The organism is Facklamia hominis CCUG 36813 (genome assembly GCF_000301035.1).
Classification (GTDB): domain Bacteria; phylum Bacillota; class Bacilli; order Lactobacillales; family Aerococcaceae; genus Facklamia; species Facklamia hominis.
This window is the reverse complement of record NZ_JH932292.1, coordinates 288,357-403,699: the sequence shown is the minus strand read 5'-3', so window position 1 is coordinate 403,699 and position 115,343 is coordinate 288,357. Positions and strand designations below refer to the sequence as shown.

Here is a 115,343-nt window from a genome sequence, read left to right as displayed (position 1 = left end):
CGATTGAACTTTAGAACAGGGAAGACGATGATGGTTGCTCAACAGCTTTATGAAGGGATTTCGATTAAGGGGAATACGGTCGGACTTATTACCTACATGCGTACGGATTCAACGCGGATTTCGGCGTCTGCCAGAGAGATGGCCTGTCGGTACATTGAATCGACCTATGGTAAAAATTATCTGGGTCCAGGCCAAAAAGGAAATAAACAACAAGGAGCACAAGATGCCCATGAGGCCATTCGTCCTTCGGATGTCACTTTGACCCCAGAGTCGATTAAGGAATCCCTAAGCAAGGATCAATATCGACTCTATGCTCTGATCTGGAGTCGGTTTATGGCTTCTCAAATGGCCAATGCTGTCTTTGACACCATTCGAGCGGATATCAGTCAGCATTCCGTTAATTTCAGAGCTAAGGGATCACGGATTAAGTTTGAAGGCTTCCTAAAGGTCTATCCGACTAAGTCTGATAAAGACAATTACCTGCCTGCTTTAGCACAAGGGGATGCGGTGAAATTAGCTAAGTTGGATCCCAGTCAACACTTTACCCAACCACCGGCACGCTATACGGAAGCTGCATTGGTTAAAGTTTTAGAAGAACTTGGTATCGGCAGACCTTCTACCTATGCTCCAACCTTGGAAACCTTGCGTAAACGTTACTACGTTAAGATGGAAGCCAAGCGTTTTATGCCAACCGAGCTAGGTTCGATTGTTAATCAGGTGATGGAAGAATATTTCCCTGCCATTGTAAACAGTGATTTTACGGCTAATATGGAAGGACAACTGGATGATATTGAAGCCGGTGGACAGATTTGGCAACAGGTATTGGCAGAATTCTATAAAATGTTTGAAAAGGACCTTCATACAGCAGAAGACCAAATGCAGGAAGTGGAGATTAAGGATGAGCCCGCTGGTTTTGATTGCCCAGAGTGCGGTCATCCGATGGTGATTAAAATTGGTCGTTTTGGTAAATTTTATGCTTGTTCCAACTTCCCGGATTGTCGCCATACCCAGGCCATTGTTAAGGAAATCGGGGTGACTTGTCCTAAGTGTCACGAGGGTCAAGTAGTTGAACGGAAATCCAAGAAAAACCGCAAGTTCTTTGGATGCTCGCGTTATCCAGATTGTGATTTTGTGTCTTGGGATCAACCGATTGCCAGAACTTGTCCTAAGTGTGGGGAATATCTGATTGAAAAGGTGTCTCGTAAAGGAAAACAGGTTAAGTGTTCTTCTTGTGATTATGAGGAAGACCTACAGAACTAAGACAATGATAGGATTTGGACAGCTTGAATATTGCAAAAAGCTAGCTTATGGTACGACCAGAGCTAGCTTTTTTAGCGATAGATTAAGACTTTTAAGGATTTTTACTTGATTTCTTTATTTTTCTGAGAGTAATTCTCTAAAAAGAAGCCAATTGAAGTTTTATCATTCGAAATCTTTGACATAAAAGGGTATAATGGACTTATCTAGTACATAAAAAGGATGTGGACGTTTGCGAGCAGCGATTCAATCATTCTTAGCCTATATAAATAACGAGCGACGCTATTCACAGCATACTCTTCAAGCATACCAAAGGGACTTGGAGGAATTTCAAGTTTTTATTGATCAATCAGGCGGTGGGAAATTAGCCGAGTTGACCTATCACGATATGCGCTTATTTTTAGCTTACTTGAATGAACGAGGTTTATCTTCGACCACAATTAGTCGCAAATTATCTAGCTTGCGGTCTTTTTTTGCTTATTGCCTAAGGCGAGAGTGGATTGATCAGGATCCTATGGAATTAATTACTTATAAGGCAAAGAAAGAACGATTACCAGACTTCTTTTATGAAGAAGAGATAAGCCAGCTGCTGGAAGCGGCTCGTTGTGATCAAGCGCCACATAAAGAGCGCAATCTTGCCCTACTTGAATTGTTATATGGAACCGGGATGCGGGTCTCCGAGTGTGTGGGTCTAAAATTGACTCAGGTGGATTTGGACCGTCAATGGCTTCGGGTAATCGGTAAGGGGAATAAAGAACGCCTGATTCCGTTTGGTGATCCAGCGGCCTTGGCTGTTAAAAGCTATCTCAGTCAGGATCGGCCCCGATTAGTTTCGAGTGAGAGTGGAGATTTTCTCTTTTTATCGGATAAGGGTAAGCCATTAACCCGTCACCAACTGCGACGGATTCTTCAAGCCTTGGTGGATCAGCATCATTTAACCGTAACGGTGCATCCCCATAAGTTTCGCCATTCATTTGCGACGCATCTATTGGACCATGGGGCGGATTTGCGGTCTGTTCAAGAATTACTAGGCCATGAGAATCTATCTTCGACTCAAATTTATACACATATTTCCAATGCTAGTTTAAAAAAAGCTTATTTAAATGCCTTTCCAAGGGCAAAAAGACAATCTAAGGAGGAATCAGAATGACGACAGTATGTGCGGTTAAAAAAGGAAATCAACTTGCTATGGCTGGTGACGGTCAAGTAACAATGGGTGAAAAATTTGTGATGAAATCTGGGGCACGTAAGCTCCGCCGAATCTTCAATGATCAAGTGGTGATTGGATTTGCTGGTGGTGTAGCGGATGCGATGACCCTTTCAGAGATGTTTGAGGAAAAATTACAAGCGCACCAAGGTCAATTAACTAGAGCAGCTGTGGAAGTTGCCAAGCAATGGCGGACAGACCGATCTTTGCAACGCTTAGAGGCCTTAATCATTGTGATGAATAAAGATGAATTGTTATTGGTTTCTGGTACAGGGGAAGTGATTGAGCCAGATGATGGTATTTTAACGATTGGATCGGGTGGTAATTTTGCATTGTCAGCAGCTCGAGCCATGATTCGCATTGAAAATGATTTAACGGCCGAAGAAATTGCTAAAAGAGCCCTTCAGATCGCTTCAGAAATCGATGTATACACCAATGACAATATCATTATTGAGTCATTTAGTTAGGAGAATGAAGAATGAAGAATTTTAGTCCTCGTCAAATTGTAGCGGAGTTAGATCGTTATATTGTTGGACAAAAGCAAGCTAAGCGAGCGGTGGCTGTAGCCATGCGTAATCGTGAGCGTCGTTTAAAATTAGACGATGAAATGCAAGAAGAAGTGAAGCCTAAGAACTTATTAATGATCGGTCCTACTGGGGTAGGTAAAACAGAAATAGCCCGAAGATTGGCAAAATATTCGCAAGCACCTTTTGTCAAGGTGGAAGCGACTAAGTATACGGAAGTTGGTTATGTTGGCCGAGATGTCGAGTCCATGGTCCGTGACCTGGTAGAAAATGCGATTCGGATCGTGCGTCAACAGATGCATGAGGAGGTCGCTGATACTGCTGAAGCTCGTGCCATTGAACGGGTGGCAAAAGCCTTGGTACCTAACAAAGAGAAAAAAGCTAAAAAAGAAGCTCATAAGGAAGGTATGCCATTTGATATGCAGTCCTTATTTAAACAATTGACCCAAGCAGAAGAAGGGGGCGAAGAGGAGGAAGTGGAGAGTGAAGAGCTTGCTTCTAATCGCCGAGCTATCCGTCAGCAAATTCGAGACCATAAATTAGATAAACATGAAGTGACCATTAAGATGCAGGAACAAAAGGTGCAGTTGACCTCCTTGAACCCAGCCATGGAACAGATGATGGAGATGCAAGATTCGATCAATTCCTTAAAGCCCAAGAAGTTCATCGAGCGAACTGTTACGGTTAAAGAAGCGGTTGAGCTATTAACTGATGAAGAAGCGGATAAGCTAGTGAATCAAGATGACATTCACCAAAAGGCACTTAAACTCGCCCAAGAATCTGGCATTATCTTTATTGACGAAATGGATAAGATTGCTATGTCAGGTCGCGATTCTGGTCAAGTCTCTCGTCAAGGTGTTCAACGAGACATTCTTCCAATTGTGGAGGGATCTCAAGTCCAAACCAAGTATGGTATTATTGCGACAGATCATATCTTATTTATTGGATCGGGAGCCTTTCATGAGTGTAAGCCATCGGATCTGATTCCAGAACTGCAAGGTCGTTTCCCAATTCGAGTGCATTTGGATGATCTTGTTGAAGAAGACTTCGTTAATATTTTAACTCAACCGAAGAATGCTTTGTTGAAGCAATATCAAGCTTTATTAGCAACTGAAATGGTGGAAGTGAGTTTTACTGAGGATGCCATTCAACGGATGGCTTATTATGCAGTGACCTTGAACCGGGAAACCGATAATATTGGGGCACGTCGTCTTCATACCATTTTAGAAACTGTCTTGGAAGAATTGTTGTTTGAAGCAGCTGATGCCCCAATGAAAGTAGAAATCAATCAAAAATATGTGGATGATCGTTTAGCCGATAAAGTGAACAATACGGACTTAAGTCATTATATATTATAAAAAAGAGGAGTTAGCCTGTATGGTAACAATTGAGAATTCATCATTAAAAATTGATATTAGTGAAGTAGGAGCACAAATTCAATCAGTGATTGATAAAAAATCGAATTATGAATTTATCTGGCAAGGAGATAAGAAAACTTGGCCATTCCAAGCACCCATCTCCTTTCCGTTTGTGGGTTCATTAGTGAATAATCAATATCGTTACAAAGATCAGGTTTATTCTATGCCGCAAGATGGCTTTGTAAGGGAGATGCCCTTTAGTTTGCAACATCAATCACAGCATTCCGTCTCCTTTTGCTTAAAGTCAAGTGAAGAGACCCGTTTACAATATCCCTTTGACTTTTCATTGCAGGTGACTTATACCTTATTTGAAAAGACAATTACAATTTCTTTTGAGGTCTTGAATCCTTCGAGTGATCAGCCCCTTTATTATAGCTTGGGCTACCTGCCAACCTTTAATGTTTCAACCTATTCTTTAAAGAATAAACGAGAATTTGATCGGGTGTGGTTGGATATTGAACCGGAAGGCCATTATTTCCGGCTTCCCTTGAATAAAGAAGGATTGGTCCATGACCGTAAGACCCATTTTAGTGATGTTAGCAAGCATATCTTAGATTATAAAGAATTCCGCCGAGGACCTGTGATTCATCAGGTGAGCCATCATACCGAAGTGATACTGAAGGATGAAGTTCAAGGAGCAGGCATTGAATTTAAGCCAAGTGGTATGTACTACCTAGGGATTTGGGCTTCCTATCCAAAGCGGGCCGATTTTATTCAATTACAAGCTGCAACCGGGATCTCAGATTATGATTACTTCAAGGGGGATCTAACTGAAAAAGAGGGTATTATCGCTTTAGATTGTAATCAGTTGCAGACACATGATTTAACCATTCGCTTTGATAAGAGTGAGTAGGATATAAAGATGATGAAGAAAATTGTCATAATGGGGCTGGTCTTATTATTAACGGCTTGTCAGGGGACTTATTCTAAGAGTAATTATTCTGACCTAAATCCCTTAAAACTCAAGGAATTGTCAGTTAATCTTTTGGACCTTACAAAGCAAGAAAAGCAAGAGGCTTACCAGGCCTTGGACCAGTATCATCAGATGGACCCACCGATACCGGTGGATCCCAAAGATCAAACTTCATTAGATCTTTTAAATGGGCCTCAAGCTTATCAAAATTATAAAAATCAACAATCTGATCAAGTTTATCTTTTGTATCTGGGATTTGAGGACTGTCCTTTTTGCCAGGCTTTTGTTCCAAAGCTGAACCATTTGGCTGATCGTTTGGAGCTTCGGATTGCTTATTATAATGTGATGGATCATCAAGAGGATGCCGATTTTGATGACTTGATTGATTTTTTGAAGATCTCAACGGTACCTGCACTCTTTCTAATCAAGTCGGATAAAATTATTGGACAAGTAGACCATCAAAGTAAAATGCAGGAGATTGAGGATTTGTTGCAACAGGTTAGAGCTGATTGAAGGCAGAGTGAATTTTAAATATTAACTAAAAAGGCTGTGACTTTTTTTGTCACAGCCTTTTTCAGGATTGAATGGATTGAGTCGTTATTTATTGGTGCGATACAGACCAAATGGAAGACGTCGTTCATTACCATGAAGAATTCGGTCAATATTTTGTCGATGGCGGTAAATCATAAAAAGTGCGATGGCGGTAAAACCGATCTTATAGACAAAGGCTTGAGTCATAATAATATAGATGACCGTTAGGGTGTATGAGACCATTGCGGCCAGTGAAATCATGGAAGAGAGATAGAGGCAAATAACAAGTAGAATGACTTGGCAAATAGCCAAGTAAAAATGGAAGCCTAATAGAACCCCTATTGATGTCGCAACAATTTTACCCCCTTTAAAATGGGCAAAGAGGGGGTAGGCATGACCAATCACACAAGCAATTCCTACACCCATGACCAACCAATCTTGTTGTCCAGCAAAGTAATGGTAGGCTAACGCTGTTGGTATCCATCCCTTTAATAAGTCAATGGTAATTACGATAAAAGCTGCTTTTTTACCAAAATTACGTCCTATATTAGAACCACCAGAATTACCCGATCCGAGTTCTCGTACATCAATGTGGTGAACCCATTTTGAATACCAGACCCCAGAAGGAATTGATCCCGCCAGATAAGCGCATAATAAAATAATAATTGGCATGCTGATCCTCCTTTACAATATAGTCTATTCTATCACGACTCCTTGCAAGAGGACAAGGCAATAGAGCTAGTTAGACGGGACTTAATTAAGAAGTGATGATAAGGTGAACGCTTATCAGTAAAGAGAGCGCATTGAAATTGTTCCTAAAAAAGCTACCCGATCGGACCAAGGAGGCCTTTCGGGTAGTTTTGATTAGTCGAATAATGTGTAGAGTTAGTGATCCTTATGATAATAAGGATCAGCTCAATTAGTAAAATCATTTAAGACCTAGTCCTTAATGATTCGAACTTGTTCTTCGTGATTTAATTTTTCTAAGTTTTGTGCGGGTTCGATAACTGGACCAAAAGACATTTGGGCATTTAATTCCCAATGATCGGGTAAGTCTAAGGCTTCTTTAATGGACCGGTCAAAGCCTTGTTGGAAGCCAATATTAAAGTGTTGTAGGTTAGCTCCATAGCCTAATTCAGCTAAACGTAACCAAGCAGCATATTCTGCCATGGCGGCATTTTGTTCTTTATATAATTCACGACGCTCAGGGGTCGTTGTGACCTTTTCTTCAAGTGCTTGACGGTCTTCGAAGAAGAGGACGGTACCGACTGCATTCTTAGCTGTCTCAAAAACACCTTTGAAGTAGCTGTACATACCGTCATCTAAGATTTCTTTTTGTGTGCCATCAATTATTTCCCAGACTTTTTGATTGGCCGATCCAGCTACAATCACCAACCGAGTAGTCTGTGAATTAAAAGCAGAAGGAGAAGCGGTAATCACTTTTGCTAATTCTGCCGCGATTTCTTCGATCGAATGATTCGCTTCACCACCAATCATATATTGAGTACGGCGTTTGTTAGCAATTTCTAAAAAGTTTGACATACATTCACTCCTTTAAATGTTTTGTATAATTGTATATTATAATGATCGTTTGAATATGTCAATTGTTATGCTTTTTTATCAAGGAAATTTCATTTATCATTTTATGGGGTCTGATTGATAAGATGGGCATTTCCTTGCCTAAAGGCTAATATGTCTGCTATGATAAAACAGTTGATTCGTATTCGAAACACTAATAAATAAAAGTAGGTGACCTAATGGCCCAAGATAAAAATTCATTAAAGCAGTATGAAGATGATGCGATTCAGATTCTGGAGGGCTTGGATGCCGTTCGAAAACGGCCAGGTATGTATATTGGTTCGACGGACCAAAGAGGTTTACACCATTTAATCTATGAAATCGTTGATAATTCTGTCGATGAGGCTTTATCCGGCTTTGCGGACCACATCCAAGTGAGCCTTCAATCGGATGGATCGGTAATTGTTGAAGATAATGGGCGGGGGATGCCTGTTGGGCAACATGCTTCCGGTATTCCAACCGTTCAAGTTATTTTTACCGTCCTTCATGCGGGCGGTAAATTTGGGCAAGGCGGTTACAAATCAGCCGGCGGTCTTCACGGGGTTGGAGCTTCGGTCGTCAATGCGCTATCCTCTTGGTTGGAAGTGACTGTTTGGCGCGATAATTATGAGTATTTTATGCGCTTTGAAAAAGGGGGACATCCAGTCACCCCACTTAAGAAACACAAACACCCTAATAAAGGACAAACTGGAACTCGTGTACACTTTATGCCAGACCCTGAAATTTTTGCTGGGGCACATTTTCGTTTTGATACAGTGGCAGAACGCTTACGTGAATCTGCCTTTCTTTTGAAGGACGTCCGCTTTGATTTAACCGATCAGTCTAAGGAACAAGTAGAGAGTTTTCATTATGAAAAGGGGCTTATTGATTTTATTGCCTATTTAAATGAGGATAAGGAAGTTATGGGCGATATTATTAGTTTTTCTGCCCAGGAAGAAGGCTTCGAGATTGATTTTGCAATGCAATATAATGACGGTTATTCAGAGACCATCCTTTCTTTTGCTAATAATGTTCGAACCGCTGGTGGTGGAAGCCACGAGACGGGTATGAAAACAGGGATTACCAAGGCTTTTAATGACTACGGTCGTAAAGTCGGTTTGATCAAGGATAAGGATAAGAACTTGGAAGGATCAGACGTGCGCGAAGGCTTAGTGGCAGTGCTATCTTTACGTGTTCCTGAGCAGTATCTGCAATTCGAAGGACAAACCAAGGACAAGTTAGGGACCCCCAAAGCTCGGTCATTAGTTGAAAGTGTGGTCATGGAACGGGTGGGCTATTTTCTAGCTGAAAATGGCAAATGGGCCCAAAGTATCTTGCGAAAAGCACTCAAGGCCCGCCAAACCCGGGAAGCTGCTCGTAAAGCCCGAGATGCTTCACGATCCTCCTCAAGCAATAAACAATCAGAACGGCTGATATCTGGTAAGTTAACCAAAGCGCAATCGAAGGATGCGAGCCGTAATGAACTCTTCCTCGTCGAAGGGGATTCTGCCGGAGGCTCAGCCAAGCTTGGCCGGGACCGCAAGTATCAAGCGATTTTACCTTTAAGAGGAAAGGTTATTAATACGGAGAAAGCCTCTTTGAGTGAAATTATGAAAAATGAAGAGATCAATACCATGATCTATACGATCGGTGGAGGCGTTGGTCCTGACTTTGATTTGGATGCAGTTAATTATGATAAAGTCGTCATCATGACCGATGCGGATACTGATGGTGCTCACATTCAAGTCTTATTATTGACCTTCTTCTATCGCTATATGAAGGCCTTGGTCGAAGCAGGAAAGGTCTATATTGCCATGCCACCGCTCTATAAGGTCTCTAAAGGCAAGGGTAAGAAAGAACAGGTGGAATATGCTTGGACGGATGAAGAATTAGCCCAAGCCATCAAAAAGGTTGGGAAAGGCTATACCTTACAACGTTATAAAGGTCTGGGGGAAATGAATGCCGACCAACTATGGGAGACGACCATGAATCCGGACTCTCGCTTGCTGATTCGAGTGACCTTAGATGATGAGGCCTTATCTGAAAAACGCCTATCCACTTTGATGGGAGCTAAGGTGGAGCCCAGACGGAAGTGGATTGAATCTCATGTTCAATTTACCATGGATGAAGAGGATTCATTACTACAAGATAATCAGACCTGGCAAGATTCTAAAGTTTCTAAAGAGACTCTAGCCAAAGAAGCGTTGATTGCGGATAAGAATCCAGCAGCTTCCACCAAGCAAACCCATCTAGAAGAGAATCTAAAGCCAAAATCTGCTTCGACGAAGCCAGTAAAATCGTCTTCAAAAAGGGACCTAGATTCAGAAACGGAACAAATTCAATTATTCGAGGAGTGATCCTAAATGCCTAATAGTGAAAAATCTGGCGTTCAAGAATTGAACTTTTCAGCGATCATCGGCGATCGTTTTGGACGCTATTCAAAATATATTATTCAGGATCGAGCTTTGCCAGATATTCGCGATGGACTCAAACCGGTCCAACGGCGGATTCTCTATGCCATGTATGCAGACTCGAACACGGCTGACAAGCCTTATCGGAAGTCGGCTAAGACCGTGGGGAATGTGATTGGTAATTATCATCCTCATGGGGATTCATCGGTCTATGAAGCCATGGTTCGGATGTCTCAATCTTGGAAGAATCGCCTGCCTTTAATTGATATGCATGGAAATAACGGGTCGATGGATGGAGACCCAGCGGCAGCGATGCGGTATACCGAAGCAAGATTGTCCAAGATTGCCTCATCCTTATTGAGTGACATTCACGCAGACACGGTAGATTGGATGTTGAATTTTGACGACACCCTGGAAGAGCCCCGAGTCTTACCGGCACGTTTTCCTAATTTGTTAGTCAACGGGTCGACTGGGATCTCGGCAGGCTATGCGACCGATATTCCGCCACACAATCTGGCTGAAGTGATTGATGCCTTGATTTATTTATTGGAACATGATGGCAAAACAGTCAGTCTAGACCAGATTATGAATTTCATTAAAGGACCTGATTTTCCAACGGGAGCGATTATTGAAGGTTTAGACGATCTCAAAGCTGCCTATCAAACTGGGCAGGGTAAAGTCGTGGTTCGGTCTAAAGTTGAGGTCGAGTCCCTTAAAGCGGGTAAGAGTCAATTGCTTATCAGTGAAATTCCTTATGATATTAATAAGGGCAAATTGGTGCAGAAGATCGATGAGATTCGCTTGAATAAAAAGATTGACGGAATTGTGGATGTTCGAGATGACTCGGATATTAATGGTGTCTCAATTGTGGTTGAGCTTAAGCGAGATGTGGATCCTGATGCGATTCTTGCTTATTTGTATAAGAATACCGACCTTCAGGTGAATTATCATTTTAATATGGTTGCAATTGATAATCGTCGCCCTGTCGTTTGTTCGCTTCCACGGATGTTGGAGGCTTATCTGGATCATCAAAAAGAAGTGGTCACCCGCCGGACGCGATACCTTTTAGATAAAGATCAAAAACGTCTGCATATTGTGGATGGATTAATTCGGGTGGTTTCGATTTTAGATGAAGTGATTGCGACGATTCGCCAGTCAGAGAATAAGGCGGATGCTAAGGATAATTTGGTTAAGCAGTATGATTTCTCGATGGCGCAAGCGGAAGCGATCGTTACCTTGCAGCTCTATCGTTTAACTAATACAGATATCACCGCTTTGCAAGCTGAGAAGTTGGACTTGAACGAACAAATTCAAATGTATCAGAATATTTTAGCAAATGAGAAAAGTCTCAATCGGGTTTTAATTAAAGAATTGAAAGAGGTTAAAAAGGCTTTTCCGAGCCCAAGAAGGACTCAATTGCGTGAAGAAGTGAAAGAAGTCAGTGTTGAACGGACCCTCTTGATTCCTCAAGAGCAGGTGTATGTTTCAGTAACCCGAGAAGGCTATATGAAGCGGACTTCCCTTCGTTCCTTTGGCGCCTCCGACACCCTAGATTTAGGGTCGCGTGACCAGGACTATCCAATTTTTGTGCGTGAATTATCAACCCATGATGCGATCGTCGTCCTAACTTCCTGTGGGAATTATCTTCATATTCCGGTTAACGAATTACCGGATATTCGTTGGAAAGACTTAGGAATTCATTGGTCGCAAAATTATCAACTAGAAGCTGGCGAAGAGATTGTGGCTGTCTTTGCTCAAACGATGAGTCAGGATTCGGCGGATATTAATGATGACCGTTCAAATCTTGTATTAGTGACGGCTAAGGGCCGAGCTAAGCAAACCCCGCTGAGCGAGTTTACGACGTTTAGATCCTATAAGACAAGATCAGCACAGGCGATTAAGTTACAAGATGCCAGTGATCGCTTGGTAGCTGCCTATCAAGCCCATCAAGCTGGGCGTTATGACCTGGTACTCTTGACTCGACGGTCCTATGGTTTACGATTCAATCTTGATCAGATATCTAGTCAAGGCTTGAAAGCTCAAGGGGTGATGGCGATTAAGTTGAAGGATGATGATTGTGTGGCTGCAGCCTTTGTCATTCATCAAGAACTCAGCCGACCTCAAGTCTTCCTACTGACTCAGCGAGGCAATGTGAAGCGAATCGATGTGGCTGAATTTGCAGCTTCCAATCGAGCTAGCGTCGGTAATCTCATTCTCAAAGAATTGAAAGCCCAGCCTCATCGAATTATCGGTGCGGTCGCTTTAATTAAAGGGAATGTGCCTTTAATCATTCAAGGAGACACTGGTCAACAAGTGGAGCTTCAAGCTTTTGATATACCTTTGACGAGCCGGTATAATAATGGATCGACTTTGGCCGATCTGGACAAGTTAGGACAAGTGACCAATCTTCATATTGCAAGGCTAAAATTGCTTGATGAACAAGATGATTAGGCCTTCGCTTCGTTAAATCGAGTGACCAGCCCCCGAAAGTTAGGCTTTTGGGGGCTGTTTTTTTGATGATTGCTGATTTAAAAGTGGAGGATGGAGGCGTCGCTAGGTTTGGGTGTTTGGTAGACTTAGGTGAGTTAAATCTGCGAGAAATTGTAACGCTCGGTCCTTTGAGAGTACTAAACTAGGGTCAAATTGTAACTCTTGGTCCTTTGAGAGTACTAAACTAGGGTCGAATAGTAACTCTTAGTCGTCTGAGAGTACCAAATAAGGGTCGAATTGTAACACTCATTCCCTTGAGAGTACTAAAATCGGGTCAAATTGTAACTCTCGTCTCTCTGAGAGTACAAAATTCGGGTCAAATTGTAACACTCATCTCCTTGAGAGTACTAAACGCGGGTCAAATTGTAACACTCATTCCCTTGAGAGTACTAAAATCGGGTCGAATTGTAACTCACGTCTTCCTGAGAGTACAAAATCCGAGTCAAATTGTAACTCTCATCTCTTTGAGAGTACTAAAATCGGGTTGAATTGTAACTCACGTCTTCCTGAGAGTACAAAAACTGGGTCAAATTGTAACTCTTAGTCGTCTGAAAGTAGCAAATCAGGGTCGAATTGTAACTCTTAGTCCTTTGAGAGTACAAAAACTGGGTCAAATTGTAACACTCATCTCCTTGAGAGTAGTAAACTAGGTTCGAATTGTAACTCTCAATCCCTTGAGAGTACTAAACTAGGGTCAAATTGTAACACTCGCCCCTTGGAGAGTACTAAAACCGGTCAAATTGTAACTCTCATCCCCCTGTGAGTAGCAAATCCGGGCCAAATTGTAACACTCAACCCCTTGAGAGTACAAAAATATAAGCCGAGTGTTAATGTAAGCCTGTTTGAGTGTACCAAAATCAGTTCGCCTAGTTATACTGGAGTCACTTAGAATACTGGTTTCCATTCAAATTCGCATTTTTTAATTCTAGAAGCTGTTGCTTTAAAAGTTCTTAAATTTTTCGATAACAAGAATTTTTAAGAATATAGCGCATTTGAGAACCTACTTAATATTTATTGTTAAGAGGTGAGACTATGCAAAAATTTCAACAGTTACAAGAATTGTATTATCGTGGTGCTTTAAAAAAGGGGAGTCCTGAATGGCGTGAGTATTTTGCTTTAAAATATGGGATTGAAGGAGAAGCGCAGGCCAATGAGTATCTCAAGCGTCATTTGCCAAAAAATATCAAATTGATTCACAATTTGAATCTTGATATCGCTGGTAAAACACAGATTGACTATTTAATTTTAGCTAGACATCTCTGGTGGGTAATAGAAATTAAAAATTATAATGGAATATTGAAATATGAAAATCAACAAGCAACATTAAGAGGAGAAGCTTTCCATAATGACCCATTTGCTGCGATGCGACGTCGTATGACATTAGTTAAGGAATTAAGTCAACAAACACAAAGAAGTTTAAACGTTGTTGGTACATTTATTAGTATCCATCCTGAAGGGGAAGTAATCTGGGATAGTCAGGAAGCATTTGATATTGTTATGCGACACCAACTAAATCGATATCTCGTTCAAAAAATTCAGGATTGTAATTTGAACCAAGCGGATTATGTTCAAGCAGACATGGATTTAATAAATCAAGTGGTTAATCAAGAATTCGCTTGCGTGGATGACATCTCACAGGAGACATGGCAAGCACTAAGAAGAGGATTACGCTGTAATCGTTGCGGGAGTTTTAATCTTGAGATTGAGAATCGTCGCTTAACCTGTCGCGATTGTGGGGAAAGTTCTTCTAAAAATCAAGCTATTCAAATTGCGATGGATCAATATCGTGCACTCTACCCAAGTCGATCTAAGGTGAGTGTTCAGACTTTGTATTCTTTTATAGATTGTCAAATCTCCCGAAAAACCCTCTTTTATGCATTAAAAACGGTTTAATTTTTTGAAAATTTGAGCATAATCCGTCAGCAAGCCATAAAAAGGCAGAGACTATTCCAAATTAGGCTTCTAGCCAATGAAAAGGTTGAGCCACTCTAAAGCCCACTTTCAGACAATAAAAAAGGCCGATCCGCTCCAAATCCCGCTTCCATGCCATATAAAAGGCCGAGTCGCTCCATTAGCTATCCTAATACAATAAAAAGATTGTCTCATACCTAGCTAGCGTTTCACTTTTTGCTTAAAAATGATAGAATAGACCTAGTTTATTGATTATTAGGAGGAAGTAACATGACAAAATATTTAGTTTTTGGCCATAAGAATCCAGATACGGATGCGATTTCTTCAGCCTTGACTTTTGCGTATTTCTTAAATCAACAAGGTCATGAAGCAGAGGCAGTTGCTTTAGGTGAAGTGGCGGATGAGCCTGCTTTTGCCTTAGAAAAATTTGGCTTCGATAAACCTCGGGTGGTCAAGACGGTTGCTAACGAGACGACCCATGTGGCTTTAGTAGACCATAATGAACCCCAACAATCAGTGGAAGACTTGGATCAAGTTCAAGTAGACTATGTCATTGATCACCATCGTATTAACGGCTTTAATACCGCTCAACCTCTATACTATCGTTGTGAACCGATTGGATGTACAGCGACTGTCTTATTCAAAATGTTCCACGAATATAATATAGAAATTCCGGCTAATTATGCTGGGATTATGTTATCCTCGATTATTTCTGATACCCTCTTATTAAAATCACCGACGACAACTCAAATTGATATTGATGCCGCACACAAACTGGCTGAAATTGCTGGCGTAGACCTCGAAGAATATGGTTTGGAATTCTTAAGAGCGGGCGCTGATCTCTCTAAACAAAGCGATCTATCCATTGTGGATGGCGATGCTAAGAACTTTATTATGAATGGCCAAACAATCCGAGTTGGTCAAAGCAACGTGATCGGTTTTGATGAAGTGATGAAGCGTAAAGAAGGATTACTAAAAGTCATGGAAGACAAGCGTCAAGAATTAGGCTTGACCCTTTATCTCCTAGTGATCACCGATGTACTGGAATCCACCTCAATTGGTTTAGCAGTGGGGGATGATATTCGTATCCTAGAAAAAGCCTTTAATACGACCATTGAAGATCAAGAATTTGAATTAAAAGGCATTGTGTCACGTAAAAAACAAGTGGTACCGCCATTAACGGCTGCCTTTGGCGAATAATTCAATCTATAAATAAGCCACCCAAAGGATTAATCTTGATCCTTTGGGTGGCTTTTGATTAGTCTTCTTTAAGGGTTAATTGTTGGACTTTCTCCTGACTTGGGGTGACATAGAGTGTCTGCTGTCCTTCATAAATAACAAAACCTGGTTTGGCTCCATTAGGTTTGCGAAGGTTCTTTACTTGGACTGTATCGACGGGTACATTGGCTGATTGAGAAAATTTTGAATAATAAGCGGCGAGCATGGCTGCTTCTTCTAGAGTTTGGATTGAAGGCTTATCCGATTCAACAATCACATGCGCCCCCGGGATATCCTTAGCGTGAAGCCACCAATGGTTTTTGCTAGCTTTTTTGAGAGAGAGCTGGTCATTTTGTTGATTGTTCCTTCCAACATAGATCATCACTCCATCACTTGACTGATAGCGGCGAGGTTTAGATTGGATTTGAGCCCGCTTTTTGGTTTTGGAAGGTTTTTGAGAGACATAGCCTTGTTTAATGAGTTCCTGCTTGATCTCTTCGACATCTTCTAAATCTGCTTGGCTCAATTGGACCAAGATCCCTTCCAGATAATCAATCTCTTCTTGCGTCTTCTTCTCTTCGAATTGGACATACTTTAGGGCATCACGGTATTTTTGATACTTTTTAAAATATTTTTGTGCATTATCAGTGGCAGAAAGTCGGGGATCTAATGAGATCGTTAGGGGTTGATTATCGTTATAATAATTGGCTAAGGTGACTTTCTGACTGCCCGAAGCCACCTGATGGGCAAAGGCATTTAAGAGTTCCCCTTGAAGGCGGTACTGGTCGGCCGCTTGGGCTGTTTTTTTGTCTTGGGCTAGCTTCTTAAGTTTCTTTTGGTCTTTGTCGAGCACTTGGTTGACTTTCTGTAAGATCGACCCCGTTAATTGTTTAATGCGGTCTTGATGGATCTTGACTCGGTAGAAGGATTCGAGAAGGCTAGATAGACTAGGGTAGGACTGGCGTTTATTGGTATTGAATTGTGGTAAGTTGAGGGCATAGAAGTCTACTCGGTCTTCCTGTGGATAGAGGCTAGGATTCGGGTAGTCGATGGCTGACTTGACCCGTTCTAAAGCTTGATAAGCCGATAGATCCTCTTCCGTCATCCAATAGGCAATACTTTCTGCTAGGAGTTTGCCCATCCCCTGGATAAGTTGATAGGCGAGTCCATTCTTGAATTCAGTCTCATGGCTTTGGCAGAAGCGATACAGATCAGCTTCTGCTAAATCATAAGGATTAATCTGGGTCTCATTATGAGGTGGACGCTTGAAGCTTGCGCCTGGTGTCAACGATCGGTAGGCATTCAGGTTGGAGGGGACGTGCTTGATGCAGTCAATAATTGTTCCCTGGGCTTGATTAATCAGAATGATATTCGACCGCCGTCCCATTAACTCGAAGCTTAGGCAATAGCTCTGTTCCAAGCCAATCTCATCCCGACCTGAGAAAATAAAATCAATGATCCGGTCATTCTGGTATTGCTTAATTTCTTCAAGCAAGGCTCCTTCTAAGTGCTTGCGCAACAACATACAAAACATGGGCGCCTGTTGCGGGTTGGCAGGCTTGTCCTGACTCAGATACAGGGAAAAATAATTGGCATGAGCCGATGCGGCCAGTCGATGAACTTGGCGATCTTTACGAATAAGGATCTGAAGTTCTTGTTCAAAGGGTTGGTATATTTTATGGATTCGACCACCTTGGAGTTGGTTGGTCAATTCTTGCGTCAATGCTCTGGTAAAAAAACCATCAAAAGACATGGGATCACGCTCCTTTTCTAGTAATCACAAGCGGATTAACAGTCCTATTTTACCGAAAAAAAGGGACTTTAGCTAGAAAAAGCTTGACAGAAAGCTAGGCGAGCCTTAAAATCAATAAGTAATGATTACTATTTATGAAAAGGAGTCAAAAAATGAAGCAAATATTAAAACATCACTTAAAAAAAGCTATCTTATTATTAATCATGGTCGTATTAAGCTTGGCAACCAGCATGACAGGCCTACAAGGGGTTCAAGCAGAAGAAGGAAAAGAGCTACGCATTGTCACTTCTTTCTATCCCATGTATGCCTTGACCAAGACTTTGGTTGGTGATTTGCATGACGTACGGATGATTAATTCAGCGAATGGTATCCATGGCTTTGAACCCTCCGTCAAAGATGTAGCGGCCATTCAGGAATCCGATATCTTTATTTATCACTCGAATATTCTAGAATCTTGGGCCAAAAAGCTAATGGGAAATTTAAAAGATTCGGGTGTTGAAGTCGTAGAAGCCTCTAAAGAATTAGAGATGGAAAAAGTACCAGGACTGGAAAATCTAGGCAAAATTAAAGGTATGAAAGAAGAATCTTCCTATGACCCTCATACTTGGTTGGACCCGGTTGAGGCAGCGGATGAGATTCAATTAATTGCCGATGCTTTGAGCAAGATTGACCCAGACAATGAATCAACTTATCAAGAAAGAGCTAAGGCCTTCAAAGAAGAGGCTGATTCTCTAGTCAGTGAATATCAAGACAAGTTCAATGCTTTAAGTAATAAGACTTTTGTGACCCAACACACTGCCTTTTCTTATTTGGCACGGCGGTTTGGTTTGGAACAATTAGGAATTGCCGGAGTATCTTCTGATATCGAGCCAGGGTCAAAAAAGATGATCGAAGTACAAAAGTTCATTGAAGACCATGCGATTAAAACGATTTTTGTAGAGCCCAATGTCAGCCCTAAGTCGGCGGAGACGATTGCTCAAGCAACCGGTGTCGACGTTCAACAGATGAGTCCTTTAGAGAGTGATCCTCAAAATGATAAGACCTTCTTGGAAAATCTTCGTCAAGTCCTAGAAACGCTCTATGAAGGATTAAAATAAGAAAAAATCAATAATACTATGAGAAATTTTTTCATTTTTCTTGACAGAATGAGTTTTATCTTATAGACTAGACTCAAGAATTAAGAAAGGGGTCTGGTTATGAAGACAAGGATGATCACCACTCAAAATAATTGGCAAAGCTTGCTGAGATAGGTTGTAGACTTGGATTCGTCCCTGGATACAGCCGTAGTTTAGTGTAACTACTTTTGTATCTATGAGGCCAGCCTTTCCAGTCTACCCATAGATATGTGGACCATATACTATGCGGTAGGCGATGATATCCGTTCATGAGGAGCTAACACGCAGGGTATGTGTGTTAGCTCTTTTTTTGAATCAATGATGGAGTCAGTTTAGAAAGGATCTCACTATGAAAAAAATAATGATTGTATTTAGTTTATGTTTCTTAGCTTTTAGTTCAGTCTTATTGGGCAAGCCATCCAGTGTACAAGCCAAGGATCAAAATTTATCGATTGCGATCGTTCAACTTGTCTCGCATCCTTCCTTGGATCAGATCAATCAAGGGATTATTGATCAACTTCAATCAGCGGGTTATCAAGAAGGAAATAATCTTCAGGTTGATCAGGTTAATGCCCAGGGAGACCTCAACCTCCTGCAGTCCATGAGTCAACAAGTCGTGTCAAAGAAGCCCGACCTGATTTTTGCTATCACGACACAAGTCGCTCAGAGTTTACAGGCAGCAACGTCAGATATTCCTATCATTTTAGCGGGGGTGACAGATCCAGTTGCAGCTGGTTTACTCGATGACTTGGAGCATCCAGGGGGTAATATTTCGGGAGTCTCAGATTTGATTCCACTGGAAGATCATTTTAAGTTGATGTTAGCGATTGATCCATCGATTAAGAAACTGGGTTTGATTTATACGACATCGGATGATTCTGCCAAGGCCACCTTAGAAAAGGCTCAAGAAGCTGCTCAGGTAGTTGGAATCGAATTGGTGACGGAAGGAATTAGCCAGGCACTCGACTTACAAATGGTCGCCGAAAAATTGGCCCCTCAAGTGGACGCTTTCTATGTGGGGGCGGATAATACGGTAGCTGCAGCCTTTGATAATTTATTGACGATCACGGACAAGGCCAAGCTGGGTATCTATCCATCCATAGATCAGATGGTCAATCAAGGGGGAGTGGCTGCCTTAGCGATTAACCAGGCAGAAATTGGCCATTTAGCAGCTGATTTTGCTTTAAAAGTAGTTGATGGTCAAGCCATTGGAGATCTACCGGTAGCTTACTTGGATCATAAAGAAAAGATTTTTAACAGCAAGACCCTTAAATTAATAGGCTTAGAACTTCCCAAAGATCAAGCCCAAGACTTCAAAGACGTGGCAGGTGACTAGAGATGGCTCTTTATTATTCAGCATGTATTCAAGGCATCCTATGGTCCTTAATGGGGATGGGATTATATATCTCCTTTCGGATATTAGGTTTTGCTGATCTGACTTCGGAAGCTTCCTTTACTCTGGGGGCTGGAGTAGCAGCTATCTTAATTCAGTCCGGTTATTCACCGCTTTTGGCTACGCTGCTAGCGATTGGAGCAGGGATGTTGGCTGGTTTGGTGACAGGCTGGTTGACGACATTCTTGGCTATTCCAGGACTATTAGCGTCTATTATTACGATGACAGGACTCTATTCAGTCTCCTTGCGGGTGATGGGTCAGCCCAATTTGTCGCTTAGAGGGAGTGAGACTTTATTTAGTCTCATGGAACAGCTGATACCATCGAGTGATTTGGCAAGATTAGTTTTAGGCTTAATTTTTGTTTTGCTGGTTGTTGCCATGTTGTCGCTGCTTTTTAAGATGGATTTGGGACAAGCCCTAGTCGCTACAGGAGACAATCGGATCATGGCTGATTCCTTGGGAATTAATACCCACCGGATGCTTCGGTTGGCTTTAATGTTGTCTAATGGATTGATTGCTTTAAGTGGGGCTTTGGTGGCTCAAGATAATGGATTTGCTGATATTCAATTAGGGAATGGAACTGTCGTGATTGCCTTTTCGGCCATTGTGATTGGCGAGGTCATCTTCCGGCAGCAGCTGTCATTAACTAAGCGCTTGATGACGGTGGTTTTGGGGGCGGTTATCTATCGGTTGATTTTAGTAGCTGTTCTTCAATTAGGCTTTAATGCCAATGATTTCAGATTCTTATCGGCCTTTGTGCTAGTCCTATTCTTAGCCGGTCCAAATCTTATCAAACGCTATTTCCGACAAAAGGGAGGTTACTAAGATGGCCTATTTTGAATTATCAGATGTCAGCAAATATTTTAGAAAATCCGACGGCAAGCAGGTATTGGGGCTCGATCAGATCAACTTGAGTCTTGAAAGAGGGCAAGTTCTGGGTATTATAGGGACCAATGGGGCAGGTAAGTCCACTCTTCTCAATAGTATTGCGGGTAGTCTGGCGATTGATCAAGGAACGATTCAGATTGATGGTCAAGAGGTGAGCCAATGGGGGCCACAAAAAAGAGCCAAGTTAATTGGCCGGGTCTTTCAGAATCCATCTCATGGAACTGCACCTCGGATGACAGTCTTTGAGAATTTGGTACTCGCTCAAAAGCGAGGTCAGCGCCGCTTATTTAATTTTTCTTTGACGGAGGCGAATCGCCAAGCACTGGCTGAGGAATTAAAGAGCTTTGGATTGGGCTTAGAAGATAAGCTTGATCTGCCGATGGAATCTCTATCAGGGGGCCAACGACAGGTAGTCTCTCTAATCATGGCTACCTTGAATCGATCCAAGTTGCTTTTGCTGGATGAGCATACTGCGGCCTTAGATCCTCGGATGGCTCGTCAGGTGATGGAGGACAGTCGCCGTTTGATTCAAGAAAAGAGGCTCACGACCTTGATGATCACCCATCATTTGCAGGATGCTTTAGATTTTAGTAATAAAATTGCGATCATGCATCAGGCTCGTATTGAACACGTTTTTGATGGGGATGAGATCCAGCAGCTGACTGCCGCTGAATTAATGGATTACCTCAATCAATTAAGCTATCAAGTTGGATAAATTGGATAAAAAAGCTCGCTAACTGAGCTGACCCCCAAAAGTTAGACAAAAAATCTAACTTTTGGGGGTCTTATTATGAGTAAATATAGTTTAGATACAAAACTCCAAATCGTTGCTAGTTATGAAGCAGATGAAGGTGGTTATAGAATACTCGCGAAAAAATACAATATTAGTCAGTCGATTATAAAACGTTGGATCCATAATTACCAAGACTTTGGGATAGAAGGTCTTCAAATTAAAGGTTCAAAGACACATTACGCTACTGAAACGAAGTTAAGTGCGATAGAATGTTACTTGAATACGGAGTTAAGCTATCGTGAGGTTGGCGTGAAATTTGGGATTAACAATCCAAGTCTTATCGCTAATTGGTTACGAACCTTCAAGAAGGAAGGCGTCGATGGCTTATCCAAACCAAAAGGGAGGCCATCCATCGTGTCTAATCATACGGAAAATAAAAAACAAACATCCAGTCTGTCGTCTCAAGAAGAAATCAGTACGCTAAAGAAAATTATTCAAGAACAAGAAGAACGTATTGAAAGATTGGATATTGAGAATCAATTTTTAAAAGAATTGAGGAGATTGCGGGAAATAGACAAAGGGCATCAAAACAACAAATAGTAATGGCCATCCGCAATCTCCAGGAACAAACGAACTATAAATTATCCCGTATATTAGAAATTGTCCAATTCCCTAAAGCGACTTATTATTATCAATTACCTCGTTTAGATCTACCGGATAAAGATGAATCACTCAAAAAAGAAATTCGGCAGATTCGAAAGACACATAAAGATTATGGTTATCGCCGTATTCACGGTGAATTGCGCCGCCGAGGTTATAAAATCAATAAGAAAAAGGTACAGCGCTTAATACAAGAAATGAACCTGCAAGTAATCTCTTTTTCTAGAAGGTCTCGTAAATATCAGTCATACAAAGGAGATATTGGAAAAAAAGCGCCGAACCGTTTGAATCGTCGCTTTATGAGTTCGATTCCTCATCAGAAAATCGTGACCGATACGAGTGAGTTTTGTTACTATGAACAGGATGAGTCTGGACTCCTTCGGCAAAAGAAGTTATATTTAGATCCTTTTATCGATTTATTTAATTTAGAGGTTGTGAGTTACAAAGTATCCAAGCATCCAAACAAGCAGTCCATGATGAAAGCTTTTGAAGCAGCGATTCATGCGACAGAACATTGTCCAGTTCGACGTACCTTCCATTCTGATCAGGGCTGGGCGTATCAGATGAATGATTATCAACAATTACTAAAAGATCATAGAATCTTCCAAAGCATGTCGCGCAAAGGAAATTGTCTAGATAACGCACCTGCGGAAAATTTCTTCGGAATTATGAAGCAAGAAATGTATTACGGCAAAGTCTATCATAGTTATCAAGAGCTTGAACAAGCGATTCATGACTACATTCGATATTATAATGAGGATAGAATCAAAGCGAAGTTGGGTTATTTGAGTCCAGTTGAATATAAAGAGCAGCAGATGGCTCTAAGCGCTTAGTTATCTCTGCCCTGAGTAAATAGATTAAAGGCGAAGCCATAAACTACATCAGTAATAAATAAAGAGCTACCCTAAAGGGGTAACTCTTCATAAAATCTAGTCTAACTTTTTGGGGTCACTACAAACCCGATGTGGTGTGGCGAGCTTTTTGGTTTGTTAGGTGAGTTTGCTGGTTTCATGTTGTGGGAGAAAGGAACTGGGCTGGAATTGTAACTCTGGTTGAGTTGAGAGTAACAGATTGGGTTGTAATTGTAACTCTGGATGGTTTGAGAGTAACAAAATGAGTTGAAAATGTAACTCTGATCGGTCTGAGAGTAACAAAATGAGGTGTAATTGTAACTCTGGATGGTTTGAGAGTACCAAAAAGGGTTGGAAATGTAACTCTGATTGGTCTGAGAGTAATAAATTAGGTTGAAAATGTAACTCTGATTGGTCTGAGAGTAACAAAATAGGATGAAAATGTAACTCTGATTGGTCTGGGAGTACCAAAACGGGGTGAAAATGTAACTCTGAGAGGTCTGAGAGTACCAAATTGGGATGAAAAAGTAACTCTGATTGGTCTGAGAGTACCAAAACGGGTTGGAAATGTAACTCTGATTGGTCTGAGAGTACCAAAACGGGATGAAAATGTAACTCTGGATGGTCTGAGAGTAACAAATTGAGGTGGAAATGTAACTCTGGGTGATCTGAGAGTAACAAAATGAGTTGAAAATGTAACTCTGATCGATCTGAGAGTAACAAAATGGGTTTGAATTGTAACTCTGGATGGTCTGAGAGTACTAAAAAGGGTTGGAAATGTAACTCTGGTCGATCTGAGAGTACCAAAACGGGTTGGAAATGTAACTCTTAGAGGTGTGAGAGTACCAAAACGGGTTGGAAATGTAACTCTGGCTGGCTTGAGAGTAACAAATTAGGGTGAAAATGTAACTCTGATTGGTCTGAGAGTAACAAAATAGGATGAAAATGTAACTCTGATTGGTCTGGGAGTACCAAATCGGGGTGAAAATGTAACTCTGGTGGTTGTGAGAGTAACAAAACGGGTTGGAAATGTAACTCTGGGTGATCTGAGAGTAACAAAATGAGTTGAAAATGTAACTCTGATCGGTCTGAGAGTAACAAAATGAGGTGTAATTGTAACTCTGGTTGAGTTGAGAGTAACAAAACGGGTTGGAAATGTAACTCTGGGTGATCTGAGAGTAACAAAATGAGTTGAAAATGTAACTCTGATCGGTCTGAGAGTAACAAAATGAGGTGTAATTGTAACTCTGGTTGAGTTGAGAGTAACAAAACGGGTTGGAAATGTAACTCTGGGTGGTTTGAGAGTAACAAATTGAGTTGGAATTGTAACTCTGAATGGTCTGAGAGTACCAAAACGGGCTGGAAATGTAACTCTCATGGTCGTGAGAGTTACAAATTGAGTTGGAAATGTAACTCTGATCGACCTGAGAGTAACAAATTTGGTTGAAAATGTAACTCTGGTCGGTGTGAGAGTAACAAAATGGGCTGGAAATGTAACTCTGGTGGTTGTGAGAGTACCAAAAAGGGTTGGAAATGTAACTCTGGTCGGTCTGAGAGTAACAAAATGGGTTGGAAATGCAACTCTGATCGGCCTGAGAGTAACAAAATGAGGTGTAAATGTAACTCTGGTTGAGTTGAGAGTACTAAAACGGACGGTAAAAGCCCGATCTCAATGAAAAAAGATCGGGCTTTAGTTTATTTAATGATGGATTTGGCGTACTGGGAAGGAGACTGGTTGAATTCTCGCCGAAAGGCTCGCGAGAAGTACTGAATGGATCCGTAGCCTAGTTTTTCGGCAATTTGGGATAGGGTTAATTGGGATTCGTGGATGTACTGCTTGGCTTTTTTTAATCGAAGTTGGTTAATGTAGGACTTGGGTGATTTACCGGTGTACTTATTAAATAGCGCTTGAAGGCTTGACCGTGATAAATCAAATTGGTTGACCAGTTCTTGCACTTCATGCACTTCAAGAATATGGGTCTCCAGGTAGTCGATGATCGCTTGGAAGGTCTCATCCTCATAATTATCCCGCATGGAAGTCTGAGGAAGCGCTCGCCCTGCTTGTTGGGCACCATTGATACATTGAATAAGAAGAATATCCAGAATAGCCATGACTTCATCATAGCCGTATGGCTTAGCCGGCGATTGCCTTGATAATTGAATGAAGCGTTCGATCAACTGTAATTGTCGATAGCCTAACTTAAAAGGACGCAGGCAGAGGCTGTCAGGAATCCCCTTCGCCGCAAACAAAATGGATACAAGGGTAGTGAGTCCATCTTGCTTAAAACTAAATTTAGGGCGATTTCCTGGAGGGGTTAGCCAAGCCATACTTGATTGAAGCGTGACGGGTTGGGCACCGACAGGATGAATCTGGACCTGCCCTTGATCAACGATCACCAATTCATAAAAGTCTTGTTGTCCTCGTGGAATAACTTCGCCACTGGCATAAGCCTGATAATAGCTAGCATAAATCTGCTTTAGTTGCAAGGCTCGACTAGGGAGTTGAGCCTTGATTCGCCTGGGACTTGTAATGATCTGGGGTTCTTCATTTTGAGTCGGTTCCAAATAAACTTGGCAATGATCGGTGAGTGCTAGTGTATTAAAGAGGACATGTGGTTTAATTTGGATGGACCCTTGGAGAAGAAAATATAAATAGTCATCATAGGCTGATAACTCTGGAGCAATGACTAAGAGGGCTAGTCCCTTGTGGTCACTTAGACTGACTGGACGATCAAAGGATAGTAGTGCTTCCGATTGAGAGCGCTGAATGGTCATCAAACGATGATAGGGTCTTAGCTGATGGACCGCCTTGGCCTGAAAGCTAAAATAAGCATTGGATTGATTCAAAGTAGTCTGCAGGTACATGGTCGGGACCGTCCTTTCTATCTTTCTTCTATTATAACTGAAAAAGACAATAAAAAGCATAAAAACATACGAAACTAATTAGTTAATTATTTATCCTTTTTAACAAAATCTATATTAATGCCTTAATTCCTAGTTTCTTCTATTGGAAGAGCTTCATTTTTTTGCCTAGGTCATGGTATAATAACAGTATTGAATACATGGTGAGAAAGAGTAAAAATCTAATAGTAAGGATAATGATTATGTTAAAAAATATTCAAAAATTTATCTTAGGCTTATCCTGTGCCTTCTTTCTAACGGCTTGTCAGCAGCCTAAGAAAGAACCGGTTGCTACGGTAAAAGAAGAAAATACGGCGACGACTCAAGAAGCCATTCCTGGTGCTGGGAATACGGTGACGATCCGGTCGATCGGAGATATCCTCCTTCATGACGGGGTCTACTATAATGGTCAACAAGGGGATGGAACTTATAATTTTGATTTTATGTTGGAGCCAGTCGCTCCTTATCTAAAGAATGCCGATATTACGACTGCGAATATGGAAACCATTGTAGCTGGCCATCAATTAGGTGTCTCAACCTATCCGCAATTTAATGCCCCAGAAGAGATTGTCGATACGCTCTTGAATGTTGGGGTTGATATTGTCTCCCATGCTTCCAATCATACGGTTGACTTTGGAGCGGCGGGCGTTCATGCCTCGATTAATACTCTCAAGGAAAAAGGAATGCCTTATGTGGGAGCTTATGAATCTTGGGATGATTATAATCATCTACGAATTTTGGAAGCTAATGGCATCAAGGTAGGCTTTTTAAATTATACCTATGGGACGAATGGCTTACCTGTGCCAGAAGATGAACCTTATCTAGTTACCTTGATTGATACCGAATTGATTCCTTTAGAGATTCAACGCTTGAAGGAATATTGTGATGTCGCCGTCGTGATCTTCCAATTCGGTGATGATGCCATGTTACCAGTCCAGTCACAGTTGGATTTGACGGATCTTTGTATCAAGGCAGGGGCTAACTATGTCTTGGGTGGTCATCCTCATATCATGCAACCCTTCAAACGCTTCGGCGACTCTCAGGTGGCCTGGTATTCACACGGAAACTTCCTATCTGGTCAGATTAAGCCTTACGAAAAAGTAGGTGGAATTGGTGAAGTGACCTTCAAAAAGCAAGAAGATGGATCCATTACAGTTGAAGACGTGCGGGTCATGCCTACCTATAACTTTGGTTATCCAGAATGGAATTCCTATCTGGTGGTACCCCTAGCCCAAGCTCAAGAACGCGGCCTTTATAATGGGGATGAGATGTTGAACGAAGTGAAACAACGTTTTACCGAATACGATAGCAGTGTCAAAGTGGTTGATTACCTTGATGATACGCCAAATGCTGAATAGATTCAGTCAATAATTCAGGCTGTCTCCAAATTGGAGGCAGCCTTTTATTTTGTGACTTAGCGCAAAACACCTTTAGCAGACTACTTATAGTTTGGAGGTGTCAATATGGGTACAAATAAAGAAAAACATCGAAAGTCAATGATTAAAGCCTGTCTAGCAGTGGCGCTGATTCATAGCTTGAGTCCTATGATATCAGTTAGGGCTTATGCTCAAGAGGGAATTGATTACGACCAGTTAGTATCGCGTGAGGCCTGTCAAATCCTCTTAAAAGGTGAGGGACAGCTGAAGGAGACCGACCCCAGTGCCAGTCAAGCCCAGAATCAATATGATAAGAATCAAGTAAGGATGACAGCAATTAATGAACGCTATCAAGTGATCAATCAGGAGATCGCTCAATTGGAATCGGGGTCCGTCAATTCCTTAGCGGAAGCCAAGGCAGCGATCAGTGAGATTGTTGACACACTTTATGAAGAATATAGTCTGGCGGACAAGCAATTTGATCAATTGGATTCAGACCAACAGTGGGCAATCTTGAGTCAGGACGAACGTTTGAGCGAGTGGTTGACCTATCAAGCTAAGATTGAAGGGCTCATCCAGGAATATATACTGGAACGGAATGAATTAGAGGGGGAGTATCGGACTTTAAGTTATGACAATGAGACCTTAGCGGCTTCTTTGGACCAAGACCAATCTGCTCAGGCTCAGTTAAATCAGTGTCAACTCTATCCCTATTCCGTAAAACGCATGGCTCCAGAACACTTGATGTTGAATCCATCCAGTGCCTCCTTGTCGGACTATTTACTGGATGTGGACCAGTATCTAGGCCAGCTGGTCCCTAAGGCCTATTCCAAGCTTTCTTTTCAGGCGATCTTTGATATCTACAATAAAAAGACCAGCCTGGAAGAAATTAGGCAATTCTTAGCCGATAAATCCTTGAAGAAGTTGGATGAAGAAGCCTTTGCAGCCTATCAATATGCCCGTGAGCTTTCACTCTTTGATATTCAAGTCATAGCGGCTTTGGCTTTGCAGGATTATTATCAGACCAATAACAAACAAGTCTATCATGCTTCTTACTCGAACTTATTAAATCTCAAGGAGCGCCAGCTTGCTTATTTTTATAGTTTGAACGAAGAAGTTTTTGAAAAGCTTAAACAGTGCTTGGCTAACTATCTGAATCAAAAGGGCTTTACCAATGAACAGACCATCCAACAAATTCGTAATCTCCATCAACGCTATCAGATCAAATTGGTCTTATTTGACCCTAATCAGGGACAATGGAAGGCGAATCCAGCTAAAGAATCGGGCTATTTTACAGAATTTGCTAACCAGACCTTGTGGCAGACACCGCAAGTCGACAGCAAGGGAAATCCTATTCAGACCAGCGCAAATCCATCAGCAGACTTACCATTATTGACGTCGGACAAGAGCTTGGAACCATCAACTCCGTCTGTTAATAAGGATAAGTTAGCTCACTTAAAAGACAAGTTAGACCGAGCATCTGAAGGATCTAGTCAGGCCAAGAGTCAATCGCTGGCTAAACCACCGAGTCTGAATTTGAAGAAGAAAGAAGCGGATGCCACGACTCAGGAGGCGAAGAAGCCTAAGAGCTTGGAGGATTCCTTGCCAAGTACTGGGGAGCAGCGTTTTTATTTTTACCTATCTTTAATTGTCTTACTGTTAGGAATTGCGGTCTTGATCTACAATCGCTACCTTAAACGTAAGAACAAGCCGCCACTGGATGAGGAGGACTGGGACTAAGTAGTCGCTATTTCCCCTGACATCTTGTATAATAAGACTTAGAAAAAGGGGGAATTATCATGACAACAGAAAATGAATTCTTACAAATTGCGGAGGCTTCCTTCCAAGCAGTGGATGCGGAACAAGCGCAAGCCTTATTAGACAAAAAAGCCGGAGACTTGATCTTTGTCGCCCGCGAGACTTGTCCTTATTGCCGTAAATTCATCAAACGTTTGGCTAAGACCACCGAGGAACATTCCATTCCAGTCTATTTCTTACATAGTCAAGTCGATGATCCAGCTCAAAGTGAAGCGACCCAAGCCTTAAGAGATCGCTATGATTTAAAGACGGTGCCGTCTTTAATTTATCAGGATCAAGAGGGCGTTCATACAGTGTCTGATTCCAGCATGAAGCCCGAAGACATCCTAGCTTTCCTCAACCGCTAGGGAGGTCCGGGATGAAGCCAGAGCCCAAGTCCAATGCCTCATATGGTCCCAACAAACGGGTTGTTTGGCCCTTGTTGGCGATTATCCTATTCTCGCTAGGGATGCTTTTATGGTTAAACCGTCAACAGGAAGCCAACTCAGAGCTTGAAACAATCCCCAGTCAGGAAAGTCGTTCAGTCACTTCTGACCCTTCGTCCCAAGATCCGAAGGGAAGGGTATCGAACAGTCATACTGAGTCCAGCCTTGAAGAGGAGGATGAATCCGATAATTTAGCTGAACAATATGCCAAGCTCCCTAAGGCTGAGACCTATTCCAGCATTGAATACCATGAAAATCAGATCCATGATCCGCATGTTCGGCGGGCTTTTGAGGTCGTGATTGAGCGTCTCAAGGCTGAAGGCAAGTATTATTCGAGTGTCGATTATGAACTAACGGTCTTTCCAACTTTGGACGAAAACATCTCTAATCTGAGTGTGGACGAACGGTATGCCGATCGGACAGTTCATCGAGGCCATTACCGATTCGATTATCGAGGCAAGAAGGTTACGCGTTATTAAGCCTTATCGGAAAGCTCCTCAGGGAGCTTTTTGTTTTTGCAGGGTCCATCGGATAAAGGACTCAATCATTTGTTTGCTAAATATTGAAAACGATTTACAAATAACTTATAATGGACTTGAGTACAGATGGAAAGGAAGGATTGTATGACACAAGTCTATACGAACTACTGGATCAATCGCCGTAACAATGTAGTCAAGGAGCACGGATCCTATGCCAGTGAAGAGGCAGCCAAGCAGGGGATCTTCTCCTGGTGGGAACTGCAAAAAGATAAATACCATGATGTCGAAGAACGCCGTACTAATTCTGGAGCTTTAGAGATCACTTATGGAGATGATAATTATTATTACCGGATCGTGAAGCGAGATGTTGACTTTGAACTTCCTTCGTTGAAGGTTAAGCTGAGAAGCTCGGGCGAAGTCGATAAGTTGCGCAAGCAATTATCGCTGGATGACGAGTATTATCTCTTTGAAGAATTGGCCGAACCTTACCGTGACCGACTGGTTGAAGCCATGGGTGATGGTCGTAAGGTGCAAGATTATATCTATGATCAACATGGACGAATGATTTCCAGTCTTAAAAAATAACCCCTCAGCGAGTGGCCTGGCTACTCGCTCTTATCTTTGTTCGCTATGTTAAAGCAATTAGAAAGGAACTTCTATGACACAATTATCTCTTGAACAGATTCACCAAGCTATTTTGCAAGATCCGGCCAATCAGGCCTTCCAAGAAAAAGGCTGGCAACCTGTCTATCAAGCAGGTGCTGGGGCAAAATTGGCGATCATCGGACAAGCGCCTGGCATTAAGGCTCAAGAAGCCCAAATTCCTTGGCGAGATGCCTCCGGCAAACGCCTGCGGGAATGGCTGAATCTTTCTGAAGCCGTCTTTTATGATCCGGATCAGGTGGCCTTGATTCCGATGGACTTCTATTACCCAGGAAAGGGGAAGACGGGTGATCTGCCGCCCCGTAAGGACTTTGCTTCCAAGTGGCATCCCCAGCTCTTTCAAGCTATGCCAGATCTGCAATTAACCATTCTAGTGGGCAATTATGCCAACAAGGCCTATCTTAAAGACCGCTATCAAAAAAACTTGACCCAGACAGTTCAACACTACCAAGACTATCTGCCCCAGTATTTTCCCTTAGTCCATCCTTCACCCCTCAATGGACGTTGGCTTAAACAACATCCCTGGTTCCAAGAACAAGTTGTCCCCGTTTTACAAGAGCAGGTGGCTGACTGCCTAAAAAATCATTAGAAAGTAGCTTACTATGTCAAAACGTTATTCGAATTTCGACCACCTACGGGCCTGGTCCATTTTAGCGGTGATTATCATCCATCTAACCGCTCCACTTGCTAAAGAACAAGCCCCGTTGGGGATTGTCCTCAATCAATTAGCCCGCTTTGCGGTCCCTAGCTTTCTCGTTCTTTCTGGTTGGGGGCTTGATATTACCGATGCCTTCGACCGGTCTGATCATTACTTGGACTACCTTTGGACCCGCATCAAAAAAGTCTGGCCAGACTACCTGATTTGGTCCTTGGTTTACGCCTTGACGCACTTTATCTTGGCGGGACATTCTTTAACGATTAAGCAATCTTTGGTCTATTTACTAAATGGGGGCTTTTCCTATCATTTATACTTTGTACCATTGATTACCGTTCTATATATCTTATATCCTGCCTTTGTCTATTTGACGAATCATTCGCGCCTTTATACGGCTTTCAATTTGATTTTTATTTTCCAACATATTACGGATGATTACTTAGGATACATTCCTTTTGATATGCTACAGGACTATTATACCTATGCTTTTTGTTTTGCCTTTGGAATCTGGTTGAGTCATGACTTTGAAGCTAAGATTCACTATCTCAAGCGGGGTAAACACTGGACCTATGGGGCGCTCTTTACCTTTACACTTTTTACGGTCTTTGAATCTTTGGAAAGTCAAGGCGCTGTCTCAGCTACGACCCGTCCTTTTGTGACTTTTTATGCCCTATGCTTGATCCTTTGCTTTATGGTAACAGAGTTAAAGCCTAACCGCTTCTTTAGTTACTTGTCCAAGTATTCCTATTTCATCTACTTGTCCCATGTCTGTATGGTAGAAGTGATCGAAGCCTTCATCAAGCTACCTAGCGGTTGGATGGGAATCGGTCTCTATCTTGGGGCAAGTTTGCTTCTCGTCTTAATCTTTGAATTTGCCCTTATATACCTAGTCAAGGGAATAAAAGGGTGGGTAAATACCATTAATGAAAGAAAATCGACTTTATCCTGAAATAAGGTCGATTTTTTTGAGTGGTTATGATTAAATATAAAGAGAGTATCAAGTTTGTGAAGTTGCTTTGCGAAAGGGCTAGCAACGGAAGGATTGGGAGGATATTAGATGAAGGAGTTCCTACATCGCATTAAATTAACACGTCGACGTAAGCAGGCCATTATTATCTTGAGTGATCTGGCCTGTATTTTATTGAGTGCCATGTTAGCGGCTTGGATGGTGGCCTATTATGTACAGACGAATTTTTTTGCTTATGGCTTTATTGCCTTGGCTTATTTTCTAGCTTATGCGGCCTTGTCATTCTATCATCACAACTTCTCGGGGATAGTGCGATTCTTCAATATCCGAGATGCTCGTAGTCTGATCCTGACCAATCTTGTTGCTTCAGGGGTCAGCTTCATCTTGGGAAATCTTGTTCTAAGGGCGGTATCCAATCGCTATATCTTCTTGTTAACGGTCTTCGCGGTTGGATTGATGATTCTTTGTCGGATTCTATGGAAGACCTATATCGACTGGAAGAATCTAGTTAATGCCGGACGTCAAGAGGATGCACCCAGACTGCTCTTGGTTGGAGCTGGGGAAGGGGCCAATATCTTCATTGAGAACTTCGCCAAACACCCAGATCGGTTTTCGATTATCGGTCTCGTCGATGATGACCCCAATAAGCAGTCGACTTACTTGCGGGGAGTGCCGATTCTAGGAGTCATTGACGATCTGCCTAAAATCATTCCAAGTCGGCGGATTGAGACCATTACGATTACAGCACCTTCTCTAAGTTCCGACAAAGTCGAACAAGTCCTTAGATATGGGAACGAATATGGAGCGAGCGTCAACCAGATGCCGGAAGCCGAGCGCGTCTTATCCGGTGAATACAAGATGCAGATGAAAGAGATTGATATTGCCGACCTCTTGGGCCGTAAAGAGATTCGTCTGGACGATCAACCAGTCATTGATGCCATTGGCGGCAAGGTGATTATGGTAACCGGGGGAGGTGGATCCATTGGGTCTGAGATCTGCCGGCAAGTGCTTAAATTTGGTCCTTCCAAGCTCTACTTCGTGGGGCACGGAGAGAATTCCATCTATCAACTCGATCAAGAATTAAGTCAAATGAACCTATCACATATTCAAACCATCCCGGTGATTGCGGACATCCAAGATAAAGAGCATATGGTAGAGATTATGAACTTATATCAACCAGATATCGTCTACCATGCGGCAGCTCATAAGCATGTCCCGATGATGGAATACAATCCAACCGAAGCTGTTCGTAATAATGTCTATGGCACCTACAATGTAGCCTATGCTGCTTCCAAGGCGGGTGTTGAACGCTTCGTGATGATATCAACCGATAAGGCCAATAATCCACCCAATATTATGGGAGCCACTAAACGCATTGCTGAAATGATTGTGACCGGTATGGATAAAGAAAGTAAAACCACCTTCTCGGCTGTCCGCTTTGGGAATGTCTTGGGATCAAGAGGATCGGTCATTCCACTCTTCAAAAAGCAAATCGCAGCTGGGGGGCCAATTACGGTTACTCATCCAGAGATGCGCCGTTACTTTATGACGATTCCTGAAGCCAGTCGCTTGGTGATCCAAGCCTCGGCCTTAGCTGAAGGAGGCGAACTTTTTATCCTTAATATGGGCAAGGAGGTCTATATTAAGGACTTGGCCCGTAAGATGATCGCTTTATCCGGTTACCGGGAAGAAGAAATTCCAATTGTCTATACCGGTATTCGTCCGGGTGAGAAGCTCTATGAGACCTTGATCATGGATGATGAAGTAACGGATAAGAAGATTGACGAGAACATCTTTGTCGGCAAGGTAAAGAATAAGAGTCTCGAAGAGATTAAGACCTTTGTGGAAGGGCTAGACCTATCCGGGAAAGATAATCGGTTGACTGATAAGTTGACAGAGTTTGTGCATCGGGATGCCAAAGATTCTGTCGATAATTAATCAGTAATATAGAATAAGCGAGGTAAAGCTATGAAAAAGATGAATATTCCATTTTCACCCCCAGATATTAGCCAAAAGGAAATTGACTATGTCGTTGATGCCTTAAAATCAGGTTGGATAACAACCGGTCCTAAATGCAAAGAACTTGAGCAAAAGTTATCTGAATTTTGTGGGACTGCTAAGACCGTGGCTGTTAATTCCTCAACAGCCGCCATGGAAATGACCCTCCGTGTACTTGGTGTGGGACCTGGTGATGAAGTGATCACCTCGGCTTATACTTATACAGCCAGTGCCAGTGTGATCGATCATGTTGGTGCTAAAATTGTTCTAGTCGATACGGCTAAGGATAGTTTTGAAATGGACTATGATCAATTAGAAGCAGCGATTACTGAAAAAACCAAGGTAATCATTCCTGTTGATCTGGGTGGTGTTATGTGTGATTATGATCGCCTATATCAAATTGTGGAAGCCAAAAAACACCTATTTCATCCTAAAAAAGATAGCCTACAAGAAAAATTTGACCGAGTTATTTTGTTGGCGGATTCTGCACATGCTTTAGGAGCAAAATATCATGGCAAGCCTGCGGGAAGTGTCGCAGATTTTACGACTTTTTCATTTCATGCAGTTAAAAACTTTACCACAGCCGAAGGCGGAGCGGTTACTTGGCTGCCAATCAATGGGGTAGAGGATGAATGGCTCTATAAGCAGTTCATGTTATTGATCTTGCATGGTCAGAATAAAGATGCCTTAGCCAAAACCAAGGCGGGTGCTTGGGAATATGATATTGTGGCACCTTATTTTAAGGCTAATCTCACTGATATTCACGCAGCGATCGGCTTGGGACAGTTGGAACGATATCCAAGTATGTTAGAACGCCGGCATGAAATTATCAAGCGGTATGATGAGCTATGTAAAAAATTAACCGTAACCCCTTTGAATCATTTTAAAGAAAATTGTTATTCATCCGGTCATTTATATTTATTGAGAATTGATGGCTACGGTGAAAAAGAACGTAATCAATTGATTCAAAAGATGGCAGAGGCCGGTATTGCTTGTAACGTTCATTATAAGCCGCTTCCGATGATGACCGCTTATAAAAACTTAGGCTTTAATATTGAAGACTTTCCGAACGCTTATGATCAATATAAGAATGAGGTTACTTTACCGTTACATACCCTATTGAGCGATGAAGAAGTGGAGTATATTGCTAGTAATCTTGTTTCTTTGATGAATAATGATTAAGAAAAAGGTGACACATGTTTTATATAAAATATGGGAAAAGATGTTTTGATATAATTTTTTCATTTATTTTATTACCTTTTGTAGCATTGGTTATACTTATTGCAGGAATATTTATTGTTTTAGACGATGGTTTTCCGGTTCTATATTTATCAGAACGAAGAGGGATCAATGGATCGACTTTTAGTATCTTTAAATTAAGAAGTATGAAAAATAATTCTCCAGATTTGCGAACGAAAGATGGTTCTACTTTTAATAGTGCCAATGATAGTCGGGTGACATCTGTAGGTAAAGTCATAAGAAAATTTTCAATTGATGAAATCCCTCAAATTATTAATGTTTTTAAAGGCGATATGTCATTTGTTGGACCTAGACCTAGCTTAGTGAGTAAAGATTATAAAGACTTAAATAATTCACAAAAGAAACGGCTTCGTGTTAGACCTGGAATCACAGGGTACGCTCAAGCAAAATATAGAAATTCGATTTCTCAAGATAAAAAAATTCAGTTAGATTGTTGGTATGCCGATAACGTTAGTTTGTTGCTCGACTTAAATATTGTTATTAATACATTCTTATCAGTGATCAAATTAAAAAACGTCTACCAATCGAGGGAGTAGATTACGATGAAAGAAAAAATACTAGTCATTGGCGGCTCTGAATTACAAGTTCCATTGATTAATAAAGTAAAATCAAAAGGATTCCATTGTGGGGTTATCGATTATGATAAGAATGCAGCTGGAATTAAGTTCGCTGATGATTATTTTAATGTTAGCACAACCGATGAAGTTGGTGTTTTCGAAGTAGCAAAACAATATAAGCCTAGCGCCATTGTTACAACGGCGACCGATATGCCAATGAGATCGATTGCCTATTCTTGTGAGAAATTAGGGCTTCGATCAATTTCTTATGATACCTCTATTAAGGCTACTGATAAATTTGAAATGATTAAAGCTTTAGAAGAATTTGGAGTTCCACATCCTTACTATCGAATTATAAGGGAGAATGATGATTTACAGGCAATAGCACTGGAAATAAAATATCCTTGCGTTTCTAAACCGGTAGACAGTTCAGGTAGTAGAGGTGTCGCTCTAATTAAAGAGGCTGCTGATTTTGAAAAAATAATTGACTATAGTTTAAAAAACAGTCGATCAAAGAAGGTAATTATTGAAGAATACCTTGTAGGTCAGGAAGTTAGTGTTGAAATTATCTGTCAGAATGGGGTAATCACTCCCGTTGCGATTACAAAAAAATATACAACCGGTGAGCCTCATTTTATCGAAACAGCGCATGTTCAACCCGCTGGCTTAGAAGAAAAGGTTACTAAGGAACTTGTATCAGTTGCTAAATCAGCATGTAATGCAATTGGTATTATTGATGGTGTCGCCCATGTTGAGATTATGGTGACTAATAAAGGACCAAAGGTCATTGAATTAGGCGCTCGTTTAGGAGGGGACTATATCACTAGTCATTTAGTTCCTTTAAGTACTGGCATAGATATTATCTGGGCAATGGTACAGATTGCATTAGGTGAGCCTCTTAATCTTCCTGAATTTAATAATAATGGCGTTGCCATTAAGTTTTTAGGTGCGGAATATAAAGAAATTATTTCACAGCTTGATTTTGATAAAATTAGTTCTGAATATAATATCGTTGAGTATCATTTCGATTACAGCAAAACTTTGAAAACAAGTGATTTTCAAAGTAGCAACGATCGGTTTGGACATATAATTGCAAAAGGAAATACAGGAGAGATTGCATTAAATAATATTGATCAATTATTAAAAGAATGTTATTAGGAGAATTTAAATGAAGAAAATATTATTCTTAGGAGCATCAGGTTATTTTTACGATGCTGCATTATATGCTAAATCAATTGGATTGTATTTAATTGCTATTGATATTCAACCTGCAGAAAAAGCAATCGTTAAAACGATTGCTGATGAGTCATATATGATGAGTACAACGGATTTTGACTCGGTTTATAAGCTTTGTAAAGAAAAAGAAATTGACGGAATATATGCTGGTGCGAGTGAAGTAAATATTCCAATCGCCATTAAATTAACGGAAAAATTAAATTTGCCTTATTTCGCAACTTTAGAGCAATGGAAAATGTGCACTAACAAAGATATTTTTAAGGAAAAATGCCAAAAGCATGGTATTCGAGTGGCCAAAACTTTTGATATTAATGATAATATTACATTCCCAGTTGTAGTGAAGCCAACTGATAGTAATGGATCACAAGGCGTTTCAATATGTCGAAATAGGGATGAGTTGGAAATTTCCTATGACAAAGCAATATCTTTTTCAAATAAGGGTAAGGTGCTTATCGAGGAGTATATCCCTTCAGATAGCGTCATTATTCATATTACCATTATTGATGGAGAAGTGTTCTATAGTGGAATGTCTGATAAGAAATCCAAAAAAATAATTGATAATGGCCCTCCAATTATGGCCTTGCAATTATTCCCTTCTACACATGAACAGGAATACTTGGATAAAGTTCATGATAAGGTAGTGAGTCTAATCAATGATGAAAAAATTTTAAATGGTCCTATATGGATTGAATCATTTTATCATGAACAAGATTTTATTTTTAATGAGGTAGGATTTAGATACGGTGGATCTTTAACCTACTATCCGGTTGAATTTTACTATGATATTAATCAAATGCATTTATTAATCAACCAGTCAATTGGTAATCCATTAAATGAATTTAAAACAAAATATAATTCTGCTAAGAATAGACAATTTATCTATGCAATTCTTCCAATTCAAATTAATCCAGGGACAATTAAAGAAATAATAGGATTAGATAAGGGATTGGAAGTAGAAGGGATTTATAAATTTGTTCAATCCCTACCAATTGGTACAACTGTTTATCAGTCAGGTACTACTAGTCAGGTATTTGGATATTTGCATATTATAGGATTGAATCAACAAGAAATAAAAAATTCTATAACAAATTTTCTTAATATAGTTAAAGTAGTTTCAGATAATAATGATAAAAATCAAATATTTACCATATGGAAGGAGTACAACCATGGAGAATGATTTTCTATATCTTTCAGAAGAGGATGTTGATTTTCTTATTGGGGATAACTATTCAATGGTTGAAGACGTTGTTGTTGAAGCGTTAGAGCATTATTATCATGGTCAGGCACTGATGCCAGACAAAATTAGCTTGATTTTTGATAAAAAAAATCAAAATAGAATAAATTGTATGCCTGCTTCGATTACTCCTAAAAATATCTATGGAACAAAATGGGTTTCAGTATTTCCATCGAATCGTAGTAAAGGGATAAAGAACGTAGAAGGCTTTTCATTTTTATCCGAGACGGTTACTGGTAAACTTCTATGTATGATGAATTCCTCAATAACTACAAGTCTTAGAACCGCTGCTGTTGGCTCTTTAGCTGCTAGATATTTGGCTAGTGCTAATACTAAAACGATTGGATTTATAGGGGCAGGGGAAGAAGCAAAATCTCATTTTCTTTTATTAATGAATACTTTTCCTAATATCAATACATGTAAGTTTTCTGCTAGAGATATTGAAGACACCTCGGCTCTTATTAATGAATTAGAAAAAGACTATCCAACTGTTAATTTTATTGATTGTAAAGACGATTATCAAAAGGCAATTGAAGCTTCTAACATTATAGTTACAGCGATTAGTTCTCAAGATCCAGTTCTAAAAGCAGACTGGATAGAAGATGGTATGCTATATATACATGTGGGTGGAAGAGAAGATGAAGATGAGGTTGCCTTAAAAGCAACTAAAATCGTTTGTGATTCTTGGGAAGCCGTTAAACATCGGACACAAACATTATCACAAATGTATGTGAATAATATTATCGATGATAGTAACATTTACGCCGACTTGCATGAAATTATTGAAGGCAAAAAGCCGGGACGTGAAAATGAAAAGGAATTTATTTATTTTAATTCTGTAGGTCTATCTGTTATTGACTCATTGTTATCCTATAAAATTTATGAATTGGCACGCGAAAAGAATATTGGAACACTCTTAAAAAAATAGAATATAGAGAAGGTAATTATGACAATTTCAAATGAATTTATAGAATTGACTAGTTATAAAAATGATACTGGTCTGGATTATTTTAAAAATCGAATTAAAAAAATAGCTGTTTTAATGGAATACTTTATTCCTAAGAATTATAGTGCTTTTCAAAAATTTTTTATCATATGTGATTTTGTATATTGTATTTTTAGATATGGTTCAGGTATAAATGATTATTTTCAATATAATTTCTATAAAAGAAAAGCAAATGACCGAAAAACATTTATCGTTGGGAAAAAATGGATACATATTATTAAAAAATGTAACGGCGCTATCGAAAATAAGACTTTTGATGATAAATCCTTATTTAATCAAAAATACTCCGAATTCTTAGGAAGAGACTGGCTTGATGTTGCCAAATCTTCTTATGATGACTATCTAAACTTTGTTTCCACTCATAATAATATTTTATACAAAGCAAAAATCGGTAGTGGTGGCAAAGGTATTGGCACTCTTGAATCTAATGATTATGAAACATCCGAAACATTTAATGTCTTAAAATCCAATCAATGTATATTGGAAGAAAAGATTATCCAACATCCTGAGTTAGCAGAGTTTAATCCTTTTTCAGTTAATACACTTAGAGTGGTAACGATTAGAAACAAGGATACTGTTAATGTAATGAGTGCAGTTTTAAGGACTGGTAATGGAAAGGGAATTACAGATAATTTCCATTTTGGTGGACTGGCAGCTAATATTGATGTCGATTCTGGGGTTGTTTATAGTGTTGCTATAGATAAGATGAATAGAAAATTTCTATTTCATCCCTATTCTAAAAAGCAAATCATCGGTTTTAAAATTCCTATGTGGAATAAAATATTAGATGTCGTTAAGGAAGCGGCTCTTATTAATAGTGAAGTTAGGTATGTTGGTTGGGATATAGCATTAAGTCAAGATTCAAAAATTTGTATTATTGAAGGCAACTGTGCCTCTGATCCAGATATTGTTCAGATGCCTGATCAGATTGGAAAGTGGCCGGAATATAAAAGAGTACTAGATAAGTTAGATTAGTTGGTGACTAGATGATATTAATTCTTATTTCTGAATTCATGCAAGATGAAATATATCTTAAACACGAAATTAACTACTACGAGAAGTTCGATGATGTTTATTTCTTTGAGAGAAAATAATTCATTAGAAATTGATAAAAGTAATAATATCTCTAAATAATATTCAATTAGTAATAAAAATTTCTAGACTTTAGATTACCTTATTGTATGAGGTAATTGAAGTTGTTACTGATGCTGAAAATATTAAAAATAATGTTAGATATGTAGGTTGGTATGTTGCAATTTTAGATAATGGAAGCATTTCAATTATAGAGGTAAATTGTGCCTCTGATCCTGACATTACCAGATGCCTACTCAAGAAGATAGATGGCTACAATTGAAAGAAGCTCTAAATAATTTATAGGTGATAGAAATTGAGAATTAGTTTTACCGGAGATATAATGTGTGAATTACCAACTTTGAAAAAGTCAAAAAATAATCAGAGATATAATTTTGATAAGTATTTATCAGAAACCAATATTTTTGGTAAGACAGACTACTTAGTTGGTAATTTAGAGACTGTTTTTGCTGGAAAAAATGCTAAATATTCTAACGATTTATATTCATATAATACTCCCGATTCTTTTGCTGTAGAATTGAAAAAGGCAGGGTTTAACTTATTATCTACAGCTAATAATCATGCGTTAGATAGAGGAGTACAAGGGTTAAAAAGAACAATTAATATTTTGAAAAAAAATGATATAGACTATATTGGTACAAATAACGATAAAACAAAAGATAGATTTAAAATTATTTCTCTAAATAATATAAAAATAGGCTTACTTTCTTATACTTATGGAACTAATTATAGTATTAATAAAGTTAAGTTGAATAAAAATGAGGAGTATTTAGTTAATTATTTTGAGCAACCATTGTGGGTCGATAGTAGTAGAGATGATTTTTATTCAAAAATGAAAGAAAAACTATTATCCGCAGAAAATAGAGTCAAACTCTTAAAGGCGTTTGGTAGACCGTATAATAAGGTAAGAGTGGATGAAAGAAAACTTGAGAATTTGAACCAGAGTTTATTAGACGATATGGAAAGATTAAAGAGTCAAACAGATATTATTATTTTACTAATGCATTCTGGCGGTCAGTTTAATTTGTTTCCAGGGAATTATACAAAAGAACTTGTATCTAGAATGAAAAAGTTAGGGGTAAATATTATCATAGGTAATCATCCGCATGTTGTTCAAAAAATTGAGTTTGATAAATCTTTTTTTGCAGCATATTCATTGGGAAATTATTTTATATCTCCTGATACTGTATATCTTTTGCATGAAAATTTACCATTATATTCAATTGTCTTACATATTGATATACACGATGCTAAAGTTTGGGAGTTTTCATTTTCTATAGCTAAAACAATTAACTTATCAGGAGAAGAGCGAGTATTCAATACATCAACCTTATATCATAAGGACTATGAAGATAAAGATGTATTATATAATGATTGTAAGAAAATATATGAGACTTTTACAAATAGTCATTGTAAAAACTTTATGATAAAAAAAGAATATAAATTAGTGGATGTGATATAATGGTAAAGTTGAGTATTGTTATAGCAATATATAATGTTGAAAAATATCTAAATATATGCTTAGATTCTTTTTTAAATCAGTCAAACAAAAATTTTGAGCTTATTCTTGTAAATGATGGGAGTACTGATAATTCTAAGAATATATGTAATGAATATTCTCATTTTCCTTTCATTAAAGTTATTCATCAAAAAAATCTGGGTGTATCAGAAGCAAGGAATACTGGTATAACAGCTGCTACCGGAAATTGGATTACATTTGTTGATGGTGATGATTTTGTTGAAAATAATTTTGTTGAATCAATATTAAAATGTATTGAAAAGAATAGTTTTGATATGCTTATATTTGATTATAAAGGGTTTTATAATTCAAACAGAAAATTTGAATGTAAAATATTACCTATTGAATCAGACAGGTATATTTCCAAAGAAAAAAACTTTTTCCAGAAGAAGATGATTTCTCAATATTATAATGGAGGAAGTCCAAATTCAATTGTATCCTCTGGTACAACATGGTGTAAAGTTATTAAGAAAGAAATACTGATAAATAATTCTTTAACATTTAAACCAGGATTAATAAAGGCGCAAGATACTGTGTTTTGGCTCAATTCTACTGAATATGTTACTAAAATCTATTATTTAGGCATGTCTCTTTATAACTATAGACTTTCAGCGTCTTCAATTAGTTCAGGTAAAAAATATATTAAGAATAGCGAATTTGAATTTTCAAAATTACTTTCAGAATATTATTTATTTATAAAAAAGTTTAATAAAGATAACTCGTATTATAATGCTTTAAATTTAAGAATTATTCAAGTTATCATGTGGAATATTGATCATAATTTCTTTAACAAACGAAATAAATTGAAAATTAGTGATAGATCTAGTTCATTAATAACTTTAATTAATAAAGAAATATATAGAAATGCTATTAATAATGTTAACTGTAAATTATTGCCAAAAAGGCTTAGAGTATTACATTATTTTATAAAGTCAAATTATGTTAATCTTTATTTTTATGTATATAGAATTTATGATTTTTTATCTTCAATTAAAAATAGACGGGTTTAACCTTACATTGGTTTTAAGTGGGGTGTGTAATGATTATTAATAGACTTGAATCAATAAAAATAAACTTTCATAGTATAGCTCTTTATGGGTTTTATTTTTTAATGTTTTTATACTTTTTAATGCCACCTGGTATAAGTATAATATTATCTGATAGTATAATAACTATCATTAAAATTATATCTTATTTATTTATTTTAGCTCATTTTATATTTAATAAGAAGAAATTTAGTATATCTATCTTCTTTATTATTTTATTTAATATATTTTTAATACTATCAACTGTTTATAACAAGGGTCAAATTAGTGATGTTATTATCCATTCAATTATAATTATAGCAATATGTTTTACATTATCTGTTATCTTAAAAAATGATAATAAATCTAGCATTTTTTTGATTGTTATTAGGGACATTACTTTATTGTTTTTTATTTTGAATATTTATTACTTCTTTAAATTTCCAAATGGAATTCCAGATTTAACAATTGATAAATCTTTCCCTTTCTTTTTATATGAAAATGTAAATTCTACTATTAAGTATATATTACCGGGAATGTGTTGTTCCTCTATATTAGATTATAAAAATAATAAGATATTTTCAATATCAAGTGCGATATTCTTTTTTGGAATAGTTTATCAAGCATTAAATATATATTTCACAGCTACCGCTTTAATTATCTGTTTGTTTATCCTATTATGGAATGTATGTATTATTAATAATAACTTTTTTAAGGGATATTTAGTTTATTTTATTTCTATTATATTTATATTCTTTTTAAATTTGTTTTTGATTATTTCACCAGATATAATGAGTTTTATTCCTAGCGTTTTTGGTAAGGAAAATAATTTTAGTGGAAGAACTATTCTATGGTCAAACATTGTTAACTTGATATTAAAGGAACCAATTACTGGTTACGGGTATATTGATGACTTAAAATCTGCTAGGTTAATTGGAAATTTTTATGGATCCCATAATTATTTTTTAGACACTTTTTTTCAAAGAGGGATTTTTGGTTTGCTTAATCTAATGCTTTTGATAGTGTATCCATTAATTAACTCTATTAATATGAAGTCAAGTAAGATAGTAGATATTTTGTTTGGGTATGTAATTGCATGCCAATTACTGTTTATGGTTGAGCCGGTTTATACTAAAGAATTTCTACTATTACCTATTATTTTCTCATTAATGTTTATTATTGAATATAATAAAAATTGAAAGGGTCGTTAAATGAGGAGTAAAAAAGCTGTTTTTAATATTATCGCAAATCTATTTTTGCAAATCTTTATTTTTGCATATGGATTTATACTTCCTAAGATAGTAATTCAGAAATATGGTTCTAATGTTAATGGATTAATATCCTCTATAACTCAATTTTTATCATATATTTCACTTTTAGAGTCTGGTGTTGGACCGGTAGTGAAATCTATTTTATACAAACCATTATCTAATCATAATAAGTCGGAAATTGAAGACATATTATATTCTACAGAAGTTTTTTTTAAAAGAATTGCATATATTTTTCTAGTATATATATTAATACTTTTTTTTGTTTATCCAAGAATTATTGTTGGAGATATGAATAGGTTTTATATATCTTCTTTAATCGTAATTATAGCCATTAGTATTTTTGCTGAATATTTCTTTGGAATGGTATATTCTATTTTTCTTCAAGCAAATCAAGAATCATATGTGATTTCATCAATTCAAATAATTACTTATATTCTCGCTATAACATTTTCTTTAGTTATTTCGCAATTTAATATTTCTATACACATGTTTAGGCTTGTGTTGAGCTTGATTTTTCTGTTGCGGCCAATCATACAGTGGACTTATGTAAAAAAGAAATATGACATAAGTTTAAAAAATGCTAATAAAGATTATAATCTCTCAAATAAATGGGATGGGTTAGCTCAACATATTGCTTATGTTATTCATACAAATACAGATATAACTATTCTAACAATTTTCAGTTCATTAAGTGAGGTTTCAGTTTATTCAGTTCATATGATTGTAGTAAAAGGTATAAAAGCTTTGATTACATCTTTCACAAATGGAATCGATGCTTCTTTTGGAGATATGATCAGTAAACATGAAATGAACAACTTACGTAGAAAATTTGAAGCATATGAATTGTTTTATTTTCTTATGTGTGCAATCTTCTTCTCATGTACTTTTGCATTAATTATTCCTTTCATAACACTTTATACAAAAAATTTTAATGATGCTAATTATATACGTCCACTATTTTGTATATTATTAGTTATGAGTGAGCTTATCTGGGCAATAAGATTACCTTATCTAACAATTGTTTACGCTGCAGGAAGGTTTAAAGAAACAAGAGTGGGTGCATGGATAGAGTGCATACTTAATATTTTTATTTCTGTTATCTCAGTTAAATATTGGGGAATCATAGGTGTCACTATTGGGACAATAGTTGCAATGTTATTTAGAACAACAGAATTTGTTTTCTATTCAAATAAAAATATTCTAAATACAAATGTTTTTTCTAGTTTAAAAAAGATTTTATTAATGGTATGTATTATTCTTTTTAATGTCATTTGCATTAGTAGTTTTCTTAAAATTCAATATAGTTCTTATTTTATATGGTTTTTAAGTGCGTTGAAGGTATTTATTATATATTCGTTTATTAGCTTTTTTATAATAATTTTATTTTATAGAAATATAGTTATGGTAAGTATAGAGTTCATTAAATTTAGTATTTTTAAAAGGAGAAGTTAATGAAGACATATAAGATTAAATACTATTTAAGAAGATTAGGCTTATTTGGCACTTTAAAACATTTATTAAGTAAACTGAATGTTTTAGACTTTAATACATACGAATATTTATATGAAAATTATTATAGATATTTGAAGGAAGATAATTATGAAAATGAATTGATTGAATGGTATAAATGTAGGATAGGAGAAAATATAAATCCCCTTGAAAATCCAAAAACGTTTAACGAAAAAATTCAATGGTTGAAGCTTAATGATTATGATGATTTAAAGACTGTTTGTGCAGATAAATTTCTTGTGAGAGAATATGTTGCTAAAAAAATTGGAGAGTCTTATTTAGTTCCTATTTATGGTTGTTGGGATAGCTTTGAAAATATTGATTTTTCGAAACTTCCTAATAGTATGATTTTTAAATCAACTACTGGATCAGCAAGATACAAGATTATCAATAATAAAAATGATATAAATTTTAATGAATTAAAAAAATTAATGGATTCATGGAATTCTTTACCTTTTGGTTATGCGGGTATGGAAATTCAATACCTACCAATTGAAAGAAAAATATTATGTGAAAAACTCTTAGATATGAACGGCCCTAGTGTTGTAGACTATAAGATTCATTGTTTTAATGGTCGACCCTTAGTCGTAGAATATATTTCTGATAGAAACTCTAACAATTTACCCTATTTAGAAACATGGTTTGACACTAATTGGAATAAATTAAATATTCTTATGAAAAATGATTATAATCATTCGGTAACTCCTAGTCCTCCTAAGAACTTAAAATTGATGTTAAACATAGCCCAGATACTTTCAAAAGATTTTTTATATGTGCGAGTTGATCTATATGAAATTAATGGCAAAGTATTTTTCGGTGAATTAACATTTACACCAGCAAACGGGACTGATGATTGGCTTTATAAGTCTTCTGAAATTTTAATGGGCAAGTTAATCACACTTCCTTTCGAAGAAGAAAAAACTGATGAGGAAATAACTACTATTCTTAATGAATTAAGACATTGTGTGTAGAGTTTGGTGCTTTTAGTCAGTCTGGTTATATATTAAATAGGATCAATGAACTTATATTAGGAACCAAGCAGCTAAAACCTGCTTGGTTCCTTCTTTGTTTCTTCCAGAAACAGTAAAGTCTCGTTATTAGAACAATACGGTGACGGAAACGATTATCATTGCGATAACCATAGGCAATACGTTTAAGGACCTTGATCTTGTTGTTAATCCCTTCGATGGGTTAGTTACTTAATCGGGGGTGGTGACAGGTGATTTTTATGCCTCTAGATACTTGTTAAATGACCGAATGATTCGTTTAAGACCTTTGGAAAAGTTCTCGAATTAAGAGGATGTGAGTAAGATAGAAGTCAATGGCAATGGCTTTGACCGTTATTCCATCTAACAAGGTAGTGGTGCTTTTCATGGTCAGATAACAAACTGATTGGCTGTATGTGAACAGGTAATGCGGTAAGATCATGTTCTAATTCTGACGATGGAATGTTAATCACGACATTAGGGTCATTTCTCCAGGGAATAGTCAAGGTATAAGATAGTTCGTTATGTTTTTACTTGGTACTTTTAATATAAAGGACTTCTGTGCTTTTTTTGAAGAAAAGTAGAGGGTTGACGGAAGATAAAATTTCTTCCATTAACCCTATTAATTTTAGAGTCTATAAATTTTAATCGTTAGCTCTTGCTTATTGCAGGACCTTTTTAGTGGATTTGTTGATAGTTATCAAGTCATTGTCTATATAAAAAAGCATCTCGTTGAATACATAGTCCAAACGAGATGCTTTTAAAATGTTTTTTTTTAAATTTTAGAATATGGATATAAATAATCACGGACTATAGCAATCTGGCGTTTCACAATTAAGTTAGTTATAAACTGGATGATCTATAAAATGCTTTGATATATATCTATAGATCTAAGTAGTTGGGAGAGTGGTATATTACGGATTTTTTGAATGTTTACTCAGTGATTTCGATAATTTTAACTTAAAAAAGAAGACGATCGACTCTCACCATTCAGAATTTCTTCCGAATCTCATTATTATTGAATAAGTGAATAATATTGATGTGATTGCATAAGGTTTGTTATTGATTTTACCTCTTTGACGAAATTTATTTAAAATTTATTATATTAAAAGTCATTTGTGAAGTATCATACTATTTTGATGATTAATATTTGTAGCTATACAATTATGACAATCATTAAAGTAAAATTTAGTATATAATGATACTATCTATTAATATTACACTTTTAGCGTCTCTTGCTTTATTAAAACTTACTTCATTGAGTATTATATGATCGCACTTTTAATTTTTGATTTGGTGAAATTTAATTTATATTATTAAGACAAGTCGAATTGAAAGTATCATGATAATTTATTTCTGGTTTGTAGCAAAAATACTTGTTCAACTTAAATAAATTGTTTCAAGTTCTGAGTGTTAATAAAGCAACTTATGAATATCAAATTATTTTTAATTGCTAGTATTTGATTACAATTAAATATATATTTACATCATTGAAATATATAAAATATTCTATATAACTTAGTATTTATAGAGTATTATTACATAAAAATGAAAGTGGTGATTTTTTGCGATTTAAATTTTCTCAGAAATTCTATATACGAGAGTATATCTTAAAATACTCAGTAATATTTTCTATCATTATTTTATTAATAAGTGTATTAATTGATCTGGGAATCAGATTTAATGTAATTAAACCATTAATTTTGATTAATAATGATCATATGAATACAATCTTTACTGGTCAAATAACAGTTTCTATTCTGGGTACGTCAGTAATCGGGGTAATGATGGGGTTGAGTAAAGAAAAATACTTAGGGATAGAGAATTTATCTTTTATGTCAAAAATATTTAAAATAAGGGAAGTATACCTGTTTGAATGTTTAGCATTATTATCTTCTTATATTTTTTTAGTACTAGATTTTTCCTCTAGTATTTTTATCTTATTTGTTATCTCATCTTCATTAGTTTTTCTATTAATATATCAAGTATTTCAAAGTACTATAAATAAAAGCATCTTTAGACAGCAAGTTTTGCATGATGTTAGTAGTCAAATTCATGCTGTTGATTCTGTTAGTAGACTCAGAATATTTAATGATATAAAGGATGCAAACATTCATGCAAATATAACTCAAAATATGCTGGAAGAGAAAGATTCGTTTATGTTACTTTGTAATTACTATATTAATACTAAGGAGGAAGATACGAGCTTTAATGAAATTCATGACATTCTTGTGAATTTATTTATCCAAAATTTAAAATTAAAAAGGACTGATGTACTTCTAAATCAGATAAATAATTTAACAATAATTTATAAATCAATGAATAAAATGACACGCTCCTGTTATTTGTTTGATAGAATAGCATATTATTTCTATTTAAATTGGAAAAATGTTTCTTATAATGAAATTAGCGATAAAGTTGATTTATTATATGAGCTATATGATCAGTTAAAAATGAACTCGAAATGTATGAAAGATGATTCAATTCCTAGAAGTATTACGACCATTTTTTCTAATATTTATAGTGTAATTCTAGATAAGCGTTGTTATCAATTAGATTTAAACTTATTTTGGAAGTATGAAATGTCTTTGTCAAATATGGATTACATTGATTTAATGACAATGTTTGAATTGATATTGGAAATTTCAAATTCTAATAAGAGTCTTTTTGATCGTATCTTTAGGAAGTTAATTTCTTCGAGTAATGAATCTTCATTTATTAGTTCAAAGAATTCGAATACTCTAATTATGTTAATCATAGTTTATTACATATATATTAATTGGTTTGACGATGGAACGGATGGGAGATTAAAAATAGTTGATTTGACACAATATGATCGTGATGAGTTTGATCTGTACTTCAATTTTTATTTGAGTGATCATTATTTAGATTTTGTTGATATTTTTGATTTTATATATAATAAAGCGTCAGTTTATCTAAATTACAATTTGGATCAATGGATTGATAATGGTGATTTTTCCTGGACGTCAAAAGGAATGATATATGATAAGATTATTTCCTGGCTATTTCTTTGGATTATATCTAATTGGGATGATGAAACTAAAATTAAGTTTTGTCTTGAAAAGATCCTAGATAATGGTATAAATTTTGAAGAGACAATAAAACAGAAGTTTGATAAATTAGAAAATATATTAAATTTAAAATCTATGTCGTCAAAGGATAAAATTGATACTTTAATACAAGCATCAGAATTTTATTATAAAAATCAATTAATTGCGAATCAATTAGATCGAACTGAAATTGATCGATATTTAAACTCAATTAATTTTGAGCGTCCTACTATTGGAGAAATTAGATCAGAGCATTATCTTAACTTTGGTGTTTTAGAAAAGTATACTAAAATAGATTCTGACTTTAAAGATATGATTAAAAAGACTGTTAATGACTATATCCATAAAATTAAATCAAGTGAAATATATAGAATGATATCGGAAAAGAATAAAGTTGCTTGTTCTGAAGAACAATTATTCGAAAAAGTTTCCGATTTAAGTAATAGCGATGATAATTATATTTATCTTACTAATAATTTTTCTGAAATTTCAGATAGAAGATTACGTCGATCCCTTTCGAAATATTGTTTAAAAGGTATTGATTTTGAAGGTGGTCTTTTTTGTATTTATAAAGATTGTCCTGTTGAAATTTGTAAATTAGAAGTAGTTCAGTTAAAGTCTAATCAGCTATCTAATGATGATTTAGAAAAATATATAACAAACAATCAATACATCACAAATGATTTTAAAAAGATTCATTTTTTTGATAATGAAGCCAAAGAGTACGTAAAAAATAATTTGCTTATCATAAAAATAGAGTTAATTTATAACATTTATGATAATAATATTTTAAAGGTTTACGAAACGAAAAATTAAATTATAATTCTTTAACTATATTTGATACTTTACGTGGATGTGCTATAAAAGGGCGCTTACAGGATCATTTATCTTTTATACTATTTTTGGAGATTGTCGATTTTGACTAGATATAATAGTTTAACTTTATATCGATTGTTATAAATTAGAATTCCTTGTTTAATTGATAGGAGTATTTCATAGGAGGGTAGTATCGGATCTCATCGAAAAAATGTATGGGTATTATTAATCAGCAGTTACCATCTCGAATCTATCAGACAGTTTTAAAGATGAACTGGATGCTTATCGTCAGGAAGTGATTCAGGCTGATTATGTGTGTCTTTATTGCGATGCAACCTTTATCCTAGTAAGACGGGGGACGGTTTCTAAAGAAGCTGTGCATACCATCGTGGGAATTGGTTCGAAAGGCTATAAAAAATGCTCGATTTTCAAGTTTATCCTACAGAGTCAGCGATTCATTATCGTGAAAATCTTCAAGATTTGAGACGACGTGGTCTCCAACAGGTTCTACTCTTTGTTTCAGATGAATTAACCCATTTATCAGAAGCTGTTACCCATGAATTTCCTCAAGTCTTACACCAAAGTTGTTGGACCCATCTTTTGAGACAAATAGGTTCAAAAGTGAGAGTAAATGATCGTTCAGAAGTTCTAGCGACTTTAAAACAGATCCCTAAAGCTTCCTATATCAAGGAAGCGATACAGCTACTGGGTGAATTCTGTCAACAATGGGAATCTAAATACCCAAAACTGATAAAACAGATGAGAAACAAACAGAATCTCTTCTCTTATATGCATTTTCCAAAAGTGATATGGTCTTCATTGTATACCAACAATCTCTCTGAAAGTATCAATAAACAGCTGAAGCGACGCATAAAAACGAGAGAACAATTTCCACATGATTATTCATTAGAGAAAACCGTTTACTGTTATGTTTCAGAATATAACACACGATTTAGTCAACGAATACATAAGGGATTTGGACAAGTAACCTTTGAATTAGAGGCGCTCTTAGCACAAAAACAATCCATAAAACGGAGTCAAATGACACTACCGAAGGAAAGGTTATTAAAGAGTTTTTGAGTGGTTTGAGATAATATAAAATATGGAAGGAAAAATATGAAAAGAAAAGCAATTCCAGAAAATATAAAACGTAAACTATGGGCTGAATCCATGGGACGTTGTATGAATCCCGAGTGTAGAGAAGATTTATTTATTAATAATGGGGATATTATAGAGCAGGCACATATTGAAGCATACAATGAAACTTTGGATAATTCATATGATAATTTAATAATTTTATGTCCTAATTGTCATAAAAAGTTTGATAAAATTGGTTTGTTTACAAAAAATGATGTAAAAGAATGGAAAGAATTAGGAGAAAAGAACTGAAAAGTTTTTATTCTGTTAAATATAATTCATTTAATGAGTTAAAAGAATCAGTAGTACCAATATTGAATAAAAATAATAATATATATAATAACTACTATTTGACCGATAATAAAAAAATGTGGGATAAATTCGAATCCGAATTATTAGAAAATAATGAAAAACTAAAGTTAATATTTGAGAAAAACTTAAATTTATTTCAAGATCATAAAGTAAAGGAGTATTCAAATTTAGCAGTAATTCAAAATTTTATTACTCATATTGATGAATTTAAAAATACCAGATTAGATATAGAAAAGAATAGGTCTGTTCTTTTTCCACAAGAAATATATTCAATTTTCGGAATTAAACCTATAAAGGGAAGTATACTACCAAATACAGAATCGTTAGAGGAATTATTAAAAATAATGAGAAAAGAGAATTCTTTAGAAGATGTATTGTTAGGAGTAGATGACCCATATATTTTAAAAAAAGATGGGGAAAAAATATTATTGAATGATATGCCTCAAATAAGACAAATATATCATGATAATAATTGTTTTAGAAAAGTAGGAGTAAGATTAGATAGCTTAAATTTTGCTTTAAAATATTTACGTTCTAGAGGTATTAATTTTGAATATAAAAATCCCAATAAGCTAAGAAAAATTATCGTAAATAATATTAACTTTGAATTTGTATATGAATATTGCCTAAGTAAAGTATTTTTGTCGAATATGTCTATAAATCAAAATGATGTGATTGTAAATTTGCATAATTGGAACGGAGAAAATTGTATTTCAAAAGAAGCAAGAGAGCTAGCTAGTATTTTTGATGTAACTTTATTAACAATGGAAGAATTTTATGTGTATGTCAAGAAATTTAGATAAAACAAATATAATAAATAATATTAGTGAAAACATAAACATATTCCAAAGTTTTGATAAGGTTTATATTTTTGGATCTATCCTGAATCCAGAAAAAGATTCAAATGATATTGATTTGTTATTACTATATAGGGATTATTCTGATGATATTAAAGAAAATATTAACGCAATAACAGATATTTTACAGTTACAGACTTCTTATATTATTGACATTACTGCTCTTAGTACTGATGAAGAAAATGAAGTTAATTTTATTGAAAAGTTGAATAATAGATACTTGTGTGTTAAATGAATAATTGATGAAGATTCCTAACTTTAAATGATTAATTATCGACAAGTAAAGTGGAAATAATAATGCATAACTAAAACATAATATTAATAACGACATATAACTAATAATTTTGAGGTGTCGTCATATGTATGATGTTATTTAGTTAGTAATAAGGAGTATAGAAATGTCATTATGTTAAAAAATTATGGATATAATGGTCTTGTAAACAAAAAGAGAGCTTGCAAACTAAAACAGACAAGTACGAAAAAGACAAATATCCATCAACCTAAAAAACATAATAAATCTGAAAGAGAAGAACTTATAAGACTAAGCATAGAAAAGGATTTATCTCAAATGGGGTTGATGACCCAATTTACGAAGGAATCAAGCAGCTAAAACCTGCTTGGTTCCTTCTTTATTTCATAAAGTCTCGTTATTAAAAGAACACGGTTATGGAACTAACTATCATTGCAATAGCCATAAGCATTATGTTTGAGAACCTTGATCTTGTTGTTAAACCCTTCGATGGGTTAGTTACTTAATCGGGTGTGGTGACAGATGTTGTTAATGGCCTTTAGATACTTTTTAAATGACCAAATAGCACGCTTTAGTTCTTTGGGAAAACTTCTCGAATTAAGAGCATGTGAGTAAGGTAGAAGTCAATGACAATGGCTTTGATCGTTATTCTAACTAACGCGGCAGTGCTGTTTTTTCATGGTCAGATAACAAACTTGACCGGCTGTATCTAAATAGGTAATGCGAGAGGACCTTGTTCCATTGTAGACGATAGAATGTTTATCCTGACAGTGAGGGCATTCTTCCAGGCGATAAGTCAAGGTACAATGGATCTGGATGGCTTGTTCCTCTCTTTGGACACAATTTTTCTCGAAATGAATATTTGGGTCTTTAATATTGAGGAGATTTCTTATATCATTAGATATGCACGGAAGTTCCTTTCTGTTATTATTTGGTACTTTTAATATAAAGGACTTCTGTGTTTTTTTGAATAAAAATAGAGGGTTGACGGAAGATAAAATTTTTTCATCAAGCTTATTTATTTAAGAGCCTTTTAATCGCTAGACCTTGCTTTTTGCAGGGTCTTTTATTATTTAGGTTAATCGATAAAACTTCAACAATTGCAATGATCAACTTGTTTTTGAAACCAATGATATATTGAGGTTGAACGTAAGTACGAAAAAATACACAATATATTGTAATTATTTAACGCAATTGCACAATATATTGTGTTTCAACCTTGTGCTTAATATTTCACATTGGTATACTTAGAAGTATATTTAGAGTACTTGGTAACATAAGATTGTTAAGATATATTTTGATGGTTTGTCAAATTGAATTAAGGAGAAATATGAAAAGAGAGAAAAATTCTTTAATTTTTTATATGTATAATAGAAAAATTTGGACTTTTAAAAAAGAGATATGATAGTTGAGTGCGGATTCTATATTACTGACAGATACTCTATTGTACTAGTTTTTGACTAAGGGATTCTGCGACACATTGATTACTGATTATCAGAAGTCTATAAATATTCTCGATATTTATAAAAAGCCTGTCAAAGTTAAACAAGAGTTTTATCAATTAGTAAGAGTAAACTTTAAAAATATGGAGTGAGTAAAAGTCAATTCTATAATAAAATATTGGGAATTATGTATATAGATGTTTCTACTAGAGCTTGTTATCTGATGTATTTTGATATTGAAAATATAATGAAGTAATTTAAAGAGTAATTAAAAAGGAGAATAGGAAATGATTTTGAAGCGTATGAAAGTGAAAAACTTCAGGTTGTTAAAAGATTTTGAATTAGAATTTAAGGAAGAATTGTCATTAGTTATTGGTAAAAATAATTGTGGAAAAACATCAGCACTTATTATTTTAGACAAGATGTTAAATTCATCTAAAGTGATGTGGGAAGATATAAATTTGGAATGTCAGAAAGAAGTTTATGAAAAAGTAATTGATTATGATATATCTAAGCACGAGAATGCTAAATCATTAGAAACTATTAGTCTGCAATTATTTATTGAGTATGATGATAATGATTCATATGAAAATATCCAAAAATTTATGATGGATTTAAACCCAGAAAATAACACTATAGTGTTAGAATTTATTTCGTTAATTGCTGTAAAAAAAATCATCGAATTAAATAACTTTATTAGTGAAAAAAATATTAAAGATTTCAAATCATTTTCCAAATTTATGAGTAAGAATTTTGCAAACTTCTTCGAAATGAAAAAATATTCAAGAGGATTTGATATTGAATCAAACCAAATAACGCAAGATAGATCAGAAGAAATTGATAATAAGGATATTCAAAAGGTCATTAAAGTGGCAGGAATAAGAGCTGATCGAGCGGTTTCTAATGATGATCATAATCATGTTTTATCGGGTTTAACTGGTAAATATTTCAGTTCTTATAAAGCTGCAAAAGATGAAAGTGAGTCAGTATTTACAAGACTTGAAGAAAAATTGGAGGCAGCAGATGACGAATTATATAAGATTTACAATGGAGACAAAAGTGAAACTGGAGAAGTTATTGAGGGCATTTTTAGTAATGTTATAGATGTTATAAAAACTTATGGTGGTGCAGAAAATGGAATTGATATAGCAATAGAGTCATCTATTTCAGAGAAAAATTTATTATCAGATAATACGAACTTAAGTTATAGACAAGGGGGAGATTATTCGCTTCCGGAAACATATAATGGGTTGGGGTATTTGAATTTAATTGGTATTTTATTTGAAATTGAAACCAAGATACAGGAATTATTTGAACAACCAGCAGATATAAATCTCTTATATATTGAAGAGCCTGAAGCACATACACACCCTCAGTTACAGTATATATTTATAAGGAATATTAAATCTCATATCAAAGAACATAGAAAAAATTTGTTGGAAGACAAGAATAAACAGTTGCAGATTTTAATCACTTCGCATTCATCACATATAGTTTCTGAATGTAATTTTGATGACATTATCTATCTAAAGAAAAACGGGAATACGGTTATAGCTAAGAGTTTTAATTCTTTAAAAGAAGAGTATGGTGGAGATGAACAGAAAGGATTTCAGTTTGTAAAACAATATCTTACAATGAATAGAAGTGAACTGTTCTTTGCTGATAAAGCTATTTGTATAGAAGGAGATACCGAACGAATTTTAATGCCAATGATGATGCATAAAATTGATAATAAAGAAAAGCCAAAAGCAGATCTTATTCCACTATTATCACAGAATATTTCTATAATAGAAGTTGGAGCGCATTCTCATATATTTATGCCTTTATTTTCCTTTTTAGGAACAAAAGTTTTGTTTGTTACAGATATTGATTCTGTAAAAGCTGAAAAGAAAATAGATAAAAATGGAAAAGAAAGAACTGTATATACGAGTTGTCACCCTGAAGAGGGAACGAATACAAGTAACGCATCAATAAAAGAATTTTTTAAAGATACCGGAATTGATACATCGAATAATCAATTTAAGGAACTTGTAGGGAAAAATGCTGAGGATAAAATTAAAGATAATATGAGAATAGCCTATCAAATACCAGAATCTGATAGTGAGTATCAAGCGAGTAGCTTTGAAGACGCCTTTATAGCATTAAATAAAGACTTTATATTAAAAAACAAAGAAGGGTTTTATCAATATGGAGCTTTAAAAGACTTTGTAGCTGATGAAATAGAAAGTGGCGATTATTATAAATTTGCATTAGATAATGTTAAAAAGAAGTCAGCATTTGCATCAAGTTTACTATATTTCAATAAAGAAGATGGTAATGATGATGAAAAATGGAAGGTTCCACATTATATTGAGGAGGGCTTATTATGGATACAGTAACCTTAGAAAAGGAAGTTTTAGAAGCTCTACAATGTATAAAAGATGGTGAAAATTTTATTTTAGAAGGTGGAGCGGGAAGTGGAAAAACATACTCCTTAATTTCCTTAATAAATGCACTTACAGAGGAATTACCAGATATAAAGATAGTATGCATTACATATACAAATAATGCAGTTGCCGAAATTTTATCAAGAATAGAAAATGAGAATATTTGGGTTTCAACAATACATGAGTTTATATGGTCTCTTATCAGAAAATATCAGAATGAAATAAAAAATATTTTAGTTGAGCTTATTAACGATGATAATGAAAAGAACTTTAAAAAGCCAAAAGATTTTTCTGAGGATTTAATTTCTAAAGAATATTTCGAAAATCTTTATGTAGATTATGATGAGTATTATTCTGTAACGGCAAATGATGAAAATAGAGTGAAAATCAGCCATAATCACATTTTGATTGTTGCAGAGAAAATGTTTGAGAAATATAAAAAAATAGCAGACATTTTAAAGGATATTGCAGATTGTATTTTTGTTGATGAATATCAGGATACAAGTCCTTTAGTTGCTGATATTTTACTAAAGCATCTTGAGCAAAGCGATAAGAAAAATGTAATTGGTTTTTTTGGAGATTCAATGCAGTCTATATATGACGACGGAGTTGGTAATTTAAATCAATATAATTTAACTAAAATAGTAAAGACGCAAAACCGAAGAAATCCAAGAGTTGTAATCGAAGTAGCCAATAAGTTTAGAGATGATGATATTGAGCAAAGACCTTCAGAAGATATAAATGCACCTAATATGGAAAACGGTACTATTAGAGAAGGTAGTATTAAATTTTTATATGGAACTGAAATAAATGATTTTATAAGTGTAAAGGGGAAGAATATTTTTGAATCTTGGGATTTTTCTGATGGAAAACAAACAAAAGAGTTAAGGCTAACACATAAATATAATGCTGAAATGACTGGCTTTAAAGACTTATATGATCTATATAATGCTGATTTGATAACTAAGCTTATAAGTGGGATAAAGAAAAAAATTGATAAGGGAAATTTAGACTGTAATAAGACTTTGGGAGAAATAGCGTTAGAGGTAAAACCGACATATAACAAAGCGGAGCTGTTAGATCAAATTAACGGAAATGAAATTTATCAGTCAATATATAGTGTTTTAGAAGATATGTCATGGGAAGAAGCTTACGAAAAATGTAGAATCACTAAGGAATCACTCATGTCATATAAATTAAATGGAATGAGTGGTAGATATGAAGCTAATTCTTATAGAGATAGGATTTTACGCAGATTAGATATATTAGAGGAGATTATTGAATTATATGAGGCTAATAGATTTAATGATTTTCTACGAATAACAAAATTTTCTATTCATAATAGAAATGATAAGATTTGCCTTAAGCAAGCAATTGATTATCTTGTAAGTGAAGATAATCAAACGATAGAAAATGTATTAAAATTTGCGGAAGTAAAAGGGTTACTCAAAGAAGATGAATTGTTTAGTGATTATATTTCAAATAAAGGGTTTTATTTATGGGAGAGAATAAAAAAGATAACATTTAATCAATATAGAAAAAGCGTTTTATATTTAAAAGAATTTTCACCAATTTGTACTCAACATAGTGTTAAAGGTAGTGAATATGACAATGTATTGCTTGTATTAGAGTCTGATTGGAATAAATATGACTTTAGAACATTATTTGGGAAAGGATCTCCGAACTCTAATGTTCAGAAACGTACAAAAAAATTATTTTATGTTTGTATAACAAGAGCAAAAAAGAATTTAATAATATATATGCCTACTGATGATTCTGACATATTAGAAAAAGCTAAAGAGTATTTTGGTGAAGAGAATGTTATCGATATATCTTCGGTAAAATAGAAGAGAAAATTATCAAAAAATTATGAACCATAGCAGGAGCACTCTTTGCAGATGATTATCAAGTTTATCAGTCAAGAGTATTCTGTACTAGATGGAATGGACTTACAAAGGCGAATGGCAGAATAAATGCCTTAGATGATGCTGAATTTGAAGGTAATATAATTTATCTTTTAAAAGCAAGTTTGGACTTTGTAAAAAGAAATTCAAAAAAGATGTGGAAGAAGGGTCCAGTCTATAGAATAGAATACCCAGAATATCCTGAAAGAGCAGTCCAAGAATCTCTAGTCAATGCACTAATCCATAGAGATTACTCAGTAATTGGCAGTGAAGTCCATGTAGATATCTATGACGATCGATTAGAAGTATATTCTCCTGGAGGTATGTATGACGGAACTTTTGTCCAAGACCTTAATCCGTTAAATGTATCTTCCACAAGAAGAAATCCGATAATAGCAGACGTATTTGCTAGAATGGATTTAATGGAAAGACGTGGTTCAGGACTTCGAAAAATTATAGAAGCGTATAAAGCAGAAGAAAATTATAGAGAAGAATTAAAACCAGAGTTTAAGTCTACCGAATCCTCTTTTACTACAATTTTAAAGAATTTAAATTATGACACACAAAATGTCACTCAAAATGTCACTCAAAATGTCACTCAAAGTGTCACTCAAAATGTCATCCAAAGTGAGGAACAAAATGACGGTCAAAAATTAAAACCAAGTGATAGACGTGAAAGAATTCTTGAAATAATAAAAAATAACCCTAAAATAACTGCCTATGATTTATCTAAACAATTTAATGTAACTGATAGAACTATAAAAAGAGATTTAAAAATTCTTACAGATGAAAAAACAATCGAGTATATAGGCAGTGCTAAAGATGGATATTGGAAAGTAAACAAATAAAGGTAATAAGTAAAACAAATTCTCCTGAAAAGGATCTAGTATTCGGAAGAAACACTTTGGCTCTAGATCAAATAGAATTAATAACACCATTTTCGAAGGACCCAAGCATTATCAACTGCTTGGTTCCGTTTTTAGGCGCGCTAAAATAGTTTAGACAAATTACTTGACTTTATAAAGAGTAATGATTATCATTTGAATATGGTAATTTTTACAATTTACAAGGAGGAACTATGAAATTTACTAAAAAATATCAATCAATCATTTTATGTTCTAGCGTGGCTCTTGCATTAGCAATGGCTCCTTTGGCTCAAACAACGCCAACGATCTTTGCCCAAGACAAGTCGACGGTTGAAGACCATGACCATGACCATGACCACGAACATGATGACCACGATCATGAAGGGCACGACCATGATCACGAAGGTCATGACCATGATCACGACCATGATGTAGCCGGAGAACAGATTGTGGTTGGGATCACAGAAGATGGTTATACAACTTCTCACGGTGATCATTTCCATGAGAATAGTGGCGAAGTGCCATTTGATGCCATTCTGTCAGAGAGCTTGCTAACACCTGAAGATTATCAATTCAACGAAGACGATGTAGTCAGTGAAGTGGAAGATGGCTATATTATAAAGAGCAATGGTGAGTACTATCTCTATGTAGAAGACCTCAGCAAGGCTAAGAATGTTCGTTCTAATGATGAGTTAGTCTTACAATCTTTTGGCCTTCATCCTGAAGTTGCTAAAGCGATTAAGGCGAATAAAGACCAATTAGGCTTGGATGAATCCAGTGAGATCGTCTATGAATATGAACATACTCCTGAAGAAGTCGCTGAAGAAAAAGGTCTAGACTCAGAATTTATTGTTTTATATGTCACAGAAGAAGAGTATGTAACGCTTTACGGTCGCGACATCTATCTCTTCCCAGGACAAGCACCCGAAGACGCCATCTTTGCTGAAAGCGTCGCTGCGCCTAGTGACTACGAGTTGAAGGATGAGGATGTCCTATATGAGACTTCCGCAGGTAAGATCGTTAAAGTCGACGACAAGGTCTATCTGTTAGCTAATGACGGTCAAAGCCTAATGCCCCTTGATCAAGTCAAAGAAGGACTCCCACAAGCCTAGTTAGCCCCAAACCCCCAAGCCACCCTTAGTGGGTGGCTTTTTATTTTGGGTTATTTCATTCATTATTCGATAAAAGTCAAGTTTTATAGTAGGGTTTGGTTTTTTTAAAGTCTTTAAATCAATCCTTTGTTCAGAAAAGCTTTTATTATTGACATTTTAATGAGAAAGAGCTTCTTTTTATACAATATAAATAGTATAATGTAGTCGTAATCAATTCGAATTGTCGAAAGGTTACTTGTTCGAAGAGGATATATTGGATCCCAAGAAAGGTGGTGATTGATAATGAAATTTAATATATTTAAGAACAAAATCAAGATTGCTGTAACAACAGTTGCTTTATTTTCAAGTGTGACGTTATCAACCATTCAGGCACAGGAGACTCAGCCTGATTCGAATGAGGTACATCCTCCAACGAGTCAAGTGAGCTCGATTGAGCCCAAAGTTAATGAGGCGCCTCCCACAGCTCCGGCAGATCTGAATCAGCCAGCAGCTATAGAGGAAGAGCCTAACACGACTGTGACTCCACAGCCGTCATCGTCAGACGCTAACTCTTCGAAGGAAAGTACTTCCTCGACGGAAGAATTGCTTACAAGCGAGTCGTCATCAGAAACCGATCCGGCTAACCAAGAGGACACTCGCAATCTTCCGCAAGCCATGCCTGCTAGTTCGAGCGATGTCGAGCTTAGTGAAGAATCAGAGGCTGATCCAACAGAAACTGATCTAAAGGACAGTGACCAGGAAACCCCTGAACCCAATCAGGAGCCAGTTGATGCCATTGTTCCAACAGGTCCAAGCAAGGAAGAAGCACAAAACATCTTGAATCGCTATAAGGCAGCAGATCCTTCAGGAATGTCCAAAGAAGAGCAACATTACTTGAAGCAAGCTATAAATGATGTAGACCGGCTCTTAAAGCAAGCTGAACCTAGCGAACCGCTTCAAAAAGAACGTTATCTCAAGGATCTTCAAGAAGCCTTAAATCGACTGCAATCCTTCCAAGTCACACCAGCGACTGAAGAAGGCAAGCCATCAACCTTAGTGGCACCTAAGAAGGAAGAATTGCTTAAGCACTTGAATGCCATTAAGGACCCCGCTAAATTAGCCCGTCTATCGGCGGATAAGGTTCAAGAAGCCAACCAGTTGATCTTAAAGGCTCAAGCCTTAGCAGATCAAAAGCAGCCTAACCAGGTAGCCTTGCATCAAATGATTGAGCAATTAAAAGCCTTTGAAGCTCACATTCCACGGGCGATGACTCATAAGGAACGCAATGAATTAGTCCCTGAACTGACTCAAACGGATAACCTCTTGCGTGAAAAAATCAAGGCCAGTGCGCCAGAAGATCAAAAAGCGACTTATAATCAGTTAGCCAATGAGCTTCAAGCTAAATTAGCAGCTGCCAAGTCCTTGAATAATCTTTATGGTCAAGCACCAACCAATGAAGCGGTAGATGCTGCGATTGCTGATTTGAAAGCGGCTCAAAAAGCTTTTCAAGAATTTTTGAAGGCAAACCCAATGAGCATCGAATCCGATTATACGGGGGGCGCTAGTGACCAAGAATTCAATACTTATCACAATAACCAAGGAATGCCTCAAGCTAAATTGGATAAAGATCAATACACGGTGACCAATAATGCGCCGATTGATCTAACCCTACAATTGGTATCCAATAAAGCAACGGGGCCTGTGGCTTTAGTAGTTGAGTTAATGAAGGGGGATTCAAACAGTCCGCTTACTTTTTCAGGAATTGATCTGCCAGGATTTAGCAATCATAAGATTGTATCCAGCGATCGTTCTGGCTCTAAAGTGACACTCTATTATGATGATGTGGCCAGTCGTTTCTCAACGACGCGACTCGTTTTTAATTTATTAAATGGTGAATTCCATGATAAGGCCAAATTAAAGATGTCGCTTTATCAGACTAAAGTGGATGAAGAGGGCAGGAGAATACTTCAAGGCGATCCGCTCGCTTCAAAAGAATTAAACTTCCTAATCACTAAGTCCGGTTATGAGGATACTGCCCATGTGGGACCTGGAGCGGACTTTGGTAAGCCGGGTTCTGGCAATTATTCCAACCCCTATGATCCAGATGCCGATTCTTATGGTCAAAAGGAAAAGAATGTTGAAAATCCTTTAGATGCTGGGCATGTAGACCAAGATGGCAAGGTCATTGATGATAAGCATACCAAGACCTTGGATTTCTTACATCAATTGGTGAAGGATGGTAAGTTCATTGATCCTAATCTCTTAGTAGCTGGGGGAGCCGATCCGATGGCACTTAATCGTGTTCGTGTCGAAGTTACTATTCCAGAATCTGATGGGGTTAAGGCTCAACATATCTTGAACAAGGAAGGGATTAACTTCTGCGAAAAAGATGGTAAGTTGATTCTTGAATTAGAAGCTAAAACCCTTGCTGGTAAGTCGATCTATAAATCAGGCGGAAAACTCTATGTTGATGGGCAAGCCATCGGAACCGTCGATACGATTACCGACGTGCTCTTCACGGATAAACAAGGACAACTTGTCTATTTGGATAAAGAGGGTAAGCGTCACTACGTTGTTAAAACTGAAGGCAATGTCTTGATGAAGGCAGATGGAAGTAAGAGTGCTTACCAATTCCAAGATAACCGCTTATTAAAAGATGGCAAGCTAGTTGCTCAGCTAGTTGGGGATTATCTTGTATCCTTGGGTGAAAAGCCTGAAGATCCTGTTCAATACTATGTGATCGAGAATGGGGAACTTAAGGCAGTTAATTCGGACCAAAAGATTCGCTATCAATGGATAGATGATCAGTTAGTCTCTTATGAGAAATCCTACAAGCCTTTGGATGACAACATGTATGTCCGGACGAAGGAGGATGGCAGTAAGGAATTGCTGGGTAATACCCAAGTTCTGGAGGGCCAATATCTCTACCAAGGAGACCGTTTCTACGGCAAGCTGCTTCCACAAGGAGATTATGTCGTGGATAAGGATGGTCATGTCTTAGCGAATGCGACTTGGCAAACTCGAGCAGTCTTTGATGTGACGGGTAAATACCTAGGACAAGCTAGTGATAATGGCGATGGGACTTATTCCTATCAAGGCGTGACTTTCTCTAATATCGGCAGTAAAGATCAACCTGTCTGGGCAGCTAGTAAACCAGGTCAAAAGGTGGCTTGGCGTTTTGCCCTTAGTGCCGGAATTGACCAAGATGGTTACGCAATTGACCAAGCTCAATTAAAGCAAACGACCGCTGACGGTTCAAACATTGTCGTGGTTGATAAGCTGAATCGGGTCTTAAGAAGTTTTACGTTGGCTAAAAAGAATGGTACTTATATTCTGACTGAAATTACCGAGGATAAACCACGGCAAATTCAAGTGGCGGACAATCTACCGGATACGATTCAAGTGGGTGAGGGTCAAATCTATGTCGGACCAGGCAATCAAATACTGGATCCTAAGAAGATTACTGAAAATGCCATTAAGGATTATCTGGTGGATGAAGCAGGTAATCTAATTGCTAAATCGGGATTAAACTTGACGAAGTTGGCTAACCGATTCTATACAGGTTTGGTTAAGCATTTTACTTTGTCTAAGTCTTCAGGATCATTCTATGAAGTCAAGGATCAAGACGGTAAGTCTACTTGGAATCCGCTTCCTGATGGTGTTCAACAACTAGCTGGCCTACCTGAACAATGGGTTAAGACGGATGATGGTAAGGTTTATATTTACCGCGATGGTAAGGTCTACGACCAAGCAGGAACCCTGATTCATAGTTCATCGACTATCAAGGCGATCGTGCAGAAACTCTGTGATGGTAGCGAAAAAATTGTTCAAGGTGATTCTATTTTTGATATTATCAATAGAACGATCTTGAAATTTAAATTCCCAGGTTTTAAAACGGGGGATCAAGTTCACCACGTCTACCAAACACACTGGAAAGCTAGTTACTATGATCCGATCGAAAAGATCAACAAGAGCATTTTTAAGGATGGACAGTTTAACACCTTCCATACCTTCCGTTTAAGAGCAGCAGTGGTTCCAAATGAATTCAGTAAGATTCCACCTGTTGAATTGAGTAATCCATCTAAGCAAATGGACTTCGAGTTGTTTAACTTGATTTATCGTAGATTAGGCGACCGTCAACGGTCTAACTTCTTGTTACAATACTTAACACAAGAAGCCCTGAAGACGGCTAGCCCTGAAGAAGCTAAGTCACTTAAGGCTAACTTTAAGGCTCTAACCGGTTATGAGCTTGGCAGCAAGGTGTTAACTACGGTTGAAGAAAATAAAGCTCGTGAATTGATGGATAAGTATCAAAAATTAACGGGTAAAGCGCTCAGCTTAAATGAAAAGGGTGACTTGGATCTTAAGCGTGAATTAGAGTGGATCTTGAATTACAACAATCAAAATACCCAATTCACCTATCCAGACCAATATGAGTCGCAATTAATCTTCCACGAGTCGAACCTGGATAACCGACTAACTTACAATAAGTTAATCTTCAAAGCGCCTGAAGCTGACTTGAAAGACTGGGAATTAGCAGCCTTAAAAGCAGGCCGTAAATTCGAAGTTGATCAAAGTCTCTTCGGTATTGATCAAGTTGAACGTTTGATGCTTGGGGTGAATCCTTATATCAAACGGTCGGACTTTATCATGATGGAAGCGATCGTGGATATCATGAATGAGTACAACAAGGTCAAAGCGGGTGGCGTATCCAACTGGTTATCCATTGATAAGCAAACGGGTCGCGTGATGATTGATTTGTTTGCTAAGTTCTATGATAAACAGGGTCGATCACCAATGATTGATCAATTCAATCGTGAACTTGACCAATTGAGAAAAATTTTTGATCCTTCCAATACGCAAACTTCCGATATGGCAGCGATTGAAAAGGCCTTAGCTGAAGCTAATCTTGCCAGCGCTCCGAAAGGTTCATTCTGCTTGCATGATATTGTGATGGAATTAACTAAACGATTACCAAAAGAAAATCAAGCTGAAGCCGTCCAAAAATTAAAAGCAGATATGACAGCTTATCTTAACTCGATTAAGTTAGCCAGTGATACCAAGACACCTTACAATGCCTTGAATTCGGTCTTCAATGCCTTCCAAATCGTCTTTAAAAAGGGTGTAGGCGTTCCGGCTGGTCAAAACCGTAAAGTCCTAGTGACAACGGTGATCAAGCCGAAAGTCGATATTCCTTATACGGATGAGTATGGTCAAATGTTGACCAATAAAGACCTCTTAAAATCTCAAATCTTACGTGGTCTCTACCAGAAGGGTAAAGAAAAGGATGGGGTCTTTGATAAGGACAAACTTAATCAAGCAGGCCTATCAGAAATTACTGCAGATAAGTATGATGACTTGAAAGACGCTGAATTACGTGTCTTATTTGACTATCTTGCAAGGAATCTAGATAGCAATAAGGTTAAAGAGCTCGTTCAAAAGGATACTGAAAATAAATCTGCCTTTGATTATATTGCCAAGCTTGGTTCTGATTTGGCAGCAGAAGATCTCTTTGAGGCCAATGGTAAGATAATGGCTGATTCGAAGGGGAACTTGATCAACCCTAACTATGTCTGGAACGAAAAAGCAAAATCCTATGTTAATATTAAAAACTTCCTAGGTGACCAATCTGAACGTTCTAAAGAAAGAATCAAACTGATTGTCTACTATCTACATAAAGATGGCTACAATCGTCCATTCTTTGCTAACTCTGGTGCGGAATATGTGCTAGGCCAAGACGAGGAAATCAACCCTTGGAAACCGGGCTATTCTTGGAAGAATAAGTATTGTGGTATTGGCTGGGGACACTGTGTCACCGAGACTGGCGAAGAGCCAGGTCAAGAAGGCCAACCTTTTGAAAAAGAACGCAATAAGTTTTCTAAGAAAGGCTCTCAGGTAACAATTACCTATACACCGGAATCAGAAACTAGCGAAAATAACAACAAGATTCTGAAGAAGACCCAGACTAAAGGCTTATTAAAAGCCGGTGACTCGGTCGACTTTGAGATAGGGATTGGACTGGACATGCTAGACCGTAAGACCAGAGAAGAAAATGGTAAGATTGAAAACCTTGATAAGGACTGGCAATTGGATGAAGCTGATCGCAAACGTTATGGGGCAAATGGCAAAGGCTATTATGTCTTGAAAGATGGTTACATTTTTGATGTCTTGCCGAAAGACTTGGCCTTTGATAAAGATTCTAAAGTCAAGGTACTCACTCAGTGGCAACACTTGAAGCATTATGATTCTATTACAAAGACTTATGATAATGCCAATGCGACGATGACTGAGGAACAAATGAGAGCCTTTGAAAAAGGAATTCAAACTCATTATGTAACGAGTCTGAAAACGTACTATGAGTCCTTGCCATTAGACAGTCCTTTACGTCGATTAATGGAAAAGGCAGGTATTCATAACTTAGACCAGCACGGTATTGTGGTTCAATTACCTGAATTTGAAGTGCCAAACTTCAATGGTAAGGGAGCAGACCTCTTCAAAGTGCTAGTAAATGGGTTGAAGGTCAAAGAAACGACTTGGGGTCAAAAGGATAATACCGGTCATTTCACGTCGACGCCATGGGCAGGCGGTTCGACCTCTCACTTTAATGTGGGTGAGGGCAAGACCCAAGCCAATAAGTATATTCGTTGGTATGTACCAGATAATTATGATAAGAAGTATGGTTATGATGGCAGTGCCAGTGAATGGTACCGAGGAACGGCTCAATTGAACTTTGGTCAACGTTACGATTATCGTCTCGAATATACCTACCAAGCTTTGGATACCGGTAAGTTCGGGGTTGGTACACAAATGCGTGACCTAGAAATCACCGACTTGTTACCACAAAAAGATAACAAGAATGGGGTTATGCCTTATCTAGTCGGCCCTGTTCAGATTGAACAATCTGCGGGTGCTCAATTTGAGATTTGGTATAAGGTCGGTGACGATTGGACGACTTCTCCTTCCGACTATCGTCAAGTCTCAGGCGTTCGAATCAAGCAAGTTTATGGTATGGGTGGTATTAATGTAGGCGATTCTGTTCGCTTCATTCTGCCAATGCGCGTACCGAGCTTGACCTTGAGAGTCGACGACAAGGGTAAACCAGTCTTTGATGAAGCAGGTAAGCCGATTTACGACGGATTTGACCGCTTAGACTTCGATCGACTCTTTGCGAAGAATACTTATGAGACCAATGATGGTACTAAATCGAATGAAGTCACCTTCGAATTAGATAAGAAGACCTTCATGCATTTCTATAAGATCTGGCAAAAAGAAAATCGTAAAGAAGACGGTAGTTTTGAAGTTGAAAACTTAGCTAATCATTCTCATGGAAGTATTCAAATCGACATCCATCAAACGACGCAAGATCAACTTGATCGCAAAGTAGATCCAACCGTCAAGAAAAATTACACTCATGCCTATTTGAATGACAAGAACAAATGGAATGGTGTAGTTACAGACCTTCCAACCGAATACAAGGCTTGGAAGATTGTGACTAAGGAAGATGGAAGCCAAGAACGTAGCTTGGTTAAATCTCTAATCTATACTTATCAGGTAGAAGAAAAGTTGAATAATCTTGATGGTTATGCTCAATCTGAAAAGATCGAGGTTGGTGATGTAAAAAATGAAGAGGCTGTTGTTGGTAAAGGTTATCTGATTCGCAATATCTTGAATCAGATCACCGTTGAAGCTCACAAGAAGTGGGTTAATGGTAAGGCTGTTCGTCCTGGAGAATTGGAATTACGATTGTTGCAGGATGGTAAAGTCTACCAAGGTGGTTCTCGACGTCAAAACCTTTCTCAAAATACGGATGAGTATCACTATACTTGGTCCAATTTACCGGTTTATCAGGTCGATGAGAATGGTATTGTCAAACGGGATGAGCAAGGTAACTTTATCCGTCACAACTATACTGTCGTAGAGATTAATGCGGACGGTACAGAGATAACAAAGTCGATCTACAAGAATGGCGATCATTCCTTTATCTTGGAAATGACAGGGAATATGTACAATGGCTTTAAGTTAACCAACACCTACGAATCGCCTGAGATTGATATTAAAGCCAAGAAGACTTGGGTGGGTGGTCAACAAGTCCGTCCGAAAGTCTACTTCAAGCTCTTCCGTAAGCTAGGGAAAAATGGTCAAGCTGAGTCTGTTGGTGACTTGAAGCAAGTGGCAACGACCGATCAAGCGTCGGTGACTTGGACTCAACTTGCTAAAACCAATGACCAAGGTCAAGACTATATCTACTTCGTCAAAGAAGTCGACAAATCAGGTAATCCATTGACTTTACCAAACTTCACGAAAGAAGAAAAAGGCTTGGAAGTCATTAATACTTACGTTCCAGATACCATTGATATTACAGCGACTAAGCGTTGGTTCAATGGGAAGAAGCTTCGCCAAGAAGTCTACTTCAAACTCTTCCGTAAGGTAGGGGAAAATGGCCAAGCTGAGTCTGTTGGTGAAATCTTGGAGGTTGGAACGGATGATGAAGTTCAAGTCAAATGGACCGGTTTAGATAAGACGAATAACGAAGGACAGGATTATACTTACTTCGTGAAAGAAGTCGACAAATCAGGAAATCCATTGATTTTACCAAACTTCAAGAAAGAAGAAAAAGGCTTGGAAGTCATTAATACTTACGTTCCAAATACCATTGATATTACAGCGACTAAGCGTTGGGTCAATGGGAAAAAGCTTCGCCAAGAAGTCTACTTCAAGCTCTTCCGTAAGGTAGGGGAAAATGGTCAAGCTGAGTCTGTTGGTGACTTGAAGCAAGTGGCAACAACCGATCAAGCGTCGGTGACTTGGAATCAACTTGCTAAAACCAATGACCAAGGTCAAGACTATATCTACTTCGTCAAAGAAGTCGATCATCAAGGTAATGAATTGACTTTGGAACACTTCGATAAGTTGGAAGATGGATTAACGGTTACCAATACATTCGTAATTCCTAAGACCCAGATTGAAGTGACCAAGCAATGGAAGGGTGGTCCAAGTGATCATCCAACTATCACGATTCACTTGTTACAAGATGGTAAGATAATAAATTCGATTCAATTATCAAATGGTAATGTGCATTATCAATGGCTCGATCTTCCAGCAACCGATGAAGATGGCAATCGCTATACTTATACGGTCGAGGAAGATGAGGTCCAAGGATATAAGAAGGAAATTAGTGGAGATCAAACGAATGGCTTCACGATTACTAATGAATACATTCCAAATATTCCACCAGAAGAACCTCCTCATACCCCTGAAATTCCAGAAGTTCCTGAAAAACCAGAAGAACCTGAAAAACCAGAAGAGCCGAAGGAAAGAAAGCGGGTACCACAATTACCTCAAACAGGTGAAAACAATCTCACTGGAATTCTATTATTAGCAGTCCTATGTCTAGTCATTGGAGGAGCAATCCTCATCTACAAAGGTCGCCGCAAATAAGTTGAATTCTCTTGAAAAGCCGGCTGTCTTAGGACAGTCGGTTTTTTAGTTTGCTTTTGGAGAATGGTCTTTGCGTGCGAATTTTGATAGACAAGTTCATTGAAAGTTAATTGCCGTTTTTATTTTATAACAATCCGTTCGGTCCTTCTATTTGACGGATCTTTCATTGGATCCCCATAATATTGGGGCTTTCTTAAGAAAAAGATGCAAATCCCCAATTATCTGGTGAAAACCCCAATTCTTTGAACAGCAATTCGATAATGAGAATGATAATGAGAATGAAGATGATAATGAGAATAAGAATGATAATGAAAATAATAATGTAAATGTGAATGATTATGAATGAATGATGTCCGGGTCCGTACTCCTTGATTCCTGCTGATTATTGATTTTAGATATTAGCCGTTTGCCTCTTGGTACTTTCAATCAATCATAGGTGAAAAGGATCGCTTATTGGTCCTATTTGAGTTGAAACAGCTTATATTGGCTTAATTATCGCTTTAGAGGGGTGTTGGTTCGTTTTGGATAGAAAGATCCTTATTAGTTCTTAATTGGCTTCATATGGATTATTAACGGCGAATAGAGAGTCTTTATTTTTGGACTAGATAATCGGCATTCTTTGTTAGGAAATTTAAAAAAATAAAATCCTGATTCATTGAACGTGCATTCAATGGATCAGGATTTTTAAAATGATGGCTCGTCTAGTAGTAATAATCATTGCCAGAAGATTCAGGGGCGTAATCGACACCTTGCGTATAGATGCCATTAGCATTCCAAAGGAGAAATTCGTGGACCCCATTTTCCTCCAGGGCGACGATCTGTTGTTGAACTTGGGTCGGTCCATATTCTTGGAAGGTACCAGCTGGCATGCCATAAGAAGTAAAGTCTTGTAACCAAGGTCTGGTGACAACAGGATTGGACACGGTATCGAGCAATAATTTCTCGGAATAGATATATTGGTTAACCAGATTATAGGGTTCTAAGTCTGGATAGGCAATTCCGAAGAAACCGGGACCCCAGTGAGATGGGTAGATCATGGAGGAGATCACATCGACGCGCTCAGCCATGTCTTTGAAGTCTTGTCCGATCCCGCGAACATCGGCGCTATTTTGAGCGATGGCGGTGTAACCGAAGACGTCGGCTGAGATATCAGCACCGTATGGAGCTAACTGGTCTTTGGCATATTCCAGGTAGCCATTGATGGCGTAGACACGTTCTTGACCGAATTTGTCGGGGTCATCGGTGACATAGGCCGCAAAATCTCCCAAGTCATAGGTCAATTGACTGGCAAACGTCTCAAAACCTTCAGGGAAGCGGACATAGTCAAATTGAACTTCCTTGAATCCTAGCTTGGCCGCTTCGATGGCAACTTGGACATTATAGTCCCAAACATCCTTCAAGAAAGGATTGATAAATTGGGATCCATTGCCATCTTGCCAGATCTCTCCGGTTTGGCTGTCTTTAAAGGAGAAGTCGGGCTTGTCGTCAGATAAGCGATTGTCCTTAAAGGTAACGATCCGGGCAATTGGATAGATTTGATGTTTTTCTAATTCTTTGAGAATTTGCTTGTAGTCAACATTGCCCGTGACATGTTTTTGGATGAGTTCATTTTTGGTATCGACGTCACTAAGAATATTGCCGTAGTCATCTTTAAAGTCGATAACGACAGCATTGAGAGCGGTTTGGTCGATATAGTCGATGAGTTGTTTGAATTGTTCAGGGTCGCCAAAGACGCTTTGAGGCAGGTAGATTCCCTTGACTCCTTCCTTGGGGTAGGGAATTTGGATGCCGGAATCATAGAAGAGGGAAGAAGGGAGTTCTTCTGGAGCCGTTAGGATCGGCTTATTATAGGGTTTTAATCCCTCGTATTGATTGGCTTTACCTTGGTTGAGCTTATTATTAAAGGCGACGACTTCATCATTGGAGTAGGTCGGCTTTAATTCTGGCATGGAATAATCTTTTGCTTGAGTAGCTTGGTCCTTATTATTGAAGGATTGACAGGCTACCAGACCTAAGCAAGCGATTAAGAGCAGCATTTTTTTGAGTGAGTTGCTTTGACGCTTAATAGACATTTCATCCCTCCTTTAGGATTTTTCAGTGAGGTTGACCAGGTAGACCTTGAGGTTCACTAAGAGGGAATTCAAGGGATCGAAGTTGGCGATCACCCGGTCGAGATTCATATTATTCTCTGTATAGAGTTGGTTGATATTATTGAAGACCTTGAAGAAGGACTCATGATTGGTTTTGGTGTTGGCTAAGGCCTTAAAGGTTGCGGTTTCTTGTTTGAGATTCGTCTGGTATTGTGCGACATAGGTGTCCAGATCTTGATTAAGTTGTTTCACATATTCAATCAGTTTTTGGACTTGTTCCTTGGGAAGCTGTTCCTTATCAGGCAGGCTGTTCAATTCTTCGACCATCTCTTGGAGGGTGGTTTGGCTTTTTGCGATTTCATCGATCAGAGCTTGGCGCTTGCTGATGTTCTCGGCCAGTGGAGTATCACTGCTTAAAAAGGCACTGAGGTCCTCGCTTTGCTTGAGGGTGGCTTCAAAGTTCGCCTGTAAATCAAATTCTCGGTTTTGGACTTCAGAGATCTTACCAATAATATTGGTGACATGATCTTGGATTAATCCGATGGCTCGATTAGCACGCTGAATCGAACGACCACAGCCGCTTACTAAGAACAAGATTGAGATGAGGATGAGCACTAATTTTGTTTTTTTCATCGTTAACTCCTTATCTAAATGGACTGCAATGTCTTAATTGCTATTCCACTTCGGATTGGTTTATAATAAAGAGTATTATAAACAGGGCTATTATAACAAACTAAGCAGCAAGTCGACAAGTGGGGGGCTTTGTATGGGGATTTTGATCATTTTGGGAGTCTTGATCTTAGATCAAGCAGTGAAATTTTATATTCAAACAAACTTCGCCTTACATGAAGCTAGGCCTGCTATTAGGGGCTTGTTCCAATGGTTCTATCTGCATAACGACGGGGCAGGCTGGGGGCATTTTGCGAATCAGCGTTTTTTCTTGATTACGATCTCCACGCTTGCGGCGGCCTATTTGTTTTATTTATGGCGATATGAGGCCCAAGATTCGCGGGTAGCCAAGCTGACTTACAGTTTGCTTCTAGGGGGGACCTTGGGGAATCTGCTAGACCGAATTCGTTTAGGGTATGTCGTGGATATGATTGACTTGACCTTTATGGATTTTCCAGTCTTTAATGTGGCGGATATGGCCTTGACCGTGGGAGGCTTTCTGCTCATTGTGCTATTAATAACCGATTCTCGAAAGAAAGGAGGGGCTGAATGATTACGGATCAAACAATTCAATTGAATCAGCAAGTTAACCATCAAGGACGTTTAGATAAGGTGTTGGCAGGGTTACTTCCAGGAGTCAGTCGAACGCAAGTGAAGGACTTGATTCAAGCCGGTAAGGTTCAAGTAAATGGAGAAGTTCAAAAGGCCAAATTCCAATTGCAAGGGGATGAGTGTTTAAGCATTCAAAGTCCCGATCAAGAGACGGTTGAAGACATAGCTGTTCTAGCTGAGGATCTTCCATTGGATATTGTCTATGAAGACGACTGCCTCTTAGTGATTAATAAGCCTGCTGGAATGGTGGTTCACCCCTCGAAAGGCCATCCCAGAGGAACCTTGGTCAATGGACTTCTTTATTATCTGAATGGTCAGTTGGCTCAAGGATCCGCTGCTTATCGACCAGGCATTGTTCATCGAATTGATAAGGATACCTCTGGGCTCTTGGTGGTTGCTAAGACTGACCAGGCGCATCAAGCTCTAAGTCAACAGCTAGGGGATCATAGTCTAGCTCGGACTTATTTGGCGGTGGTTCATGGACAGGTTAAGGAGTCCGAAGGAGAGATTCACTTGCCCCTTAAGCGTGACCCCAAGAACCGACTACGATGGCATGTTGATGCTCAAGGTAAGGAAGCCTGGACGGACTTTCGCGTATTGGCGGTGGGAGAATATTATTCTTTACTCAGCTTAAAACTACATACGGGGCGGACCCATCAGATTCGGGTTCACCTGGAAGCCATTGGTCATCCGATTATCGGGGATCCTGTATACCGCCGTGGATTAGAAGGACAAAAAGGCCCTTATGTTCATTGGACGGATGGTCAGTACTTGCATGCTTATCAACTTCGCTTTCGTCATCCGGTTAGTCAGGAATGGATGACCTTTACTTGTCCGATTCCCGCAAGGATGCAAGCGATGATTGACTCCTTACCAATAAAAAGGGGTGATCTCTATGTCTAAGACCCCTGAAAAAATCCTTGAAAAGATTCGTCATCTCTTATCCCTAGCCGAAGATGGGAAGAATGATGAAGAGAGTCAGACGGCCTTATTGATGGCACAAAAGCTGATGGTTAAGTATAAAATCTCGCAAGATCAGGTTTCTAAGGAACATCCTGAAGAGATTCAACTCAAGTCGCTATCGGTCTATAAGCGCCTTTATTGGTGGGAGAAGACGCTGGCTGGAATTATTGCGGATAATTTCCGTTGCATGCTCTATGTGCAAAGCAACAAGCTCCCTCATCAATCTTCGATTCAGCGTAAGATTGTCTTCATGGGCTATCCAGAAGATATTGAGCTAGCCTATGAGATTTATCATCTAGCGGCGGAAGCGATGCGCTATTATGCCAAGATATACCTGACGGATCCTAAGCGCCAACAAGAAAATATTCCAGAAAAAGACCGACGCAAGGCCTATTATCTGGGCTTCTTGGATGGTCTAGCGGAAAAATTCAAACAGCAACAAGCCGATCTGCAAGCAGAAAATGAACGCTATGCCTTAGTGATCCAGACACCTCAAGCGGTCAAAGAAAAGTTTAATCGTGAGGTCAAAGGCTCCTTGGCCTTTAATCAACCGGTCTATGCGGAGACGAGTCAGTCCTATCGAACAGGCTATCGTCAAGGACGACGGGTTGAACTCAATCAGAATAAAGGACGTTTAGAAGATGGTTCTTCTAAATAAGCAAATCATAAAGGACTCCTTGGTTTACGAGTAATCGACCAAGGAGTCCTTTTTAGTTGTTATTTATCCGATTTCTTCCTGGCAGCAATAGAGCTGAGGATAGTTATGGCATTCTGGATTTCGAGGATGACAGATTTGCCGGCCGAAGAGGATGAGGGATTGATGGGCTTGACGCCAGTCCTTGGGATCTAAGACTTGGCAGACCCGACGTTCAACCTCTCTAACTGTGGCACCTTGATCGACAATCTTATGGTGAAGGCAGATTCGATGAATATGGGTATCAACGGCAAAGGCTGGAATATCAAAACCGACGCTTAAGACGACATTGGTTGTCTTACGACCGACTCCGGCCAGTGCTTCTAAATCCTTGCGACAGTTTGGTACTTGGCCGTGATGGTTATTGACTAATTGTTGGGCGGCTTGGACTAGATACTTCGCTTTATTGCGGTATAAGCCCAGACTCTTGATATAGGTCTCAACTTCGCTGGGGCTGGATTTTGCTAATTCAAACGGCGTGGGATAAGCCTTAAAAAGAGCGGGAGTAACTTTGTTAACTTGAACATCAGTTGTTTGGGCGCTGAGCATGACAGCTAAGAGTAACTGATAGTGATTATCGAAGTTAAGTGCTGGCTTAGCATCGGGGAAGAGGTCCATCATGGCATGTAGGGTCTGGTAGGCACATTCATCAGTGAGCATAATAAGTCCTTTCTATTTTTTGCTTGTTATTAAGGATAGTCTACCATGAATTGAGAGATTAATTAAGGCTTAACATTGTCTTTAATATTTTTAATAAAAATTCTAAATATGGAATTGACAACGCTTTCGATATCGCTTACAATGCTTATATTATCACAGAAAGGAGGATATGGAATTTCTTAGCAAATTTTAATAAAAAGGAGGTATTGAGGTGAAGAAACGTCCTCAAACGATTTCTTGGCTGTTACTATCGTCCATGCTCTTAATGTCCATGGCAACAGGTCGTGTCCAAGCGACGGATTTGCCACAAGCAGATGGCATCGAAGTTAGCCAAGATCTTCCGATCACTTCCCCATTAAATGATCAAGTAGATCTTGATTCTAGCCAAGAAATTCATGAAAAAGATACACCCGCGCCGGCGGTTGCTGAAGGCGATCCAGCAAGCCTGCCTGTGCAATCAGACCTTGAAGCTCAAGCGTCGAATGAAGCTCCCTTACAAGTGGTGGAAGACGCTGTTCAAGCGACCAGCAGTGAGGTCACTGAGACAAGCTTGCCTGAAGAAAAGTCAGTCGCAGGCCAAGCTTCAGAAGAAGCTGCCGAGTCTTCACTAGAAGGCACGGCAAGCGCTGAACAGTCAACGGATGCTCAAACTGAATCGGTTGAGGCAGAGGATCTGGCAGTAATCGTGGAATTAAATAGCGATACAGCCCTAGATCAAGCGGATTATGCCGACAAAGAAGCCTTTAATGCTGCCAGTCAATTAGCTAAAACACGGATTCAAGCACAAATTGAGCTGGTGAAAGGTCTGATGAAAGATCGAGGCTTTGACTTAAAGGTGGATTATGACTATTCAACGGCTTTTGCTGGATTCTCAACGCGGACATCCAAGCAAGCAGTGGATATTCTAAAAACATTGAAAGAGGTCAAGGCAGTTACCGAGCAAGGAGCCATTCAAGCTCCAAAGCAAGGGACACAGATGTTGAATTCATCGGATCAAACCGGATTGGATCAATTATTGCCTCACGGTATTGACTACCAAGGGGAAAATATGGTGGTGTCCGTTATTGATACCGGGGTTGATCCGGACCACAAAGACCTCGTCCTTGAAGATAGCGTCGAAAAACGCTATGACAAGGAGACCATGGAGGCTAAGATTAAAGAATTGAATCTGCCGGGTCAATGGCTATCTAACAAGATTCCTTACGCCTATAACTATGCGGATCGCAATCAAATTGTGAAGGATACCAATGAGCACGGTCTGCATGTGGCAGGGACGATCGGTGCCAATGGTGATTTAGAAAATGGTGGCATCAAGGGAGTTGCACCGCACGTTCAACTCTTGGTGATGAAGGCCTTCTCGAATGACCAATTGACCTCAGTGGTTTATACCGATATTTACCTAAAAGCCATTGATGATTCGATTAAACTAGGCGCCGATGTGATTAATATGTCACTTGGATCCATGGCCGGTTTTTCGACGGATGCCTTGTCGCCTTTGAATCAAATGTTTAAGAAGGCACGAGAGCACGGTATCGTCATTGCGGTTGCGGCAGGGAATGACCACAATAATTCTTGGATAGGCAATAACTATCCTGATTATCCGGAATATAATAACCTAGACAAGAACCCTGACCAAGGTTTAGTCGGTAGTCCGGCCAGTGAAGAGAATTCTTTATCGGTTGCTTCCTTCGAGAATAACAAATTGATGTCGAATTATCTCGATTACAAGGATTCAAACCAACAAGAGAATTTGATGGGGACGAACCCTGCTGAAGAGATCTATCATAATGACTATCACTCAATTGTTCTTAAGGACCTAGGTAAGGAAGAGGAATATGCTGCCGATGAAGATCTAACTGGTAAGTATGTTCTTATTCAACGGGGTCAAAGTTCTTTTGGTGAGAAATACCGGATTGCGATTGAAAAAGGTGCAGCTGGGGTCGTTATCTATGATAATGCGGAAGCAGACTTTGCCATGAATATGATTGGGATTGATGTTCAAGCGGATAAGCCAGTCATGTTCATTCGGATGAAGGATGGCTTGAAGCTAAAAGAGGCCATCTTGAATGGTATGAATCCACAAGTTCGCATTCCTAAAGGACAAACCTCGTTACCTTCTCCTAAAGCCGGTGACTTAAGCGACTTCTCTTCTTGGGGACCAACTGGTAACTTAAGCCTAAAACCAGAGATTGCGGCACCTGGAGGAAACATCTACAGCTTGATGTCTGACAATCGTTATCAAACAATGTCAGGAACCTCCATGGCAACCCCACATATTGCTGGTTTGTCTGCTCTCTTACTGCAACATCTCTATCAAGAAGGAATTCTTAAGCGAGGCGACCAAGGACAGCCCGATCCTCGTGCGGCAGAAATGCTTAAGTTAATCTTAATGAACACCGCTGTTCCTAAAGACAACAAGGCTAAGGCGGATGCTAGTTACTATGGCCCAAGCCAACAAGGAGCGGGAATGGTTAACATCTATAAAGCGATTCTTAACCGTGTTTTGGTGACGGCTCAAAATGATCACGACCAAGTTGCGGATGGTAAGTTAGAAATCGGTCAGGTACAGGATGAATTCCAAGCCAAGTTACAAGTGGAAAACACCGGAAAGATCGATGCTGAATATACGGTGGAATATATTTTACTAGCTAGCCAAGTAGATGGGTCTGGTCGCTACACAGAAACAAACGCCCTAGCACAAAAATCAGCTTTAGGACGTATTTCTGTAGCTGCTGGTCAAAAGTTAGACTTGAACTATACTTTATCTACGTTTGATGTGCCTAATCAACAATTAGTTGAAGGTTACTTCTTCTTCCATTCTGCGAATGAAGCTCTTTATCCGAGTCTTTCCTTGCCATTCTTAGGCTTTAAGGGGGATTGGTCAGCACCTCATTTTGTGGATGAGATTCATGATTTTACTAAGAATCCACGCGAAGAATCGAACTTCAAGCCGATCGACTATCCAAATGGGGGTACTGATAAGACTAGCTTTGTTATTTCGAATCCTAAGGGTGGCTATGATTATTGGAATGCCTTCAAGGTGGACGACAAACGTTATGTTTTCGTTAATACTTGGAAACAAGTTAATAATGGTCCTAATGAAGTCGTGCCAGTAGTTTCCTTCTTACGGAATGCGACCGATGTTCATTACTTGATTAAAGACCAAGAAGGTCGTGTGATTCGTCAATTAATGATTGATAATAAAGTCTGGAAAGCCGGTCGAATCTATCAAAACCAATATGCATTTTTAAGTAAGCTAGATGCTGCTGCATGGGATTTGACCAATATTCTAGGTCAAAAAGTCGCTGAAGGCAGCTATATCTATGAGATTAATGGGGTTATTGATTACCCAGGAGCTAAGCGCCAAGTCTATCAATATGAAATTATTGTCGATAATACGCGGCCTCTTGTAGAAACCCAATTGGACAATGACCAACTTCAAGTCAAGATGACCGATCAAGGTTCAGGCTTAACTGGTGTAGAGATCTATCACCCTGGTAGTGATCAATGGTTCGGTTGGATTCCAATCGATCGTGAACGCAAAGCACGGACGCTTCATGAAGAAGTGACTTATCACTTAGATGAATTGTTAGGCGATCTGTGGGGTGAGTTTGAATTGTTAGTCTATGACAATTCAGGCAATGTGACTTCATTAATGATCAATCGTGGTGAGGATCCAAATCCACCAGCTGACCAAGAAGAAGATCCAGGCCAAGAAGAATCAAATCAACCTCAAGAACCTGGCCAACCAGGCCAAGAAGAAGACAAGGTGGACCGTAATCCAGTTCAATTACCTGGCCAACAAGAAGGTCCTTACACTAATCAAGCAGGTGTGACCACTCAAGAATTGCCAAAAATCAAACTCATTAATCCAAATTATTATTTGGCGAATAATAAGGAATCGGGCTTGATTGAATTCAACGGAGAGTTAATGAACTTCAAGGAAATTCATGATTTACAAGTCAACCTATTAGACGATCAAGGTCGAGTAGTTTTAGCCAATCTTCCTTATGAACTAGTTAAGGTTCATACGCAAAATGCCAGCAAAGACTTGGATAGCACCGTCTTTGAATTTGCCGGTAAGGCCGATCTTCACCAAACCGATAAAGGGGTATCGGGTGTTGTATCTGGCCAATATTGGTTAGATGTAACGGTCTATACTTTATCTGAAAAGGATCACCTCGTGAGTCATAATATTAAACGGCAATTCCGTTTGGATGGTCAACGTCCGATCTTCAAGTCGATTCAACAAGTGGCTTCTGATCGTCCAGGTTATGTGGCCTTCGAGATTGATTACCAAGAGAATATGAACTACTTGGAACTCTGGGCTAATAATCATTTATTAGAACGTTTGGATGCGACATTCTTGACTCTAGAGCCATGGGAATTAAAGGGTAAGAAGATTTATTATATACCAGATCAAGTTATTGGCACTGAATTGAATTTCAAAGCCTATGACGATGCTCAGGGTAATGAAAGCATTCAGACCCTTCTAGTTCAAGATTTACCGCTTAAAGAGGCGGAAGAAGAACCAGAACCTCAACCAGAGGAACCTCAAGTGCCTGGAGAAGAAAGCCCAAGTCCATCTGAAGAAGCTGGTCTACAAGACGCTAAAGCTGCCTTAAAGGCCAAGATTCGTCAAGATTATGACTTAACAGAAGCTCAAATCAAAGAACTGGACCAAGCGATTGAAGCAGCCAAGACTAATGCGGAATTAATCGATGCTCGCATTATCCCAAGAGCTCAAGCTTTTGAAGATAGCCAAGCACAAACACCGGAAGAACCAGAAGTACCTGGAGAAGAAAGCCCAAGTCCATCTGAAGAAGCCGGTCTACAAGACGCTAAAGCTGCCTTAAAGGCCAAGATTCGTCAGGATTATGACTTAACGGAAGCTCAAATCAAAGAATTGGATCAAGCAATTGAAGCAGCTAAGACTAATGCGGAATTAATCGATGCTCACATTATCCCAAGAGCTCAAGCTTTTGAAGATAGCCAAGCACAAACACCGAAAGAACCAGAAGTGCCTGGAGAAGAAGAACCACAACCGGAAGAACCACAAGTACCTGGTGAAGAAAATCCAAGTCCAGCTGAAGAAACAGGAGAAGCCGAAGAGAATCAACCAAGTTGTGAAACTAAGGATGAGGAAGAAGCTGACTTAGATCAAAACCATCAATCCGATCGAGAAGACTCAAGGAAGCCAGCGCTAGATGGCAATAAGAATCAATCGTCAGTCTCTGAAAGTCAAACTAGCCAAACAAGCAAACAAGTCACTCATCCTAGTAAGGCTCAAGCTAGTCTTGTTCCTTTAAAGGCAAATCGGACTTCTTCGAAAAAAGCGACTGGACAAGCTGCTAAAGAAGCCAAAAAAGCTAAAGCAAGTGACGATGTATTTGATCGCTTAGTAGCAGGTTTGCTAAAAGAAGCTCGTCCACAGGAAAAGGACAATCTATTAGCGCTTCTGATAGCACGTCTTTGCCAAGTAGCGGCAAACAAGCCATCAAAAACAGGATACTGGCACTGGTTATGGCAATTGTATTATACTTATAAGCAAATTGAATTGGCTTTACTTGCTTGGATCTAAAGTGAGTTAAGCCATCAAGTACTCGTCGATCGCCTGAGTGCTTGACTCTAAGGATCTTATTCAAATGGGGTGAGTAAGATCGATAAATACTAAGCCTTTTCTCATCTGAGGAAGGGCTTTTTTGGTTTTTCTTTTTTCATAATGGGGTATAATGGATGAAGACGCTACACTCAGAAAGGAGCGCTTATGCAGACCATCAAAAAAGTTTTAATCGCGAATCGGGGCGAGATCGCCATTCGAATTATTCGTGCTTGTAAAGAATTAGATATCAAAACTGTCGCAATCTATTCAACCGCAGATATTGGAACCCTTCACCGGCAAAAGGCGGATGAGTCTTATTTAATTGGTGAGGGAATGGATCCAACCCAGGCCTACTTGGATATCGAGGGCATTATTGCCTTAGCCAAGCAAAAGGGTGTGGACGCCATTCACCCGGGTTATGGTTTTTTAAGTGAGAATCAAACTTTTGCAAGACGCTGTCAAGAAGAGGGAATTATTTTTATTGGTCCTCGGATCGAACACTTACAGATGTTCGGAGATAAGACGTCTGCTCGTCAAACAGCCATGGATGCTGGTATTCCGGTTGTTCCAGGGAGTCAAGGAGAGATTCACTCGGTTGAGGAAGTCTATCAATTCGCCAAGACCTATGGCTACCCAGTGATCCTTAAGGCACTCTCAGGTGGGGGTGGTAAGGGGATGCGCAAGGTGACTAATGACCAGGAAGCGGCTGATGCTTATCAATTAGTCCAATCCGAAGCACTTAAGTCTTTTGGCGATGCCAGACTCTATGTCGAAAAATATATCGAAAACCCTAAGCATATCGAAGTTCAGATCTTAGGAGACCAGGCAGGCAACTTAATCCATCTCTATGAAAGGGATTGTTCGATTCAACGTCGTCACCAAAAGGTGGTGGAGGTCGCCCCTTCCTTCTCCTTATCACCCGGTATTCGGCAAAAACTAACTCAGGCTTCACTCCAATTAATGAAGCATGTTCATTATCTTAATGCAGGAACCTGTGAGTTTTTGGTGGCGGGGGATGATTTTTACTTCATTGAGGTAAACCCTCGAGTACAAGTGGAGCATACGATTACTGAATTAATCACCCATGTTGATATTGTTAAGACACAAATCTTAATTGCTCAAGGGGAAGACTTGCATGGGCCAGTGATCAATATTCCTGATCAAACGGCGATCCCATTGGATGGGTATGCCATTCAATGTCGAATTACGACGGAAGATCCACTCAATCACTTTGCGCCGGATGCTGGCCATATTACGGGTTATCAATCACCGGGGGGCTATGGGGTTCGACTGGATGCAGGGGATGCCTTTACAGGGGCGAACATCTCACCTTATTACGATTCTTTATTGGTCAAAATTTCGACCTATGCACCATCAATTAAAGCTACTGTTGATAAGATGAAGCGTGCTTTGTCTGAACTGCGAGTGCGTGGATTGAAGACGAATATTGGCTTTTTACAAAATATTATGCAGGATGCAGACTTCGTTCAAGGCAATTACGATACCGGCTTTATCGATCATAAACCGAGTCTCTTTGAGATTACGCCTTCAAGAGACCGTGGATCCAAGATCTTGCAATACATTGGGAATGTCTCCATTAATGGATTCCCAGGTATCCAAAAAGAAGACCACAAGCCACATTTTGCCAAGCGGCCTATCTTACGGTCAGCAAATAATTCCGTTAATAAGCATGGCTTTAAACACTTGCTGGACCAACAAGGCCCCAAGGCGGTTATTCAAGCTATTCAGGGACAAGAACGGACGCTATTAACCGATACGACTTTACGGGATGCGCATCAATCTTTGATCTCTACACGCTTACGGACGGTGGATATGATACCAGCGGTTAGCTATATGAATCAGGAATTCCAGGACTATTTCTCCTTCGAAGTCTGGGGGGGTGCTACCTTCGATGTGGCCTATAATTTCCTCAAGGAGAGTCCTTGGGAACGATTAGATGCGATTCGTCAAGCAGCTCCTGACAGTCTCTTGCAGATGCTCTTTAGAGCTTCTAACGCGGTGGGCTATTCCAACTATCCGGATAATGTGATTAAGGCATTCATTCATGAAGCCGCTCAAAGTGGCATTGATGTTTTTCGGATTTTCGACTCTTTAAACTGGGTTGAAAATATGAAACTCTCCATTGAGACTGCCTTACAAACTGATAAGTTGGTTGAAGCTAGCCTGTGTTATACGGGGGATATTCTTAATCCCCAACGGTCGGGCGTCTATGATTTGGCCTATTATGTCAAAATGGCTAAAGAATTAGAGGGGCTAGGCGTACATCTTTTGGCCATTAAAGATATGGCAGGTATCTTAAAGCCAGAAGCAGCCTATCAATTAATCAAGACCCTGAAAGAAGAAGTGGCGCTGCCTATCCATCTGCATAGCCATGATACCTCGGGGAATGCCTTGGCCATGTATTCACGGGCAATTGACGCTGGGGTGGATATTTTAGATGTGGCTAATCAGGCCTTTTCCGGTCTTACCAGCCAGCCTAATGCCAGCTCTTTAGAAATCTTACGACAAGGTCAATCGAACAATATTCAAGCTCATATCAAGGCCAATGAAAAATTAGCAGATTATTGGAAACTAACTCGCCAATATTACCGTGATTTTGAAAGCGAGCTCCAATCTCCTTGGCCCGGTGTCTATGAATACGAGATGCCAGGTGGGCAATATACCAATTTCCAATTTCAGGCGGCTTCTTTAGGTTTAGCTGATCGTTTTGATGAGATTTTGGATAAATATAAATTGGTTAACCAACTATTAGGAGATATTACCAAGGTGACCCCTTCCTCCAAGGTTGTCGGAGACCTGGCCCTCTTTATGGTTCAAAATGACCTTGATGAAAGGAGTCTCTACGAACGGGGAGCAGAACTTGATTTTCCAGATTCAGTGGTTTCCTTTATGAAAGGGGAGATTGGGCAACCACCTAAGGGCATGAATAAGCAGCTTCAGGCCTTGGTCTTAAAGGGAGAAGCCTCCTATGAGGACCGACCTGGCAATCATTTGGCTCCTTATGATTTTGATAAGGCCAGAGAAGAATTAGCGCTGATGACCAATCAGGCGATTACAGATCGTTTGGTCTTGTCCTATGCGCTGTATCCTAAGGTTGTCAAAGCTTTTCTAGAGTTTGTGGATGCTCATGACTTGATCTGGCGTTTAGACACGCCAACTTTCTTCCATGGAATGGACATCAATGAATCGATTCTTTATGAATTGGAAGAGGGTAAGATCATCTTGATTGAACTGGTCAATATTGGTCCGACTAAAGCGAATGGCTTTAAGACGGTTCACTTTGAAATTAATGGCTTAAACTATCGCAGTGAAGTGTTGGACCGGTCCTTTAAAGGGAAAGTCACAGTCAATCCTAAAGCTGACAAATCAAATCCAAATCAGATTGCTGCTTCGATGCCGGGCACGATTACCAAGGTCTTAGTCCATGCCGGCGAATCTGTTAAACAAAACCAAACGCTTGTAATCAGTGAAGCAATGAAAATGGAGAATGCCATTAAGGCTCCCCGTGACGGTAAGGTAAAGACCCTTCGTATCGAAGAAGGCGCTCAAGTTTCGGCGGGCGATTTACTGTTAGAGCTTGATCCAATTAATTAGTCAATCAGTTAAAAATACATGAATGAAAGAGGAATATTAATGAAAAAAGATGCACGGACTTTTACCCTAGTGATGGTGGCAGTATTGATTGCGATAACCTGTGTGGCTACGATGTTGGTTCAAATTCCTATCCCTAATGGATCGGGTTATTTTAACCTAGGAGATGCAATTGTGATCACTTCGGGACTTCTATTTGGACCGGGGGTTGGCTTCTTAGTGGGTGGAATTGGTTCAGCTATGGCTGATTTCCTATCGGCCTATGCTTTCTATGCACCTTTTACCCTTGTGGTTAAGGGCTTAGAAGGTTGTTTAGCTGGCTACCTCATCCATAAAGTGTCCAACAAGTGGTTAGCCAGTATTCTAGCAGGGGCCTTAATGGCTCTTGGCTATCTGATTGTGGATAGCTTGTTGTATAATTTTGCGACGGCGAGTGGGGGTTTCCTAATGAATCTCTTCCAAGGCATGGTAGGGGCCTTTGTTGCTAGCTTAATTTATCCATTATTGGTCAAAAAGACTAACCGTCGATTAAACTAATGGATTGCTATCAGCTCTCTCATAAAAGAGGGCTGATTTTTTGAAAGGATTCAAGTCGAAACGTTTTCATTTCAGTTTTATTTTTAGTATACTAAGCTTAATCATTGAAAGGAGTAGTGATGACTATGGATACAAAGACATGGATCTTAATCTTGATTATTGTGGTGGGGGTTATTTACTTTATCTACTACCGGCGCAAGCATCAAAAAGAGATTGACCATCTCACGCATCAAGGGGAGCCTGTCGCTGACCCACTAGGTAATAAGCCGGCTGATTTAGGTCTGGATGATTCAGTTAAACAACCGGAAGCGAGTGTTAAGGAAGACCAAGCGGTTAACTTGACTGGAGAAACGGTGACCATTGAAGCTACACCTGCTACAGACTATCCAACTTTGACTTTTAAGGAATTGTTAAGTCAAGAAAAAGGGGCTCATGGTCAATTGCAAGGAGAACTTGTCTCATTCTATACGCAAGATCTACAAGTGGAAGGTGCCAAGGCCTTGGGGTCACTCTTAATGGATTCACAAGACAGTGATCAATTGGTTGCTTTGAAGTTTCTTCAGGAGCCAAAAGACTTGGAAACGAATCAATCCATTCGGGTGAAGGGCTACTTACAATCCATTGACTCCGTTCAAGAGACTCAAGTACCAGCCTTTGTTGTGGAATCCGTCGAAAAACTTTAAGGCTTAAAGTCATATAGTTAGGGTGAGCGGGTCACTGGATTCAAGTGATCGGCTCACTTATTTTATTTGAAAGGAAATACATTCATGAAATACCGTTATGATTGTCCCGTCTATCGGCAATTTTACTTAAGGGTTGCAGATGGTCATGAGCTTTATGTCGAAGAGGCTGGTAATCCTGAAGGACAAGCCATAGTCTTCTTGCATGGAGGACCCGGTGGATCGATCACGCCCCAGTGTCGTCAATTCTTTGATCCTGAAAAATATCACCTTATTCTTTTCGACCAACGTGGTACTGGAAAGAGTCGCCCCTTTTTAAGTCTGCATTATAATACGCCTCAGGCTTCCGTTGAGGATATGGAAGTCTTAAGAAGCCAGCTAGGCCTTGAAAAATGGATTCTCTTTGGCGGTTCTTATGGATCAACTTTAGCTCTCTTATATGCCATTAACCATCCTGAGCGAGTTGAAGCTCTCTTATTAAGAGGCATCTTTCTCGGACGTCAAAGTGATATTGATTGGTTGTATGAAGGGGGTGCTGGTCAATTTTATCCAGAGGAATTTGCCGCCTTTAAAAATCATATCGATCCTGCCCATCAAGATCATTTGGTCCAAGCTTATTATCAACGGCTAACCAGCGGTGACCAAGATCAAGCTCGCCAAGCAGCTAAGGCTTGGGCAGACTGGGAAGCGGGATTGGTTCATTTATTACCCGATAAGAATTTATCGTGTGAATTAACGCCATCTGACCAGTCGATTGCTTTACTGGAAGCCCATTATTTTGCCAATGGGCTCTTCTGGCAAGAAGATAATTACCTGCTTAACCATCTAGCTCCCATTCAAGCAATTCCCTGCGCGATTGTTCATGGCCGTTATGATGTGGATTGTCGTTTAAGCGGTGCCTATGAACTCGCTCAAGCTCTAAACCAAGCCAAGTTATTTATTGTTGAAGAAGCAGGCCATAGTCCCTATGATCCCCCGATGTTTCAGCAGATTGTCCGTTTGTTAGACCATTATTCGCAGGAAAAGGGATTTTTTTACTAGGGAAATTAAACAATCCTTGCTATAATAGGTGATGTATTAAATGGATGATAAGGATCGGTGAATTATGAAAGCAATATTTAATTTCCTATTGATTAGCCCTCAGACATTTCGCAAGCAGTTAAAATCGCCGGCATTTGCGGCACTTCTTTGCTTCTTGGTGGGGCCTTTAGGTTACCACCGGCTCTATGTCAAACAAGATCGGAGATTCTTCCTGACTCTCTTGATCACTATTGGCTTGGGCCTTGTTGGTTGGAAGCTTAGTTGGATACCGCTGATGGTTTGGTATGCTTGTTTTGTATTGGAAGGCTTGATTTATTTGATCATTTCCTTTACCTACTTGAATAAGGAAGTGGGTGAGCCACCTGCCAATACGCACACTCCCAAGTCATCTGATTATGGGACTCGAAGTCGATCTCGAGATTCTCGTTCTCAAGAACGCTCACAAGAAGAGGATGATAATCGTTTAATTATTAAGCCCAAGGATGTTTTTGAGGAGCGAAATATCGATCTTGACACGCTAGACAGTGATCAACCAGTGGAAAAGACTTACCTTGATCAAGTGGATCAGCAAGCAGAAGAAGACGAGCAGGCGCCTGTCAATCCAGAGACGATCTCCATTAGTCTCAACTTGTCTGATCTGCAAGCGGAAAGCTCGCAAGCAAAAGAAACTCAAGAACCGCAAGACTTAGCGGGAACCTATCCCTTAAAAGATATGGTTCATTTAGAAGCGGAAGCAACGGCTTCAACTTCAAAAGGGCATTTAGATTTGACCCAAGCTGATATTCAGGAATATGAACTCTATCCGACTCATATTAAGGCCATTGAAGCAGTTCAACCAGCTTCCGATGAGTTATGGACGAATGAGCTGACTCGACGAGAATTGGTCAGTCATTTCAAAGAGTTAATTAACTTGATTGGAACAGAACTAGTCGCACATCAGGAATTGTTGGCGGACCCTTCCTTTAGCTATCTCTTGAATTTCTACCAAGAACAGGTGCTCTCAGGTCCGATGAAGTTAATTCTTCAATCGCTTTATAATTTGAGTGAGAATCTTTTGCTCAGTCAATACATTGAACAAAGTCGCTTATCGAGTGGGACAGATCTTCAACTGCTAAAAACCTTGTTGCCTACGACGATCTTCAGTGTGGTTGAAGACTATTACAACCAATATACGCAGTATTAAGGTGGTCTAATTGGTCGTCTCATTAAAGGCCTGTCAGTTCATTAACGAAGATACTTTGATGTAGAGATGTAGAAAGGATGATATCATGCAATTAGGAATTCATGATCTACTTCCCTTGGAACAGGGAGAAACGACGCTTGACCGTTACCAAAAGACCATCGAGATGGTTCAGGCTTTAGAAGAGATGGGCTATGATCGTTATTGGGCGTCGGAACATCATGGAATGGTTAATAATGCGAGTTCTAGTCCTGAAATTTTGATCGCATACTTGGCCGCTAAGACCCAGTCGATCCGTTTGGGAACAGGAGGCACGATGATCGTTAACTACTCTCCCTTGAAGGTGGCTGAGTGGTTTAAGACTTTAAGCCTTTTAGCTCCGGGTCGAATTGATTTAGGAATAGGTCGAGCCCCAGGAGCTGACCAGGCAGGGATGATTGCCTTGGCTTCAGGGAATCCTATTTCTTTTGACTATCTTTATGAGAAAGCGCAAGTTATCCTTGATTATATGATGGACCAAAAGCCGAGTGCCTTTTATGGGCAAGTCAAGGCTATCCCGGAGGCAGTCGGCCAGCCTGCTCAGCCTTGGATGTTGGGTTCTTCAGGTAACTCCGCCATCCAGACTGGAAAGATGGGGTTAGGCTACTCCTTCGCCCGTTGGTTTGCCTTGAATGTGGATGCGGATGTATTTGCTCAATATCGGAAGAATTTTAAACCATCCGACTTCTTCTCAGATCCTCGGGTCATGGTATCCTATCTGATTATTTGTGCGGATAGTTCGGAAGAGGCTGACTATCTAGCTAAACCCATGGAAATTCAACGAGCCAGCGATCTATCACAGCCTCTATTAAGTCCAAAGGCTGCGCAAGATTATTCATTTTCATTGAAGGATCAAGCCCTCATCGATAGTTATTATCAAAGGCATTTTATGATCAAAGGGACACCGGACCAAGTCAAGGCGATCTTAGAAGATGAGATTAAGGAATTTGGTATCGATGAATTGATGATTTATAGTCCGATTCCAGATCAAAAAGCAAGGTTACGGTCTTATGAGTTGTTGCATCAAGCCTTAAAATAATCCAACTTGAGATGGATGTTTTAACATCTTATTTCCTTTAATATTAGTCATAAGCAATGAGGCTTTAGACAATGAAAGGAATGATTTGATGTTCAAAAAACGTCCCTTAACACTTTTACAAAAATTACCTTTATTTTTTAGAGCCCTGGTGGCTCCGGATACTTCGTGGCCCTTGAGAGGGGTGATCCTCTTGACCATTGGTTATATTGTTCTTCCCACGGATTTAATACCGGACTTCCTAGGTCCTTTTGCCTGGTTAGATGATCTTTTGATCGCTCATTGGGCGATTAATCAAGTTATTCAGCGTCTTCCTGCCTCTGTTAAGCAATAGTAGCAGGAGTGCTTATGAAGGAGCAGTCATGTATAAATTAATCATTTGTGATTTAGATGATACCCTCTTGGATCCGATGAAACAGCTGCCTGTAGGATTTGATAATTTTAGGCAGACATTGGAGGAACGAGGAATCAAATTCACGTTAGCTACTGGGCGGTCGAATCAGTCGGTTCAGCCCTTTATCGATGCTTTAAATATTGATCTACCCTATGCGAGCTCAAATGGAGCGGTCATTATGCAAAAAGGCCATAAAATCCATTGTTTTAAGATGGCCCTAGGTCCCTTACGTCCCTTGATTGAGATTGCTCAGTCCATGGGGATAAGTGTTATCTATGTAGTCGATGGAGTGGAATATGCAGCTAATCTAACGGACTTTATTCAAAAACCCAATCCGGATAATTTGAGTACTCAGATTTATCGGCCAATAGTAGCCCGAGATTGGCAGGAATTAAAAGTTGATAAGGTTTTTCTTGCGGACCCCAATAGTGGCGTTGGACTCAGTCGCCTTTATGCCTTAGCTAATAATTTAGGCCCTCATTATCACTATCATTGTTTTGAAGATTGGGCCATGGATATTGTGAGTCGTCAAGTGGACAAGGGCAATGCCCTTAAGTGGATTGCTCAGTATCTGCAATTGGCCCCTCAGGAGGTTCTCGCTGTTGGAGATGGTGAAAATGACCTTCCTATGATCCAAGCGGCTGGTCATGGTTTTGCGGTGGCTAATGCCATCCTAGAGCTTCAGTTGCAAGCTGATTCCATTGCTAAAGCTGCCTATGGACAGGGTGTCATTGAGGAATGTCTGCGATTGATTCAAGCCTAAAATAAAGAGAGTGAGTCGACTGTCCTTAGTCAAACTCACTCTCTATTTAATTAGTGGGAGAAATGAAGCTGAGGGGATAAGATTTGGCTGATTCGATAGGCTAGCCAGGCTTTCACTAGATCTCCTGGAATAAAGGGCAGGCAGCCCAATTGCAAGATTTGCTTAAAGTTTAAGCCTTTAGCTAGATGGCCATTCAGGATCCAGGCCATATAGGTTAAGCCGATGAGATAGATGATCACTTGAGCGAGTAATAGGGCGAGGAGAGTCGATTTTCCTCGGTCTCGATAGTAAGCGATGATTACGCCAGCTAGCAAGAAAGCCAGTAAAAAGCCAAATGAAGGGGATAGAAGGTAGCCAACGCCCCCTGAAAAATTAGCAAAGACGGGTAATCCAATGAGTCCCATCAATAAATAGACACCATATAGGCACAAAAACAAGCGAAGGGGATACAATAAAGCCAGGATAAATACGGCGAGGGTCTGGCAGGTAAAGGGGATTGGCCCTAGATGAAAGGATAGCTGTGAAGCTATTGTCAGCAAGCCAATGCCTAGAGCGCCATAAGTTAAATCTTTCGTTGTCATAATTTACCTCCTGGTTAAAAGATACCTTTTTCTTCCGATTAGTCAACCATTTTTTAAAACAAGTTGACAAGTATTTGATAAAATTATCGAATAAAGCTTTTTTCTAGTTAGAATTTTGGTAAAATACAATCTGGAACTTGTGTATAAAGGAAGGGATCATCTATGAGACAAAAAATCGGTTTTGATAATGATAAATACCTCAAGGAACAATCCAAGTATATTTATCAACGTTTAGAAGGAATCGATAAGCTCTATCTTGAATTCGGTGGAAAATTGATTGGCGATAAACACGCTAAGCGTGTTTTGCCTGGTTATGATGAAGATGTGAAGTTAACCCTCTTAAAAGAAATGAAAGACCGGGCCGAAATTATCATTTGTATTTATGCCGAAGATATCGAGCATAATAAGGTAAGAGGGGATTATGGCATTACCTATGATCAAGATGTTTTGCGTTTGATTGAAGAGTACAATGAACTAGAAATTCAAGTGAATTCGGTACTGTTAACCCGTTATAGTGGTCAAAAGAGTGCATTCGCTTTTAAGAAGAATTTGGAAAACCGCGGTATTAAGGTTTACACCCACGAAGCGATTCCAGGTTATCCAACCGATCTAGATCTTTTATTCTCAGAGCAAGGTTTTGCGAAGAATGCTTATATACCAACCAGTAAGCCACTGGTGATTGTGACGGGACCTGGAGCCGGTTCAGGTAAATTAGCCACCTGCTTGAATCAAATCTATCATGAACAAGCTCATGGGGTGAAGGCTACTTATGCCAAATTTGAAACCTTCCCAGTCTGGAATCTGCCATTAAAGCATCCAGTAAATGTGGCCTATGAAGCGGCGACCGTTGATCTTAATGATATTAATGTTCTTGATTCTTATCACATCGATGCTTATCAGGAAATGGCGGTTAATTATAATCGAGACATGGTCATGTTTCCGGTTATTAAGCGGATATTAGCCAATACCGCTTCAGTCGCTACCCAATATCAGTCACCAACGGATATGGGCGTAAATTGCATTAAGGCGGGTATTATTGATGAAGAGGTCGTTAAAGAAGCGGCTCAGCAAGAAATTATTCGCCGCTACTTCCAAGTAGAACAAGATTATAAAATGGGCTTGGCGGATGAATCCGTTCGGTCTAAGATGCATTTGATCCTAGAAGATTCTAACTTAAAGACGGATGATCGTCGTTGCGTTTACTATGCTCATCAATATGGTAAGGAGGTTCAAGAGCGGACACAAGCGGAAGAACCGGTTTCTGTTTTAGCCATTGAATTACACGATGGTAGCTTTATTACAGGTCGGACCACTTCTTTGATGGATGCTTCCGGAGCTGCCTTGATGAATGCCTTAAAAGAGTTGGCTGGTATTGGTGACCAGATCGACTTACTCGCTCCTATGGTGTTAGAGACCATCCAAAATCTCAAGGCTCAGACCCTTGAATCACGCCACTCCATTTTATCGCTGAATGAATTGTTAATCGCCCTAGCGATCTCAGCTGTGACCAACCCGACAGCCCAGCTTGCCTATAAGCAACTGGCTAAATTACGCGATACCCGAGCCCATTCGACGGTAATTTTATCGCAAGATACCCGACGTCAATTATTGCAATTGGGTATTGATATTACCTGTGACCCTGTATTTGATAGTCATTTTGACCTTAGTCATTAATTCAATTTATAAAGGAGTTATACCATGAACACTTTTGATTATGAACAAGTCCAATTGATCCCGAATAAGTGCATTGTTAAGAGCCGTAGTGAGTGTGATCCCTCTGTTCAATTTGGACCAAGACGCTTTAAGATTCCGGTTGTTCCAGCCAATATGCAGACGGTCCTAAATGAAGAATTAGCCATTAAGTTGGCTCAAGCGGGTTATTTTTATATTATGCATCGCTTTGAGCCAGAGAAACGACTGGATTTTGTGAAGAAGATGCATGAGTTAGGCCTTTATGCATCGATCTCGGTGGGTATTAAGGATGATGAATATCATTTTATTGATGAATTGAAGGCAGCTAATTATCCAGTTGATTATATTACAATCGATGTGGCCCATGGTCACTCTGATTATGTCATTCAAATGATTCGCTACATCAAAAAGAACTTGCCTAAAACCTTTGTTATTGCGGGAAATATTGCTACACCAGCTGCCGTTCGAGATTTAGAAAATGCTGGGGCGGATGCTACCAAAGTGGGGGTAGGACCGGGGCGTGTATGTATTACCAAGATTAAGACCGGCTTTGGAACAGCAGGCTGGCAATTATCAGCCATTCGTCTCTGTTCCAAAACAGCCCGTAAGCCGATTATCGCGGATGGAGGCATCCGGACCCATGGCGATATTGCTAAGTCTTACCGTTTTGGTGCGGATATGGTCATGATTGGTTCGCTTTTAGCGGCCCATGAAGAATCCCCTGGTGAAACGAGCCAAGAAGATGGCGTGACCTACAAGGAATACTTTGGCTCTGCCTCACAATTCCAAAAGGGGATTTATCGGAATGTCGAAGGGAAGAAAATTCTCTTGCCGAGTCGAGGATCAATTTTTGATACCTTAAAAGAGATGGAAGAAGATTTACAGTCATCGATTTCTTATGCGGGTGGCCGTGATATTGGGGCTATCCGAACCGTTGATTATAATATTGTGCCAACGATTTATAATGGGGACTAAAAAGTCTCACCTATCCGCTTTAAGGCGATGCCCTCTAGGGGGTTATCGCCTTTTTTATTAGGGGAGGGGGTCTTGATTTTAGAGGCTAAGATCGTTAGACTTTAAGAGCAATCATTCGCTAAAGAATCAGATTTATTCGAATGATTGATAAGGCCTTTTTCTTATATTAAAAGATGAGGGATGATTAGTAATAAAGGAGTCTCAGCCGTGTCTCGTAGTTCAAATTTCCGTCGTTTTACATTTTTTATCATGATTGTCAGCCTGTGGTCTAGCGTGTTTGGTCAATTGATAGTGGCACAAGCGTCCGTGACTAAGGCTAATGTTACGGCTAAGGCTAATCAGTTGACCGATGACCAAAAAGAAGCCCTCAAGCATTCTGCTAAACAACAATCAACTCTTAAGGAAGCCATTCAAGCCAAAAAACAAGACTGGCGTGTTCAACAACAACTCAAGGATATTGACCGCTACCTTGAACGCTATCAGAAAAAGTCAGTTTATGTTGATTTTTGTTTTTTAGATTTGGATCCTAATCTACGAGCGGGTCTGAGGTCTGACCAAGCTGTTTCCGCTCAATCCATTCCTAAGATTGCTTTTGTGGCTTTTTGTCAAGATCTTGTCGCAAAGGGCGACTTATCCTGGAACGATCGCTTTAAGTATGATCCCGTTGTATTGGACCAATCGCTGTCCTATCCTGCGAGTGGTTCAGGCAGTCTCAAACGCGAAAAACTCTCTGGTAAATCCTATAGCTTGAAAGACCTGGTACATCGTACCATGGCTGAGTCCGATAATATTGCGGCTGATATGCTGATGTATTATATTGCCAAGCCACAACAAAAAGCCTTCGACCGTTTTGTGAAAAAAGTCTACCAAGAAAAGACCTGGTCCTGGGATATGTCAGCCCAACAGATTAACCAACTATTTCGCTATTTGTATCAACAAGATGAACAATGGGGCTTTGAATCCTTGGATAAGACCGCCTGGGATGGCCGTTTTATCGATGTGTTGCCCGTTAATACCTATCAAAAGATAGGGTCTTGGGAGGGAACCTATTATCATTCTGTGGCCTTGGTAGAAGGTCAACGACCTTATTTGTTAACGATTCTTACTGAATCTCCCAATGAAAGGATGATTGGACAGATCTCAAAAGATATCTATCAAATTGTTTCAGACTAGCTTATTAAGGTTAGTGTTCAGCACTGGAAAGGAGTTTCTAATGACTAGCCCAAATGAAATTGGCTCAGCGGCCAACGAAATTGTCAAGAATTCAGACCTACTTAGTAATAAAGAAGTTAATCATCTGATTCGATACCTACAAAGTGAAAGCTTTTGGACCCATCTCATCTCTAAGGGGATTGATTTAGTTCTGGTTTTTGTCTTATTTACTTTAACCTATCGATTCATTATCTGGTTAACCGACCGGTATTTTAGTAAGGCATCCACCCCTGATCGTTATAGCGCTCGTAAGAAAACCCTGCACGGAATTATTAATAGTATTTATAAGTTTTTCTATTACTTCTTATTGATTTATTCTGCTTTTTCGATTCTGGGGGTACCAGTTTCTACTCTGGTCGCTGGGGTAGGGATGTTGTCAATCGCCTTAGGGATTGGGGCTAAAGACCTTGTCAGTGATTGTATCGCTGGATTCTTTATTCTTCTGGAGGACCAATATCGAATCGGTGACCTGGTTACCATTAATCAAATTTCAGGCACTATCCGCAAATTCTCGGTCCGGACAACGGTGATTAAGGATTATGATGGCGCTTACCATTATTTAAGTAATGGTGATATTTCAACGGTTGCTAACTTCTCTAAGGATGAGGCTCGGATTCAGCTAGACTTTTTTGTCAATGGGGATTCCCCCTTTGAAGCGATGAACCAACTAGCTCATCAAGTTTACGAGGATCTTTTCTTAGAGGATAAACGAGTCATTAAACGATTTGTTCAACCAGGGCTTTTTACGGATGGGTCCAATCGAACTTACTATCGGATCCAATTGTGGGTGAGAGATTACGATGATTTAGTCTCGGTTCAGGGACAGTATCGTCGAGCCTTGGTGGAAGCCTTCCATCAGGCTGGCATCGTCCTACCTGTCAACAATCCTACTGATTATCAAGTTCAAACCGGTAACGCAGCGGACTAGAATTGAGGAGCTAAAATCATGAATTTATTAATAACAGCCTTTGAGCCCTTTGATAAGGAGCCCATTAATTCTTCCTTGGAAGTGATGAAGGCTCTTCCGAAGACCATCCATGGGGCTAGGATTACAACACTTATGGTGCCGACCGCCTTTCATAGTTCAGCCCAGGTTTTAAGTCAAGCCTTAAATCAAGCTGTTTATGATTATATTGTCTGTCTGGGTCAAGCTGGTGGACGAGCGGCAGTGACACCAGAACGGGTGGCAATTAATCTAGACGATGCACGCATTCCGGATAATCAAGCAGCCCAACCGATTGACCAAGTGATTCAAGCAAAGGGACAGGCTGCTTATTTTAGCCAACTTCCTATTAAGGCGATGGTAGCTGCGATGAAGGAAGCAGGGGTGCCAAGTCAAGTCTCCAATTCAGCAGGAACTTATGTCTGTAACCACCTGATGTATCAAGCCTTATATTTGACACATACGCGTTATTTAAAGACGCATGCGGGCTTTGTTCATTTACCTTATTTGACGCAGCAAGTGATCGACCGGCCCCATTTACCAAGTCTGACGCTTGATCAAATGGTGTTGGGAATGGAAGCGGCGATTGGAGCGATTGTCAATTACCATGATCAGGTCGACTTAAAGGTATCTGGTGGACAGAACCATTAGTCAGATCTGTTCCTCAAAAGTTAAAACGTTTACAATCAAGTTTGATTTTTAATATCATTTGTCGAAACTCCTTAGAAAGGGTGATTTATCTTGTCTCATAACAAGCGCTCGAGCTTCAAAGTTCATTACGCGTGGGTTATTTTACTTGCAGCGACTTTAATTTTGGCGGTATATGCTCCGATCGTCAATTCTTTGTCGAACACTTGGCAAATTGCTGTTACGCAGGATCTTGGCTTTTCTCGGAGTCAATTCTCATTGAATACGACTATCGTTCAAGCTGTTGGGATTTTTGTAGGGCCTATGGTCTCTAAAATTCTTCTCAAGCATCATTTTAAAAGAGTATGGCTAGGTTTTGCTTGCTTGTTTACGCTAGGAGTCTTTGGCTATGGTCTCTGTCAAAATCCTTGGCAATTTTATCTTTGTTCCTTTGTAATAGGTTTTGCTTACATTACAACGACAGCTATTCCCATTACCATGATGATTAATAATTGGTTCGATCATCAAAGGGGACTAGCCACTTCGATTGCTTTTGCTGGAGTCTCAGCGGGGGGCTTTATTTTGTCGCCGATGGTTACTTATTTGATTAACCATGTTTCTTGGCGCTGGGCTTATTTTTCTTATGCGGGATTGATTGCTATTATCGCTCTTCTATGTGGGGGCTTTTTAATGCGATCTAAGCCAGCTGACCTAGGTCTTCGACCTTATGGAGCGGAAGATCCAACGATACCATCTGATCAAGGACGACAGGCCTTGGATACTCAGTCGCTTAATCTGGATATTTCTGCTGGTCAATCTTGGCAACTCGCTTTCTTTCTCCTTTTAATGCTGGGTTCCATCTTAAATGGGGTAGTCAATGGAGCAAGTCTACAATTTCCACCTGCTTTACAAGAAGCTCAACCCCTTCAGTTTGCGAGTGTGATTGTTTCAGCTTATCTTTTGATAGGTATTTTTGGCAAGCTTTTAATGGGGTGGATTTCGGATCGATTTGGTTTGTTTGTTAGCTTAATTTTAGGTGTTAGTGCAATGACTCTCGCTTTCTTTGCTATGCTTTTTGCAGGAACGTCATGGGGTCCCTGGATGCTGGCCATTTGTTTTGGACTCGGCTTATCGATGGGGACGGTTGTTTTACCAATTGTAACGGCATCAATCTATTCGAAAAAAGCCTATGGCGAGGCTTTTGGCTTTCTTCAATCGGCTTTTCAAATAGGGACGGCTATCGGCCCATTGATCGTGGCAGGAAGCTACGACCTGACACAAAGTTACCAGATTGCCTGGTATATAATGATTGTTATTTCAATCTTGGTTGGGGTAGCTTGGTTATGGGGCTACCACCATGCCAAACAAACTCAAAGTTATTAAAGGGGTGTGCTTATGAAGTTAGCAGATTATCAAAAAATATTAGGCGACCTAATTCAATTTCCTTCTATTAATGATGGAGAAGAAGCGGTTGCTTGTTATTTAAAGGAACTATTTGACCAACATCAGATTGAGTCCACCATTTATCCGGTGGAAGCAGGTCGAGCAAATATTGTCGCCAAAATAAAAGGGTCTAAACCAGGCAAGATTTTTGCGATTTCGGGTCATCTGGATGTCGTGGCGACTGGTGATGTATCGGCTTGGAAACATGATCCCTTTGCTGGTGAGATAGAGGACGGTCGGATGTATGGTCGTGGAACGGCCGACATGAAAGCAGGCGTAGCGGCTGGAGCCATCGCCTTAATTGAACTGAAGGAAAGTCAAATTGATTTTCCAGGGGAAGTTTGGTTTATTGGGACTGTTGGGGAAGAGATTGGTATGATTGGAGCCAAGGCCTTAGTCGATGAGGGAATCTTGGATGACGTGGATGCCGTTATTATTCCTGAACCAACGAATGGCAACCAAGCCATCTATGCCAATAAAGGCTCGATTCAATTTCAAGTTACAGCCAAGGGCAAGGCGGCTCATTCATCAGCTCCTCATCTTGGTGTTAATGCCATTATGACGGCTTGCAAATACATTCTACGAGTCCAAGAACGCTTTGATGAAATCAGCCAAAATTCCAAGTACCATAATTCCGAAATGGGTAATACTTTGAATGTCTTTTCAACCATTGAAGGGGGATCACAGATTAATTCGGTACCAGATCTAGCGGTCTTCCAAGGCAATGTCCGATCAGTGCCTGAATTTGGGACTAAAGAAGTCTGTGAGCTCTTTGAATCTGTGATTGAGGAAATGAATCAAGATCCTAATAATGCAGAATTATCCATTCATTATCACCAGATCCTTGACGCAGCTCAATCTGCTAAGGATTCCGACCTGGTCAAGGCCTTGTTAGCATCAGCTAAGGATAAAAAGATTGAGGTACTAACCACCGCTGGAGCCACCGAACTATCCAGATATCGTCAAATTAGCGATGACATTCAGATGGTCGTTTATGGTCCAGGCCTTACAGAAAATGCCCATATTGTCGATGAATGGGTTGACCTAGAGGAGTATTATGACTGCATTGAGATCTTGAAAGAGACTGCCATCCATTTTTTAACTAAATAACATCTTATGGCAAATCCAAGTCGACTTAGACTTGGATTTTTAAGTTAGTCAGTAATAAGAGGGAATAAAATTCTTTATTTGAGTTTACATAATATACATTATGTTATTTTTGTTAGAAATAAAAGCCGACCCTGGTGGTCAGCTTAGTTTAATCCTTATAATGGTATAAATAACAATAACGACGAATCAAGGGATTTTTTGGATCAACAGTCACTTCAAAAACAAATGTATGTTGCCAACCATCCTTTGATTGAGATTGTGGGATACGAAAATAATTGCATTGTCCTTCGGCCATTGTTCGAAGAATATCTTCTTCAATTAAGGATAAAGGATATGCTAATTTTGAATATTCATAAAAGTCCTGTTCGAAGCGTTGATAATTATCACTAAAATAATCAAACTGAACTTCATTTTTTTTAAAAGCCCGTGATTTCATTCGAAGACTCCTCTACTAATTGAATCGATATGATCTGAATAAAATCAATGATTTGTTGATTAGGTGTTTCTGTTAAGACGAGTGTCATTTTTGTTGAATCTAAGCTTTGAATATAGCCAGTAGCCGTTTGATAGGATGCTTCTTTGTGATGAAAGCGTTTCACTTGATAAGTAATAGAAATAAGGTATTGACCAACAAAAGCTTGATTTAATTGTAGAAAGACTTGATCAATGGGAAGACAGTCCAAGGCTTGGTCTTGTGGAACTTTTTTTAAGGCTGTTTGATGTTCTGATAAGAAAAAGCCCATCCACTTTGCCATCTTTCGATCTTGATAATGACGCGCAGCTTTGGAATCCAAATAAGAACGGTCAACACTCATGATAAACCATCCAATCCACCTGCTCCCCCTGCTGCATGCCCTCCGATCAACTTGCTGCGTGCAATCACCCGGGACCCTTGTTTTAATGAATTGGCGGGCAAAATAGCAAGATGACCAAAGCGATGACGGATCTGGTCTAAAGCTTGATCCAGGTGTTCTCTTTTATCCACCTGATCTTCTGGATCAAATAAAGAATAGTAATGGATCGCCTGATCTGTGAGTTGACTATATCGTACGCCTACTTGCCGAACTGGATCCCCTTGGTAATGTTGCCGAAACAAGTAAAGTACGGCTTGAATCAAGCTTTGAGTTTCTTGACTTGGATCGATCTTCATCTGAGCGGATAAGGGGCTTTTTTCTGCTTGATGGGCATAAGCAATCTGAATTGATACACAGGTGGTCTTTTTTTTGGCTCGCCTTAAACGAATGGCTACTTGTTGAGCCATTTCTGATAGAACTAATTCAATCTCACCTTGATCATAGTAGTCTCGGGGTAAAATCTGAGAATTACCAATGCCTCGCCCTTTAGGTTGGTATTTTTCTCGTGCTTTACTCTCATCGACGCCATTGGCATGGAAAAAGAGCTGTAAACCAATGATCCCGAATTCCTCCTTCAAAGCTTCTGGACTCGCATGAGCCAAGTCATAAATAGAATGAATCCCCATTTTATTGAGTCGTTTCTGTGTTCGATGTCCAATCCCCCAAAAATCAGTCATGCATGGGATTTGCCATACTTTACTTTCAACATCTTCATAAGACCAATTGGCTCGCATGGTCGGCATTTTTTTAGCTTCATTATCTAACGCTAATTTTGCGAGTAATGGATTAGCATTTGATAATCCAATGGTCGATGCTAAGCCTAATTCTTGCCAAATATCCTTTTGAATTCGGCTAGCCACCCGTTCCAATTTATCACGGCGGTTAATGTTGGGATCTGGGATAAAATAATTTAAAACGGCTGTTAAATCTAAAAATCCCTCATCGATTGAATAAGGAACAATATCTTCTTCCGCTGTATAGCGACTAAAAATCTGCAAAATTTGTAAATTCTTTTCAATATAATAGCTCATTCGGGGAGGAACAAACAAGGTTCGCCTAGCCCAGGACTCAATAAAGGCTACATAGCCTGGATCGGTTCGCTGCCCTTTTGATTTTGCTAGTCGATAGTTAAAGCGACGATTATGAACATAAAAAGGTAGATCGTAGGTGCGTCCGACATTCTTTTTGCCAAAGACTTGCTTAAAAACGGGTGAAGAAGCTAAAATAAGCCCCTGGGTATTATCTGAGTGGCTCATCACACATAGACTGGTTTTCAAAGGGTGTAAGCCCCGATCCACACATTCTACACTCGCATAAAAGGACTTCATATCTACGAAAGCAATATCTGATTTAGGCTCTCGGCTGTAATCAATAATTGGCATAGCCATTCACCTCTTTTCTATCCCCATTCTAAAACGAACGTTTGTTCGTGTCAAGTATCCCTTGAAAATATGTCTGACAAGCGCTTTTATAGGATGTCATGAGTATCTTAATTAATAAACAAAAAAGACAACTGGTATATCAGTTGTCTTTTTGAGCAATTAATTAGTCCTTTTTAATTATCGTAAAGATCTGGCAATTGAGGATTTAATAACTCCATTTGGAAATTGCTTAAGTTTACTTTAGCAACAGTTTTACTGGAGTCCAATAGTTGGATTAGGAATCCTGCCATTTGTTCTGCTGTATGATAACGGTCATAAAGTTGACTATAATCGACCGGTTTGCTTTCACCTTTGGCCACTTGAGTAAATTCTGTAGCGGTCGCTGCTGGAGCGAGAACTTTCGCACGCATAGCATGTCCATTGACATTTAAATAGTGATCCAGTCCTTCGGTATAGGCTGAGACCATAAATTTGGTGGCTGAGTATAAGGGATTCCCCTCACTCAAGGCATAGCCTACCACAGAAGAGACGTTCACCAACTGTGCCCCTTCATGATCCTTATAATCTGCCGCATATAAGTTGGATAAGGTCATCAAGGCGATGTCATTAACTCTTACCATTTGTTCAATATCCTGACCGGATAATTTAAGCAAGTCTTTCGAAATCGAAAAACCAGCATTGTTGATCCAATACTTAATCACATAGTTACGTGTCAGTTGATAAAAATCTGCTAAATCATCAGTTAAGCTTAGATCAAAGGGGATCACCACAACTTGAACCTGATAATTCTCTTCTAACTCAGCTTTTAAAGCATCTAAGCGGTCTTGTCGTCTAGCGACTAAGATTAAATTATAGTATTTTTCAGCAAAACGATAGGCAACTTCCCGACCGATCCCTGAGCTGGCTCCGGTTATCAAGGCATACTCTTTCATCCTATTCCTCCTCCTTTAATATTTTTATTATCTAATAATTGTCTAATCAAGGCAAGTAAAATATCAGCAAGATTTGATAAAAGCTCAGTTGTTACCGCTTTACAAAACGGTTATAATGCAAGTGAATCATAAAAGGAGGTCCCCTTATGAAAAAAATACTTTTAATAAATACGGGTGGTACGATTGCCATGTCGCAAGATCAGACTACTGGCAAGGTATCGCCGACTTCAGACAATCCCATCCATCAGCAAGGTCATCTTTTACAAAACTTCGCTGACATTGATGTCCTGGATTTTTTGAATATTCCCTCTCCCCATATGGACTTGGAAAAAATGCTAGAACTTAGCCAATTGATCCAAGAAAAAGCTAAAAGCTATGATGGTATTGTGATTACACATGGAACGGATACCTTGGAAGAAACGGCTTATTTCCTAGAATTAACGCTAGATCTCCCTATTCCGATTGTTGTTACTGGAGCCATGCGATCGAGTAATGAAATTGGCTCAGATGGCTTGGCCAATCTTCGGAGTGCCATTTTTACAGCACGCGAAGATCATTCCGCCCAAAAAGGCGTTCTAGTGGTGATGAATGAAGAGATCCATACGGCAACTTATGTCACCAAGACCCATACGACCAATCTTGCCACCTTCCAAACCCCAACCTTTGGTCCGATCGGAATCCTCTATAAGAACCAAGTTACTTACTTTCAAGAATTAATTCGTCATGAACATTATCATTTAACCGCTATTAGTCAAGATGTTGCTTTGCTCAAGGTTTATGCCGGCATGAAAGCGGATCTTTTTGAAGCAGTGCTTGATCATGGCTATCAAGGCTTGGTCATTGAGGCACTGGGTGCTGGTAATTTGCCACCTCAGATTGTACCAATACTTGAGCAATTTATGGAAGCTCAGATCCCAGTTGTACTAGTCTCACGGGCCTTTAACGGCGTGACTGAAGATATCTATGATTATCCTGGCGGTGGGAAACGCTTAAGCCAAATGGGTGTCATTTTTACGCAAGGTCTCAGTGGGATTAAAGCGCGCATCAAACTTGCTGTTTTATTGAATGCCGAAGAAAAGGTCTCAATTAAACAAGCTTTTCAAGGCAAATAACTGCCATTCATCCTTAAAAATAAACCAAAAACCTTATATTTTCCTAGATTATTCAAAGCTGTTAACCGAAGTAGGCTTTTTCTAAGAAGTATAAGGTTTTTATAGTTAAGTCAAGTTTTGTGCTTGATTAATGGTTTCAGTATGTTTGATCCACTTCTGTTAATTTTTTACTGACATAAGAACAGGTTGATATAATATGGCGTTTTTCCTTTTGTGCTTTTTCGACCAAGGCCTTAAACAGGTCACTGGCATAACCTTGATCTCGTTGGTCTGGACTGGTAAAGGTATGGGTCACCCATAATTCGCCTTCTGCCGTTATTTGATAGTCCATTTGAGCGAGAGTATCTGTTTTTTCATTTAACAAGGCTAGCCGTCTACCGTCATCAATGATTTTCATGCCAATTCTCCTTTCTATTTGAAAATATATGAAACCGATTACACTACTGTGATTATTATACACCTAATTGGTATCGGATTCAAAATAATTTAACTTTAAAATAAGGAATTAAGCTTGCATGTTTATCACTTAGCTACTACAATGTAAAAAAAGATGAAAGGAGTTCAAAGATGCGCCTCTATTACGAAAAAGTGATGCGACTGGCTTCTCTAGCTGGGAAAATTCTGCTTCAATCTAATGCGGAAGAATATCGAGTGGAAGATACCACTTATCGTATTTTAAAAACATCGGGCCTTAATCTACCTGGCTCCTACTCGAATACGACAGGATTATTTTTATCACTGACGGATACTGAGCAATCACAATATAACTTCTCGAATATCGTTCGGATTAATGAGCGATCTAATAATATTCAAAATATTGATGCAGTTAATAATATTTCTCGTCTTTATGTATCGGGAAATATTGATGTCGATCAGGCTTATGCCGCCCTTAAAGAGCTTAAAACCACCAATTATGGAGATCTGATTGACTATACAAATATTATTCTAGCCGCTGCTTTCGTTATTTTATTTGGCGGAACTTCTTCTGATTTTATTGTAGCCATCCTAACAGGTTCCGTACTCACTTTGATGAAGTCGATTCGTAAACATATTTATTTTACGAACTTCTCTTATAATATTTTATCGGTGGCGATTGGGACCCTTTTTATCGGTTTGATCTATGCCTTTTTTCCACAAAATCTCAATCGAAGTATCTTATTAGGAGCGATGATTATCCCCTTCTATCCGGGAACCTCCATCACTAATTCCATGCGGGATATTCTAAAAGGCAATAACCTTGCTGGCTCCATCAAAGCGGTTGATGCCTTCATGATTATTACTTCATTAACACTAGGTTATTCGATTGGAATTGTTCTCTGTCGAGCAGTTATTTCCTTTATTTAAAGTTAAGCTATCTATTAAACATTAAAGAAGTCCCCGCTCCGATTCATTTAGGAGTGAGGACTTCTTTAATTGATGTATTAAATTAGTATTTAAGGAGTTGTTGCAGTAAAAAGAGAATCAGTAAGTGCCCTGGATAAATCCAATAGTAGAATTTTGAATGTTGCTTACCTCGTTGGCCATTATAGAGATAGACGATCGGAGCACTTAAAAAGACCATCGGCATATTATACTCAAAAAAGAAAGCTGGAATGATGCTGAGTGCTTGTCTTAAGTGTTGACCATGAGCCACAAAGATAATACTGGCTGCCACAATCCCCTTCCAACCATAGTCAAAAGCGAATAAATGAGCAATCAGTGCAAAAGTTCCTAAAGTGAGGATTCGCCAAAGCGGTTGATTCTTAAAATGATCCAAGCTGATAAATAATAAGAGGCATAAGCTTAGTTCAAAAAAAACATTTTGATGACTCCAGTCCCAAATCCTTCCAGATAATACAAGGTCAAAAGGAATCTCTGAGACAAAGGCTAATAGCAACATGCGTTCTAGATAGCGTTTAAAACTATGTGTATGATGGTAGCCTTCCACCAGCGTAAATAGGTAGAGAGGAAAAGCAATTCGACCAATATTACGTAATATGGGATAAAGACCGATTAAGCTCTCGACAATTTGTGGTTGGTTTTGCCAATAAGTTAATAGATAACCTCGTGCGATCAAAGCAGCTGCTAGATGGTCAATGATCATACAAGTCAGTGCAATTTGCTTCAGATGAGCATTCGTTAAACAAGGCTTAATTTTTAACATCGATCTCCTTCTCCTTTCAATTCATTCTTTTAAAAAAAGAGGCTGAGACAAGCGTCGCAGCCTCTAATATTTTTAAAATGAGATACTAAGTAACAGCTTGGTTAAGTACTTAATGGGATTGGAATGCTTAAGATTCCTCGTTTTCTAAAAGACGAGTCATTATATCTTTAATTTGGGCTAGTGAGGACTCATCAATTTGTTCGTAATAAATGCCATCCTTTTTAAAGCCCTGACCTTGCAATTGGTTAAATTCAATGTTTGGATTAAAATCAGAATGTTTCAAAGCAAATTTACCAACATCGATCATGGAGACATTCGTTTTAACAAACTTGCGTAAAGAATTGATAACACTGATCATTGATGGGATATCGCTCGATTCTTGTCTAACTTTATCAATAAAGCTAAGAATGATCTGTCTTTGACGTTCTTGACGAGCATAATCGCCACCAGAATTATAACGTTCACGGCTATAGGCTAAAGCACTATCGCCATCAAGATGAATGGACTTACCTTCTTCGAATTGATAACCATCAATCTCAAAGCTTTCTGGAGGAACAATATCAATCCCATCCACTGAGTCGATCATATCTACCAACCCCTGCATATCAACTACGGCATAATCATTTAGCTCGATGCCTAACCAATTTTGGACGGTTTGTAGGGATAATTCGGGACCCCCAAAGGCATAAGCATGGTTGATCTTATCCATCCCGCGTCCTGGAATTTCTACATAAGAGTCGCGAGGAATTGAAGTAACTGCGATTTCTTGCGTATCCGGATTAACGGTTGCTACCATCATTACATCTGAACGCCCCTTTTCAGTCCGCCCCAGACCACCACTATCAATCCCCATTAATAGAATGGAAAAAGGCTTATTAAAGTCTGTGGCATAGGCACTTGGCAACAAGCTCATGGTAAATGTGACAAGAGCCATAAAAACGATAATTAACTTATTAAATGATTTCATAATAACTTCCTTTCTGAAGATAGACCTATTATAGCCATTTTTTTAGTCATCGACTAGTCCTAAGCAGATAATATCATATTTTTTTCATTTTTATAAGTAATGTAAGAAACTTGAACCCCCTATAAAAGTCCGTTACAATAGCCTTTAGATGATTAAAAATGATAGAGAGGCCACTAATATGAAAGTTAGAAAAGCTGTTATCCCTGCTGCTGGCTTAGGGACTCGGTTTTTACCGGCTACTAAAGCCATGCCGAAAGAAATGCTTCCGATAGTCAATAAGCCGACGATTCAATTTATTGTTGAAGAAGCCATTCAGTCTGGAATTGAAGATATTCTGATTGTTACTGGTCGATCCAAGCGCCCCATCGAAAATCACTTTGATGCGAATGAAGAATTGGAATATGCCTTAGCTGAAAAAGAAGAGGCAGAATTATTGACGAAGATTAAACAATTGAATGAGATCAATCTTTTTTATACCCGCCAGTCTTACCCTAAAGGCTTGGGACATGCGGTCTTGCAAGCTAAGCATTTTGTGGGTGATGAGCCCTTTGTCGTTATGCTAGGCGATGACCTAATGACGGATACCATTCCCCTAACCCAACAGCTCATTCAACTCTACCATGAAACACATGCTTCAGCGATTGCTGTGATGCCCGTGGATCCTGAGGAAACTGATAAATACGGTGTGATCGATCCAGAACGGGAATATAAAAAAGGTGTCTATAATGTTAAACGATTTGTAGAAAAGCCAGCCCCCTATTTAGCGCCATCTAATTTGGCAATTATCGGTCGTTACTTACTGACGCCAGAGATTTTTGATCGATTAGAGACACAAAAGGAAGGTGCTGGAAATGAAATTCAACTAACTGATGCCATTGACCGTCTTAATCAAACCCAACGTGTCTTTGCTTTAGAGTTTAAAGGCAAACGCTATGACGTCGGAAATAAATTAGGTTATATGCAAACCATGATCGACTATGCCCTCTCTCAAGAAGAATTTCGTCCTGGGCTAATCGACTATTTAAAAAGTCTAAAGCTTGATTAATGAGAGGAGACCATTATGAGTCATGAAAAACAGCAAAAAGTAACTAAGGCTGTGATCCCAGCAGCCGGTCTTGGGACACGCTTTCTACCAGCAACCAAAGCAATTGCTAAAGAAATTCTGCCAATTATTGATAAGCCAGCCATTCAATTTATTGTGGAAGAAGCGATCGCAGCAGGGATTGAAGACATATTAATTATCACTGGAAAAGGCAAGCAAGAAATTGAGGATCATTTTGATGCTAACTTTGGTTTGGAACAAAATTTAAAGTCCAAAGGCAAGCATCAATTACTAGAATTAGCGACTCAAACCTCTAATTTAACCATTCATTATACCCGCCAACAATATCCTAAGGGCTTAGGAGATGCGGTTCTCCACGCTAAAACTTTTGTTGGACAAGATCCATTTCTTCTATTATTAGGTGATGATATTACTAAAGGAGAAAATCTTTCTCGCTCACTCATTCAACTCTATCAAAAATGGGACCAAGCTATCATTGCAGGTGTCCGGGTTCATGAAAGCAAGGCCAAACGCTACGGCATGCTAGAGGTGGAATCCATGGATCAAGATTTGATGTATCGCATCAAGGGATTGATCGAGAAGCCTGGCCAAAAAGTTGACTCAGATATGGCTGCAGCTGGCCGTTATATTCTAAAAGCTGATATCTTTCCTATTCTCGATCAATTGCAAGCGGGAGTCACCGGGGAAATCGAATTAACAGATGCCCTCATTCAATATGGTAAAGAACATCCTCTATTGGCCTATGATTATCAAGGAGAATGGTTTGAAGTGGGAGATCCTAAAGGAATGTTGGAAGCATCTATTCATTTTGCTCTAGAGCATCCCGAAATTAAAGATGAATTCAAGGCTTATCTCAAACAATTAATCTCCACCCTATAGAAATTTAACAAAAGAGACTGTACTCATTGAGTGGCAGTCTCTTTTGGCGTTAGCATTAAATACTAACAATTGCTTGAGATAAATAGCTAGAATGAAAAATTTTTGGCATAAAATAAGGATAAATAGCTTTATGATGCTTATTGAGACTATTTGCATTTCAAGTATTTAATTCTATAATAAGTAGGGAGGGCTAAAAATTTAGTCAATTGCCTTGAAAATTTTAAGTAAAGGCGTAAAATAACTCCATATTGCTTTGGAAAGAAGGGATGTAAATGGAAAAGACGCCCATTGTCAATTTTTTAGGTCTGTCCTTTAACTTAAATACCTTATTGGCAATGCTCATCGTTATTCTAATTGTTTTAGGCTTTTGTTTTTGGACAAGTCACAATTTATCAGTTGATCGACCGACTAAAGCCCAAGTAATGATGGAATCCATTATTGAATTTGTTGAAGGAATTTGTGATTCGACCTTGGGGCAACACAAACCCCAATATGTCGTTTTAGGAATGACTTTCCTCTTGTTTATTTTTGTCGCGAATATGATTGGACTCCCCTTTTTAATTAAGAGTCATGAATATTCCTATTGGCGTAGTCCAACGGCAGATCCAATAGTTACGGTTACGCTAGCTGTGATTTCTATCTTATCGGGCCATCTAATGGGCATTAAAAAAATGGGTTTATTAGGACATATTAAGAACTTTTATTTAACCCCCAATCTGGTTAAATTACCGATTCAAGTGGTTGAAGAAACGATTAATACAACGACCCTGGCCTTACGTTTGTTTGGTAATATTTTCGCCGGTGAAATTCTGCTAGGATTAATTGCTGGCTTTGCCATGGCTTTCACGCCGGTAACTTGGCCGCTTGCCCTCCCCTTGCAATTTGCTTGGCAAGGATTTTCTGTCTTTATTGGGGCTATACAAGCCTATATTTTCACAACCTTAACGATGGTTTATTTATCACATAAAATTGAAAAAAATTAACAAATAAAGGAGTTTTATTTATATGAATACATTAGCTGCTGCATTAGCTGTCGGTTTAGCTGCATTAGGTGCTTCTATTGGTAACGGATTGGTTATTTCCAAGACGATTGAGTCGGTTGCTAGACAACCTGAACTTGATTCCAAGATTCGGACATTAATGTTCTTAGGCGTTGGATTAATTGAAGCTATCCCAATTATGGCGGTAGTTATCGCCTTTATCTTAATCTTCTCGAATTAATCATAAATAAAGGAGTGACATCATTGAATTCATCATTAATCGTAGGTGAAGGCCTGCTGACTCTCTTATCTTTTTCAATCTTGTTATTTGTTATTTATCATTTTGCCTGGAAACCCTTCAATAAAAACCTTGAAGATCGTCAACAAAAGATTCAATCGGATATTTCTGCGGCGGCTAAAGCTAAAGAATCCAGTGAACAAACAAAGTCTGAGTTGGAAGAACGTTTGACGAATGCTCAAATTGAAGCCAATAAGATCATCCGTCGTGCAAATGCCGAAGCTGAAAAATTACACGATACCATTCTTTCCGAGACTTACCAAGAGCAAGCGCACTTGATTCAGTCTACTGAGGAAGACCTCGAACTAAAACGTCAAAGTTTCGCTCGAGATATGCAAGAATCCGTGGTTACAATGGCTTCAGCAATGGCGGAAAAAGTCTTGGAACGTGAAGTAAGTGCCCAAGATCATCGGCAAATGATTGAACGTTTTATCCAAAGATTGGAGCAAGCCGATGAACAAACCAAGTAAACGTACAAGTCAAAATTTAAATGATCTTGAACTACTAGCAGCCAGTGATAATCGCTCAGTTCAATATGAAGATGATTTATTAGAAGAAGTTCTAGAAGAATTAGGCTTATTACCATTACCGGAAACGAGTGAAGATGAACCAGTCCCCCTTGGAGATCGGGTCTTTCTAACTTCAGCGATTCCTTTGGAAAAGAATGATAAGATTCGAATTTTAAAAGAATTTATTCGAATTACCAAGCAAAACATCCAATCTTTTATTACCATTGTTGATCCGTCATTGATCATTGGATTACGGATTCAAAGTGAACGCTTCTACTACGACCTTTCCGGTCAAAATATGCTGCATCAAATTAAAGAAGAAATTAAGAACATTCAAACGGAAGAGGTGATTGAATGACCTTAGAAAAAGATTTTACTCAAGATGTGATCGATCGTATTAAAAAATATCAGGTAGTCGACAAGATGGAGGAAGTCGGAACCGTATCTTATATTGGAGATGGGATTGCTTTTTGTAAAGGGCTAGACCAGGCTATGTACGGTGAAATGGTTGAATTCATGGATGGAACGATTGGAATGGTTCAAAATCTTGAAGACAACCAAGTAGGGATTATCATATTTGGTTCCTACGAACATATTCATGAAGGAGACATTGTTCACCGACTTTATAAAACCATGGAGGTGCCTGTCGGTTCAGCCCTATTAGGACGAGTTGTCGACTCATTAGGTCGTCCAATTGATGACTTAGGCCCTATTGAAAGCATATCTTTTCGCCCTGTTGAAGCACCTGCTCCGGGCATAATGGAACGTCAATCGGTTAAAAAGCCTTTACAGACTGGAATTAAGGCCATTGACTCCCTCGTACCGATTGGTCGAGGACAACGGGAACTCATTATTGGTGACCGAAAAACTGGGAAAACATCCTTAGCCATTGATACCATTCTTAATCAACGAGGCAAGGATATGATTTGTATCTATGTTGCCATCGGTCAAAAGGAATCGACCGTTAAAAACATCGTTAAAACTTTGAATAATTATCAAGCCCTTCCCTATACCATTGTAATGACGGCTTCTGCATCAAAACCGGCTCCAATGCTCTATATTGCACCTTATGCTGCAACAGCGATGGCGGAAGAATTTATGTATCAAGGAAAGCATGTTTTAATTATCTATGATGATTTATCGAAGCAAGCAGCTGCTTATCGTGAAATGTCGCTCTTGCTGAAACGACCACCTGGTCGGGAAGCCTATCCTGGTGATATTTTCTACTTACACTCACGTCTTCTAGAACGTTCTGCTAAGTTATCCGACGAATTGGGTGGCGGGTCCATTACCTCCCTTCCAATTGTTGAGACTCAAGCCGGCGATATTTCTGCTTATATCCCAACTAATGTGATTTCGATTACGGATGGACAAATTTTCTTACAAAGTGATCTCTTCTTCTCTGGCGTTCGACCAGCGATTAATGCCGGACTATCTGTTTCTCGTGTGGGTGGATCTGCCCAGTTAAAAGCGATGAAGCAAGTTTCTGGGACATTAAGATTGGACTTAGCTTCTTACCGTGAATTAGAGGCCTTCTCGTCTTTTGGTTCTGATATTGATGAAATGACTGCTCGTCAATTGAATCGTGGTCAACGCATTGTGGAAGTCCTCAAACAACCACTGCACCATCCAGTGCGAGCTGGCGTTCAAATTGTAAACTTCTTTGCTTTAAGTCATGGCTTCTATGATGATATTCCTTTGAATTTAATTCAGGAGTTTGAATTAGAGTTGACGGACCATCTAGAAAGAAATGAAATGACCTTACTTAAGAATCTTGAAAACAATCAAGCTATCAGTGATGAAGAAGCCCTTCAAGAAATTTTGAGCAATGTCAGTCGATCCTTTAAACTCAGCCATAATTTATCCGTTGAAGCAGGAAGTGATGAATAATGGCGCTTAACCAAATTCAAAAAAGGATCCTTGCCACTCAAAAGACCGCGAAGATCACCAATGCTATGCAAATGGTATCGCGCAATAAGGTTAATCATCTGCTTGAAATGTCTCAATCCTATCAAGTGTATATTGATTATCTCAGACATACTATTGATCAACTTTATTACACCTTAAAAGTCACTCCCCCAAAATTTAATAAAATGGACATCAAAAGCCTTATTACGGATCGTCCGATTAAAAAAGTGGGGATCTTTTTAGTGACCACGGATAAAGGTTTAGCAGGCCCTTATAATAGCAATCTATTACATGGCTTAGATGAATGGCTGAAACGTTCTGATTATTCAAAAGATCAACTTTATTTTTACACTTTGGGATATACTGGTGAAAAATATGTCAAGGATGCTGGCTATAAAATTGCACGTAGCTATTATCCCCTTTCTGACCAACCTACCTATGAAGAAGCCCATTATTTTATTCGACAATTACGTTCTGCTTATGTAGAAAAAGAGGTCGATATTCTTTATTTGGTTTATCATCATTACGCTTCCGGTTCTAGTTCCAAGTTTGGTGTGGATAAATTGCTACCTGTTGTGGCACTTAACCGCCGGGTAGATCCTCAAGAAGTAAAGGATAAAAAAGAAAATTTAGAGCAAGTTTATTTAATTGAACCCAGTGCTGAAGAAGTTCTAGAGGGATTAATTCCTCAATTTATAGAATCTAATGTCTATGGTGCCCTTCTTCAGGCCAAAACCGCTGAGCACCTTTCTCGTATGTCTGCAATGCGGTCTGCGACAGATAATGCTAATTCTATGATTGACCAATTAAGATTAAAATACAATCGAGAAAGACAAGTCAAAGTAACGAATGAAATTATCGAAATTGTTGCTGGTGCTCAAGCCCAACAAAAAGAAAGAAGGTAAATAACGCATGCGTATTGGACACATTACCCAAGTAATCGGTCCGGTTGTGGATGTCTCCTTTCCACTCGAATTTGGAACACCTGATATCCACCACGCCCTTATTGTTACAGATTTAACAGATGCCGATATTGAAGGCGAACTTTCAACGGAATTAGTTTTTGAGCACCGTCAAGTCATTTTGGAAGTAGCCCTTGATATTGGACACGATACCGTACGGACGATCGCTATGGAAGCGACTGAAGGACTATCTCGTGGTATGATTGTTGTTGACTTAAGAGAGGCCATTCAAGTGCCGGTTGGTGATGCAACCCTTGGTCGAGTTTTTAATGTTTTAGGTGATACTGTGGATGGCGGACCCGCTATTTCTAAGGAGACTCCACGTTCTCCTATCCATGCTCAAGCCCCTGCTTATTCCGAATTGAGTCCTAACTTTGAAATCCTAGAAACAGGAATTAAAGTCATTGACCTACTAGCTCCTTACCTAAAAGGAGGAAAAATTGGTCTCTTTGGTGGAGCCGGTGTTGGTAAGACCGTCTTGATTCAAGAATTAATCCATAATATTACCCAAGAACATGGCGGCTTATCGGTATTTACCGGGGTTGGTGAACGGACTCGGGAAGGAAATGACCTAGTCAGCGAAATGAGAGAGTCCGGTGTTTCTAAAAATACGGCCATGGTTTTCGGTCAAATGAACGAACCGCCTGGTGCTAGAATGCGGGTTGCCCTTTCTGGACTAACAATTGCAGAACACTTTAGAGATGTTAAGCATCAAGATGTGCTTCTCTTTATTGATAATATCTATCGCTTTACTCAAGCGGGTTCAGAAGTCTCTGCCCTACTAGGACGGATGCCCTCAGCCGTGGGTTATCAACCGACTTTAGCTTCTGAAATGGGGGCCATGCAAGAACGGATTACTTCAACTAAATCGGGTTCCATCACCTCCATTCAAGCGGTTTATGTACCTGCGGACGACTATACAGACCCGGCTCCTGCTACGACCTTCTCACACTTGGATGCAACCACTAACCTGGAACGTCGTCTAACCGAACAAGGTATTTATCCTGCGGTCGATCCATTGGCTTCCTCTTCTTCCGCCCTATCGGAAGAGATTGTAGGTGAACGGCACTATAAGGTCGCTCGTCAAGTGCAACAGACCCTCCAAGCCTATGAGGATCTCAAAGATATTATTGCTATTTTGGGAGTCGATGAGTTAAGCGATAGTGAAAAACTAACCGTTAAACGGGCTCGTCGGATGCAACTCTTCCTATCACAAAACTTCCATGTGGCTGAAGCCTTTACGGGAATTCCTGGTTCTTATGTCAGTGTTAAAGAAACCATTGCAGGTTTTGAAGGGATTCTTGAAGGAAAGTATGATAACTTACCTGAAGAAGCTTTTCGTAATGTCGGAAATATTGACGAAGCCATTGCCAAAGCTAAAAAATTAGGAGTTGATTGGCATGAGTCAGACCAATAAGAGCCTGCAAGTTCAGATTGTCTCGCCAAATGGTCTAGTTTACAATGAAGAAGCGCTTAAAGTCCATGTTCAATCCGTAGATGGAGGACGCACTATTCTACCAGATCATATTGCAATGATGACGGCCTTAGATATTTCACCAGTCATTGTAACCACCTTTAATCAAGAAACACCTGAAGATTATATTGCGATCAATGGCGGATTGCTAGAAGTTCGAGACAACGAGGTCAATATCATTGCAAATATGGCAATTCGGGCCAGAGATATTGATGATGCTAGGACCTCCATGGAAAAGACATTAGCTGAAGATGCGATGAAACAAGCCGAGATCAATCAAGATATTCGTGCTTATCAGATGGCTGA

At 38.9% G+C, this 115,343-nt stretch carries 92 protein-coding genes and 2 pseudogenes (2 of these 94 cut by a window edge); 76 read left to right on the top strand and 18 right to left on the bottom strand.

The genetic code is table 11. From position 1 onward, the window contains the following. The 6 genes from topA to HMPREF9706_RS01775 form a co-directional block, all read left to right on the top strand. Positions 1-1,260: the 3' portion of a type I DNA topoisomerase gene (gene topA / locus HMPREF9706_RS01800; protein WP_006907650.1), read on the top strand. Its footprint begins 801 nt before the window's first position; only the last 1,260 of its 2,061 coding nucleotides appear in the window; the start codon falls outside the window, past its left edge; the stop codon is at positions 1,258-1,260. 229 nt (positions 1,261-1,489) lie between these two features. Continuing rightward, entirely contained in the window at positions 1,490-2,407 is a 918-nt protein-coding gene (xerC, locus tag HMPREF9706_RS01795; protein WP_006907649.1) for a tyrosine recombinase XerC, read from the top strand. Next, on the top strand, positions 2,404-2,931 hold the full coding sequence (gene hslV, locus HMPREF9706_RS01790; RefSeq protein ID WP_006907648.1) for an HslVU peptidase proteolytic subunit: 528 nt from the start codon (positions 2,404-2,406) through the stop codon (positions 2,929-2,931). The genes xerC and hslV overlap by 4 nt, the downstream gene beginning before the upstream one ends. Positions 2,932-2,942: 11 nt before the next feature. Beyond that, complete coding sequence (gene hslU / locus HMPREF9706_RS01785) at positions 2,943-4,346, top strand: ATP-dependent protease ATPase subunit HslU (RefSeq protein ID WP_006907647.1); 1,404 nt, start codon at positions 2,943-2,945, stop codon at positions 4,344-4,346. A 19-nt stretch (positions 4,347-4,365) separates the two neighbouring features. Further along, on the top strand, positions 4,366-5,259 hold the full coding sequence (locus HMPREF9706_RS01780) for an aldose epimerase family protein (protein WP_006907646.1): 894 nt from the start codon (positions 4,366-4,368) through the stop codon (positions 5,257-5,259). Between the two features lie 12 nt (positions 5,260-5,271). Continuing rightward, positions 5,272-5,832: a thioredoxin family protein gene (locus tag HMPREF9706_RS01775; protein ID WP_231285824.1), complete on the top strand. Its 561-nt coding sequence runs from the start codon at positions 5,272-5,274 to the stop codon at positions 5,830-5,832. Between the two features lie 84 nt (positions 5,833-5,916). Here HMPREF9706_RS01775 and plsY read toward each other — a convergent pair whose 3' ends face one another. Together plsY and HMPREF9706_RS01765 are read right to left on the bottom strand one after the other, a co-directional pair. Next, positions 5,917-6,522 carry a glycerol-3-phosphate 1-O-acyltransferase PlsY gene (gene plsY / locus HMPREF9706_RS01770; RefSeq protein ID WP_006907643.1) on the bottom strand — a complete coding sequence of 202 codons (606 nt, stop codon included), beginning with the start codon at positions 6,520-6,522 and terminating at the stop codon, positions 5,917-5,919. Between the two features lie 267 nt (positions 6,523-6,789). Continuing rightward, on the bottom strand, positions 6,790-7,392 hold the full coding sequence (locus HMPREF9706_RS01765) for a nitroreductase family protein (RefSeq protein WP_006907642.1): 603 nt from the start codon (positions 7,390-7,392) through the stop codon (positions 6,790-6,792). Between the two features lie 215 nt (positions 7,393-7,607). Between HMPREF9706_RS01765 and parE the strand changes: the two genes are divergently transcribed. The 4 genes from parE (at position 7,608) to HMPREF9706_RS01745 (ending at position 15,419) form a co-directional block, all read left to right on the top strand. After that, a complete protein-coding gene (parE, locus tag HMPREF9706_RS01760; protein WP_006907641.1) occupies positions 7,608-9,764 on the top strand; it encodes a DNA topoisomerase IV subunit B in 2,157 nt (718 codons plus the stop codon). A 6-nt stretch (positions 9,765-9,770) separates the two neighbouring features. Beyond that, entirely contained in the window at positions 9,771-12,269 is a 2,499-nt protein-coding gene (parC, locus tag HMPREF9706_RS01755; protein ID WP_006907640.1) for a DNA topoisomerase IV subunit A, read from the top strand. A gap of 1,071 nt (positions 12,270-13,340) precedes the next feature. Continuing rightward, on the top strand, positions 13,341-14,201 hold the full coding sequence (locus HMPREF9706_RS01750) for a nuclease-related domain-containing protein (protein WP_006907639.1): 861 nt from the start codon (positions 13,341-13,343) through the stop codon (positions 14,199-14,201). 288 nt (positions 14,202-14,489) lie between these two features. Continuing rightward, entirely contained in the window at positions 14,490-15,419 is a 930-nt protein-coding gene (locus HMPREF9706_RS01745; protein WP_006907638.1) for a manganese-dependent inorganic pyrophosphatase, read from the top strand. Positions 15,420-15,477: 58 nt separating this feature from the next. Here HMPREF9706_RS01745 and HMPREF9706_RS01740 read toward each other — a convergent pair whose 3' ends face one another. Further along, on the bottom strand, positions 15,478-17,190 hold the full coding sequence (locus HMPREF9706_RS01740) for an Rqc2 family fibronectin-binding protein (protein ID WP_006907637.1): 1,713 nt from the start codon (positions 17,188-17,190) through the stop codon (positions 15,478-15,480). 152 nt (positions 17,191-17,342) lie between these two features. Here HMPREF9706_RS01740 and HMPREF9706_RS01735 point away from each other — a divergent pair, with 152 nt between their 5' ends. From HMPREF9706_RS01735 to HMPREF9706_RS08895, 5 genes are all read left to right on the top strand, one after another. Further along, positions 17,343-18,287, top strand: a complete 945-nt coding sequence (locus HMPREF9706_RS01735; protein WP_006907636.1) for a metal ABC transporter solute-binding protein, Zn/Mn family — start codon at positions 17,343-17,345, stop codon at positions 18,285-18,287. 367 nt (positions 18,288-18,654) lie between these two features. After that, entirely contained in the window at positions 18,655-19,641 is a 987-nt protein-coding gene (locus HMPREF9706_RS01730; protein ID WP_006907635.1) for an ABC transporter substrate-binding protein, read from the top strand. Between the two features lie 2 nt (positions 19,642-19,643). After that, the gene (locus HMPREF9706_RS01725) at positions 19,644-20,525 is read left to right on the top strand and encodes an ABC transporter permease (RefSeq protein ID WP_006907634.1); all 882 of its coding nucleotides are present in this window, start codon (positions 19,644-19,646) and stop codon (positions 20,523-20,525) included. Between the two features lies 1 nt (position 20,526). After that, the gene (locus HMPREF9706_RS01720; RefSeq protein WP_006907633.1) at positions 20,527-21,303 is read left to right on the top strand and encodes an ABC transporter ATP-binding protein; all 777 of its coding nucleotides are present in this window, start codon (positions 20,527-20,529) and stop codon (positions 21,301-21,303) included. Positions 21,304-21,378: 75 nt separating this feature from the next. Continuing rightward, a protein-coding gene (locus HMPREF9706_RS08895; RefSeq protein WP_407918966.1) for an IS3 family transposase occupies positions 21,379-22,814 on the top strand; the annotation gives its coding sequence in 2 pieces (ribosomal slippage) (positions 21,379-21,891 and positions 21,894-22,814; 1,434 coding nt in all). A 1,713-nt stretch (positions 22,815-24,527) separates the two neighbouring features. Here the strand turns inward: HMPREF9706_RS08895 and HMPREF9706_RS01705 are convergent. Next, positions 24,528-25,697, bottom strand: coding sequence for a helix-turn-helix domain-containing protein (locus tag HMPREF9706_RS01705; protein WP_006907628.1), 1,170 nt, complete (start codon positions 25,695-25,697; stop codon positions 24,528-24,530). Positions 25,698-25,936: 239 nt separating this feature from the next. Here HMPREF9706_RS01705 and HMPREF9706_RS01700 point away from each other — a divergent pair, with 239 nt between their 5' ends. The 19 genes from HMPREF9706_RS01700 (at position 25,937) to HMPREF9706_RS01610 (ending at position 46,794) form a co-directional block, all read left to right on the top strand. Continuing rightward, on the top strand, positions 25,937-27,091 hold the full coding sequence (locus tag HMPREF9706_RS01700) for a CapA family protein (protein ID WP_006907627.1): 1,155 nt from the start codon (positions 25,937-25,939) through the stop codon (positions 27,089-27,091). Between the two features lie 105 nt (positions 27,092-27,196). Continuing rightward, on the top strand, positions 27,197-28,849 hold the full coding sequence (locus tag HMPREF9706_RS01695; RefSeq protein ID WP_006907626.1) for an LPXTG cell wall anchor domain-containing protein: 1,653 nt from the start codon (positions 27,197-27,199) through the stop codon (positions 28,847-28,849). 59 nt (positions 28,850-28,908) lie between these two features. Next, a complete protein-coding gene (traF, locus tag HMPREF9706_RS01690) occupies positions 28,909-29,274 on the top strand; it encodes a conjugal transfer protein TraF (RefSeq protein ID WP_006907625.1) in 366 nt (121 codons plus the stop codon). 11 nt (positions 29,275-29,285) lie between these two features. Continuing rightward, complete coding sequence (locus tag HMPREF9706_RS01685) at positions 29,286-29,831, top strand: hypothetical protein (protein ID WP_006907624.1); 546 nt, start codon at positions 29,286-29,288, stop codon at positions 29,829-29,831. A 144-nt stretch (positions 29,832-29,975) separates the two neighbouring features. After that, the gene (locus HMPREF9706_RS01680) at positions 29,976-30,416 is read left to right on the top strand and encodes a hypothetical protein (protein WP_006907623.1); all 441 of its coding nucleotides are present in this window, start codon (positions 29,976-29,978) and stop codon (positions 30,414-30,416) included. A gap of 73 nt (positions 30,417-30,489) precedes the next feature. Next, a complete protein-coding gene (locus tag HMPREF9706_RS01675) occupies positions 30,490-31,083 on the top strand; it encodes a uracil-DNA glycosylase family protein (RefSeq protein ID WP_006907622.1) in 594 nt (197 codons plus the stop codon). A 13-nt stretch (positions 31,084-31,096) separates the two neighbouring features. Further along, positions 31,097-32,098 carry an acyltransferase gene (locus tag HMPREF9706_RS01670; RefSeq protein ID WP_006907621.1) on the top strand — a complete coding sequence of 334 codons (1,002 nt, stop codon included), beginning with the start codon at positions 31,097-31,099 and terminating at the stop codon, positions 32,096-32,098. A 108-nt stretch (positions 32,099-32,206) separates the two neighbouring features. Beyond that, positions 32,207-34,054, top strand: coding sequence for a polysaccharide biosynthesis protein (locus HMPREF9706_RS01665; RefSeq protein ID WP_006907620.1), 1,848 nt, complete (start codon positions 32,207-32,209; stop codon positions 34,052-34,054). A 30-nt stretch (positions 34,055-34,084) separates the two neighbouring features. After that, on the top strand, positions 34,085-35,296 hold the full coding sequence (locus HMPREF9706_RS01660; protein WP_006907619.1) for a DegT/DnrJ/EryC1/StrS family aminotransferase: 1,212 nt from the start codon (positions 34,085-34,087) through the stop codon (positions 35,294-35,296). Between the two features lie 14 nt (positions 35,297-35,310). Continuing rightward, on the top strand, positions 35,311-35,910 hold the full coding sequence (locus HMPREF9706_RS01655; protein ID WP_006907618.1) for a sugar transferase: 600 nt from the start codon (positions 35,311-35,313) through the stop codon (positions 35,908-35,910). Between the two features lie 6 nt (positions 35,911-35,916). Then, complete coding sequence (locus HMPREF9706_RS01650; RefSeq protein ID WP_006907617.1) at positions 35,917-37,089, top strand: ATP-grasp domain-containing protein; 1,173 nt, start codon at positions 35,917-35,919, stop codon at positions 37,087-37,089. Positions 37,090-37,099: 10 nt separating this feature from the next. After that, positions 37,100-38,344 carry an ATP-grasp domain-containing protein gene (locus HMPREF9706_RS01645; RefSeq protein WP_006907616.1) on the top strand — a complete coding sequence of 415 codons (1,245 nt, stop codon included), beginning with the start codon at positions 37,100-37,102 and terminating at the stop codon, positions 38,342-38,344. Next, positions 38,334-39,329: an ornithine cyclodeaminase family protein gene (locus tag HMPREF9706_RS01640; protein ID WP_006907615.1), complete on the top strand. Its 996-nt coding sequence runs from the start codon at positions 38,334-38,336 to the stop codon at positions 39,327-39,329. The genes HMPREF9706_RS01645 and HMPREF9706_RS01640 overlap by 11 nt, the downstream gene beginning before the upstream one ends. Before the next feature lie 18 nt (positions 39,330-39,347). Then, complete coding sequence (locus HMPREF9706_RS01635) at positions 39,348-40,382, top strand: sugar-transfer associated ATP-grasp domain-containing protein (protein WP_006907614.1); 1,035 nt, start codon at positions 39,348-39,350, stop codon at positions 40,380-40,382. 412 nt (positions 40,383-40,794) lie between these two features. Next, on the top strand, positions 40,795-41,961 hold the full coding sequence (locus HMPREF9706_RS01630) for a CapA family protein (protein WP_081580735.1): 1,167 nt from the start codon (positions 40,795-40,797) through the stop codon (positions 41,959-41,961). Then, the gene (locus tag HMPREF9706_RS01625; protein ID WP_006907611.1) at positions 41,961-43,028 is read left to right on the top strand and encodes a glycosyltransferase; all 1,068 of its coding nucleotides are present in this window, start codon (positions 41,961-41,963) and stop codon (positions 43,026-43,028) included. Before HMPREF9706_RS01630 ends, HMPREF9706_RS01625 begins: the two co-directional genes overlap by 1 nt. A 29-nt stretch (positions 43,029-43,057) precedes the next feature. After that, positions 43,058-44,242 (top strand): O-antigen ligase family protein, encoded by a 1,185-nt coding sequence (locus HMPREF9706_RS01620; protein WP_155949065.1) that lies wholly within the window; start codon positions 43,058-43,060, stop codon positions 44,240-44,242. 12 nt (positions 44,243-44,254) lie between these two features. Then, positions 44,255-45,766, top strand: coding sequence for a lipopolysaccharide biosynthesis protein (locus HMPREF9706_RS01615; RefSeq protein WP_006907609.1), 1,512 nt, complete (start codon positions 44,255-44,257; stop codon positions 45,764-45,766). Continuing rightward, the gene (locus tag HMPREF9706_RS01610) at positions 45,766-46,794 is read left to right on the top strand and encodes an ATP-grasp fold amidoligase family protein (protein WP_006907608.1); all 1,029 of its coding nucleotides are present in this window, start codon (positions 45,766-45,768) and stop codon (positions 46,792-46,794) included. Before HMPREF9706_RS01615 ends, HMPREF9706_RS01610 begins: the two co-directional genes overlap by 1 nt. A 25-nt stretch (positions 46,795-46,819) precedes the next feature. On the opposite strand, the pseudogene HMPREF9706_RS09385 reads toward HMPREF9706_RS01610, so the two are convergent. Beyond that, positions 46,820-47,029: pseudogene (locus tag HMPREF9706_RS09385) on the bottom strand (transposase); the annotation flags it as partial. Between the two features lie 1,345 nt (positions 47,030-48,374). Here HMPREF9706_RS09385 and HMPREF9706_RS01605 point away from each other — a divergent pair. From HMPREF9706_RS01605 to HMPREF9706_RS09170, 6 genes and pseudogenes are all read left to right on the top strand, one after another. Beyond that, a complete protein-coding gene (locus tag HMPREF9706_RS01605) occupies positions 48,375-50,696 on the top strand; it encodes a hypothetical protein (protein ID WP_006907607.1) in 2,322 nt (773 codons plus the stop codon). Between the two features lie 241 nt (positions 50,697-50,937). Further along, positions 50,938-51,776: pseudogene (locus tag HMPREF9706_RS01600) on the top strand (IS256 family transposase). 36 nt (positions 51,777-51,812) lie between these two features. Then, positions 51,813-52,085, top strand: a complete 273-nt coding sequence (locus HMPREF9706_RS09175; protein WP_006907605.1) for an HNH endonuclease signature motif containing protein — start codon at positions 51,813-51,815, stop codon at positions 52,083-52,085. Continuing rightward, entirely contained in the window at positions 52,058-52,948 is an 891-nt protein-coding gene (locus HMPREF9706_RS01595; protein WP_006907604.1) for a hypothetical protein, read from the top strand. The genes HMPREF9706_RS09175 and HMPREF9706_RS01595 overlap by 28 nt, the downstream gene beginning before the upstream one ends. Next, entirely contained in the window at positions 52,929-53,237 is a 309-nt protein-coding gene (locus HMPREF9706_RS01590; protein ID WP_155949064.1) for a nucleotidyltransferase domain-containing protein, read from the top strand. Before HMPREF9706_RS01595 ends, HMPREF9706_RS01590 begins: the two co-directional genes overlap by 20 nt. 171 nt (positions 53,238-53,408) lie before the next feature. Beyond that, complete coding sequence (locus tag HMPREF9706_RS09170; RefSeq protein ID WP_006907602.1) at positions 53,409-53,612, top strand: hypothetical protein; 204 nt, start codon at positions 53,409-53,411, stop codon at positions 53,610-53,612. A gap of 62 nt (positions 53,613-53,674) precedes the next feature. On the opposite strand, the gene HMPREF9706_RS09420 is transcribed toward HMPREF9706_RS09170, so the two are convergent. Both HMPREF9706_RS09420 and HMPREF9706_RS09415 read right to left on the bottom strand, forming a co-directional pair. After that, positions 53,675-53,743: a transposase gene (locus HMPREF9706_RS09420; RefSeq protein WP_155949084.1), complete on the bottom strand. Its 69-nt coding sequence runs from the start codon at positions 53,741-53,743 to the stop codon at positions 53,675-53,677. Positions 53,744-53,902: 159 nt separating this feature from the next. Continuing rightward, positions 53,903-54,052, bottom strand: a complete 150-nt coding sequence (locus tag HMPREF9706_RS09415) for a transposase family protein (RefSeq protein ID WP_196793076.1) — start codon at positions 54,050-54,052, stop codon at positions 53,903-53,905. A 929-nt stretch (positions 54,053-54,981) separates the two neighbouring features. On the opposite strand from HMPREF9706_RS09415, the gene HMPREF9706_RS01580 reads away from it, so the two are divergent. The 5 genes from HMPREF9706_RS01580 (at position 54,982) to HMPREF9706_RS01560 (ending at position 70,419) form a co-directional block, all read left to right on the top strand. After that, a complete protein-coding gene (locus tag HMPREF9706_RS01580; RefSeq protein WP_006907601.1) occupies positions 54,982-57,072 on the top strand; it encodes an ATP-dependent nuclease in 2,091 nt (696 codons plus the stop codon). Beyond that, positions 57,060-58,967 carry a UvrD-helicase domain-containing protein gene (locus HMPREF9706_RS01575; RefSeq protein WP_006907600.1) on the top strand — a complete coding sequence of 636 codons (1,908 nt, stop codon included), beginning with the start codon at positions 57,060-57,062 and terminating at the stop codon, positions 58,965-58,967. Before HMPREF9706_RS01580 ends, HMPREF9706_RS01575 begins: the two co-directional genes overlap by 13 nt. Positions 58,968-59,149: 182 nt before the next feature. Continuing rightward, positions 59,150-59,872 (top strand): ATP-binding protein, encoded by a 723-nt coding sequence (locus HMPREF9706_RS01570; protein WP_231285823.1) that lies wholly within the window; start codon positions 59,150-59,152, stop codon positions 59,870-59,872. A gap of 230 nt (positions 59,873-60,102) precedes the next feature. Next, positions 60,103-61,002: a pneumococcal-type histidine triad protein gene (locus tag HMPREF9706_RS01565; RefSeq protein WP_006907597.1), complete on the top strand. Its 900-nt coding sequence runs from the start codon at positions 60,103-60,105 to the stop codon at positions 61,000-61,002. Positions 61,003-61,284: 282 nt separating this feature from the next. Further along, positions 61,285-70,419 (top strand): Cna B-type domain-containing protein, encoded by a 9,135-nt coding sequence (locus HMPREF9706_RS01560; RefSeq protein ID WP_006907596.1) that lies wholly within the window; start codon positions 61,285-61,287, stop codon positions 70,417-70,419. A gap of 701 nt (positions 70,420-71,120) precedes the next feature. On the opposite strand, the gene HMPREF9706_RS01555 is transcribed toward HMPREF9706_RS01560, so the two are convergent. Together HMPREF9706_RS01555 and HMPREF9706_RS01550 are read right to left on the bottom strand one after the other, a co-directional pair. Beyond that, the gene (locus HMPREF9706_RS01555) at positions 71,121-72,491 is read right to left on the bottom strand and encodes a putative glycoside hydrolase (RefSeq protein WP_006907595.1); all 1,371 of its coding nucleotides are present in this window, start codon (positions 72,489-72,491) and stop codon (positions 71,121-71,123) included. A gap of 12 nt (positions 72,492-72,503) precedes the next feature. Beyond that, positions 72,504-73,142, bottom strand: a complete 639-nt coding sequence (locus tag HMPREF9706_RS01550) for a YkyA family protein (protein WP_006907594.1) — start codon at positions 73,140-73,142, stop codon at positions 72,504-72,506. Positions 73,143-73,179: 37 nt separating this feature from the next. Here HMPREF9706_RS01550 and lspA point away from each other — a divergent pair, with 37 nt between their 5' ends. Genes lspA through HMPREF9706_RS01535 form a run of 3 tightly spaced genes read left to right on the top strand, consistent with a single transcriptional unit; the run spans position 73,180 to position 75,411 of the window. Continuing rightward, on the top strand, positions 73,180-73,731 hold the full coding sequence (gene lspA / locus HMPREF9706_RS01545; RefSeq protein ID WP_331270724.1) for a signal peptidase II: 552 nt from the start codon (positions 73,180-73,182) through the stop codon (positions 73,729-73,731). After that, entirely contained in the window at positions 73,728-74,693 is a 966-nt protein-coding gene (locus HMPREF9706_RS01540; RefSeq protein ID WP_006907592.1) for an RluA family pseudouridine synthase, read from the top strand. Before lspA ends, HMPREF9706_RS01540 begins: the two co-directional genes overlap by 4 nt. Next, positions 74,686-75,411, top strand: a complete 726-nt coding sequence (locus tag HMPREF9706_RS01535) for a DUF2786 domain-containing protein (RefSeq protein WP_006907591.1) — start codon at positions 74,686-74,688, stop codon at positions 75,409-75,411. Before HMPREF9706_RS01540 ends, HMPREF9706_RS01535 begins: the two co-directional genes overlap by 8 nt. Before the next feature lie 63 nt (positions 75,412-75,474). Here the strand turns inward: HMPREF9706_RS01535 and nth are convergent, their stop codons facing one another. Then, the gene (nth, locus tag HMPREF9706_RS01530; RefSeq protein ID WP_006907590.1) at positions 75,475-76,107 is read right to left on the bottom strand and encodes an endonuclease III; all 633 of its coding nucleotides are present in this window, start codon (positions 76,105-76,107) and stop codon (positions 75,475-75,477) included. 211 nt (positions 76,108-76,318) lie between these two features. Between nth and HMPREF9706_RS09325 the strand changes: the two genes are divergently transcribed. The 9 genes from HMPREF9706_RS09325 (at position 76,319) to HMPREF9706_RS01485 (ending at position 90,991) form a co-directional block, all read left to right on the top strand. After that, positions 76,319-81,688, top strand: a complete 5,370-nt coding sequence (locus HMPREF9706_RS09325; RefSeq protein ID WP_006907589.1) for a S8 family serine peptidase — start codon at positions 76,319-76,321, stop codon at positions 81,686-81,688. A gap of 186 nt (positions 81,689-81,874) precedes the next feature. Further along, positions 81,875-85,324, top strand: a complete 3,450-nt coding sequence (locus tag HMPREF9706_RS01520; protein ID WP_006907588.1) for a pyruvate carboxylase — start codon at positions 81,875-81,877, stop codon at positions 85,322-85,324. Between the two features lie 39 nt (positions 85,325-85,363). After that, positions 85,364-85,858: an ECF transporter S component gene (locus HMPREF9706_RS01515; RefSeq protein ID WP_006907587.1), complete on the top strand. Its 495-nt coding sequence runs from the start codon at positions 85,364-85,366 to the stop codon at positions 85,856-85,858. A 125-nt stretch (positions 85,859-85,983) separates the two neighbouring features. Then, on the top strand, positions 85,984-86,541 hold the full coding sequence (locus HMPREF9706_RS01510) for a hypothetical protein (protein ID WP_231285822.1): 558 nt from the start codon (positions 85,984-85,986) through the stop codon (positions 86,539-86,541). An 84-nt stretch (positions 86,542-86,625) separates the two neighbouring features. Next, the gene (gene pip, locus HMPREF9706_RS01505) at positions 86,626-87,579 is read left to right on the top strand and encodes a prolyl aminopeptidase (protein WP_006907585.1); all 954 of its coding nucleotides are present in this window, start codon (positions 86,626-86,628) and stop codon (positions 87,577-87,579) included. A 64-nt stretch (positions 87,580-87,643) separates the two neighbouring features. Next, a complete protein-coding gene (locus HMPREF9706_RS01500) occupies positions 87,644-88,762 on the top strand; it encodes a TM2 domain-containing protein (protein WP_006907584.1) in 1,119 nt (372 codons plus the stop codon). A gap of 85 nt (positions 88,763-88,847) precedes the next feature. Further along, positions 88,848-89,837: an LLM class flavin-dependent oxidoreductase gene (locus HMPREF9706_RS01495; protein WP_006907583.1), complete on the top strand. Its 990-nt coding sequence runs from the start codon at positions 88,848-88,850 to the stop codon at positions 89,835-89,837. A gap of 88 nt (positions 89,838-89,925) precedes the next feature. After that, the gene (locus HMPREF9706_RS01490; protein ID WP_006907582.1) at positions 89,926-90,168 is read left to right on the top strand and encodes a YkvA family protein; all 243 of its coding nucleotides are present in this window, start codon (positions 89,926-89,928) and stop codon (positions 90,166-90,168) included. Positions 90,169-90,196: 28 nt separating this feature from the next. Next, positions 90,197-90,991 (top strand): HAD family hydrolase, encoded by a 795-nt coding sequence (locus HMPREF9706_RS01485; RefSeq protein WP_006907581.1) that lies wholly within the window; start codon positions 90,197-90,199, stop codon positions 90,989-90,991. Between the two features lie 50 nt (positions 90,992-91,041). Here the strand turns inward: HMPREF9706_RS01485 and HMPREF9706_RS01480 are convergent, their stop codons facing one another. Next, positions 91,042-91,572 carry a biotin transporter BioY gene (locus HMPREF9706_RS01480; protein ID WP_006907580.1) on the bottom strand — a complete coding sequence of 177 codons (531 nt, stop codon included), beginning with the start codon at positions 91,570-91,572 and terminating at the stop codon, positions 91,042-91,044. Positions 91,573-91,734: 162 nt separating this feature from the next. Here HMPREF9706_RS01480 and HMPREF9706_RS01475 point away from each other — a divergent pair, with 162 nt between their 5' ends. From HMPREF9706_RS01475 to HMPREF9706_RS01445, 7 genes are all read left to right on the top strand, one after another. Beyond that, complete coding sequence (locus tag HMPREF9706_RS01475; protein WP_006907579.1) at positions 91,735-93,246, top strand: DUF1846 domain-containing protein; 1,512 nt, start codon at positions 91,735-91,737, stop codon at positions 93,244-93,246. Positions 93,247-93,270: 24 nt separating this feature from the next. Then, on the top strand, positions 93,271-94,239 hold the full coding sequence (locus HMPREF9706_RS01470; RefSeq protein ID WP_006907577.1) for a GMP reductase: 969 nt from the start codon (positions 93,271-93,273) through the stop codon (positions 94,237-94,239). Between the two features lie 207 nt (positions 94,240-94,446). After that, positions 94,447-95,412: a serine hydrolase gene (locus tag HMPREF9706_RS01465; protein WP_006907576.1), complete on the top strand. Its 966-nt coding sequence runs from the start codon at positions 94,447-94,449 to the stop codon at positions 95,410-95,412. A gap of 40 nt (positions 95,413-95,452) precedes the next feature. Beyond that, the gene (locus HMPREF9706_RS01460) at positions 95,453-96,379 is read left to right on the top strand and encodes a mechanosensitive ion channel family protein (protein WP_006907575.1); all 927 of its coding nucleotides are present in this window, start codon (positions 95,453-95,455) and stop codon (positions 96,377-96,379) included. An 18-nt stretch (positions 96,380-96,397) separates the two neighbouring features. Next, positions 96,398-97,045, top strand: a complete 648-nt coding sequence (gene pcp / locus HMPREF9706_RS01455) for a pyroglutamyl-peptidase I (RefSeq protein ID WP_006907574.1) — start codon at positions 96,398-96,400, stop codon at positions 97,043-97,045. Between the two features lie 90 nt (positions 97,046-97,135). Then, positions 97,136-98,404 carry an MFS transporter gene (locus tag HMPREF9706_RS01450; protein ID WP_006907573.1) on the top strand — a complete coding sequence of 423 codons (1,269 nt, stop codon included), beginning with the start codon at positions 97,136-97,138 and terminating at the stop codon, positions 98,402-98,404. Positions 98,405-98,416: 12 nt separating this feature from the next. After that, positions 98,417-99,574, top strand: a complete 1,158-nt coding sequence (locus HMPREF9706_RS01445) for an ArgE/DapE family deacylase (RefSeq protein WP_006907572.1) — start codon at positions 98,417-98,419, stop codon at positions 99,572-99,574. 148 nt (positions 99,575-99,722) lie between these two features. On the opposite strand, the gene HMPREF9706_RS01440 is transcribed toward HMPREF9706_RS01445, so the two are convergent. The 4 genes from HMPREF9706_RS01440 to HMPREF9706_RS01425 form a co-directional block, all read right to left on the bottom strand. Continuing rightward, positions 99,723-100,010: a DUF5960 family protein gene (locus HMPREF9706_RS01440; protein WP_006907571.1), complete on the bottom strand. Its 288-nt coding sequence runs from the start codon at positions 100,008-100,010 to the stop codon at positions 99,723-99,725. Then, positions 99,991-100,389, bottom strand: coding sequence for a hypothetical protein (locus HMPREF9706_RS01435; protein WP_006907570.1), 399 nt, complete (start codon positions 100,387-100,389; stop codon positions 99,991-99,993). The genes HMPREF9706_RS01440 and HMPREF9706_RS01435 overlap by 20 nt, the downstream gene beginning before the upstream one ends. Then, on the bottom strand, positions 100,386-101,810 hold the full coding sequence (locus HMPREF9706_RS01430) for a Y-family DNA polymerase (protein WP_006907569.1): 1,425 nt from the start codon (positions 101,808-101,810) through the stop codon (positions 100,386-100,388). Before HMPREF9706_RS01430 ends, HMPREF9706_RS01435 begins: the two co-directional genes overlap by 4 nt. A gap of 173 nt (positions 101,811-101,983) precedes the next feature. Then, positions 101,984-102,742: an SDR family NAD(P)-dependent oxidoreductase gene (locus HMPREF9706_RS01425; protein ID WP_006907568.1), complete on the bottom strand. Its 759-nt coding sequence runs from the start codon at positions 102,740-102,742 to the stop codon at positions 101,984-101,986. Positions 102,743-102,888: 146 nt separating this feature from the next. Between HMPREF9706_RS01425 and HMPREF9706_RS01420 the strand changes: the two genes are divergently transcribed. After that, positions 102,889-103,854, top strand: a complete 966-nt coding sequence (locus HMPREF9706_RS01420) for an asparaginase (protein WP_006907567.1) — start codon at positions 102,889-102,891, stop codon at positions 103,852-103,854. A gap of 136 nt (positions 103,855-103,990) precedes the next feature. On the opposite strand, the gene HMPREF9706_RS01415 is transcribed toward HMPREF9706_RS01420, so the two are convergent. Then, positions 103,991-104,251 carry a GNAT family N-acetyltransferase gene (locus tag HMPREF9706_RS01415; RefSeq protein WP_006907566.1) on the bottom strand — a complete coding sequence of 87 codons (261 nt, stop codon included), beginning with the start codon at positions 104,249-104,251 and terminating at the stop codon, positions 103,991-103,993. Between the two features lie 170 nt (positions 104,252-104,421). Here HMPREF9706_RS01415 and HMPREF9706_RS01410 point away from each other — a divergent pair, with 170 nt between their 5' ends. Then, positions 104,422-105,198: a threonine/serine exporter family protein gene (locus HMPREF9706_RS01410; RefSeq protein ID WP_006907565.1), complete on the top strand. Its 777-nt coding sequence runs from the start codon at positions 104,422-104,424 to the stop codon at positions 105,196-105,198. 82 nt (positions 105,199-105,280) lie between these two features. Here HMPREF9706_RS01410 and HMPREF9706_RS01405 read toward each other — a convergent pair whose 3' ends face one another. Both HMPREF9706_RS01405 and HMPREF9706_RS01400 read right to left on the bottom strand, forming a co-directional pair. After that, on the bottom strand, positions 105,281-105,997 hold the full coding sequence (locus tag HMPREF9706_RS01405; protein WP_006907564.1) for a TraX family protein: 717 nt from the start codon (positions 105,995-105,997) through the stop codon (positions 105,281-105,283). 127 nt (positions 105,998-106,124) lie between these two features. After that, positions 106,125-106,964: an LCP family protein gene (locus HMPREF9706_RS01400; RefSeq protein WP_006907563.1), complete on the bottom strand. Its 840-nt coding sequence runs from the start codon at positions 106,962-106,964 to the stop codon at positions 106,125-106,127. Positions 106,965-107,142: 178 nt separating this feature from the next. On the opposite strand from HMPREF9706_RS01400, the gene galU reads away from it, so the two are divergent. The 10 genes from galU to atpC form a co-directional block, all read left to right on the top strand. After that, positions 107,143-108,009: a UTP--glucose-1-phosphate uridylyltransferase GalU gene (gene galU, locus HMPREF9706_RS01395; RefSeq protein WP_006907562.1), complete on the top strand. Its 867-nt coding sequence runs from the start codon at positions 107,143-107,145 to the stop codon at positions 108,007-108,009. Between the two features lie 15 nt (positions 108,010-108,024). After that, on the top strand, positions 108,025-108,906 hold the full coding sequence (locus tag HMPREF9706_RS01390; RefSeq protein WP_006907561.1) for a UTP--glucose-1-phosphate uridylyltransferase: 882 nt from the start codon (positions 108,025-108,027) through the stop codon (positions 108,904-108,906). A 272-nt stretch (positions 108,907-109,178) separates the two neighbouring features. Next, a complete protein-coding gene (gene atpB, locus HMPREF9706_RS01385; RefSeq protein ID WP_006907560.1) occupies positions 109,179-109,889 on the top strand; it encodes a F0F1 ATP synthase subunit A in 711 nt (236 codons plus the stop codon). A gap of 22 nt (positions 109,890-109,911) precedes the next feature. Continuing rightward, positions 109,912-110,127 carry a F0F1 ATP synthase subunit C gene (gene atpE / locus HMPREF9706_RS01380; protein WP_006907559.1) on the top strand — a complete coding sequence of 72 codons (216 nt, stop codon included), beginning with the start codon at positions 109,912-109,914 and terminating at the stop codon, positions 110,125-110,127. Between the two features lie 23 nt (positions 110,128-110,150). Continuing rightward, positions 110,151-110,654 carry a F0F1 ATP synthase subunit B gene (gene atpF, locus HMPREF9706_RS01375; protein ID WP_006907558.1) on the top strand — a complete coding sequence of 168 codons (504 nt, stop codon included), beginning with the start codon at positions 110,151-110,153 and terminating at the stop codon, positions 110,652-110,654. Continuing rightward, the gene (locus tag HMPREF9706_RS01370; RefSeq protein WP_006907557.1) at positions 110,638-111,051 is read left to right on the top strand and encodes a F0F1 ATP synthase subunit delta; all 414 of its coding nucleotides are present in this window, start codon (positions 110,638-110,640) and stop codon (positions 111,049-111,051) included. Before atpF ends, HMPREF9706_RS01370 begins: the two co-directional genes overlap by 17 nt. Next, complete coding sequence (gene atpA / locus HMPREF9706_RS01365; RefSeq protein ID WP_006907555.1) at positions 111,048-112,583, top strand: F0F1 ATP synthase subunit alpha; 1,536 nt, start codon at positions 111,048-111,050, stop codon at positions 112,581-112,583. The genes HMPREF9706_RS01370 and atpA overlap by 4 nt, the downstream gene beginning before the upstream one ends. Continuing rightward, positions 112,583-113,506, top strand: a complete 924-nt coding sequence (gene atpG, locus HMPREF9706_RS01360) for an ATP synthase F1 subunit gamma (protein WP_006907554.1) — start codon at positions 112,583-112,585, stop codon at positions 113,504-113,506. Before atpA ends, atpG begins: the two co-directional genes overlap by 1 nt. Positions 113,507-113,513: 7 nt before the next feature. Further along, complete coding sequence (atpD, locus tag HMPREF9706_RS01355; protein WP_006907553.1) at positions 113,514-114,980, top strand: F0F1 ATP synthase subunit beta; 1,467 nt, start codon at positions 113,514-113,516, stop codon at positions 114,978-114,980. After that, positions 114,964-115,343, top strand: the 5' portion of a protein-coding gene (atpC, locus tag HMPREF9706_RS01350; protein WP_006907552.1) for an ATP synthase F1 subunit epsilon. It continues 58 nt past the right edge of the window; the window shows 380 of its 438 coding nt (coding positions 1-380); the start codon lies at positions 114,964-114,966; its stop codon lies beyond the right edge, outside the window. The genes atpD and atpC overlap by 17 nt, the downstream gene beginning before the upstream one ends.

Coding starts and splice junctions, on each gene's coding strand:
- hslV (WP_006907648.1), top strand. CDS start 2,404: ATGACGACAGTATGTGCGGTTAAAAAAGGAAATCAACTTGCTATGGCT.
- hslU (WP_006907647.1), top strand. CDS start 2,943: ATGAAGAATTTTAGTCCTCGTCAAATTGTAGCGGAGTTAGATCGTTAT.
- HMPREF9706_RS01780 (WP_006907646.1), top strand. CDS start 4,366: ATGGTAACAATTGAGAATTCATCATTAAAAATTGATATTAGTGAAGTA.
- HMPREF9706_RS01775 (WP_231285824.1), top strand. CDS start 5,272: ATGAAGAAAATTGTCATAATGGGGCTGGTCTTATTATTAACGGCTTGT.
- plsY (WP_006907643.1), bottom strand. CDS start 6,522: ATGCCAATTATTATTTTATTATGCGCTTATCTGGCGGGATCAATTCCT.
- HMPREF9706_RS01765 (WP_006907642.1), bottom strand. CDS start 7,392: ATGTCAAACTTTTTAGAAATTGCTAACAAACGCCGTACTCAATATATG.
- parE (WP_006907641.1), top strand. CDS start 7,608: ATGGCCCAAGATAAAAATTCATTAAAGCAGTATGAAGATGATGCGATT.
- parC (WP_006907640.1), top strand. CDS start 9,771: ATGCCTAATAGTGAAAAATCTGGCGTTCAAGAATTGAACTTTTCAGCG.
- HMPREF9706_RS01750 (WP_006907639.1), top strand. CDS start 13,341: ATGCAAAAATTTCAACAGTTACAAGAATTGTATTATCGTGGTGCTTTA.
- HMPREF9706_RS01745 (WP_006907638.1), top strand. CDS start 14,490: ATGACAAAATATTTAGTTTTTGGCCATAAGAATCCAGATACGGATGCG.
- HMPREF9706_RS01740 (WP_006907637.1), bottom strand. CDS start 17,190: ATGTCTTTTGATGGTTTTTTTACCAGAGCATTGACGCAAGAATTGACC.
- HMPREF9706_RS01735 (WP_006907636.1), top strand. CDS start 17,343: ATGAAGCAAATATTAAAACATCACTTAAAAAAAGCTATCTTATTATTA.
- HMPREF9706_RS01730 (WP_006907635.1), top strand. CDS start 18,655: ATGAAAAAAATAATGATTGTATTTAGTTTATGTTTCTTAGCTTTTAGT.
- HMPREF9706_RS01725 (WP_006907634.1), top strand. CDS start 19,644: ATGGCTCTTTATTATTCAGCATGTATTCAAGGCATCCTATGGTCCTTA.
- HMPREF9706_RS01720 (WP_006907633.1), top strand. CDS start 20,527: ATGGCCTATTTTGAATTATCAGATGTCAGCAAATATTTTAGAAAATCC.
- HMPREF9706_RS01705 (WP_006907628.1), bottom strand. CDS start 25,697: ATGTACCTGCAGACTACTTTGAATCAATCCAATGCTTATTTTAGCTTT.
- HMPREF9706_RS01700 (WP_006907627.1), top strand. CDS start 25,937: ATGTTAAAAAATATTCAAAAATTTATCTTAGGCTTATCCTGTGCCTTC.
- HMPREF9706_RS01695 (WP_006907626.1), top strand. CDS start 27,197: ATGGGTACAAATAAAGAAAAACATCGAAAGTCAATGATTAAAGCCTGT.
- traF (WP_006907625.1), top strand. CDS start 28,909: ATGACAACAGAAAATGAATTCTTACAAATTGCGGAGGCTTCCTTCCAA.
- HMPREF9706_RS01685 (WP_006907624.1), top strand. CDS start 29,286: ATGAAGCCAGAGCCCAAGTCCAATGCCTCATATGGTCCCAACAAACGG.
- HMPREF9706_RS01680 (WP_006907623.1), top strand. CDS start 29,976: ATGACACAAGTCTATACGAACTACTGGATCAATCGCCGTAACAATGTA.
- HMPREF9706_RS01675 (WP_006907622.1), top strand. CDS start 30,490: ATGACACAATTATCTCTTGAACAGATTCACCAAGCTATTTTGCAAGAT.
- HMPREF9706_RS01670 (WP_006907621.1), top strand. CDS start 31,097: ATGTCAAAACGTTATTCGAATTTCGACCACCTACGGGCCTGGTCCATT.
- HMPREF9706_RS01665 (WP_006907620.1), top strand. CDS start 32,207: ATGAAGGAGTTCCTACATCGCATTAAATTAACACGTCGACGTAAGCAG.
- HMPREF9706_RS01660 (WP_006907619.1), top strand. CDS start 34,085: ATGAAAAAGATGAATATTCCATTTTCACCCCCAGATATTAGCCAAAAG.
- HMPREF9706_RS01655 (WP_006907618.1), top strand. CDS start 35,311: ATGTTTTATATAAAATATGGGAAAAGATGTTTTGATATAATTTTTTCA.
- HMPREF9706_RS01650 (WP_006907617.1), top strand. CDS start 35,917: ATGAAAGAAAAAATACTAGTCATTGGCGGCTCTGAATTACAAGTTCCA.
- HMPREF9706_RS01645 (WP_006907616.1), top strand. CDS start 37,100: ATGAAGAAAATATTATTCTTAGGAGCATCAGGTTATTTTTACGATGCT.
- HMPREF9706_RS01640 (WP_006907615.1), top strand. CDS start 38,334: ATGGAGAATGATTTTCTATATCTTTCAGAAGAGGATGTTGATTTTCTT.
- HMPREF9706_RS01635 (WP_006907614.1), top strand. CDS start 39,348: ATGACAATTTCAAATGAATTTATAGAATTGACTAGTTATAAAAATGAT.
- HMPREF9706_RS01625 (WP_006907611.1), top strand. CDS start 41,961: ATGGTAAAGTTGAGTATTGTTATAGCAATATATAATGTTGAAAAATAT.
- HMPREF9706_RS01620 (WP_155949065.1), top strand. CDS start 43,058: ATGATTATTAATAGACTTGAATCAATAAAAATAAACTTTCATAGTATA.
- HMPREF9706_RS01615 (WP_006907609.1), top strand. CDS start 44,255: ATGAGGAGTAAAAAAGCTGTTTTTAATATTATCGCAAATCTATTTTTG.
- HMPREF9706_RS01610 (WP_006907608.1), top strand. CDS start 45,766: ATGAAGACATATAAGATTAAATACTATTTAAGAAGATTAGGCTTATTT.
- HMPREF9706_RS09175 (WP_006907605.1), top strand. CDS start 51,813: ATGAAAAGAAAAGCAATTCCAGAAAATATAAAACGTAAACTATGGGCT.
- HMPREF9706_RS01595 (WP_006907604.1), top strand. CDS start 52,058: ATGGAAAGAATTAGGAGAAAAGAACTGAAAAGTTTTTATTCTGTTAAA.
- HMPREF9706_RS01590 (WP_155949064.1), top strand. CDS start 52,929: ATGTCAAGAAATTTAGATAAAACAAATATAATAAATAATATTAGTGAA.
- HMPREF9706_RS09170 (WP_006907602.1), top strand. CDS start 53,409: ATGTTAAAAAATTATGGATATAATGGTCTTGTAAACAAAAAGAGAGCT.
- HMPREF9706_RS01580 (WP_006907601.1), top strand. CDS start 54,982: ATGATTTTGAAGCGTATGAAAGTGAAAAACTTCAGGTTGTTAAAAGAT.
- HMPREF9706_RS01575 (WP_006907600.1), top strand. CDS start 57,060: ATGGATACAGTAACCTTAGAAAAGGAAGTTTTAGAAGCTCTACAATGT.
- HMPREF9706_RS01565 (WP_006907597.1), top strand. CDS start 60,103: ATGAAATTTACTAAAAAATATCAATCAATCATTTTATGTTCTAGCGTG.
- HMPREF9706_RS01560 (WP_006907596.1), top strand. CDS start 61,285: ATGAAATTTAATATATTTAAGAACAAAATCAAGATTGCTGTAACAACA.
- HMPREF9706_RS01555 (WP_006907595.1), bottom strand. CDS start 72,491: ATGTCTATTAAGCGTCAAAGCAACTCACTCAAAAAAATGCTGCTCTTA.
- HMPREF9706_RS01550 (WP_006907594.1), bottom strand. CDS start 73,142: ATGAAAAAAACAAAATTAGTGCTCATCCTCATCTCAATCTTGTTCTTA.
- HMPREF9706_RS01540 (WP_006907592.1), top strand. CDS start 73,728: ATGATTACGGATCAAACAATTCAATTGAATCAGCAAGTTAACCATCAA.
- HMPREF9706_RS01535 (WP_006907591.1), top strand. CDS start 74,686: ATGTCTAAGACCCCTGAAAAAATCCTTGAAAAGATTCGTCATCTCTTA.
- nth (WP_006907590.1), bottom strand. CDS start 76,107: ATGCTCACTGATGAATGTGCCTACCAGACCCTACATGCCATGATGGAC.
- HMPREF9706_RS01520 (WP_006907588.1), top strand. CDS start 81,875: ATGCAGACCATCAAAAAAGTTTTAATCGCGAATCGGGGCGAGATCGCC.
- HMPREF9706_RS01515 (WP_006907587.1), top strand. CDS start 85,364: ATGAAAAAAGATGCACGGACTTTTACCCTAGTGATGGTGGCAGTATTG.
- HMPREF9706_RS01510 (WP_231285822.1), top strand. CDS start 85,984: ATGGATACAAAGACATGGATCTTAATCTTGATTATTGTGGTGGGGGTT.
- pip (WP_006907585.1), top strand. CDS start 86,626: ATGAAATACCGTTATGATTGTCCCGTCTATCGGCAATTTTACTTAAGG.
- HMPREF9706_RS01500 (WP_006907584.1), top strand. CDS start 87,644: ATGAAAGCAATATTTAATTTCCTATTGATTAGCCCTCAGACATTTCGC.
- HMPREF9706_RS01495 (WP_006907583.1), top strand. CDS start 88,848: ATGCAATTAGGAATTCATGATCTACTTCCCTTGGAACAGGGAGAAACG.
- HMPREF9706_RS01490 (WP_006907582.1), top strand. CDS start 89,926: ATGTTCAAAAAACGTCCCTTAACACTTTTACAAAAATTACCTTTATTT.
- HMPREF9706_RS01485 (WP_006907581.1), top strand. CDS start 90,197: ATGTATAAATTAATCATTTGTGATTTAGATGATACCCTCTTGGATCCG.
- HMPREF9706_RS01480 (WP_006907580.1), bottom strand. CDS start 91,572: ATGACAACGAAAGATTTAACTTATGGCGCTCTAGGCATTGGCTTGCTG.
- HMPREF9706_RS01475 (WP_006907579.1), top strand. CDS start 91,735: ATGAGACAAAAAATCGGTTTTGATAATGATAAATACCTCAAGGAACAA.
- HMPREF9706_RS01470 (WP_006907577.1), top strand. CDS start 93,271: ATGAACACTTTTGATTATGAACAAGTCCAATTGATCCCGAATAAGTGC.
- HMPREF9706_RS01460 (WP_006907575.1), top strand. CDS start 95,453: ATGACTAGCCCAAATGAAATTGGCTCAGCGGCCAACGAAATTGTCAAG.
- pcp (WP_006907574.1), top strand. CDS start 96,398: ATGAATTTATTAATAACAGCCTTTGAGCCCTTTGATAAGGAGCCCATT.
- HMPREF9706_RS01445 (WP_006907572.1), top strand. CDS start 98,417: ATGAAGTTAGCAGATTATCAAAAAATATTAGGCGACCTAATTCAATTT.
- HMPREF9706_RS01440 (WP_006907571.1), bottom strand. CDS start 100,010: ATGAAATCACGGGCTTTTAAAAAAAATGAAGTTCAGTTTGATTATTTT.
- HMPREF9706_RS01435 (WP_006907570.1), bottom strand. CDS start 100,389: ATGAGTGTTGACCGTTCTTATTTGGATTCCAAAGCTGCGCGTCATTAT.
- HMPREF9706_RS01430 (WP_006907569.1), bottom strand. CDS start 101,810: ATGCCAATTATTGATTACAGCCGAGAGCCTAAATCAGATATTGCTTTC.
- HMPREF9706_RS01425 (WP_006907568.1), bottom strand. CDS start 102,742: ATGAAAGAGTATGCCTTGATAACCGGAGCCAGCTCAGGGATCGGTCGG.
- HMPREF9706_RS01420 (WP_006907567.1), top strand. CDS start 102,889: ATGAAAAAAATACTTTTAATAAATACGGGTGGTACGATTGCCATGTCG.
- HMPREF9706_RS01415 (WP_006907566.1), bottom strand. CDS start 104,251: ATGAAAATCATTGATGACGGTAGACGGCTAGCCTTGTTAAATGAAAAA.
- HMPREF9706_RS01410 (WP_006907565.1), top strand. CDS start 104,422: ATGCGCCTCTATTACGAAAAAGTGATGCGACTGGCTTCTCTAGCTGGG.
- HMPREF9706_RS01405 (WP_006907564.1), bottom strand. CDS start 105,997: ATGTTAAAAATTAAGCCTTGTTTAACGAATGCTCATCTGAAGCAAATT.
- HMPREF9706_RS01400 (WP_006907563.1), bottom strand. CDS start 106,964: ATGAAATCATTTAATAAGTTAATTATCGTTTTTATGGCTCTTGTCACA.
- galU (WP_006907562.1), top strand. CDS start 107,143: ATGAAAGTTAGAAAAGCTGTTATCCCTGCTGCTGGCTTAGGGACTCGG.
- HMPREF9706_RS01390 (WP_006907561.1), top strand. CDS start 108,025: ATGAGTCATGAAAAACAGCAAAAAGTAACTAAGGCTGTGATCCCAGCA.
- atpB (WP_006907560.1), top strand. CDS start 109,179: ATGGAAAAGACGCCCATTGTCAATTTTTTAGGTCTGTCCTTTAACTTA.
- atpE (WP_006907559.1), top strand. CDS start 109,912: ATGAATACATTAGCTGCTGCATTAGCTGTCGGTTTAGCTGCATTAGGT.
- HMPREF9706_RS01370 (WP_006907557.1), top strand. CDS start 110,638: ATGAACAAACCAAGTAAACGTACAAGTCAAAATTTAAATGATCTTGAA.
- atpA (WP_006907555.1), top strand. CDS start 111,048: ATGACCTTAGAAAAAGATTTTACTCAAGATGTGATCGATCGTATTAAA.
- atpG (WP_006907554.1), top strand. CDS start 112,583: ATGGCGCTTAACCAAATTCAAAAAAGGATCCTTGCCACTCAAAAGACC.
- atpD (WP_006907553.1), top strand. CDS start 113,514: ATGCGTATTGGACACATTACCCAAGTAATCGGTCCGGTTGTGGATGTC.